General features: G+C 74.6%; 103 protein-coding genes, 3 tRNA genes and 2 rRNA genes (2 of these 108 running past the window's edge). 51 read left to right on the forward strand and 57 right to left on the reverse strand.

Annotated features, from left to right (window positions below; translation table 11 throughout):
- Both H7X46_RS01915 and rrf read left to right on the forward strand, forming a co-directional pair.
- Positions 1-1,177, forward strand: a 23S ribosomal RNA gene (locus tag H7X46_RS01915); it begins 1,909 nt to the left of the window's first position.
- Positions 1,178-1,294: 117 nt separating this feature from the next.
- Positions 1,295-1,411: ribosomal RNA gene (gene rrf / locus H7X46_RS01920) — 5S ribosomal RNA — on the forward strand.
- Between the two features lie 98 nt (positions 1,412-1,509).
- Here the strand turns inward: rrf and H7X46_RS01925 are convergent.
- The 3 genes from H7X46_RS01925 to H7X46_RS01935 are packed head-to-tail and all read right to left on the reverse strand — an operon-like array spanning position 1,510 to position 3,868.
- Positions 1,510-2,613: a quinone-dependent dihydroorotate dehydrogenase gene (locus H7X46_RS01925; protein ID WP_186357760.1), complete on the reverse strand. Its 1,104-nt coding sequence runs from the start codon at positions 2,611-2,613 to the stop codon at positions 1,510-1,512.
- 38 nt (positions 2,614-2,651) lie between these two features.
- Positions 2,652-3,020 carry an RNA-binding S4 domain-containing protein gene (locus H7X46_RS01930; RefSeq protein ID WP_186357761.1) on the reverse strand — a complete coding sequence of 123 codons (369 nt, stop codon included), beginning with the start codon at positions 3,018-3,020 and terminating at the stop codon, positions 2,652-2,654.
- Positions 3,021-3,067: 47 nt separating this feature from the next.
- Positions 3,068-3,868, reverse strand: coding sequence for an SDR family NAD(P)-dependent oxidoreductase (locus tag H7X46_RS01935; RefSeq protein WP_186357762.1), 801 nt, complete (start codon positions 3,866-3,868; stop codon positions 3,068-3,070).
- 41 nt (positions 3,869-3,909) lie between these two features.
- Between H7X46_RS01935 and H7X46_RS01940 the strand changes: the two genes are divergently transcribed.
- Positions 3,910-4,788 carry a diacylglycerol kinase family protein gene (locus H7X46_RS01940; RefSeq protein ID WP_186357763.1) on the forward strand — a complete coding sequence of 293 codons (879 nt, stop codon included), beginning with the start codon at positions 3,910-3,912 and terminating at the stop codon, positions 4,786-4,788.
- Positions 4,789-4,799: 11 nt separating this feature from the next.
- Here H7X46_RS01940 and H7X46_RS01945 read toward each other — a convergent pair whose 3' ends face one another.
- Both H7X46_RS01945 and malQ read right to left on the reverse strand, forming a co-directional pair.
- Entirely contained in the window at positions 4,800-5,630 is an 831-nt protein-coding gene (locus H7X46_RS01945; protein WP_186357764.1) for a 2-keto-4-pentenoate hydratase, read from the reverse strand.
- 25 nt (positions 5,631-5,655) lie between these two features.
- The gene (gene malQ, locus H7X46_RS01950) at positions 5,656-7,653 is read right to left on the reverse strand and encodes a 4-alpha-glucanotransferase (RefSeq protein ID WP_186357765.1); all 1,998 of its coding nucleotides are present in this window, start codon (positions 7,651-7,653) and stop codon (positions 5,656-5,658) included.
- A gap of 241 nt (positions 7,654-7,894) precedes the next feature.
- Here malQ and H7X46_RS01955 point away from each other — a divergent pair, with 241 nt between their 5' ends.
- From H7X46_RS01955 to H7X46_RS01975, 5 genes are all read left to right on the forward strand, one after another.
- A complete protein-coding gene (locus H7X46_RS01955) occupies positions 7,895-10,630 on the forward strand; it encodes a carboxypeptidase regulatory-like domain-containing protein (RefSeq protein WP_186357766.1) in 2,736 nt (911 codons plus the stop codon).
- Complete coding sequence (locus tag H7X46_RS01960; RefSeq protein WP_186357767.1) at positions 10,627-11,490, forward strand: alpha/beta hydrolase; 864 nt, start codon at positions 10,627-10,629, stop codon at positions 11,488-11,490. The genes H7X46_RS01955 and H7X46_RS01960 overlap by 4 nt, the downstream gene beginning before the upstream one ends.
- 84 nt (positions 11,491-11,574) lie before the next feature.
- Positions 11,575-17,184 carry a SpoIIE family protein phosphatase gene (locus tag H7X46_RS01965; RefSeq protein ID WP_186357768.1) on the forward strand — a complete coding sequence of 1,870 codons (5,610 nt, stop codon included), beginning with the start codon at positions 11,575-11,577 and terminating at the stop codon, positions 17,182-17,184.
- A 304-nt stretch (positions 17,185-17,488) separates the two neighbouring features.
- Positions 17,489-17,986 carry a cysteine dioxygenase family protein gene (locus tag H7X46_RS01970; protein WP_370588562.1) on the forward strand — a complete coding sequence of 166 codons (498 nt, stop codon included), beginning with the start codon at positions 17,489-17,491 and terminating at the stop codon, positions 17,984-17,986.
- Positions 17,983-18,432: a rhodanese-like domain-containing protein gene (locus tag H7X46_RS01975; RefSeq protein WP_186357770.1), complete on the forward strand. Its 450-nt coding sequence runs from the start codon at positions 17,983-17,985 to the stop codon at positions 18,430-18,432. Before H7X46_RS01970 ends, H7X46_RS01975 begins: the two co-directional genes overlap by 4 nt.
- On the opposite strand, the gene H7X46_RS01980 is transcribed toward H7X46_RS01975, so the two are convergent.
- Positions 18,381-19,025 carry a TetR/AcrR family transcriptional regulator gene (locus H7X46_RS01980; RefSeq protein ID WP_222131163.1) on the reverse strand — a complete coding sequence of 215 codons (645 nt, stop codon included), beginning with the start codon at positions 19,023-19,025 and terminating at the stop codon, positions 18,381-18,383. The genes H7X46_RS01975 and H7X46_RS01980 overlap by 52 nt on opposite strands.
- Positions 19,026-19,081: 56 nt before the next feature.
- On the opposite strand from H7X46_RS01980, the gene H7X46_RS01985 reads away from it, so the two are divergent.
- Entirely contained in the window at positions 19,082-20,305 is a 1,224-nt protein-coding gene (locus H7X46_RS01985; RefSeq protein ID WP_186357771.1) for an oxygenase MpaB family protein, read from the forward strand.
- Between the two features lie 4 nt (positions 20,306-20,309).
- Here the strand turns inward: H7X46_RS01985 and H7X46_RS01990 are convergent, their stop codons facing one another.
- The 4 genes from H7X46_RS01990 to H7X46_RS02005 form a co-directional block, all read right to left on the reverse strand.
- Entirely contained in the window at positions 20,310-20,696 is a 387-nt protein-coding gene (locus H7X46_RS01990) for a VOC family protein (protein ID WP_186357772.1), read from the reverse strand.
- Positions 20,697-20,773: 77 nt separating this feature from the next.
- A complete protein-coding gene (hrpA, locus tag H7X46_RS01995) occupies positions 20,774-25,111 on the reverse strand; it encodes an ATP-dependent RNA helicase HrpA (protein WP_222131164.1) in 4,338 nt (1,445 codons plus the stop codon).
- A 366-nt stretch (positions 25,112-25,477) separates the two neighbouring features.
- Positions 25,478-26,305 carry a serine hydrolase domain-containing protein gene (locus tag H7X46_RS02000; protein ID WP_186357773.1) on the reverse strand — a complete coding sequence of 276 codons (828 nt, stop codon included), beginning with the start codon at positions 26,303-26,305 and terminating at the stop codon, positions 25,478-25,480.
- 50 nt (positions 26,306-26,355) lie between these two features.
- Positions 26,356-27,036, reverse strand: coding sequence for an SDR family oxidoreductase (locus H7X46_RS02005; protein WP_186357774.1), 681 nt, complete (start codon positions 27,034-27,036; stop codon positions 26,356-26,358).
- Between the two features lie 160 nt (positions 27,037-27,196).
- On the opposite strand from H7X46_RS02005, the gene H7X46_RS02010 reads away from it, so the two are divergent.
- Entirely contained in the window at positions 27,197-28,033 is an 837-nt protein-coding gene (locus H7X46_RS02010; protein ID WP_186357775.1) for a DUF72 domain-containing protein, read from the forward strand.
- Here H7X46_RS02010 and H7X46_RS02015 read toward each other — a convergent pair.
- From H7X46_RS02015 to H7X46_RS02055, 9 genes are all read right to left on the reverse strand, one after another.
- The gene (locus H7X46_RS02015; RefSeq protein ID WP_186357776.1) at positions 28,013-29,269 is read right to left on the reverse strand and encodes an MFS transporter; all 1,257 of its coding nucleotides are present in this window, start codon (positions 29,267-29,269) and stop codon (positions 28,013-28,015) included. The genes H7X46_RS02010 and H7X46_RS02015 overlap by 21 nt on opposite strands.
- A 48-nt stretch (positions 29,270-29,317) precedes the next feature.
- Entirely contained in the window at positions 29,318-30,946 is a 1,629-nt protein-coding gene (locus H7X46_RS02020) for an acyl--CoA ligase family protein (protein WP_186357777.1), read from the reverse strand.
- Between the two features lie 70 nt (positions 30,947-31,016).
- Entirely contained in the window at positions 31,017-31,208 is a 192-nt protein-coding gene (locus tag H7X46_RS02025; protein ID WP_186357778.1) for a ferredoxin, read from the reverse strand.
- Positions 31,209-31,290: 82 nt separating this feature from the next.
- Positions 31,291-31,566, reverse strand: a complete 276-nt coding sequence (locus H7X46_RS02030; protein ID WP_186357779.1) for a hypothetical protein — start codon at positions 31,564-31,566, stop codon at positions 31,291-31,293.
- 187 nt (positions 31,567-31,753) lie between these two features.
- Positions 31,754-33,643, reverse strand: coding sequence for a propionyl-CoA synthetase (locus H7X46_RS02035; protein WP_186357780.1), 1,890 nt, complete (start codon positions 33,641-33,643; stop codon positions 31,754-31,756).
- 113 nt (positions 33,644-33,756) lie between these two features.
- Positions 33,757-34,074 (reverse strand): YciI family protein, encoded by a 318-nt coding sequence (locus H7X46_RS02040; RefSeq protein WP_186357781.1) that lies wholly within the window; start codon positions 34,072-34,074, stop codon positions 33,757-33,759.
- Positions 34,041-34,628, reverse strand: a complete 588-nt coding sequence (locus H7X46_RS02045; RefSeq protein WP_186357782.1) for an SRPBCC domain-containing protein — start codon at positions 34,626-34,628, stop codon at positions 34,041-34,043. Before H7X46_RS02045 ends, H7X46_RS02040 begins: the two co-directional genes overlap by 34 nt.
- Before the next feature lie 87 nt (positions 34,629-34,715).
- Positions 34,716-35,129 carry an ArsR/SmtB family transcription factor gene (locus H7X46_RS02050; RefSeq protein ID WP_370588563.1) on the reverse strand — a complete coding sequence of 138 codons (414 nt, stop codon included), beginning with the start codon at positions 35,127-35,129 and terminating at the stop codon, positions 34,716-34,718.
- Positions 35,120-35,476: a VOC family protein gene (locus H7X46_RS02055; RefSeq protein WP_186357783.1), complete on the reverse strand. Its 357-nt coding sequence runs from the start codon at positions 35,474-35,476 to the stop codon at positions 35,120-35,122. The genes H7X46_RS02050 and H7X46_RS02055 overlap by 10 nt, the downstream gene beginning before the upstream one ends.
- A 229-nt stretch (positions 35,477-35,705) precedes the next feature.
- On the opposite strand from H7X46_RS02055, the gene H7X46_RS30475 reads away from it, so the two are divergent.
- The 5 genes from H7X46_RS30475 to H7X46_RS02080 all read left to right on the forward strand — a co-directional run bounded on the left by H7X46_RS30475 (position 35,706) and on the right by H7X46_RS02080 (position 37,775).
- Positions 35,706-36,944, forward strand: coding sequence for a GDSL-type esterase/lipase family protein (locus H7X46_RS30475; RefSeq protein ID WP_186357784.1), 1,239 nt, complete (start codon positions 35,706-35,708; stop codon positions 36,942-36,944).
- Positions 36,945-37,130: 186 nt separating this feature from the next.
- Positions 37,131-37,346, forward strand: coding sequence for a hypothetical protein (locus tag H7X46_RS02065; RefSeq protein ID WP_186357785.1), 216 nt, complete (start codon positions 37,131-37,133; stop codon positions 37,344-37,346).
- Between the two features lie 137 nt (positions 37,347-37,483).
- A tRNA-Glu gene (locus H7X46_RS02070) sits at positions 37,484-37,556 on the forward strand.
- Positions 37,557-37,595: 39 nt separating this feature from the next.
- Positions 37,596-37,669 (forward strand) — tRNA-Asp (locus H7X46_RS02075).
- A gap of 32 nt (positions 37,670-37,701) precedes the next feature.
- Positions 37,702-37,775, forward strand: a tRNA-Phe gene (locus H7X46_RS02080).
- Between the two features lie 17 nt (positions 37,776-37,792).
- On the opposite strand, the gene crcB (H7X46_RS02085) is transcribed toward H7X46_RS02080, so the two are convergent.
- The 7 genes from crcB (H7X46_RS02085) to H7X46_RS02115 all read right to left on the reverse strand — a co-directional run bounded on the left by crcB (H7X46_RS02085) (position 37,793) and on the right by H7X46_RS02115 (position 43,294).
- Entirely contained in the window at positions 37,793-38,167 is a 375-nt protein-coding gene (crcB, locus tag H7X46_RS02085; protein WP_186357786.1) for a fluoride efflux transporter CrcB, read from the reverse strand.
- Positions 38,164-38,562, reverse strand: coding sequence for a fluoride efflux transporter CrcB (crcB, locus tag H7X46_RS02090; protein ID WP_370588564.1), 399 nt, complete (start codon positions 38,560-38,562; stop codon positions 38,164-38,166). Before crcB (H7X46_RS02090) ends, crcB (H7X46_RS02085) begins: the two co-directional genes overlap by 4 nt.
- A 14-nt stretch (positions 38,563-38,576) precedes the next feature.
- Positions 38,577-39,872 carry a glycosyltransferase gene (locus tag H7X46_RS30480; protein ID WP_186357788.1) on the reverse strand — a complete coding sequence of 432 codons (1,296 nt, stop codon included), beginning with the start codon at positions 39,870-39,872 and terminating at the stop codon, positions 38,577-38,579.
- A gap of 36 nt (positions 39,873-39,908) precedes the next feature.
- The gene (locus H7X46_RS02100) at positions 39,909-40,850 is read right to left on the reverse strand and encodes a hypothetical protein (RefSeq protein WP_255426065.1); all 942 of its coding nucleotides are present in this window, start codon (positions 40,848-40,850) and stop codon (positions 39,909-39,911) included.
- A 13-nt stretch (positions 40,851-40,863) separates the two neighbouring features.
- Positions 40,864-41,538 (reverse strand): MerR family transcriptional regulator, encoded by a 675-nt coding sequence (locus tag H7X46_RS02105; protein ID WP_186357789.1) that lies wholly within the window; start codon positions 41,536-41,538, stop codon positions 40,864-40,866.
- 9 nt (positions 41,539-41,547) lie between these two features.
- Entirely contained in the window at positions 41,548-42,090 is a 543-nt protein-coding gene (locus H7X46_RS02110) for an ATP-dependent Clp protease proteolytic subunit (protein WP_186357790.1), read from the reverse strand.
- Between the two features lie 157 nt (positions 42,091-42,247).
- Entirely contained in the window at positions 42,248-43,294 is a 1,047-nt protein-coding gene (locus tag H7X46_RS02115) for a sigma-70 family RNA polymerase sigma factor (RefSeq protein ID WP_186357791.1), read from the reverse strand.
- 248 nt (positions 43,295-43,542) lie between these two features.
- Between H7X46_RS02115 and mftR the strand changes: the two genes are divergently transcribed.
- Complete coding sequence (gene mftR, locus H7X46_RS02120) at positions 43,543-44,181, forward strand: mycofactocin system transcriptional regulator (RefSeq protein ID WP_186357792.1); 639 nt, start codon at positions 43,543-43,545, stop codon at positions 44,179-44,181.
- A 213-nt stretch (positions 44,182-44,394) separates the two neighbouring features.
- Here the strand turns inward: mftR and H7X46_RS28975 are convergent, their stop codons facing one another.
- Positions 44,395-44,637 carry a hypothetical protein gene (locus tag H7X46_RS28975; RefSeq protein WP_222131166.1) on the reverse strand — a complete coding sequence of 81 codons (243 nt, stop codon included), beginning with the start codon at positions 44,635-44,637 and terminating at the stop codon, positions 44,395-44,397.
- Between the two features lie 1,674 nt (positions 44,638-46,311).
- Here H7X46_RS28975 and H7X46_RS02130 point away from each other — a divergent pair.
- The 8 genes from H7X46_RS02130 to lon all read left to right on the forward strand — a co-directional run bounded on the left by H7X46_RS02130 (position 46,312) and on the right by lon (position 53,624).
- Complete coding sequence (locus H7X46_RS02130) at positions 46,312-46,515, forward strand: cold-shock protein (RefSeq protein WP_186357794.1); 204 nt, start codon at positions 46,312-46,314, stop codon at positions 46,513-46,515.
- 360 nt (positions 46,516-46,875) lie between these two features.
- Positions 46,876-47,376 (forward strand): bifunctional DNA primase/polymerase, encoded by a 501-nt coding sequence (locus H7X46_RS02135; protein ID WP_186357795.1) that lies wholly within the window; start codon positions 46,876-46,878, stop codon positions 47,374-47,376.
- A gap of 208 nt (positions 47,377-47,584) precedes the next feature.
- The gene (locus H7X46_RS02140; RefSeq protein WP_186362383.1) at positions 47,585-48,856 is read left to right on the forward strand and encodes a DUF445 domain-containing protein; all 1,272 of its coding nucleotides are present in this window, start codon (positions 47,585-47,587) and stop codon (positions 48,854-48,856) included.
- A gap of 151 nt (positions 48,857-49,007) precedes the next feature.
- A complete protein-coding gene (locus tag H7X46_RS28980; RefSeq protein ID WP_186357796.1) occupies positions 49,008-49,484 on the forward strand; it encodes a helix-turn-helix transcriptional regulator in 477 nt (158 codons plus the stop codon).
- 5 nt (positions 49,485-49,489) lie between these two features.
- Positions 49,490-50,221, forward strand: coding sequence for a hypothetical protein (locus H7X46_RS02150; protein ID WP_186357797.1), 732 nt, complete (start codon positions 49,490-49,492; stop codon positions 50,219-50,221).
- Between the two features lie 135 nt (positions 50,222-50,356).
- The gene (locus H7X46_RS02155; protein ID WP_186357798.1) at positions 50,357-50,665 is read left to right on the forward strand and encodes a DUF2516 family protein; all 309 of its coding nucleotides are present in this window, start codon (positions 50,357-50,359) and stop codon (positions 50,663-50,665) included.
- Entirely contained in the window at positions 50,659-51,201 is a 543-nt protein-coding gene (locus H7X46_RS02160; RefSeq protein WP_186362384.1) for a YbaK/EbsC family protein, read from the forward strand. The genes H7X46_RS02155 and H7X46_RS02160 overlap by 7 nt, the downstream gene beginning before the upstream one ends.
- Before the next feature lie 74 nt (positions 51,202-51,275).
- Complete coding sequence (gene lon / locus H7X46_RS02165) at positions 51,276-53,624, forward strand: endopeptidase La (protein WP_222131167.1); 2,349 nt, start codon at positions 51,276-51,278, stop codon at positions 53,622-53,624.
- Positions 53,625-53,832: 208 nt separating this feature from the next.
- Here lon and purU read toward each other — a convergent pair whose 3' ends face one another.
- Both purU and H7X46_RS02175 read right to left on the reverse strand, forming a co-directional pair.
- On the reverse strand, positions 53,833-54,714 hold the full coding sequence (gene purU / locus H7X46_RS02170) for a formyltetrahydrofolate deformylase (protein WP_186357799.1): 882 nt from the start codon (positions 54,712-54,714) through the stop codon (positions 53,833-53,835).
- Positions 54,711-55,208 (reverse strand): DUF2505 domain-containing protein, encoded by a 498-nt coding sequence (locus tag H7X46_RS02175; protein WP_186357800.1) that lies wholly within the window; start codon positions 55,206-55,208, stop codon positions 54,711-54,713. The genes purU and H7X46_RS02175 overlap by 4 nt, the downstream gene beginning before the upstream one ends.
- Before the next feature lie 23 nt (positions 55,209-55,231).
- On the opposite strand from H7X46_RS02175, the gene H7X46_RS02180 reads away from it, so the two are divergent.
- The 4 genes from H7X46_RS02180 (at position 55,232) to H7X46_RS02195 (ending at position 58,824) form a co-directional block, all read left to right on the forward strand.
- Positions 55,232-56,281, forward strand: a complete 1,050-nt coding sequence (locus H7X46_RS02180) for a UDP-N-acetylmuramate dehydrogenase (protein ID WP_370588565.1) — start codon at positions 55,232-55,234, stop codon at positions 56,279-56,281.
- A 97-nt stretch (positions 56,282-56,378) separates the two neighbouring features.
- The gene (locus H7X46_RS02185; protein ID WP_370588566.1) at positions 56,379-57,317 is read left to right on the forward strand and encodes an Ig-like domain-containing protein; all 939 of its coding nucleotides are present in this window, start codon (positions 56,379-56,381) and stop codon (positions 57,315-57,317) included.
- Positions 57,318-57,500: 183 nt separating this feature from the next.
- Positions 57,501-57,695 (forward strand): hypothetical protein, encoded by a 195-nt coding sequence (locus H7X46_RS02190; RefSeq protein WP_186357802.1) that lies wholly within the window; start codon positions 57,501-57,503, stop codon positions 57,693-57,695.
- Between the two features lie 19 nt (positions 57,696-57,714).
- On the forward strand, positions 57,715-58,824 hold the full coding sequence (locus tag H7X46_RS02195; RefSeq protein WP_186357803.1) for an aminotransferase class V-fold PLP-dependent enzyme: 1,110 nt from the start codon (positions 57,715-57,717) through the stop codon (positions 58,822-58,824).
- A 59-nt stretch (positions 58,825-58,883) separates the two neighbouring features.
- Here the strand turns inward: H7X46_RS02195 and H7X46_RS02200 are convergent, their stop codons facing one another.
- Entirely contained in the window at positions 58,884-59,630 is a 747-nt protein-coding gene (locus H7X46_RS02200) for an SDR family NAD(P)-dependent oxidoreductase (RefSeq protein ID WP_186357804.1), read from the reverse strand.
- A 17-nt stretch (positions 59,631-59,647) separates the two neighbouring features.
- Positions 59,648-59,929, reverse strand: coding sequence for a DUF2530 domain-containing protein (locus H7X46_RS02205; RefSeq protein ID WP_370588567.1), 282 nt, complete (start codon positions 59,927-59,929; stop codon positions 59,648-59,650).
- A gap of 65 nt (positions 59,930-59,994) precedes the next feature.
- On the opposite strand from H7X46_RS02205, the gene H7X46_RS02210 reads away from it, so the two are divergent.
- The gene (locus tag H7X46_RS02210; protein ID WP_186357805.1) at positions 59,995-61,428 is read left to right on the forward strand and encodes an NCS2 family permease; all 1,434 of its coding nucleotides are present in this window, start codon (positions 59,995-59,997) and stop codon (positions 61,426-61,428) included.
- Positions 61,429-61,555: 127 nt separating this feature from the next.
- Here the strand turns inward: H7X46_RS02210 and H7X46_RS02215 are convergent, their stop codons facing one another.
- From H7X46_RS02215 to H7X46_RS02245, 7 genes are all read right to left on the reverse strand, one after another.
- Positions 61,556-62,488 (reverse strand): glycoside hydrolase family 16 protein, encoded by a 933-nt coding sequence (locus H7X46_RS02215; RefSeq protein WP_186357806.1) that lies wholly within the window; start codon positions 62,486-62,488, stop codon positions 61,556-61,558.
- Positions 62,489-62,559: 71 nt separating this feature from the next.
- The gene (locus tag H7X46_RS02220) at positions 62,560-63,531 is read right to left on the reverse strand and encodes a glycoside hydrolase family 16 protein (RefSeq protein ID WP_222131168.1); all 972 of its coding nucleotides are present in this window, start codon (positions 63,529-63,531) and stop codon (positions 62,560-62,562) included.
- Between the two features lie 16 nt (positions 63,532-63,547).
- The gene (locus H7X46_RS02225; protein ID WP_186357807.1) at positions 63,548-64,108 is read right to left on the reverse strand and encodes a hypothetical protein; all 561 of its coding nucleotides are present in this window, start codon (positions 64,106-64,108) and stop codon (positions 63,548-63,550) included.
- 4 nt (positions 64,109-64,112) lie between these two features.
- Positions 64,113-65,246, reverse strand: coding sequence for a hypothetical protein (locus H7X46_RS02230; protein WP_186357808.1), 1,134 nt, complete (start codon positions 65,244-65,246; stop codon positions 64,113-64,115).
- 3 nt (positions 65,247-65,249) lie between these two features.
- The gene (locus H7X46_RS02235) at positions 65,250-65,762 is read right to left on the reverse strand and encodes a hypothetical protein (RefSeq protein WP_186357809.1); all 513 of its coding nucleotides are present in this window, start codon (positions 65,760-65,762) and stop codon (positions 65,250-65,252) included.
- Positions 65,759-67,051 (reverse strand): hypothetical protein, encoded by a 1,293-nt coding sequence (locus H7X46_RS28985; protein ID WP_222131169.1) that lies wholly within the window; start codon positions 67,049-67,051, stop codon positions 65,759-65,761. Before H7X46_RS28985 ends, H7X46_RS02235 begins: the two co-directional genes overlap by 4 nt.
- Positions 67,052-67,256: 205 nt before the next feature.
- Positions 67,257-68,762 (reverse strand): glutamate--cysteine ligase, encoded by a 1,506-nt coding sequence (locus tag H7X46_RS02245; protein ID WP_255426066.1) that lies wholly within the window; start codon positions 68,760-68,762, stop codon positions 67,257-67,259.
- 148 nt (positions 68,763-68,910) lie between these two features.
- On the opposite strand from H7X46_RS02245, the gene H7X46_RS02250 reads away from it, so the two are divergent.
- The gene (locus tag H7X46_RS02250) at positions 68,911-69,720 is read left to right on the forward strand and encodes an RNA methyltransferase (RefSeq protein ID WP_186362390.1); all 810 of its coding nucleotides are present in this window, start codon (positions 68,911-68,913) and stop codon (positions 69,718-69,720) included.
- A 374-nt stretch (positions 69,721-70,094) separates the two neighbouring features.
- Here H7X46_RS02250 and sepH read toward each other — a convergent pair whose 3' ends face one another.
- From sepH to H7X46_RS02265, 3 genes are all read right to left on the reverse strand, one after another.
- Positions 70,095-72,158 carry a septation protein SepH gene (sepH, locus tag H7X46_RS29325; protein ID WP_255426067.1) on the reverse strand — a complete coding sequence of 688 codons (2,064 nt, stop codon included), beginning with the start codon at positions 72,156-72,158 and terminating at the stop codon, positions 70,095-70,097.
- Positions 72,159-72,948: 790 nt separating this feature from the next.
- Entirely contained in the window at positions 72,949-74,082 is a 1,134-nt protein-coding gene (serC, locus tag H7X46_RS02260) for a phosphoserine transaminase (protein WP_186357811.1), read from the reverse strand.
- Positions 74,083-74,156: 74 nt separating this feature from the next.
- Positions 74,157-75,149 (reverse strand): GlxA family transcriptional regulator, encoded by a 993-nt coding sequence (locus tag H7X46_RS02265; RefSeq protein WP_186357812.1) that lies wholly within the window; start codon positions 75,147-75,149, stop codon positions 74,157-74,159.
- 71 nt (positions 75,150-75,220) lie between these two features.
- Here H7X46_RS02265 and H7X46_RS02270 point away from each other — a divergent pair, with 71 nt between their 5' ends.
- The gene (locus H7X46_RS02270) at positions 75,221-76,504 is read left to right on the forward strand and encodes an MFS transporter (protein WP_186357813.1); all 1,284 of its coding nucleotides are present in this window, start codon (positions 75,221-75,223) and stop codon (positions 76,502-76,504) included.
- A gap of 11 nt (positions 76,505-76,515) precedes the next feature.
- On the opposite strand, the gene H7X46_RS02275 is transcribed toward H7X46_RS02270, so the two are convergent.
- Positions 76,516-77,655: a citrate synthase 2 gene (locus H7X46_RS02275; protein ID WP_186357814.1), complete on the reverse strand. Its 1,140-nt coding sequence runs from the start codon at positions 77,653-77,655 to the stop codon at positions 76,516-76,518.
- A gap of 191 nt (positions 77,656-77,846) precedes the next feature.
- Here H7X46_RS02275 and pdxH point away from each other — a divergent pair, with 191 nt between their 5' ends.
- From pdxH to H7X46_RS02290, 3 genes are all read left to right on the forward strand, one after another.
- The gene (gene pdxH / locus H7X46_RS02280; protein WP_186357815.1) at positions 77,847-78,500 is read left to right on the forward strand and encodes a pyridoxamine 5'-phosphate oxidase; all 654 of its coding nucleotides are present in this window, start codon (positions 77,847-77,849) and stop codon (positions 78,498-78,500) included.
- A gap of 50 nt (positions 78,501-78,550) precedes the next feature.
- A complete protein-coding gene (locus tag H7X46_RS02285) occupies positions 78,551-79,960 on the forward strand; it encodes an MFS transporter (RefSeq protein ID WP_370588568.1) in 1,410 nt (469 codons plus the stop codon).
- Positions 79,961-80,049: 89 nt separating this feature from the next.
- On the forward strand, positions 80,050-81,363 hold the full coding sequence (locus H7X46_RS02290) for a citrate synthase (RefSeq protein WP_186357816.1): 1,314 nt from the start codon (positions 80,050-80,052) through the stop codon (positions 81,361-81,363).
- Between the two features lie 43 nt (positions 81,364-81,406).
- Here H7X46_RS02290 and H7X46_RS02295 read toward each other — a convergent pair whose 3' ends face one another.
- Positions 81,407-82,585: an ABC transporter permease gene (locus H7X46_RS02295; RefSeq protein WP_186357817.1), complete on the reverse strand. Its 1,179-nt coding sequence runs from the start codon at positions 82,583-82,585 to the stop codon at positions 81,407-81,409.
- Complete coding sequence (locus H7X46_RS02300) at positions 82,582-83,499, reverse strand: ATP-binding cassette domain-containing protein (RefSeq protein WP_186357818.1); 918 nt, start codon at positions 83,497-83,499, stop codon at positions 82,582-82,584. Before H7X46_RS02300 ends, H7X46_RS02295 begins: the two co-directional genes overlap by 4 nt.
- 164 nt (positions 83,500-83,663) lie before the next feature.
- On the opposite strand from H7X46_RS02300, the gene H7X46_RS02305 reads away from it, so the two are divergent.
- Complete coding sequence (locus tag H7X46_RS02305) at positions 83,664-85,064, forward strand: MFS transporter (protein ID WP_255426068.1); 1,401 nt, start codon at positions 83,664-83,666, stop codon at positions 85,062-85,064.
- 69 nt (positions 85,065-85,133) lie between these two features.
- Here the strand turns inward: H7X46_RS02305 and H7X46_RS02310 are convergent, their stop codons facing one another.
- Positions 85,134-86,246 carry a gamma-glutamylcyclotransferase gene (locus tag H7X46_RS02310; protein WP_186357819.1) on the reverse strand — a complete coding sequence of 371 codons (1,113 nt, stop codon included), beginning with the start codon at positions 86,244-86,246 and terminating at the stop codon, positions 85,134-85,136.
- A 99-nt stretch (positions 86,247-86,345) separates the two neighbouring features.
- Between H7X46_RS02310 and H7X46_RS02315 the strand changes: the two genes are divergently transcribed.
- Positions 86,346-87,245: a LysR family transcriptional regulator gene (locus H7X46_RS02315; protein WP_186357820.1), complete on the forward strand. Its 900-nt coding sequence runs from the start codon at positions 86,346-86,348 to the stop codon at positions 87,243-87,245.
- Here H7X46_RS02315 and solA read toward each other — a convergent pair.
- Together solA and H7X46_RS02325 are read right to left on the reverse strand one after the other, a co-directional pair.
- A complete protein-coding gene (gene solA / locus H7X46_RS02320) occupies positions 87,166-88,341 on the reverse strand; it encodes an N-methyl-L-tryptophan oxidase (protein WP_186357821.1) in 1,176 nt (391 codons plus the stop codon). The genes H7X46_RS02315 and solA overlap by 80 nt on opposite strands.
- Entirely contained in the window at positions 88,338-89,699 is a 1,362-nt protein-coding gene (locus tag H7X46_RS02325; RefSeq protein ID WP_186357822.1) for a sodium/glutamate symporter, read from the reverse strand. The genes solA and H7X46_RS02325 overlap by 4 nt, the downstream gene beginning before the upstream one ends.
- A 134-nt stretch (positions 89,700-89,833) precedes the next feature.
- On the opposite strand from H7X46_RS02325, the gene H7X46_RS02330 reads away from it, so the two are divergent.
- Positions 89,834-91,060, forward strand: coding sequence for an MFS transporter (locus H7X46_RS02330; protein ID WP_186357823.1), 1,227 nt, complete (start codon positions 89,834-89,836; stop codon positions 91,058-91,060).
- Between the two features lie 235 nt (positions 91,061-91,295).
- Here H7X46_RS02330 and H7X46_RS02335 read toward each other — a convergent pair whose 3' ends face one another.
- Entirely contained in the window at positions 91,296-91,934 is a 639-nt protein-coding gene (locus H7X46_RS02335) for an MBL fold metallo-hydrolase (protein ID WP_186357824.1), read from the reverse strand.
- Positions 91,934-93,022: an S-(hydroxymethyl)mycothiol dehydrogenase gene (locus tag H7X46_RS02340; protein WP_186357825.1), complete on the reverse strand. Its 1,089-nt coding sequence runs from the start codon at positions 93,020-93,022 to the stop codon at positions 91,934-91,936. The genes H7X46_RS02335 and H7X46_RS02340 overlap by 1 nt, the downstream gene beginning before the upstream one ends.
- Positions 93,023-93,196: 174 nt before the next feature.
- Here H7X46_RS02340 and H7X46_RS02345 point away from each other — a divergent pair, with 174 nt between their 5' ends.
- Positions 93,197-94,372, forward strand: a complete 1,176-nt coding sequence (locus H7X46_RS02345) for a fumarylacetoacetate hydrolase family protein (protein ID WP_370588569.1) — start codon at positions 93,197-93,199, stop codon at positions 94,370-94,372.
- Between the two features lie 32 nt (positions 94,373-94,404).
- Here H7X46_RS02345 and H7X46_RS02350 read toward each other — a convergent pair whose 3' ends face one another.
- Positions 94,405-95,133 (reverse strand): MerR family transcriptional regulator, encoded by a 729-nt coding sequence (locus H7X46_RS02350; RefSeq protein ID WP_186357827.1) that lies wholly within the window; start codon positions 95,131-95,133, stop codon positions 94,405-94,407.
- A 193-nt stretch (positions 95,134-95,326) separates the two neighbouring features.
- Between H7X46_RS02350 and H7X46_RS02355 the strand changes: the two genes are divergently transcribed.
- The 5 genes from H7X46_RS02355 to H7X46_RS02375 all read left to right on the forward strand — a co-directional run bounded on the left by H7X46_RS02355 (position 95,327) and on the right by H7X46_RS02375 (position 101,290).
- The gene (locus H7X46_RS02355; RefSeq protein WP_186357828.1) at positions 95,327-96,547 is read left to right on the forward strand and encodes an acetyl-CoA C-acetyltransferase; all 1,221 of its coding nucleotides are present in this window, start codon (positions 95,327-95,329) and stop codon (positions 96,545-96,547) included.
- Between the two features lie 60 nt (positions 96,548-96,607).
- Positions 96,608-98,782 carry a 3-hydroxyacyl-CoA dehydrogenase NAD-binding domain-containing protein gene (locus H7X46_RS02360; protein WP_186357829.1) on the forward strand — a complete coding sequence of 725 codons (2,175 nt, stop codon included), beginning with the start codon at positions 96,608-96,610 and terminating at the stop codon, positions 98,780-98,782.
- Between the two features lie 99 nt (positions 98,783-98,881).
- Complete coding sequence (locus tag H7X46_RS02365) at positions 98,882-99,535, forward strand: DedA family protein (protein WP_370588570.1); 654 nt, start codon at positions 98,882-98,884, stop codon at positions 99,533-99,535.
- A gap of 133 nt (positions 99,536-99,668) precedes the next feature.
- A complete protein-coding gene (locus H7X46_RS02370; RefSeq protein WP_222131171.1) occupies positions 99,669-100,577 on the forward strand; it encodes an ABC transporter ATP-binding protein in 909 nt (302 codons plus the stop codon).
- Entirely contained in the window at positions 100,574-101,290 is a 717-nt protein-coding gene (locus H7X46_RS02375) for a hypothetical protein (RefSeq protein WP_186357831.1), read from the forward strand. Before H7X46_RS02370 ends, H7X46_RS02375 begins: the two co-directional genes overlap by 4 nt.
- A 189-nt stretch (positions 101,291-101,479) precedes the next feature.
- Here the strand turns inward: H7X46_RS02375 and H7X46_RS02380 are convergent, their stop codons facing one another.
- From H7X46_RS02380 to H7X46_RS02390, 3 genes are read right to left on the reverse strand one after another with little or no spacing between them, the layout of a single operon-like run.
- Positions 101,480-101,977 (reverse strand): SRPBCC family protein, encoded by a 498-nt coding sequence (locus H7X46_RS02380; RefSeq protein WP_186357832.1) that lies wholly within the window; start codon positions 101,975-101,977, stop codon positions 101,480-101,482.
- Complete coding sequence (locus H7X46_RS02385; protein WP_186357833.1) at positions 101,974-102,582, reverse strand: SRPBCC family protein; 609 nt, start codon at positions 102,580-102,582, stop codon at positions 101,974-101,976. Before H7X46_RS02385 ends, H7X46_RS02380 begins: the two co-directional genes overlap by 4 nt.
- A complete protein-coding gene (locus H7X46_RS02390; RefSeq protein WP_186357834.1) occupies positions 102,579-102,926 on the reverse strand; it encodes a metalloregulator ArsR/SmtB family transcription factor in 348 nt (115 codons plus the stop codon). The genes H7X46_RS02385 and H7X46_RS02390 overlap by 4 nt, the downstream gene beginning before the upstream one ends.
- A 176-nt stretch (positions 102,927-103,102) precedes the next feature.
- Here H7X46_RS02390 and H7X46_RS02395 point away from each other — a divergent pair, with 176 nt between their 5' ends.
- From H7X46_RS02395 to H7X46_RS02405, 3 genes are read left to right on the forward strand one after another with little or no spacing between them, the layout of a single operon-like run.
- Positions 103,103-103,459 carry a GntR family transcriptional regulator gene (locus H7X46_RS02395; protein WP_186362394.1) on the forward strand — a complete coding sequence of 119 codons (357 nt, stop codon included), beginning with the start codon at positions 103,103-103,105 and terminating at the stop codon, positions 103,457-103,459.
- A complete protein-coding gene (locus H7X46_RS02400) occupies positions 103,459-104,346 on the forward strand; it encodes an ABC transporter ATP-binding protein (RefSeq protein ID WP_186357835.1) in 888 nt (295 codons plus the stop codon). Before H7X46_RS02395 ends, H7X46_RS02400 begins: the two co-directional genes overlap by 1 nt.
- Entirely contained in the window at positions 104,343-105,089 is a 747-nt protein-coding gene (locus tag H7X46_RS02405) for a hypothetical protein (protein ID WP_186357836.1), read from the forward strand. The genes H7X46_RS02400 and H7X46_RS02405 overlap by 4 nt, the downstream gene beginning before the upstream one ends.
- A gap of 125 nt (positions 105,090-105,214) precedes the next feature.
- Here the strand turns inward: H7X46_RS02405 and H7X46_RS02410 are convergent, their stop codons facing one another.
- The gene (locus tag H7X46_RS02410) at positions 105,215-105,799 is read right to left on the reverse strand and encodes a hypothetical protein (protein ID WP_186357837.1); all 585 of its coding nucleotides are present in this window, start codon (positions 105,797-105,799) and stop codon (positions 105,215-105,217) included.
- 76 nt (positions 105,800-105,875) lie between these two features.
- Between H7X46_RS02410 and H7X46_RS02415 the strand changes: the two genes are divergently transcribed.
- Together H7X46_RS02415 and H7X46_RS02420 are read left to right on the forward strand one after the other, a co-directional pair.
- Positions 105,876-106,361 (forward strand): GNAT family N-acetyltransferase, encoded by a 486-nt coding sequence (locus H7X46_RS02415; protein WP_222131172.1) that lies wholly within the window; start codon positions 105,876-105,878, stop codon positions 106,359-106,361.
- Positions 106,362-106,444: 83 nt separating this feature from the next.
- The gene (locus tag H7X46_RS02420) at positions 106,445-106,885 is read left to right on the forward strand and encodes a VOC family protein (protein ID WP_186357838.1); all 441 of its coding nucleotides are present in this window, start codon (positions 106,445-106,447) and stop codon (positions 106,883-106,885) included.
- A gap of 13 nt (positions 106,886-106,898) precedes the next feature.
- On the opposite strand, the gene H7X46_RS02425 is transcribed toward H7X46_RS02420, so the two are convergent.
- Positions 106,899-108,086 (reverse strand): methyltransferase domain-containing protein, encoded by a 1,188-nt coding sequence (locus tag H7X46_RS02425; RefSeq protein ID WP_370588571.1) that lies wholly within the window; start codon positions 108,084-108,086, stop codon positions 106,899-106,901.
- Between the two features lie 94 nt (positions 108,087-108,180).
- Between H7X46_RS02425 and H7X46_RS02430 the strand changes: the two genes are divergently transcribed.
- Entirely contained in the window at positions 108,181-109,404 is a 1,224-nt protein-coding gene (locus H7X46_RS02430; protein WP_186357840.1) for an MFS transporter, read from the forward strand.
- Between the two features lie 790 nt (positions 109,405-110,194).
- The gene (locus H7X46_RS30485; protein WP_186357841.1) at positions 110,195-110,965 is read left to right on the forward strand and encodes a glycoside hydrolase family 16 protein; all 771 of its coding nucleotides are present in this window, start codon (positions 110,195-110,197) and stop codon (positions 110,963-110,965) included.
- A 4-nt stretch (positions 110,966-110,969) separates the two neighbouring features.
- Here H7X46_RS30485 and H7X46_RS02440 read toward each other — a convergent pair whose 3' ends face one another.
- Entirely contained in the window at positions 110,970-111,326 is a 357-nt protein-coding gene (locus tag H7X46_RS02440; RefSeq protein ID WP_186357842.1) for a tetratricopeptide repeat protein, read from the reverse strand.
- A gap of 147 nt (positions 111,327-111,473) precedes the next feature.
- Between H7X46_RS02440 and H7X46_RS02445 the strand changes: the two genes are divergently transcribed.
- The gene (locus tag H7X46_RS02445; protein WP_186357843.1) at positions 111,474-112,847 is read left to right on the forward strand and encodes a glycosyltransferase family 2 protein; all 1,374 of its coding nucleotides are present in this window, start codon (positions 111,474-111,476) and stop codon (positions 112,845-112,847) included.
- Between the two features lie 96 nt (positions 112,848-112,943).
- Here the strand turns inward: H7X46_RS02445 and H7X46_RS02450 are convergent, their stop codons facing one another.
- Positions 112,944-113,250, reverse strand: partial view of an amidohydrolase gene (locus H7X46_RS02450; RefSeq protein ID WP_186357844.1) — the end only. It continues 917 nt past the right edge of the window; 307 of the gene's 1,224 nt are visible here — the last part of the coding sequence; its start codon lies off the right edge, out of view — the gene reads right to left on this strand; its stop codon occupies positions 112,944-112,946.

Below are 113,250 nucleotides of genomic sequence, written 5' to 3' on the forward strand. Positions count from 1 at the left end.
CGTGCTGGCTAGGGGTGGGTGGTCGCAGAGACCAGGCCCAAGCGACTGTTTACTAAAAACACAGGTCCGTGCGAAGTCGCAAGACGATGTATACGGACTGACGCCTGCCCGGTGCTGGAACGTTAAGAGGACCCGTTAGCCTCTTTGGGGCGAAGCGGAGAATTTAAGCGCCAGTAAACGGCGGTGGTAACTATAACCATCCTAAGGTAGCGAAATTCCTTGTCGGGTAAGTTCCGACCTGCACGAATGGCGTAACGACTTGGGCGCTGTCTCGACCACAGACTCGGCGAAATTGCATTACGAGTAAAGATGCTCGTTACGCGCGGCAGGACGGAAAGACCCCGGGACCTTTACTATAGCTTGGTATTGGTGCTCGGTTCGGCTTGTGTAGGATAGGTGGGAGACTGGGAAGCGGTCACGCCAGTGGTCGTGGAGTCGTTGTTGAAATACCACTCTGGTCGAATTGGGTGTCTGAACCTCGGGCCATGATCTGGTTCAGGGACAGTGCCTGGTGGGTAGTTTAACTGGGGCGGTTGCCTCCTAAAGGGTAACGGAGGCGCCCAAAGGTTCCCTCAGCCTGGTTGGTAATCAGGTGTTGAGTGTAAGTGCACAAGGGAGCTTGACTGTGAGACTGACGGGTCGAGCAGGGACGAAAGTCGGGACTAGTGATCCGGCACCTCCTGGTGGAAGGGGTGTCGCTCAACGGATAAAAGGTACCCCGGGGATAACAGGCTGATCTTGCCCAAGAGTCCATATCGACGGCATGGTTTGGCACCTCGATGTCGGCTCGTCGCATCCTGGGGCTGGAGTAGGTCCCAAGGGTTGGGCTGTTCGCCCATTAAAGCGGTACGCGAGCTGGGTTTAGAACGTCGTGAGACAGTTCGGTCCCTATCCGCCGCGCGCGTTGGAGACTTGAGGAAGGCTGTCCCTAGTACGAGAGGACCGGGACGGACGAACCTCTGGTGTGCCAGTTGTCCCGCCAGGGGCACGGCTGGTTGGCTATGTTCGGGAGGGATAACCGCTGAAGGCATCTAAGCGGGAAGCCTGTTCCAAGATGAGGTCTCCCACCACCTTTGAGTGGGTAAGGCTCCCAGGAGATGACTGGGTTGATAGGCCGGAGATGGAAGCCTTGTGAGGGGTGGAGTTGACCGGTACTAATAGGCCGAGGGCTTGCCATGACGTGTTGTTCGCATCCACTGTGTGACCCTGAGTCCACAACCGTGCCCGTGTCGGGGTGGTTGTGTGGGTTGGGCCCTGCGAGGGTTTCTTGTGGGGTTTATTTTTGGATAGTGTTGTCGGTGGTTATGGCGGTAGGGGAACGCCCGGTCCCATTCCGAACCCGGTAGCTAAGCCTTCCAGCGCCGATGGTACTGCACTCGTCAGGGTGTGGGAGAGTAGGTCGCCGCCGACATTCAACCTCAGAAGAGCGCCCCGGAACCGGTGAACGGTTCCGGGGCGCTTTTTCGTATGTCCAGGACCGGGCCGGCCGGTGCCCGGCCCGCGCGCCGGTCAGAGATCGGCCCCGACCGCCTGCTCGACGTTGCCGAACCCGTCGGCCCGCAGCAGCCCGGCGAGCTCGCGGTGCAGCCGCGAGGGCCAGAGCAGCCCGCCGTAGATGAACCCGGTGTAGGCCTGCACGAGCGCGGCGCCGGCCCGGATCCGGCGGTAGGCCTCGGCGGCGTCCTCGATCCCGCCGACCGAGATGACGACCTGCTCGTCGGTGAGGCGGCCGCGCAGCCGTCGGACGACCTGCCGGGCCCGCTCCGCGAGCGGGCGCCCGGAGACCCCGCCCGCCCCGGCCGCGGCAACCTCGTCGGCAGGGGCGCTGAGCCCGTCGCGGGACACGGTCGTGTTCGTGGCGACCACACCGTCGAGCCGGAGCCGGACGGCGAGGTCGGCGACGGCGTCCACGTCCGCCTCGGCGAGATCCACCGTGATCTTGACGAGCAGCGGGACGCGGCGACCCCCGGCCACCCGGTCGAGCTCCTCCCGTACCGCGACGAGCAGCGGCTCGAGCACGTCGACCTGCTGGAGGTCCCGAAGCCCGGGCGTGTTCGGGGAGCTGACGTTGACCACGACGTAGTCCGCGTAGGGACCGAGCGCGGCGGCGCTCACCCGGTAGTCGTCGGCGGCGTCCGCGGCGGCGACGGCCTTGCTCTTGCCGATGTTGACCCCCAGGACCGGCATGCCGGGGGCGGGCCGGGCCCGCAGCGCAGCCAGCCTCGGCGCGACGGCGGCCGCACCGGCGTTGTTGAAGCCCATCCGGTTGAGCAGCGCGCGGTCCTCGACGAACCGGAACAGCCGCGGCTTCGGGTTCCCGGGCTGCGCCCGCCCGGTCACGGTGCCGATCTCGACGGCCGCGAAACCGAGCCGGCCGAGCGCGAGCACGCCCCCGGCGTCCTTGTCGAACCCGGCGGCGAGGCCGAGCGGCCCCGCGAAGTCGAGCCCGAGCGCCCGCGTCCGCAGCACCGGGTCGGTGGGCGCGAGGCGACCGGCCAGCCGCGGCCCGACGACCGGGGCGCCGCCGAGGGCACGGACCGCGCCGAAGCCCATCCGGTGCGCGGGCTCGGACGGCACGTGCCGCAGGACGGTGCGCATCAGGACGTCGTACATGGGCCCATCCTCACAGGTGGGCACCGGACGGCCGACGGCTACCGGCCCCGGCGGGACAGGCCGAGCTGGTCGAGCACCCGGCGGTCCTTCTTCGTGGGCCGGCCGGCGCCCCGTTCCCGTCGCGCGAACACCGGCGTTCCGGTCGGCTCGGGCGGGGTGTGGTCGACATAGCACTCCTGCGCGATCGGGGCGCCGACCCTCTTCTCGATGATCCGGGTGACCTCGACGATCCGGTTCCGGTCGTGCATCCGGGCCCGGACACGGTCGCCGACCCGCACCGGCGAGGCCGGCTTCGCGGGCCGGTCGTTGATCCGCACGTGCCCGCCCCGGCAGGCGGTCGCGGCGTCGGCGCGGGTCTTCGCCAGGCGCACCGACCACAGCCAGCGGTCCACGCGGGTCGCGTCCATCCGGTCATCGTGCCATCGCGGGGTCGCGGTGCGCCCGGTCCCGCGGCTCAGTAGTGGGTGACGCCCGGGGTACCGCCACCGGCGGCGACCGCGTCCCCGTTGACCGCCACCGAGCGCGGCGAGCACAGGAAGGCGATGACGTCGGCGACCTCGGCGGCCGTGACGATCCGGCCGATCGTCGTCGTCGCGCCCAGCTCCGCCCGCACCGCGGCCTCGTCGGTCCCCGCGGCCGCGGCCCGCTCCGCGAGCACCCCGGGTGTCCGCTCGGTCTCGGTGATCCCCGGGTGCACCACCGTCACGTTCACCCCCTGGGGCCCGAGCTCGTGGGCGAGCGCGGCCGTCATCGACGCCACCGCGACGTTGCGCACCGACCCGACCAGCGACGTCGACCTCCGCGCGTTCAACCCGCTGACGTTCACGATCCGGCCCCAGCCCTGGGCGGTCATCAGCGGTGCCACCGCCCGCACGCAGCGCAGGTAGCCGAGGAGCTTCGTCTCCAGCTCGACACGCACGGCGTCGTCGGTGGTGCCGGCCAGATCGGACGGTGCGCCGGCGCTCGCCGGCCGCGCGGCGGCGTTCACCAGGATGTCCACCCCGCCGAAGCGGTCGGCGACCACCCCGACCGCGGCGCGCACGGCGGTGTCGTCGGTGGTGTCCGCGGGGACCGTGAGCACCTCGGGCGCGCCGGCGTCCCGCAGCGCGGCCGCGGCGGCGTCCAGCCGGCCGGCGTCGCGGGCCAGCAGCGCCACCCGGGCGCCCTCGCCGGCAAGTGCCCGCGCCACCGCGAACCCGATGCCGCGGCTGCCGCCCGTCACGATCGCCCGCCGACCGGTCAACTGGAGGTCCATGACGTCCACCGTGCCGCACCGATCCCGTCTACGCTGCGCGCGTGGCCGAGCCGATCGACTCCGTCCTGATCGTGTTCAATCCCGGGAGCACCGGCGACGCCGGCGCGCACGCCCGCGCGCTGCGCGACGAGCTGGCCGCGGCCCGCTCCGAGCTGCCCGTGGAGCTGCGCCCGACCGAGTACGCCGGGCACGCCCGCGACATCGCGCGTGAGGTCGCGTCCGGGCCGGGGCGACCGTTGATCGTCTCGGCCAGCGGGGACGGCGGGTACAACGAGGTCGTCAACGGGATCGTGGACGTGCCCGGGACCGGTGCCGCGGCGGCCGTCCTCGCGGCCGGGAACGCGAACGACCACGAGCGCGTCACCGCACGCCGCCCGCTCGCCGAGGCGATCCTGGACGGCCGCACCGAGCGCATGGACCTCCTGGAGCTGCACCGCGGGGACGGCCCGCCCCGGTACGCCCACTCCTACATCGGGTTCGGGCTGACCCCGGTCGTCGCCCTGGAGATCGAGGAGGGCGGCAAGGGCACGCTGCGGGAGGTGCTCACCACCGTGCGGTCGTTCTGGGCGTTCACCCCGTTCGAGATCGAGTTCTCGGCCGGGGAGCGGCGGCGGATCGACAACCTGGTCTTCGCGAACATCGGCGAGATGGCCAAGGTCGCCGAGCTCAGCGAGGACAGCAGGCCGGACGACGGCCGGTTCGAGGTCGTCCTGCTCGAACACCGTCCCAAGTGGAAGCAGGTGGCGATCGCGGTGCGGGCGGCGCTGCGCGGGCTCGGGCGGCAGCCGGCCACGTCGGAGTTCCGGTTCACGACCTGCGCGCCGATGCCGGTGCAGATCGACGGCGAGGTGGACGACGTCGCGGCCGGGACCGAGGTCCGCGTGCGGTGCGCGGCCGGCGCGCTGCGCGTCGTGCGCTGACCCCCGGCCGGTCAGGCCGGGGCGAGGGTGCACTCGACCGAGCCGAGGGCGCCGCCCGCACCGAAGCTCGCGCGGACCGTCGCGCCGGGCCGGACCGCGACCGGAACCGTCGTCGTCCCGGTGGTGACCACGGTGCCTGCCTCCAGGCGTGCTCCGTGCCGGGGCAGGTCCTCGGCCAGCCAGGCCAGCGCCGTCCACGGATCGCCCAGGACGGCCGCGCCGCTGCCGGTGGCGCTCTCGTCGTCGACCTGCAGGAGGGTCGGGGTGGCGGCCAGGTCCAGGCCCGGCGCGCCCTCGATCTCCGGACCGAGCACGAACCGGCCGGCGCACGCGGCGTCGGCCAGCAGCGAGGGGGCCCCGGCCCCGGCGAAGTCCTCGAACCGCGACTCGGGCAGCTCCAGCGCACAGTGGATTGCTGCCACCGCCGCCCGCAGCTCCGCAGGGGACACACCGGCGTCCACGGCGGACCCCAGTACGAACGCGAACTCCGCCTCCGCCACGGCCATGTGCAGGTCTCCGGAGGGGACGGTGTCCCCCGACGCGTGGCGGAACCGGTCGAAGAGGACACCGGCCAGCGGGGCGTCCACCCCGATGTGTGCCTGACCGGCGGGTGCGGTCGCGGCCAGCTTCCAGCCGTACGACGGCCCGGCGCGTTCGGACAGTCGCTGCTGGGCCGCGAAGCCCTCGGCGAGGGTCCGCGGACGCAGCAGCTCGGGCAGGGTGCGGAGGCGCTCGCCGGTCGTCCAGGCCTGCCACAGGGCACCGGCGGTGCCGTCGGCTCGGACCAGGTCGACGGCCGACGGGTCCACGGCGCCGCGGCCGGTGTCGCTGTGTGCGGTCATCGGTGCGGATACTGCCAGGTCACCGTCACGGCGCGGACCGCCGGTTCAGGACCTCGGCGACGCGCCGGACCCGGTCGTCGGCCAGCGCGTCCTCCAGGCTGGCCGGGAGCGGGATCCGCCAGTTCGGGTACTCGTCGACGGTGCCGGGCAGGTTCGGCTGGCGGGCCTCCCCGAGGACGTCGTACAGCGACGCCAGCACCACCGAGGACCGTGCCGACGCCAGCAGCTCGTGCAGCGCCACGATGACGGTGTCCTCGTCGGGCTCCTCCGTGGACGCCAGCAGTCCCTCCGAGACCAGCAACGCGAGCAGCTCCTCGCGCTCGGCGCCGGCCTTCGCCTCCTCGGCGGCGGGGTCGTCCAGCAGGCCGAGCTCCGCGCGGACCCGGACGTGCTCGCCCCGCAGGAAGCCAGGCGCCGTCGGCAGATCGTGCGTGGAGATCGTCGCGACCGACCGCTCGGGCCAGCGCGAGGGCGGGCGCAGCGGGCCGTCGTCACCCCCGGTCACGGGGTCCGGGTCGCGGGAGAACCACAGGACCGTCGACCCGAGCAGGTTGCGCTCGGCCATGTCCTCGCGGATCTCCGGGACCACCGTCCCGAGATCCTCGCCGACCACCAGGGCACCGGCCCGGTGCGCCTCCAGGAGCAGGACGGCGAGCATCGCCTCGGCGTCGTAGTGGACGTAGGTGCCGCGGTCGGCGGTCTGCCCGGCCGGCACCCACCACAGCCGCCACAGCCCCATCACGTGGTCGATGCGCAGCGCGTCCGCGTGCGTCAGCAGAGCACGGACCATGTCGCCGAACGCGCGGTAGCCGGTGTCCGCCAGGCGGTCCGGCCGCCACGGTGGCAGGCCCCAGGTCTGGCCGCGCTGGTTGAACGCGTCCGGCGGCGCGCCGACGGTGGCGTCCAGGGCCAGCACGTCCTGCAGCATCCAGGCGTCCGCGCCCTCCGGGTCGCAGCCGACGGCCAGGTCGTGGATGACGCCGATCGGCATCCCCGCCTCGCGGGCCGCCGCCCGGACCCCGGCCAGCTGCGCCTCGGCCTGGCGCTGCACCCAGGAGTGGAAGGCGATCCGCGGGGCGAGCTCACGCCGTGCCGCGGCGACCCCGGGGCCGTCCGGCCGGCGGAGACCGTCCGGCCACAGCGACCAGCGGCCGCCGTGGCGTTCGGCGAGGGCGCAGAACGTGGCGAACGAGGTCAGGTCGTCGTCCCGGTCCCCGCCGTCCGGGCGCCCCGCGTTGCGCCACAACGCTTCCAGCGCCGACCGCTTCGCCGCCCACACCCGGTCGTGCGCGATCCGGTCGCCGGTGGTCTCCGGGCGCAGCGCGTCGACCTCGGCCCGGGTGGCGGCGTCCGCGCCGGCGTAGGCGGGAAGGTCGGTGATCCGCAGCGCCAGCGGGGTGGCGTAGCGGCGGGACGACGGCGTGTACGGCGAGGGCTGGACCGGCGGCACCGGGGTGATCGCGTGCACCGGGTTGAGCAGCACCGCGCCGGCACCGTGGCCGCCGCGCACGAGGTCGGTCAGGTCGCCGAGGTCCCCGATGCCCCAGGACCTGCGGGAGTGCAGCGCGTAGAGCTGCAGCATCCAGCCCCACGTCCGCGGCGGGTCGGGCAGCCGCGGCGGAGCGACGACGACGGTCGTGCGGCCGGCCCCGGTCTCCAGCAGGTAGCGGCCCGGCTCCAGCCCGGCCGGCAGCTCACCGTCCACATCGGAGGCCCAGCCGTCCTCGGCGCGGCGGCCGTCGGTGGCGGTGAGCCGGCCGCGGCCCGGGACCCGGCGGGCCCGGTCACTGCGGTGCCCGATCGTCGGCGGCAGCGTTCCCGCCGCGGCCTTCTCCCGCGCGCCGGCGAGCGCGACCCGCTCGGCGGCCGGGCCGTCGACGTCGACCTCCAGCAGGCCGAGCACCGACCGCACCACTGCGGCGTCGATCGGCCGCTCGGTGCGGGTGCCGTCCAGGAACGAGGTCGCGACGCCGTGCGCGGCGGCGATCTCGGCGAGCTCGGGGGACACCGGGTCGCTGGTCATGGGACGATCCTGGCCGATCGACGCGGACGCGGCCCGCCCGGTGGGTGGATGATCCGGACGACACGCGGGCCGGGGTTCGTCCGCCCCGGTCACCGGGTGATCGGTGCTACGGTGCGTCGCCGGACGCGCCGACCGGGTCACGGATCCTGCCGGACCGTGGACCCGCACGGGGCGCCGGACCTGCCCGGGCCACGACCAGCGTCGTCGGCCCGGCTTCGTCCGTTCCGGCAGGAGGATCCAGATGTCGACGTGGGCCCTGCTGGGGCTGTTGGTGGTGGTGCTGGTGGCCGTCGGGATCGCAGCGTTCCTGCGGTGGGGGCGGAACCGGGACGAGAAGCCGGCGTCCGGCGACGCGCCGCCCCGCACGGTCGCGGATCTGGTCGAGCGGCGAGCCCGCGGCGAGGACGACGGCCGGCAGCGGCCGGCGCCGGACGAGGCCGGTGACGAGCGTGCCGCCGACCGCGGCGCCGAGCGAGGGACCTCGGACGACGGCGACGACCGCGCGACCGGGGAAGCGGCCGGCGCCGATCGCCCGGTCCGGGACGCCGAGTCGCCCGGCGATGGTGCCGACGACGCGTCCGGTGGTGCGGATGCCGCTCCGGAGCGTGCGGCCGCCGGCGCCGCTCCCGGCGCCGGCGCGGCCGCCGATGCCGGTGCTGCCGGATCGGCTGATGCGTCCACGGACGCCGGCGCGCCCACCGGTGCCGACACTGCCGCCGCGGCGCGGCCCGCGCTCGGCCCGACGCACTCGTCCGCGCCCGACATCACCCCGGTTCCGGAGGGTGAGGACGCCACGGACCGGATCCCCGAGACCGAGCCGGTCACGCCGCGGATCACCCCGCGGGTCAGCGCCGGCCCGATCGGCCCTCCGTGGTCGCGCGGGTTCAAGGACGGCAAGCCGGTCGAGCCCGTCGAGCCGCCCACCGCCCCGACCCGGCCGGTGCCCAGGCCGTCCCCGGTGGCGCGGCCCCGCCCGGACGAGCCGGCGGACGCCGAGACCGCGAGCCGTGGGCCCGACAGCTCGGCCCCCGACATCAGCACCCCGTCGACGGGCACGGAGCGGGCGCCGAGGCCGCACCCGGATCGGACGACCTCACCGTCCACCGAGGACGGTCCGGGTGACGTCGCCGGTTCGGGTGGGGAGAGCTCGAGCGCCGGCAGCGCGGACAGCCCGGCCACCGCGGCGCGCGCGGATGAGTCACGCACGGCGGGCCGCGCGGGTGACACGGCCGATGCGGGCCGCGCGGACGGCGCGGATGCAGGTGGCTCGGGTGGCGGCGCGGGCAGCCCGGACGACGCGGGCGACGGAGGCTCGGGCACGTCCGGGGGCGGCGCGGTCGCGGCCGTGGCCGGTGGCGCGGCCCTCCTCGGTGGGGCAGCCGCGTTCCGGGCGTCGCGCGGCGACCGCGAACCGTCCGCTGCGGAGCCGGCGTCCGGCAGCACCGAGGCCCGGACGGGCACCGATACCCGGACGGCCGCCGGCACCGACGCTGCGGCAACCCCCGCGAACAGCACGGCCGCCGATGCCGGGCAGGGCACCGATGTCCGGACGGGCGGTAGCGCAGGCCGGAGCGAGGAGGACGCCCGCTCCGACGACACCGTCCTGGCCGGGCCCGACCGCGGGCCTGCTCCGGACGAGCCCGCGCACGAGGTGGAGGTCGAGGCGATCAGCGCGAGCCACCCGCGCCGCGCGGTCACCGACTCCGCCACCGACGCCGCGGCCGACTTCGGGCGCGGCGCCGCATCGAGCGACACCCGCTCCGAGGGCACCGAGGCCGCCACCGACCGCACTGACGCCGGCACGGACGCCGACGCCGAGTCCGCCACCGGCGCCGCCGCGGCCGTGCCGCGGCCCGCCGTCCCGCCCCGCCCGGACCCCCGCTCCCCGGTCGACCCGGACCTGGTCAGGCGGGTCACGACCGTCCCCGCCGAACGACCGGCCGGCCGGGGTGCGGCCACGCCCGACACCGAGCGGGAGTTCCGCGAGGCCCGGGACCGGATCGCCGCCCAGCACGCATGGCCGGGTGGTCGCGTCCCGGAGCAGCAGGGCGCTCCCGACCCGGACCCGGCGCGGACCGGCCGGTCGGCGATGATCGGCCTGGTGCCGGGTGGGGCCGGCTCGTCCGAGGCACGGGAGAGCGCCGAGCCCGCGCCCCGGCCGGCACCCCGGGTGCTGCGTTCGGCCCGCCCGGCGGGCGGGGCCGGCACCGGATCCCGCGGCGAGGCCCCGGCCGCGGCCGGGGCGCAGACCACCACGCCGGAGACGGCACCGTCGACCGGACCGGAGGCGTCCCCGACCGTGACACCGACCTCGACCGCGACACCGACAGCCGCGACACCGGCGACCGGGACACCGACAGCCGGGGCACCGGCCGCCGCGACACCGGCGACCGCGACACCGCCCCCGCCCGGCACCGGGCGCACCGAGGACGTTGCCCTCACCGTGCCCCGCTCCGGTCCCGAACCCGAGTCGATCGTCCCCGGCACCCCGCCGCAGGACATCGAGGTGCGCGTCGTCGGCCCGGACGACCACGCGCTGGCCGGCACGGCCGTCGACGTCCGCGACCGGGCAGGCGCACCTGCCGGCTCCGCGGTGACCGGGTCCGACGGCGTCGCCCGGGTTCCGGTGCCGGGAGCCGGCGAGTTCGTCGTCGTCGCCCGTCCGGACGGGTACCGACCCGGCGTCGCCGCCTGCACCGTCGGGAGCTCCGCCGCGCACGTCACCCTCCGGCTGCGCCGGGCGTCCGCGGTCCACGGCACCGTCCGGACCGCGGGAGGCCGCCCGGCCGCGGGAGTCGCCGTCGTCCTGGAGCAGGACGGCGAGCCGGTCGCCGAGGCCCGCTCCGGCACCGACGGCACCTACCACCTGCCCGACCTCGATGCCGGGCGGTACCGGCTGGTCGCCGGGTCCGGCACCGGTGTCGACGTCGAGGTCCCGGCGTGCGGCGACGTCGAGCAGGACGTGACCGGGGCGTGACCACCGGCCCGGACGTCGAGGGCCGGCTGCCCGGCGTCGGTGGGGTCGAGCTGTACTGGCAGGCCTGGCTGCCCGACGGCGACCCGACCGGCGTCCTGCTGATCAGCCACGGCATCGGCGAGCACTCCGGCCGCTACGGCACGGTCGTCGACGCCGTGCTGCCCGACGGGTGGGCGGTCTACGGCCTCGACCACCGGGGCCACGGCCGCTCCGGCGGGACCCGGGTCCACGTCCGGCGCTACGACGACCTGCTGCAGGACTTCGAGACCTTCCGGCGCGAGGTCGTCGCCCGCCACCCGGGGCTGCCGGTCTTCCTGCTGGGGCACAGCCTGGGCGGCCAGATCGCGCTCGCCTACGCCCTGCGCCACCAGGACCGGATCGCCGGGCTCGCGCTGTCCGCGCCCGCGCTCGCGTCCGACACGGTCCCCGCCGCCCTGGTCCCGGTGCTGTCAGCGGTGTCCCGGGTGCTGCCCCTGGCCCGCCCGGTCGGGATCGACACGTCCGCGATCAGCTCCGACCCGGCCGTCGTCGACGACTACCAGGCCGACCCGCTCGTGCACCACGGCAAGCCGACCCTGGCCCTCGGCGCCGCCGTCTACGCCCAGATGGCCACCCTGCCGCCCCGGAGCGCGGAGCTGCGGGTGCCCGTGCTGGTGCAGCACGGCACCGCCGACCGGCTCACCGATCCGGCCGGGACCCGCAAGCTCGACGAGGCCAGCGGTTCCGCCGACACCACGGTGCGCTGGTACGAGGGGCTCTGGCACGAGATCTACCACGAGCCCGGGCGGGCGGCCCCGCTCACCGACCTGCGGCAGTGGCTCGCCGAGCGCCGTGACGCCGCCCGGCGCCGCTCCGGCTGAGCGCCCGCGCGGGGATCTCGGCCTGCCGGACACGGCCGGTGATGGGATCGTGGGACGGCGATGCGGAACGGGGTGGCGCGCACGGTGACCGAGACCGACGGGCGGACGGCGGGTGAGGCCGTCCCGGTGCGCACCCTGCTGGAGACGACCGACTGGTCGGCGACCCCGCTCGGTCCGCGCGATCGCTGGAGCCGCGAGCTCACCGACACCGTCGGGTTCCTGCTGGAGAGCACGCAACCGCTGGTCGTCGGGTGGGGGCCGGAGCTGGTGCTGCTCCACAACGACGCGTTCGCCGCGCACGCCGGGCTCCGGCGTCCCCGAGGGTTCGGCCGCCCGCTCCGCGAAAGCTGGCCGGAGGTCAGCGCCCACCTGTCCGACGAGCTGCAGGAACTGCTGTCCGGCAAGCGCACGGACCTGTACCGGACCGAGGACCGGATCGTCCTGGACCGGCGGGGCACTCCCGAGGCGACCTGGTGGAACTACTCGGTGACACCGGTCCGCGGGCCGTCCGGCGAGGTCCTCGGCCTGGTCGCGCCGGTCACCGAGGTCACCGGGAGCGTGGTGAACGCCCGCCGGATGAGCCTGCTCGCCGCGCTGGGCGAGGTGGCCCGCGACGCGCCGTCGCTCGACGTCGCCCTCGACCGGCTCGCGACCGTCCTGGACCGGGCGGCCGAGGAGGTGGCCTGCGCGGCCGTCGTCGCCTGCGGCCCGGACGCGCGGACGCTCACCACCGTCCGGATCGACGGCGCCCCGGAACCGTGGGTGCCCACCGAGCCGGGGTCCGGCGTGGAGTTCGTGCGCGTCGACCCGGCCACCGTGGACGGCGGGGGGCCGCCGGTCACCGAGGTGGCCCGGTCCGTCCTGCACACCTCCGGTGGTGACCGCGCCGCCGTGCTCATCGGGGTGGCACCGCTGCTGCCCCTCGACGACGCCCACCGCTCGTTCCTGCGGCTGGTCGTCGGGCACGTCGAGGCGGTCCTCGGCACCGCGCTGGCGCACGACCGCGAGCGGGACCGGCGCGACGACCTGCACTCCGCCGAGCAGACCCGCGCCGACTACTACGCCCGGCTCGGTGACCGGTTCCGCGACCCGCTGACGCTCGTCCTGGGCCCGCTGGAACGGCTGCGGACGCACTCCGACACGGGGGTCCGCACCGACGCGGCGCTCGCCCAGCGCAACGCGGAACGGATGCTCAAGCTCGTCGACGGCCTGCTCGACGTCTCGGCGCTGCAGTCGGGCAAGCAGGAAGGCTGGTTCGCCCCGACCGAGCTGGGCACCACCACCGCGGAGATCGTCGCGGCGTTCGCGCCCGTCCTGGACCGTGCCGGGCTCACCCTGGAGGTCGACTGCCCGCCCGCAGGGCGGCCGGTCTGGGTCGACCGGGACGCCTGGGAGAAGATCGTCCTCAACCTGCTCAGCAACGCCGTCAAGTACACGATGGACGGTGGGGTGACGGTCCAGCTCCGCGAGGACGGCGAGCAGGTCGTGCTGCGGGTGTCCGACACCGGGGTCGGGATCGGCGAGGACGAGATCGGCCTGGTCTTCGAGCGCTTCTCCCGCCAGGGCCACCGGCGCGGGCGGAGCGCGGAGGGCAGCGGGCTCGGCCTGCCCCTGATCCGCCAGCTCGTCCGGATGCACGGCGGGAGCATCGACGTCGCGAGCACCCTCGACGAGGGGAGCACGTTCACCGTGCGGCTCCCGCTCGGCTTCGCCCACCTCCCCCCGGACCGGCTCGTGCGCGCACGGGTCGGGGCCCGCACCACGCCGCAGCTCGCCGGCCCCTACGTCGCCGAGGCGCTGCGCTGGCTGCCCGACCCGCCGGACGGGTCCGCCGCAGCCCGGCAGGCCCCGGCGAGCCGCGGACGCTCGGTGGACGGCTCGGTCGTCGACGGCCTGAACGTCGTGCCCTCCGAGCGGCTGCTCGTCGTCGACGACGACCGCGAGATGCGCGGCTACCTGAGCGACCTGCTCAGCGAGGAGTGGACCGTGCGGGTGGTCGCCGACGGCGCCGCCGCCCTGGAGGCCGCCCGCACCGACCCGCCCGACCTGGTCGTCGCCGACGCCGCGCTGCCCGCCGGGCCCGACGCGGGTGACGACGCGTCCCCGCGCGGTGGCATCGAGCTGCTCCGGGCGCTGCGGTCGGACCCCCGCACGGTCGGGGTGCCGGTGGTGCTGCTGTCGTCGCGCGCCGGGGAGGAAGCGGCCGTCGAGGGGTTCGCCGCCGGCGCCGACGACTACCTGGTCCGCCCGTTCTCGTCCCGGGAACTGCTCGCCCGGGTCGCGAACCACCTGCAGCTGGGCCGGGTCCGGCGGGCCGCCGAGCTGCAGTTCCGGGCCATGGCGGACTCCACCCCGGCGCTGATCTGGGTGGACGACCCCGGTGGGCACCGGCTGTTCGTCAACCGCGGCTGGCTGGACTTCACCGGCGCCGAGGACCCGTCGCGCGAGCTCGGGCACGACTGGCGCCGCCGCATCCACCCCGACGACCGGGAGCGCTACCGCACGGTGACGTCCGCGGCGGCCCGCGCGCACGCCCCGTTCGAGGTCGAGTACCGGCTCCTCGACCGGTCCGGGCACTACCGCTGGGTGCTCGACCGCGGCGCCCCCGTGCGGGACGGCGAGCGCTCGGCCGGATACGTCGGCGGCTGCCTCGACATCGACGTCCAGCACCGGGAGCGGCGGCGGCACCGCATCTACTCCGAGGTCGCCGAGTCACTGGAACGGGAGATCACCCGGACCGGGCGGACCGACCAGCTCGTCCGGGCGATCGTCGACGACCGGCTGGCCGACGTCGCGCTCGTGCACGACGCCGATCCCGAGGAGAACGCCGGCACGCTCGCGGTGGCCGCTGCCCGGTCCGCGCTCGAGCCGTCGCTGTGGCGGCTCGTCCCGCTCGTCCCGGTCGGTGACGGGTCCGACCGTCCCGAGATCGTCGACGAGCAGCGGCTCGAGGAGATGCTCGCCCGGCTCCCCGCGGCGCAGCGCCGCGCCTGGGAACGGCTGCGGATCCGCTCGGCGATGATCGTCCCGCTGCCGGCCCGCGGCCGGACCAGCGCCGTGCTGACCGCCGTCCGGAGCGAGCCGGGCGAGCCCTACACCGACGACGACCTCGACATGCTGTCCGAGGTCGGCCGCCGGGCCGGGCTCGCCGTCGACAACGCGCGGCTGCTGGAGCAGGAACGTTCCTCCGCGCAGCGGCTCGGCCTGCTGCACCGGGCGACCGCGAAGATGTCGGCGGCGGCCACCGCCGGCGAGGTCGCGGCCATCGCCGCCGACCACATCGTCGACCTGCTCGATGCCGACTTCGCCGGCCTGTGGGAGGTCCGCGGGGCGTGGCTGGAGGCACTCACCGGGCACGGCTGGGACCGGGAGCTGTGGCAGCGCGCCGGCCGGATCGCGGTGGACGCGCCGATGGTGTTCGCCGACGTGCTCGCCGACCGGGAGCCGCGCTGGTTCACCGCGGCGCGGGAGTGGGCCGCCCGGTACCCGGCGCAGATCGGGGTCGCCCCGGAGCACGCGCAGGCCGCCGGCTACCTCCCGCTGGTCGCCGGCGGCCGGACGCTGGGCGTGCTCTCGGTGTCGATGCTCGCCGAGCGGAAGCTGTCCGAGGCGGACAAGGAGGCGGCGGCCGCGGTCGCCGAGCTGGCGGCACAGGCACTGGACCGGGCGTCCATGCTGGACGCCGAGACCGAGGCGCGGCGGCTCGCCGAGCGGCTCGGGGCGGTCGCCACCGGGCTCGCCAGGGCGACCGACCTGGAATCGGTGGCCGAGGTCGTCGTCGAGCACGGCCGCAGCTCGATCGGGGCGGAGGCGGTGGCCGTCCTGGTCGTCGACGACCACGGCGGGCTCTCGCTGCTCGACGAGGCAGGCTGGCCGGAGGACGGCCCACCCATGCGCACCCCCAGCCGGAACCACCCGCTGCGGCTCGCGGTGACCAGCGGCGAACCGGTCTGGAACGCGCACGACCTCTCGGCGGCGCGCCGCTACCCGGTGCACACCGCGGTGCCGCTGATGGTCGCCGCCCGGCCGATCGGCGTGATCGGGTTCCGGTTCCCCCGCGAGCCGTCGTTCAGCCCGGAGCAGCAGAGCTTCGTGCGGACCCTGGCCAACCAGTGCGCGCAGGCGATCGTGCGCGCGCAGCTGCACCAGGCCGAGCACGAGGTCGCGGTGACGCTGCAGCGCAGCCTGCTGCCGCAGAAGCTGCCGGACATCGACCGGCTGTCGCTGGCCACCCGGTACCGGCCCGGGACCCAGGGCACGGAGGCCGGCGGCGACTGGTTCGACGTCCTGGAGCTCGACGACGGCGTGGTCGCGCTGGTCGTCGGGGACGTCGTCGGGCGCGGCCCGGCCGCCGCGGCGGTGATGGGGCAGCTGCGCAGCGCCGTGGCCGCGAACCTGGTCAACGGCCAGTCCCCGGCCCGGGCGCTGGAACAGCTCGACCAGTACGCGCTGCGGGTCCGCGGGGCGACGGCGAGCACGGTCGCGATCGCGACCATCGACATCGGCACCGGGGAGCTGTGCTACTCCAGCGCCGGGCACCCGCCGCCGCTGGTGGCCGGTGCCGGCGGGGTGCGCACCCTCTCCGACGGGCGCGGGGTGCCGCTGGGCATCTCCGGCCGGCCGCCGTTCGCCGAGGCCACCGAGCGGATGGAACCGGGGGAGACCATCCTGCTGTGCTCGGACGGCCTGTTCGAGCGCCGCGACGAGGTGATCGACGACGGTCTGGCCCGGCTCGCCGATGCGTTCGGCGACCTCGCCGGGTCCCAGCCCCGGGACATGGCCGACACGCTGCTCAACCGCATGTCGGAGGGCGTGTCGGTGCCCGACGACACGGTCGTCGTCGTGGCCCGGCTGATGCCGCCGCCGCTGCGGGTCGGCATCGACCCCGACCCGACCCGGCTGGCGCCGCTGCGCCGGGCCGTCGCCGGCTGGGCGAGCACCTGCGGGATGGGCCCGGACGCGGTCAGCGACCTGCAGCTGACCGTCGGCGAGGCGGTCACCAACTCGATCGAGCACGCCTACGGCAGCGCGGCCGAGCGACCCGGCATCGACGTGGAGCTCGCGGTCGTCGCCGACGGCTCGGTCGCGGCCCGGGTGACCGACTACGGCCGCTGGCGGCCCCCGCCCGCCGACCCGGGCTACCGCGGGCGCGGGCTCGCGCTGATCCGGGAGCTGGCCGAGGACGTGCAGATCGCGCCCTCGGACTCGGGGACCACGGTGCGGTTCCGGCTGCCGGCCACCCCGGTCGACGTGGGCGCTCCCGGCGCCGGGCCGCCCGTGGAGTTCGTCGCCGGGGAGCCCGGCCCCGACCGGGAACCCGCCGGGGCCCCGTCCGGTCCGCGGCCGGCGCCGTCGGGGGACGGTGACGCGCGGCCGGCCGCGACCCGGCTGCGGGCCGCCCCGGACGCGCACGGGGTGCGGCTCACGATCGTCGGGGACCTGGACCTCGAGGGCGTCGCGTCGGTCCGCGGGCCGCTCATGGAGCACCTCGCCCGCGGCCTGCCGGTCACGCTGAACCTGGCGTCGGACGCGTTCGTCAGCAGCGCCGGGATCGCGCTGCTGTCCGAGGCGGCCCGCCGGATGCGGGCCGAGGGCGTCCCGCTGACCCTCGTCGCCCCGAGCGGGAGCCAGGCCCGGCGCTCGCTCGTGCTGGCCGGGCTGGACACCGTGATCGGGATGTCCGACGAGGGCTGAACGTCCGGTGCCGGCCACGCCGGTCCGAGCCAGGTTGTCCGGACACGGCCGGCCCGCTCCCGGGGGCCGGACGCGGAGTTGAACCGCTGTGTCGCCCTGTGGTGGCATCGTCGGCATGAGTCAGGCGGCGGCCCTCGGACCCCTCTGGGGCACCCGTCGCGCCGACCACTTCGACCAGGGCTGTCGCGCGAGCTGAGGAAACCGGCCCCGCTCACCCGACCGTCCCTGGAGTACCACCGTGTCCGCGCCCGCCCATGCGTCCCGTCCTGCCCGCTCGCGCCCTGCCCCGGTCCACGCCCGGCCGGTGGCCGCCCCCACCCCGTACGACCTCGACGACCTGCAGGAGCTGACCCGCGAGATCGCGGCCGAGGTCCGCGCCGGCCGGCACGAGATCGTCGTCGACCCGGTACGCCGCTGGCACCGGCTGCTGCTCAGCGACGGCCTCGTCGACGTCTGGCTGATCAGCTGGGCCACCGGGCAGATCGCCGAACTGCACGACCACGCCGGCTCGATCGGGGCGCTGACCGTCGTGTCCGGGACGCTGACCGAGCGCCGCTGGAGCGGGCCGACCGGCCTGCGGACCCGCACCCTGCGGCACGGCCGCGGCGCCGGGTTCCCGCTCGGGCACGTGCACGACGTCGCGAACACCGCGGAGGACGCCGCGGTCAGCGTGCACGCCTACTCGCCGCCGCTGTCGGCGATGTCGTACTACGACGTGGAGGAGGCGCCGGGGACGGCCGGGCACCGGCGGCTGCGCCGCACCCGCACCGAGCTCGTCGCACCCGGGCAGGGGGCGGGATGAGCGTCACCGACCCGGGTCGGGCGAGTGTCGCCGACCTGCTCGTCGCCGCGCGTGCCCGGCTGGACCGGCCGGGTCCGCACCGGGCCGCGGCGCTGGTCGCCGCCGGCGCGCACCTGGTGGACACCCGACCGGGCTGGCAGCGGGTCGAGGAGGGCGCGATCCCCGGAGCCCTGGTGATCGAGCGCAACCACCTGGAGTGGCGGCTCGACCCCGCCTCGGACGCCCGCATCCCGCAGGCGACCGACCACGACGCCACCTGGGTGCTGTTCTGCTCCGAGGGCTACAGCTCCAGCCTGGCCGCGGCGTCCCTGCAGGATCTCGGCCTGCACCGGGCCACCGACCTCGACGGCGGGTTCCGGGCGTGGGCGGCGGCCGGACTGCCGACCGAGCCCGGTCAGGACGGCCCGTCGGCGGCGACCAGGCCGCCGTGCCGGGTGTCGAGGTAGCCGGAGACCAGCGCGGTCAGCTCGTCGACGACGACGTCCCGGCCGAACCCCGGGCGCTCCAGCACGAAGCCGGTGGTCAGGTGCTCGACGGTGCGCACGACCGTCCAGGCCGCCGCGCGCGCGGTGTCCGCGCCCGCCGCGCCGCGGGTGAGCAGGACCGTGGCCACGAGGTCGTCGATCCGGTGGGCGAAGGCCGCCCGGCGGCCACCGGGGGAGCGGGGCAGCTGGTCGACGATCACGCGGAGCAGGTCGGGCTCCTCGGCGAACGCGTCGAGCAGCGCGTCGAGGGTCGCGCGGACCACGGGCGCCGTGCTCCCGGCCGGCACCCCACCGCCGAGCACGTCCAGGAACGCGCGCGAGACGCGAGCCTCCATCGCGTCCAGGTAGCGGTCGAGCACCTCGGCCAGCACGGCCTCCTTGTCCGGGAAGTACTGGTAGAGCGAGCCGGGGGAGATGCCGGCCGCGGCCGCGATCCGATTGGTCGAGGCGCCGTCGTACCCGCGCGCGACCAGGACGTCCCGGCCGGCCTCGACGATCCGTTCCACCATGCGCCGCGACCGCTCCTGCCGGGGCTGCCGTCGCCGGCCGCTCACCCCGGGCTCCCGAACGCGCGTTGAACGCGAGTCATGACTCGTGTCAGCATCCGGCCATGGTGGCAGAGATCCCCGTCGCGCCGGCCCACCCGCGACGTTTCCGCAGCTCGCCGCGCCGCGCGGCCCGGATCGCGCGCCCGCTCGGCCTGGTGGCCCGGGTCGGCGCACCCGATCCGGGCCTGCTCGACGAGATCGGCCGCCGGATGCTGGTGCGGGACGAGACCGGTGCCCGGCTGGCCCGGTCGATGGGCCGGGACGCCGGTGACCCGGAGCGGGTGACGATGCGCGCGTTCCACCGGGCGCTCGCCGGGGGGACGGCCCCGGACGGCGGTCCCGCCGCGCTGCGGGAGTTCCTCGCCGCCGTCACCCCGGACCCGGAGTGGCTCGACCGGGACCTGCTCGAGCGCGGCGCGCGGGCGTACCGGCGGCTGGGACGCAGCCGGGACGACACCCTGCTGGGCCTGTCCCTGATCGGCGGTTACCGCTACGGCGGGCCCACCGAGCTGCTCGTGCGGACCGGCGGGCTGACCGGGCGCGGCGCGATGCGACGGCTCGGCGAGACGCAGGCGTGGGCGTTCGCCGTGAGCCGGCCCGGTGGCATGGAGCCCGGCGCCGACGGGTGGCGGGCGACCCTGCACGTGCGGGCGATGCACGCGCTCGTCGCCGACCGCTACGAGCGCGGCGACCGCTACGACGTCACCACCCACGGGCTGCCGATCAACCGGTCGGACCTCGCCGCGACGCTCGGCCTGTTCAACAGCACCGCGATCCTCGGGTGCCGCCTGCTCGGCCGGTACGTCTCCCGGGCCGAGTCGGACGCGATCATGCACCTCTGGCGCTACGTCGGGTGGCTGATGGGCGTCGACGAGGACTGGCTGTTCGACACCGAACGCGCGCAGAACGCGTTCAACCACCACGTGCTGCTGGCCCAGGGCGACGTGACGCCGAACGGGGCGCGGCTGGCCGGGGCGCTGGTCGACGGCCTGCGGGACGAGCGCACCGGCGGCCGCCTCGACCGGCTCCGCGGCGCGTGGGAGCGGCGGCGGCTGCTCAGCCTGCTGCGCCTGTTCCTGCGCGCCGAGGGCGTGCGCGACCTCGGGCTCCCGGTCGCGCTGCCCTGGGCGGTGCCGGCCCAGGTGGTGCGCAACGTCGCCGAGGTCGCGCTGGTGGCGCGGACCCGGCGCGGGCGCCGGTGGCTGGAGGAACGGTCCGACCGGCGGATCCGGGCCGACCTCGCCCGCCGGTTCGGCGGGGACCGGCCCGGCCCGCGCGAGCTGTGACCCGTCATCCCTGGACCAGGCAGAACGGGTGGCCCAGCGGGTCGAGGAACACCCGGAAGCTGTCCGGGGCCGGCTGGGTCTCGTGCTTGCGCGCCCCGACCTCGAGCACGGCGGCCTCGCCGGCGTCGAGATCCGGGACGTCGAAGTCGAAGTGCACCCGCTGGGGGTGCTCCTGGCCCGGCCACTCCGGGGGCGTGTAGGTGCCCTCGGAGATCCGCTGGAAGGCCAGCGTCGCGCCGGACCCTCCGGTGTCGAGCTCGACCCAGCCGTCGTGGGTCTGCTCGGCGACCGGCCAGCCGGTGATCCGGGAGTAGAAGCGGGCCAGCTCCAGCGGGTCCGGGCAGTCGAGGGCGGCGAGGGCGAACCTGGCGATGGGTGCGTCGGTGCTCATGGGTCGAGTGTGGCGGCGACCCCCGACAGTGTCGCGCCGGCTCGACCCGCGTGACTCGCGCCGGCTCGAGGGCGGTATCAGGCGGGCGGTGGCAGCTCGTCGATCGCCCGCTCCACCCGGCGGACGGAGATCGGGTGCCGGGTCTTCATCGGGTGGGCGTACAGCGAGACCCGGAGCTCCTCGATCATCCAGCCGATCTCGCACAGCGCGGGCGACGGCTCGACGCCCTCGGGCAACCCGGCCAGCAGGGCGCGGTACTCGGCCTCGACCGGCGCCATCTCCGCGGTCCACCGGGCGTCGCGGCCGGGATCGGCGTGCAGCTTGTCCAGCCGGAGCCCGAGCGCCTGGAGGTAGCGCCGCAGGTCACCGAGCCGGGTCGCCCCGGCCGCGGTCACGAAGCCCGGCCCGACCAGCCGTTCCATGATCACCTTCACGTCCGCGGCGCCGTCCCGGGTGGCCGGTCCGCGCAGGTCGGCCAGCTTCGCCCCGACCCGGTGCCAGTCCTCCAGCACACCGCGGACGGCGTCGAGGACCTGCAGCGTCGTCGCGGGCAGCCGCATCCGGAGCAGCTCGGCGAGCCGGAGGTACTGCGCCTCGTCGTACGGTGCCCCGCCGCCGCGCCGGACCAGGTGGTCGGCGGCGGCGGTCGTGCAGTCGTCGAGCAGCGCGTCCAGCGAGCCGTGCGGGTTGCGTGACAGCGCGAGGCGGGCCCGGTTGTCGAGGCCGCGCTGCACCTGCTTGCCGGGGTTCGGCGCGTTCAGCATCAGCAGCCGGCGCGCGCCCCGGTGGTGCGCGGGGTCCCGCTCGGCGGCCGTCGCGTACACGCGGACGTCCACGGTGCGGCCCCGGTCCCGCAGCCCCGGGTAACCGGTGACGACGTGCTCCCCGCGCCGGATCGGCAGCTCGCGGGGCAGCTCGCCGATCGTCCACGAGGTCAGCGCGGTGGCCTCGACCTCGGTGCCGGCCGCGGCCAGCTCCTCGCGGACCTTCGGGGCCAGCTGCCGGCGCAGCCGGTCGAGGTCGGTGTCGCGGGCCAGCTCGGCACCGGACTCGTCCAGCACCCGGAACGTGACGGTCAGGTGCTCGGGCAGCCGCTCCAGCTCCCAGTCCTCGCGGCGGATCTCCACGTTGCGCATCCGGCCGAGCTCGCGTTCCAGGCCGTCGAGCAGCGGCTCGCCGGTGTCGTCGCGGAGCCGGGCCAGCACCGCGCGGGCGTGGTCGGGTGCGGGGGAGAAGTTGCGCCGCAGCGTCCGCGGCAGCGTCCTGATCAGGGCCGTCACCAGCTCCTCGCGCAGCCCGGGCACCTGCCAGGTGAACGGCGTCGGGTCGACCTGGTGCAGCGCGGCCACCGGCACGTCGACGGTGACGCCGTCGGTGTGGTGGCCCGGCTCGAACGCGTAGGACAGCGGCAGCGTCAGGCCGCCGGCGTCGACGTGGTCCGGGTACTGGGCGCGGTCGATCCGTCTGGCGGCCTCGGTGGCGAGCAGGTCCTCGGTGTAGGTGAGCAGCTCCGGGTTGCGCTTCGACTCCTTCTTCCACCAGGTGTCGAAATGCTTGCCGGACACCACGGAGGCGGGGACGCGCTCGTCGTAGAACGCGAACAGGGTGTCCTCGTCGACCACGAGGTCGCGCCGGCGGGCGCGGTGCTCGAGCTCCTCGACGTCGTCGAGCAGCTCGCGGTTGGCGTGGAAGAACGCGTGCCGGGTGTCCCAGTCGCCCTCGACGAGGGCGTGCCGCAGGAACAGGTCCCGGCTCACCTCGGGGTCGATCGTGCCGTAGGCGACGGTGCGGTCCGCGACCAGCGGCAGCCCGTGCAGGGTGACCCGCTCGGTGGCGACGGCGGCGGCGCGCTTGCGTGACCAGCGCGGCTCCGAATACGTCCGCTTGACGAGATGCGCGGCCAGCGGCTCGATCCAGTCCGGCTGGACCGGCGCGACGGTCCGCGCCCACAGCCGCGTCGTCTCCACGAGCTCGGCGGCCATCACCCAGCGGGGCGGCTTCCTCGCGATGCCCGATCCGGGCCACAGCGCGAACCGGGCGCCGCGGGCGCCGAGGTACTCCCGGGGTCCCTTGCGTTCCTTGCCGGCCTTCTTCTCACCCTTCTCGGTGAGCGGGTCCTGCATGCCGACCTGGGAGAGCAGCCCGGCCAGGACGGACTGGTGGATCCGGTCGGCGTGCGCGGCCCAGTCCGGGTTCTTCTCGTTGAGATCCATGCCGGCCGACCGGGCTGCCTGTCGGAGCTGGCCGTGCAGGTCCCACCACTCGCGCACCCGCAGGTAGTGCAGGAAGTCCTCGCGCAGCTCGCGGCGGAACTTGTTGCCGGTCAGCGCCTCGCGGCGCTCGGCCAGGTGGTCCCAGAGCCGCAGGTGGGCCAGGAAGTCCGAGCCGTCGACCGCGAACCGGCGGTGCCGGTCGTCGGCGGCCTGGCGCTGCTCGGCGGGGCGCTCGCGCGGGTCCTGCACGGACAGCGCGGCCGCGATGACCAGCACCTCGCGCAGGCAGCCGTTCCGGTGGGCCTCCACCAGCATCCGGCCCAGCCGCGGGTCCACCGGCAGCCGGGACAGCGCGTGGCCCACCGGGGTCAGCGAGCGCCGGTCCGGCCGGAGCGCGCCGAGCTCGTGCAGCAGGTCGAGGCCGTCGGCGACGGCGCGCCGGTCCGGCGGCTCGACGAACGGGAACTCGGAGATCTCGCCCAGGTCCAGCGCGATCATCTGCAGGACCACGGCGGCGAGGTTGGTCCGCAGGATCTCCGGGTCGGTGAACTCGGGGCGGGCGTCGAAGTCGTCCTCTGCGTAGAGCCGGATCGCGATGCCGTCGGAGGTGCGCCCGCAGCGGCCGGCCCGCTGGTTCGCCGACGCCTGGGAGATCTTCTCGATCGGCAACCGCTGCACCTTGAGCCGCCGGGAGTACCGGGAGATGCGGGCGGTGCCGGTGTCGACGACGTACCGGATGCCCGGCACGGTCAGCGACGTCTCGGCGACGTTCGTCGCGAGCACCACGCGGTTGCCGGTGTGCGGCTGCCAGACCCGTTGCTGCTCGGCCGTCGAGAGCCGGGCGTAGAGCGGCAGGATCTCGGTGTTCGGGAGGTTCCGCCGCTCGAGCACCTCGGCCGCCTCGCGGATCTCCCGTTCCCCGGGCAGGAAGACGAGCACGTCACCCGGGCCCTCGCGCTGCAGCTCGACGACGGCGTCGCCGATCGCGTCGTCCAGCTGGCGGTCCGGGTCGGCGTCCGGGTCGTCGGGGTCGACGACCGGGCGGTACCGGACCTCCACCGGGTAGGTGCGGCCGGAGACCTCGATGATCGGGGCCGGCCGGTCGTCGGCGCTGCCGAAATGCCGGGCGAACCGCTCGGGGTCGATCGTCGCCGAGGTGATGACGACCTTGAGGTCCGGGCGGCGCGGCAGCAGCCGGGTGAGGTAGCCGAGGATGAAGTCGATGTTGAGGCTGCGCTCGTGCGCCTCGTCGATGATCAGCGTGTCGTACTGGTGCAGGTCCTTGTCGCCGGCCAGCTCGGCCAGCAGGATCCCGTCGGTCATCAGCTTGACCATGGTCGAGTCCCCGACCTGGTCGGTGAACCGGACCTTCCAGCCGACCGCCCCACCGAGCTCGACCCCCAGCTCCTCGGCGATCCGGGCGGCCACCGTGCGCGCGGCGAGCCGCCGCGGCTGGGTGTGGCCGATCATCCCGTGCACGCCGCGGCCGAGCTCCAGGCAGATCTTCGGCAGCTGGGTCGTCTTCCCCGAGCCGGTCTCCCCGGCGACGATCACGACCTGGTTGTCGCGGATGGCCTCCGCGATCTCCTCGCGGCGGGCCGACACCGGCAGCGTCGCCGGGTAGGAGATCGCGGGGAGCGCCGCCCGGCGGCGGGCGATCCGGCGCTCGGCGGCGTCGACCGCGTCGGCGACCCGCTGCTGGGCGCGGCCGTCGCGGGCGCGGTCGAGCCGGCGGCGCAGCCGGTCGGCCTCGGCCGGGCCGAGCGCACCGATCCGCTCGCGGAGGGCGGCCAGCTCGGCGTCGTCCAGCGGGGGGAGTGGCGGCGCGGCGTTGTCGGTGCCGGGCGCCGTGCCGCCGCGTGCGGAACCCGGGCCGCCACGGTCGGCGCCTGCGGCGTCCGGGCCGTCGCGGTCGGGGCCGCGGCGGCCGGGCTGGTCGGGGCCGGGCGCCGTGACGGCAGCGCTCCGGCCCCGTGGCCCGCGGCGGCGCGGTCGGCGCTGCGCATCGCGGGCCGGGAGGCCGCGTGCGGCGCCCTCCGTCCCGGGGGCGGCCTGCGCAGCGGCCTGGTCCGTGCTGGTCGTGGGGTCGATGTCGGTCTGACGAGAATCCGGTCGGCGACGACGGGGACGTCGGCGCCGACCGGTCGTGCCGGCCCCGTGGTCGGGTCGGTCGCTCGAGGACGGGGCGGAATCGGTGGACATCGTTCGTTCAGTGTGCCTGGTCGTCCGGGGTGTCGCGGACGCCGACCATGGTGATCGGCGTCGCGGGCGGGGGCAATCGGATATCACGCAAGGGTGTCCGAACCGGGCGCCGGTCGCCTCGCGGCGAGGGGCACACCGCGGCTCCAGCCGGACGGTATTCCGCGGCGGCGGTTATCTGATGCGGCCCGGGGACTCGGGGCACCCGGCTCGGACAGTCCCTCCAACAGCGCCGCCGGGCGGATCATTCCCGCCCCGCTCGCCGGCTTCGCCCGCGCCCGCCCGCCCCCCCCGGAACACACTCATGGAGCTTGAGTCCCGTGGCACGGGGCCAAAGGGCCATGAGTGCCATCGGGGGGGCGGGCGGGATCAGGGGGCGAGCGCGTCCAGGACGCCGTCGGTCCACGGGGTCCACGCGTCGATCGCCCACTGGCCGAAGTCCCGGTCGGTGAGGACGACGGCGGCCGCGCGCGCCTCCGGGTCCACCCACAGGAACGTGCCCGACTGCCCGAAGTGTCCGAACGTGCGCGGCGAGGACCGCAGCCCCGTCCAGTGCGGGGACTTGCCGTCGCGGATCTCCATGCCGAGGCCCCAGTCGTTCGGCTTCTGCCGGCCGTAGCCGGGGAGCAGGCCGTCGAGGCCGGGGTAGGCGACGGTGGTGGCCTCGGCGACGGTGCGCGGGTCCAGCAGCGCCGGGGCCTGCAGCTCGGCGGCGAACCGGGCGAGATCGTCCGCGGTCGACACCGCGCCGGCCCCGGCCGTGCCTTCCAGCCGGGTGCGGGTGAGGCCGAGCGGCTCGCAGACCGCCTGGTGCAGGTAGTCGGCGAAGCCGATGCCGGTCGCGTCGGCGACGGCGTCGGAGAGCACTGCGAACCCGGTGTTGGAGTAGATCCGGCGCTCGCCGGGCGCGGCCTGCACCCGGTCGGTGTCGAACGCCAGCCCGGAGGTGTGCGCGATCAGGTGCCGCACGGTCGAGCCCTCCGGCCCGGCCGGGTCGTCCCAGCCGAGGGCGCCCTCCTCCACCGCGACCAGCACGGCGTACGCCGAGAGCAGCTTGGTGACCGAGGCGAGCGGGAACTCGCGGCCGGTGTCGCCGGCGTCGGCCAGGACGGTCCCGTCCGCGGCGACGACGGCGGCCGCGACGTGGTCGACCGGCCAGTCCAGGACCCGGCGCACCGCCGGGGCGAGCTCGGTCACGGGGCGGGGAACGGTCGGGTGCGCATGCCGCTCATCCTGTCAGGAGGATCTCAGCTGTCGCCGTAGACCGGGACGAGCGCGCCGGACACCGGGGCGGCATCCGGCCCGGACAGGAACGCGACGACCTTCGCGATGGCGGCCGGCGAAACGGCGCGGGCCGCCGCGTCGGCGTCCATCCACGTCCGGTTCGCCGGGGTGTCGATCACCGAGGGGAGGACGGCGTTCACCCGGATCCGCTGCGGCCGCAGCTCGTCGGCGAGGATCTCGGTGAGGCGGTGCACGGCGGCCTTGGTCGTGCCGTGCAGCAGCTGGGCCGGTCCGGTGAGCCCGGTCCGCGCGCCCACGGTGACGATCGCGCCACCGCCCGCGCCGGCGATCCGCGGCGCGGCCGCCTGGGCGGCCCACACGACGGAGGCCAGGTTGGTGTCGAGCAGCTCGTGCAGGCCGGCCTCGTCGACGTCGGCGAGCCCGCCGCCGGCGTAGCCCCCGGCGACCGCGACCAGGGTGTCGATGCCCAGGCCGAACGCGTCGACCCGGGCGAACGCCTCCGCGACCGAGTCCCGCGCGGTGAGGTCGACCCCGATCGGGTGCACGTCGTCGGCGGCGAGCGCGTCGAGCGCCGCGCCCGGCCGGTCGAGCGCGGCGACCGGCCGGTTCCGGGCCCGGAACTCCCCGACGACGGCGCGGCCCAGCGCACCCGCGGCCCCGGTGACGACGACGGCATCGCTCATGCCGGGCATCGTCGCACCCGACCTGGGACTCATGGAGCTTTGGTCCCGTGGCACAGGACCAAAGCTCCATGAGTGTGATGCGGGTGGGGGCGCGAGGCGGGGGCGGGGCGGGGGCGGGCGAGCTGAGGCGGGCGGGATGGTGGGGCGGGAGGATGGGGCGATGCGGACGGGCCGGGTGCTGGTCGGGACGTCGGGATGGCGCTACCCGCCGTGGCGCGGCACGTTCTACCCGCGCGGGCTGGTGCAGCGCCGCGAGCTGGAGTACCTGTCGCGCCGGGTCACCTCGATCGAGATCAACGGCTCGTTCTACTCGCTGCAGCGGCCGGAGAGCTGGCTGGCCTGGGCCCGGCAGGTGCCGGAGGGCTTCGTGTTCGCGGTGAAGGGCCCGCGGTTCGTGACCCACCTGAAGCAGCTGCGCGACGTGGAGACCCCGGTCGCGAACTTCCTCGCCTCGGGCCTGCTCGGTCTCGGACCGGCGCTCGGCCCGGTGCTGTGGCAGCTGCCGCCGCGGATGCGTTTCGACGCCGAACGGACGGCGGCGTTCCTGCAGCTCCTGCCGCATTCCACGGGCGCGGCGGCGCGGCTCGCGGCCCGGCACGACGAGCGCCTCGACGGCCGCGCGCTGACCGAGACCGACGCCGACCGGCCGCTGCGGCACGCGGTCGAGCCCCGGCACGAGTCGTTCCGCGACCCGGCGTTCACGGCGTTGCTGCACCAGCACGGGGTCGCGCTGGTGCAGTCGGACTCGGCCGGGACCTGGCCCTGGTTCGACGAGGTCACCACGGACCTGGTGTACGTCCGGCTGCACGGCCAGGGCGAGCTCTACGCGGGCGGCTACACCGCCGACGTGCTCGACACCTGGGCGGACCGGATCCGCGGCTGGGCCGCCGAGGGACGCGACGTGGTCTGCTACTTCGACAACGACATGAAGGTGCACGCCCCGGCGGACGCCATGGCGCTCCTCGACCGGCTGGGGTCAGGACGCGGGTGCCGGTGACACCGCGCCGGCCGGCCCGGCACCGCGGCGCGCGTGCGCCACGAGCATCCGGCGCCCGACCAGCATCAGCACCGCCGAGACCAGCATCACGCCCGCGCTCGCCGTCCAGGCCACCGGGAAGCCGGCGTGCGTCGCCAGCCAGCCGAACACGACCGGTCCACCGAACCCGCCGGCGTACACGCCGACCTGCACGATCGACGTCGCCGCCGCCGGCGCCGACGGGTTCAGCCGCACCACCGCGAACTGCAGCAGCCCGGGCCAGGCCCAGCCGAGCCCGAACGCGAGGGTCACCCCGAGCACCAGTGCCGGCGTCCCCGGGAGGGCGAGCAGGCCGAACCCGGCCGCGCCGGCGGCGAGGCTGGCCGCGACCACGGCCACGTGCCCGCCCCCGCGGCGCCGGTCGCCGTTCCGGCGGGCCCGTTCGCGACGGTCGGCCAGCCAGCCGTGCAGCAGCCGGACCGACAGGCCCACGACGCTGCCGAAGGTCAGGACCAGCCCGGCCGGGCCGGGGGCCACGCCCCGCTCGACGGCCGAGGCGACCAGGAAGATCCCGAGGGCGGTCGCGGTGCCCGCGGCCAGGCCGGACGCCGCCCCGATCACGCCGAGTGCCGCCGTCGCGCGGTTGCCGGCTGCGGGCCGCCCCCGCGGGCCGGCGTCCTCGGCCGGGCAGGCCAGCAGCGCCGCCAGCGCGAGGACGGCGCCGAACCCGTAGGCCCACCGCCAGCCTGCGGTCAGCGCGACCGCAGGCACCGCGAGCCCCGCCAGCAGGGTGGCGGCCGGGATGGCCGCCTGCTTGACCCCGAACGAGAGGCCCATCCGGTGCTCGGGCACCGACCGGGCCAGCGTCAGGTTCGACGACAGCTGGCCCATCACGTTGCACCAGGCCGCGCACAGCAGCAGGGCCACCAGCGACCCGTACGACCGGGCCCCGACGGCGAGCGCGGCCATCAGCACCGCCGCGCCGATCACGGCGATCCGGCTGGTCCGGCGGGCCCCGACCCGTTCGACGACCATGCCGACCGGCAGCGAGCACAGGGCACTCACGCCGAAGTAGAGCGCCACGACCAGGCCGAGGCCGGCCGGGTCGAAGCCCAGGTCGGCCGAGAGCTGCACGGCGAGCGCGCCGGTGAGGAACACCGGCAGCACCGACACCGTGGTCACGGTCACGGCGCCGGCCGCGACCCGGAACGCCGAGGGTGCGGCGGTCGCCTCCACGGGGTCGGTCGCGATGCTCATGTTGAGCAACGCTAACCGAATGGGCGGCCCGGGACGAGCGGACGTGAGCTATCCGCGGATGCGGGACTCGCCCTGACCCGCCCACTCCTTCTCGCGCAGCTCGAACTTCTGCACCTTCCCGGTGGAGGTCTTCGGCAGCTCGTCGACGATGTCGACGTACTTCGGTGCCTTGTACCGGGCGATCCGCGACTTCACGTGCTCGATCAGCTCGCCCGGCTCGGCGCTGCGGCCCGGCTTGAGCACCGCGAACGCCTTGCAGACCTCGCCCCACTTCTCGTCCGGGACGCCGACGACGGCCGCCTCCAGCACGGCGTCGTGCGACACGATCGCCTGCTCGACCTCGACCGTGGAGATGTTCTCCCCGCCGGAGATCACGACGTCCTTCGCGCGGTCGCGCAGCTCGACGTAGCCGTCCGGGTGCACGACGCCGAGGTCACCGGAGTGGAACCAGCCGCCGGCGAACGCCTCGGCCGTCTTCTCCGGGTCGAGGTAGTAGCCCTTCATGACGTTGTTGCCGCGCATCACGATCTCGCCCATCGTGACGCCGTCGCGCGGGACGTCGTTCATCTGCTGGTCGACCACGCGGACCCGGTCGGCGCAGACCATCCCGACGCCCTGGCGGGCCTGCAGCCGCGCGCGCTCCTCGGCGTCGAGGCCGTCCCACGCACGCTGGTACTGGTTGACGGTGTACGGCCCGTAGGTCTCGGTGAGGCCGTAGACGTGCACGATCCGGAAGCCCATCCGCTCCATCTGCAGGATGGTCGTCGGCGCGGGCGGCGCGCCCGCCGTCGTGATCACCAGCGGGTAGTCCAGGGTCACGGCCTCGGGTGCGTTCATGATCGTCGTGACGACGGTGGGTGCACCGTTGAGGTGGGTCACCCGGTGCTCGGTGATGAGCCGCCAGATGACGTCGCCGCGGACCTCGCGCAGGCAGACGTGGGTGCCGCCGACCGCGGTCACCGCCCACGGGGTGCACCAGCCGTTGCAGTGGAACATCGGCAGCGTCCACAGGTAGACGCTGTCCGCGGTGTGCGTGGAGTGGACGATCTCGCCGAACGAGTTCAGGTAGGCGCCGCGGTGGTGGTACTCGACGCCCTTGGGGTTGCCGGTGGTCCCGGACGTGTAGTTGATCGTGATCGTGTCGCGCTCGTCGGCCACGGCCCAGGGCAGCGGGTCGTCCGAGCCGCGGGCGAGCAGGTCGGTGTAGGACAGGCCGGAGCCGGTGCCGTCCCCGGGGGCGGCCGGGTCGGTGACGGTGACGATCTCCCGGACCGTCCTCAGCTCGGCGGCGACCGGGCGGACCGTCTCGTAGAGCACGTTGTCGACGACCAGGACCTTCGCGCCCGAGTGGTCGAGGATGTAGCGGACCTCCGCAGGAGAGAGCCGTGTGTTGATCGCGACCAGCACCGCGCCGGCCAGCGGCACCGCGAAGTGCGCGACCAGCATCTCCGGGACGTTCGGCAGCAGGTAGGCGACGCGGTCACCCGGCTCCACCCCGGAGGCGCGCAGCGCGTGCGCCACCCGGGTCGCCTCGCCGGCGAACTCGGCGTACGTGTGGCGTCGGTCGCCGTAGACGATCGCCGTCCTGTCCGCGAACACGTCCGCGGACCGGCCGAGGAAGGCCAGCGGCGTCAGCGGGGTGGACCAGACCTCGGCGGGGGACGGGGCGGGCGTCACGGGCGGCTCCTTCGCAGGCGGTACGTCGGGGCGATCCTCTCCGCCGGAGGTCGCCCCGGCAACCGGCCGCTCAGCCCTCGAGCGTGATCGCGGCCTTGGGGCAGCTCCGCACCGCTTCCTCGATCTTCGGCCGGAGCGCCTCCGGCGGGTTCTCGTCGAGGATGTAGAGGTAGTCGTCGTCGCGCACCTCGAAGACCTCGGGCGCGATACCCATGCACACCGCGTTGCTCTCGCAGCGGTCGAAATCCACGATGACCTTCATGGGGCCATGGTGCTCCTGTGCGGGCACTCTCGCACGACTGAGGATGCCCTGACCTGCGGTTATGCTGGCCTACATCAAGGGGTCAGCGGGCGTCGGCGGTCTCGACCGGCTCCGGGAGCGGGGCGGGCGCGAGCGCGGTGTGGGCCTGCTCCAGCGGGGCCGGCGGGGGTGTGGTCCGCGGGTACCCGAGCACCGCGGACGCGGTCACCGCGGGGCCGCGGGTGCTGGCGGGGGCGGCCTCGCCGTCGTCCCGGATCGGCGGGTCGGCCGGGGGCTCCAGCAGCGCGGCGACACCGAGCACCGCGCCGAGGGCGAGCGGGGCGGTGAGCGCCACCAGCCGCATGCGGGTTCCGTCCATGACGAACCTCCACGGGGTCCACGACCGCACGGGGGGAGCGCCGGGGAGCGGCTGCGGCCGTCGTCGGGTCATCGACCGGTGGCGGCGCGCCGTTACCGGGAGGATCGGCGGGGGTCAAGGTTGGCCCGCGCGGACCACCCGAAGGGACGCCCCGGCCGGATCGGCGATCCGGCCGGGGCGCCGGTCGTCACTCCCGGCGGAGCACCGGGCGGAGGGTGTCGAGGACGGCCGGGTCGTCGATGGTGGACGGGACGGGCTCGTCGTGGCCGTCGGCGATGCCGCGCATGGTCTTGCGCAGGATCTTGCCGGAGCGGGTCTTGGGCAGGGCGGGGACGATCGCGACGTCCTTCAGCGAGGCGACGGCGCCGATCCGCTCCCGGACCAGCGCGACGAGCTCGTCGCGCAGCCGCTCCTCGTAGCCCTCGGCCGCGGTGTCGACGCCCGCCTTGAGCACGACGAACCCGCGCGGGACCTGGCCCTTCATGGTGTCGGAGACCCCGATCACCGCGCACTCGGCGACGTCCGGGTGCGAGGCGAGGACCTCCTCCATCCCCCCGGTGGACAGGCGGTGCCCGGCGACGTTGATGACGTCGTCGGTGCGGCCCATGACGAACAGGTAGCCGTCGGTGTCGAGGTGGCCGCCGTCGCCGGTGAGGTAGTAGCCGTCGAAGGCCTTCATGTAGGAGTTCAGGAAGCGCTCGTCGTCGTTCCACAGGGTCGGGAACGCGCCCGGGGGCAGCGGCAGCTTCGCGACGATGGCGCCGTCGACGCCGGGCTCGCAGGCCCGGCCGGCCTCGTCGAGGACGTGGATGTCCCAGCCGGGCATGGGGCGGGTCGGCGAGCCCGGCTTGATCTCCAGCAGCTCGATGCCGGCCGGGTTCGCCGCGACCGGCCAGCCGGTCTCGGTCTGCCACCAGTGGTCGATCACCGGGATGCCGAGCAGGTCGGACGCCCACCGGTAGGTCTCCGGGTCGAGGCGCTCGCCGGCGAGGAACAGGTACTGCAGCGACGAGACGTCGTACTGCGCCAGGAACTCGCCGTGCGGGTCCTCCTTCTTGATCGCCCGGAACGCGGTCGGCGCGGTGAACACCGACTTCACCCGGTTCTCCTGCACGACCCGCCAGAACTGGCCGGCGTCCGGGGTGCCGACCGGCTTGCCCTCGTAGAGGATCGTCGTCGCCCCGGCGAGCAGGGGCGCGTACACGATGTAGGAGTGGCCGACGACCCAGCCCACGTCGGAGGCAGTGAAGATCGTCTCGCCGGCGCCGACGTCGTAGATGTTCGGCATGGACCAGGCCAGCGCGGTCGCGTAGCCGCCGCAGTCGCGGACCACGCCCTTGGGCTTGCCGGTCGTGCCGGAGGTGTAGAGCACGTACAGCGGGTCGGTGCTCCTGACCGGCACCGGGTCGGCCGGACGCGCGGACGCCACCGCGGACGCCCAGTCGACGTCGTTCGGGCCCATCGCCGCCTCGGCCTGCGGGCGCTGCAGGATGACCTGGCGCTCGGGCTTGTGCGACGACAGCTCGATCGCCCGGTCGAGCAGCGGCTTGTACTCGATGACCCGCTTGCCCTCGATGCCGCAGGACGCCGAGACGACCACGGTCGGGGCGGCGTCGTCGATGCGGACCGCGAGCTCGTTCGCGGCGAACCCGCCGAAGACGACCGAGTGGACCGCGCCCAGCCGGGCACAGGCCAGCATCGCGATCGCGGCCTCGGGGACCATCGGCATGTAGATCACGACCCGGTCGCCGGTACCCACACCCAGCTCGCGGAGCGCGCCCGCGAACGTCGCGACCTCGTCACGCAGCTGCGCGTAGGTGTAGGTCCGCTTCGTGCCGGTGACCGGCGAGTCGTAGACGAGGGCGGGCCGGTCGCCGCGGCCGGCGTCGACGTGCCGGTCCAGTGCGTTGTGCGCGACGTTGAGCTCGCCGTCCGGGAACCACCGGTGGAACGGCGGGTTCGCGTCGTCCAGGGCGGTGCTCGGCGCGACGTGCCAGTCCAGGGCACCCGCCGCGCGGAGCCAGAATCCCTCGCGGTCCTCGACGCTGGATCGGAAGATCTCCTCGTAGCCGGCCACCGGCCCCTCCCTCGTTCCCGGGCGGCCCGCGCCGGCCGCCGTCGTGGTGGCCCCGACCCTAGGCCGTGCCCGGGGAATCCGCGTCCCGGTCGCCGCGGACACCGCCCGGGAGGTCAGGCGGTGTGCGGGAGCCGCACGATCGCGCCCGGCATCGGGTGGACCGCGACGGTTCCGATCCCCGCGACGACCGCCGGGTCGCCGGCGCGGATCCGGTCGATCTCGGCGTCCGATCCGGCCTCGACCACGGCCAGCCCCCAGTGCCCGGCGGGGTCGAGGACCGGGCCGAACGCCACTGCGGTGCCCTGATCGCGGAGCGTGGTCCAGTAGCCGGCGTGCTCGGCCATCACCGACGCCTCGTGCTCGGTCATGTCCGTGGCGAAGGTGGGACGCGGCGGGGTCAGGGTGTAGGCGAAGACGAGCTTCTCGGACATGAGGCCTCCCGGGCCGTCGGTGCGGACGTCGTCCGGTCGCCGCAGGCCTCGGCGGCCGTCGTGAAGCAGCCGAGGATGTGGGACCAGCCACGGCCGTAGGCGCCGGACGTGTAGCCGCCGGGCTGGGCGCAGTCCTCGGTGAGCTGGGCCTCGGACAGCGCCTCCCAGCCGCGATGGCACACCTCCACCCGGGTGAGGGCCGGGCCGAGGGCGGCGAAGGTGAGCTCGACCTCGGTGGGTGCGGGGGTCGCCGTCCACGTCATCACGAACCGGTGCGGCGGATCCCAGACCAGCAGCTCACCCCAGACGACGGTGGTGCCGTCGTCCCACGTCTCGTGGACGCGCCCGCCGGGACGGGCCTCGACGACGACGTCACGGACCCGCTCGCGGCCCGCGGAGTAGGGCAGCACCGGCCACCACGCGCCGATGGTGGCCACGAACACCTCGAAGGTGTGCGCCCGGTCGCTGCGGACCAGGGTGGAGCGACGCACGGGTGGGCGCTGCAGCGTCGTCACCGGTTCGCGGTGGTGGCGGGGTCCGGTCCCTGCGGTCATCGGGTCCTCCGGGGCGGTGGCGAGGTGGTCACGGACGCGGGTCCGGGCTCGGCGGGGTCGCCGCGCGTTTCGTGGGTGGCCTGCCGGTCACCCGCCGGCGGCACGCCGGTCGTCCCGGAGGCCGCGGTCGGCTTCGACGAGGCGGCGCGCGACGTCCAGGGACGACGACCACATCTCGTCCAGGAACGCGCGCAGACCGTCGAGGCCCTCCGGGCGGGCGCGGTAGAGGCGCCGGGTGCCCGCCCGGCGTTCGCTGAGCAGCCCGGCGTTCTTGAGCACGGTCAGGTGCTGGCTGATCGCGGGGCGGGTCACGGCGAACGCACCGGCGATCTCCCCGGCGGCGAGCTCGTCCTGGGCGACCAGGCGCAGGATCGCGCGGCGCCGCGGCTCGGCGAGTGCGCGCAGCACCTCGTCGGTCGCGGTCTCCGAGGGCGAGCCGGCGCCGGGCCGCTCCTCGGGGCGGGGGTCCTCCGGCATGTCGGCGGTCCGGGTCAGGTCCACAACCCGATCGGGTTGCCGTCCGGGTCGGCGGCCACGGCGAAACGCCCGTAGTCACCGGGCAGGTCGGTCGGTTCCACCAGGCGCCGCCCGCCGAGCCGCTCGGCCCGGGACAGGGCGTCGTCCAGGTCGTCGACCCGCATGTAGATCTTGACCCCGGTGTCGCCGGGCTCCTCGGAGGGGCCGATACCGCCGCCGACCGCCGACTCGCCCGCGCCGGTGTCGACCAGCCCGTACCCGCCCATCGCCGGGTCCGCTGCGACCTGCCAGCCGAACAGGTCGGCGTAGAACCGCTGCGCCCGCTCATGATCATTACTGGTGATCTCGAAGAACGCGACCGGACAGCCCATGATCCTCACCTTCCATCCTTCTGTTCGTGGCCGCTAACGTTAGCGACAGCGAACGCTCTGGGCAAGCCTCGGTTCGGCTCGCCCGCCAGGCCGCTCGTCGCCGCCCGGACGCGTGTCGTCGCAGGGTGACCTGCGATGCACCTAACGTGATCGGGTCGCCGTTCGACGGAGCCGGTGGCGGGACCCGGCCGACCTCCGGACGGGCACGGAGGGACGGGAGGCGGTGCGCGTGCGGCCCCATGTCCGGCGGCGTACCGCGGCGGCGCTCGCGGTGCTGGTGACGCTGGTGGCCGGGCTCGCGTTCGCCGGATGTGGCCGTGGGTTGCCGGCAGCGGCGTGGGCGTCCGGCTGCGCCCCGGCCTGGACGGCCGCCTGGCACGCCGCCCAGCAGGCGGTGCCCGGTGACCAGCTCGCCGGCCGGACACTGCGGATGGTGGTGCGCCCGCAGGCGTCCGGCGACCCGGTCCGGCTGCGGCTGTCCAACCGGCACGGCGACGGTCCGCTGCACCTCGGCGCGGTCGCCCTGGCCCGCGCGCCCGGCGAGGTGCCGCGGCCGGTGCACACCGGCGGGCGCCCGGACGTGGTGCTGCCGCCGGGCGCCGAGGTCATGACCGATCCGCTGCCGGTCCCCGTCGACGCCGGGGTGCTGGTCACCGTCAGCCTGTTCCTCACCGAGGTGCCGGAGACGGTCAGCTCGCACCCGGTCGCGATGCGAACGGCGTGGCTGTCCGGAGCCGGCGACCGCACCGGCACGCCGGGGCCGGTGGGCTTCGGCACCACCCTGCAGTCGTGGCCGGTGCTGGCCGGGCTCGAGGTGCACGCGCCGCGCCCGCGCGGCGGGCTGCTCGTGATCGGGGACTCGCTGGTCGACGGCGTCGGCAGCACCCCGGACCGTGACGACCGCCTCACGGACCAGATCGCGGCGAGGTTCGACCCGGCGGCCGGGGATCGGGGCGTGACCGTGCTCAACGCGGGGCTGTCCCGCAACCGCCTGCTGCAGGACGACCCGCCGGGCGCCGGGGACGCGCCGCTGACCCGGTTCGACACCGACGTCACCGGCGTGGCCGGGGTACGTGACGTGCTGCTGCTGGCGGGCACGAACGATCTCGCCGCGGGCGCGGGCCCGGACGAGCTGATCGCCGGGATCCAGGCCTTCGCCCAGCGGGCCCGGGCCTCCGGGCTGCGGGTGTTCCTGACGACGATCCCGCCCGCCGCGGCGGGGGAGCACGGCACGCGGGCGACGGCCGCGGCCCGCGACCGCGTCAACGCGTGGCTCCGCGCGGACGGCCCCCGGTACGCCGACGGGGTGGTCGACGCCGCCACGGCACTCGCCGATCCGGGTGACCCCCGGCGGCTGCGCCCCGAGTACGACTCCGGTGACGGCCTGCACCCGTCCGCGGCGGGGTACCGGGCGGTCGCGGCGGTGACACCGGTGGAGGAACTCTCCGGCACACCGTGCACGGAGTGAGCGTCGCCCTGGCGATCTCGTCACCCGGGAAGGGGCGTGCAGCGGCCACGCACGATGGGTAACGTCTTGGTCACGGCCACAGCACGTGGCGGTACCGGCGGAACCGGAACCGCGGCGCGTCCCACCCGGGACGCCGGGGCCCGGGAGCGCCAGGGACGGAGCCCTGACGGCCTACGGGGAGGCCTCATGACCATCGGCGCGAGGCGCACGACCGACGACACCGGGTCCATCCCGGCGCCGCGGAACGCGGCGGACGCGTTCAAGGTGTCCGACGAGCAGGTCCAGCGGGCCCGGCTCGTCGTGGCGGAGAACTCCGCGGACTCCGCGGACCTGCGCGAGCTGCTCGACATGCTCGGGCTGATCTCCGGCAACCCGGACCAGCCGCCGCCCGTCGCGCGCTGATCCCCGCGCGCCCCTCTGGCCTGCTGCGACGCCGGAACAGGGGGGTGCCTGCGCGGGCCGCCGCGGCCGTGTCGTATGGTTTCACCGCTCCCAACGGACAGCCGTTGAGGGAAGGACGAGCCCCCGGGTCAGTCCAAGCCCCCATCGTCTAGCGGCCTAGGACTCCGCCCTTTCAAGGCGGCAGCGCGGGTTCGAATCCCGTTGGGGGTACCGCGGAGGTCATCGGCTACGATGGTGGCCGCAGAGCAAGGCCCAGTGGCGCAGTTGGTTAGCGCGTCGCCCTGTCACGGCGAAGGTCGCGGGTTCGAGTCCCGTCTGGGTCGCTCCACGTCCCCGGAGTTCCTCCGGGAGCCGGGGCCAGGTAGCTCAGTTGGTACGAGCGTCCGCCTGAAAAGCGGAAGGTCGGCGGTTCGACCCCGCCCCTGGCCACCTCTCTCATCCGTCCGTCAGAGGGCCAGGCGCACCAGGAACCACCCGGTCGCCGCCGCCAGGATCCCGGTCACGACACTGCCCAGCAGGTACACGACGGCCGCGCTCCCGGCCCGCCGCTCCGCCAGGGCCACCAGCTCGTGGCCGAAGGTGCTGTACGTCGTCAGCGCCCCGCAGAACCCGGTGCCGAGCAGCGCCGCGACTCCCGCGGGCAGCACCGCGCTCGCCCCCGTGAGCGCACCCAGGACCAGCGAGCCCGCGACGTTCACCGCGAACGTGCCCCACGGGAACGCCGGTCCGAACCGGGCCCGCGCCACGGCGTCGGCCAGCACCCGCAGCGGCGCCCCCACGGCCGCGCCCAGCCCGACCAGCAGGACCGACCAGGCCGTCACGCCGTCCGCCCGATCCTGCGGGTGACCGCGACCCCGCCCGCGCAGGCGAGCACGGCGGCGAGCGGCGAGACCAGCGCGTACCCCACCGCGGTGCCGTAGGCGCCCCCGTCGAGCAGCTGCACCGTCTCCACCGACCATGCCGAGAACGTCGTGTAACCACCCAGCATGCCGGCGCCCAGCAGCGGGCGCGCCAGCGGATGCGGGCGCGCGGCGACCTCGGCCAGCACCGTGTAGAGCACCCCGATCAGCAGGCAGCCGGTGATGTTGATCCAGAACGTCGTCCACGGCCACCCACCGGGCGGTGCCGGGAACGCCGAGCTCAGCAGGTAGCGGGCCTCGGCGCCCAGCACACCGCCGGCCGCGACCGCGGCCACCGCCCGGCGACGGGACGTCACGCGTTCCACCTCCATCAGCGCGTGCCGCGCTCACCGCGATCGGGGACCAGCGCCTCGACCAGGTCGGCGGCCCGCCGCGTCCCGCCCAGCGCGGTGAGCTCGGCGCCCACCCGCCGTGCCGCCGCTCGGAACGACGGGTCGGTCGCGATCCGCCGGTGGGCCGCCCGGATCGTCGCCGGCCGCGGTGTCCCGGTCCGCAGGTTGATCCCCGCGCCGGACCGGGCGACCCGGGAGGCGATCTCGGGTTTGTCCAGGTCACCGCCCGCCACGACCAGCGGGACGCCGTACCGCAGCGCCCGCAGCACACCACCGAACCCGCCATTGGTGATCATCACGGAGGTCCGGGGCAGCAGGTCGTCGTACGGCAGCATCGGGCCGGCCCGGACGTTCGCGGGCAGCGGCCGGGGCAGCGGCGGCGTGCGGTGCCCGGTACCGACGACCACCAGCACGTCCTCGCTGGCCAGCGCCTCGATCGCCGGCAGGATCAGGTCGGACGGGTCGACGATCGCCGTCCCCTGCGTGACGTGGACGACCGGCCGCCGGCTGGTGACGACGTCGTCCCACCAGAACGGCGGCGCCGCCTCCGGCCCCGGGACGCCGGAATCGGTCAGATCACCGGCGTAGCGGATCTCCGGGGGCACCGCGGGCGACCCGTGCAGCGCGGGGCTCCCTGCGGCGATCACCTGCTCGGACGAGTACCACATCGTCGCCGCGGTGTGCCCGTCCGGCCGGAGCCCCGCCTGCGCGCGGGCACGCCGGTAGGCGCGGTTCAGCGGAACGGCGAGGGCGCTCGCGAGCCCGCGAAGCACCGCGTCCCGGGCCCGGCCCGGCAGGCCGCGGCCGGGGTCGAGGCCGAGTCCGGCGGGCGGGCCGCTTGCGGACGGGACCATCACCGGGACCGGCGACAGCCCGGTCCACGGCGACCGCGTGTGCTCCGCGGCGAACCGCGTCCCGAGCGCCATCGGGTCGCCGGCGAGCACGTCCCACGGCCGGCGGGCGTGCGCGGCGAGCAGGTCTCGGCTCTGTGCCGGCGCGGTGGCCACGAACATGTCCTGCAGGTTGATCGCCAGCTGCCGGAACCCCTTGCGGTCGCGCAGCCGCGGGAACGTCGCGACGTAGTTCCGCTCGTCGAAGTCCGGGGCCTCGCGCCACGGGACACCGGTCGCGCCGACGGCGGCGAACGCGTCGACGTAGGCGGAACCGGTGTAGGCGCGGACGTCGTGTCCGCGCCGGACCAGCTCGGCCGCCACCGCCCGCACCGGGAGGATGTGCCCGGCGAACGGCATCGCGGTCAGCATGATCGAGGCCACGGCGCCCAGCCTGGCATGCCGGCCGGGCCCGGACGGTCAGCCTGCGGGGGTCAGCTCGCGGGTGCGGCGCACGGACAGCACCGCTCCGCCGGCGACGACCACGACCAGCGCGCCGAACGCCGCGGCCGTCCACGGGTCCGGGGCGAGCAGCGGCTGCCCTCGCAGCGCCTGCCAGGTGACCAGCGCGAGCAGGCCCGCGTAGCCGGTCACGGCCGTCGCGACGAGATCCCGGCGGACCCGCGGGTCCCGGAGCACCGCGACCCGCGCAGCCGCCAGCTCCAGCGCCACGAGCAGCAGCGGCAGGAGCTGCAGTGCGTGCATGCCGACGAAGTGCGGGACCCGCAGATCCCCGGCGACCGTGCTCCAGCCGACGACGGGCAGGCCGGGGCCACCGTCCGGCAGGCCGACCGTGTGGGCGCCCGCGATGCCCCGGAAGTCGGCGAGCTGCTCGGAGGTGGGGCTCGTCATCAGGAAGCCCAGCGCCATCCCGGCGAGCGCGAGCACGGCACCGGCCCGGATCGCGAGCGACCGGGCCGGGTCGAGGCCGCGCACGGCGAACAGCGCCCCGGACAGCCACAGGGTGCCGAGCCAGGCCGCCACGATGGACACGCCCATGACCGTCCACAGCGCCGCGTCCAGGGCGGTGGTCACGTTGTAGTGGCTGGTGGTGCCGCGCCCGGCCTGGACGGCGATCACCACCATCTCGATCGCGAGCATCACCGCCGCCAGGGTGCCGGCCAGGTGGACGCCGCGGATCCGGCCACGCCGCGCCCGGACCTGCGCGTACAGCCAGGCCCAGCTGATGCAGAAGATCGCGATCGAGACGGCGAACTTCGTCGGCTTCATCCACAGCGGGGCGCCGAGCAGGGTGCGGGGGTCGGCCAGGATTCCGATCACGCCGATCGGGACGAGCGCGGCGCACGTCGCGCCGACGAGCATCAGCGGGCGGTGCCAGGCGACGGCGTCACGCATCCTCATGCGGATACTGTAGCTATCCGATAGTGCTGCTGTCCATAGTTTCGCCGTCCGCTCGTGCGCACTCCGGCCGGAACCGGGCTGCGGAGTGGCTCTCCTGCGCGATCCGGCGCAGCGCGGCCAGCAGGGCGTCACCGAGCACCGTCCCGATCAGGGCGGTCTCGGCGGCACCCTCGCGGTCGTCGCCGTGTGCGATCGCCCGCAGGTCTCCCTCGGCGGCCCGGTCCGCGGCCTCCGCCCACAGTCGCAGCGTGTCGTCCCCGGGGGCCTGGCCGAGCTCGTGCAGGCGGGCCAGCACAGAGCGGGCACCGGCCAGCGCGGGCGCCCGCTCCGAGACGTGCCAGCCGGCGTGCGCGGTCATCACCCGGACGTCGGCCTCGGCGGCGTCGGCGAACGCGCCGGCCTCATCGCCGCCGGTGCCGGTGATCGCGTAGACGGTGCGGCCGAGGACCTCGTGCATCCCCGTGGCCGGGTCGTCGACGGCGCCGAGCACGTCCTTGACGGTGGCGATCGGGAGCCCCCCGACCTCGACGAGCGCACGGATCAGCCGGAGCCGCCGCAGGTGGGACTCGTCGTAGCGGGCCTGGTTGGGCGACGTCGACGCCCCGCGGTGCAGGAGCCCCTCCCGGAGGTAGTACTTGATCGTCGCCACGGGGACGCCGGACGACCGGGACAGCTCGGACACGCGCACGTGGAGAGTCTAGCTATCCACTCCGCGCACGTGGTCGACCACGCCGAGCCGCACGGCATCGCCGGCCGACAGCCAGCGGTGGCGCGCCTCGTCCGGCAGCGGCGCGCCGCAGTACCGGCCCATGAGCGTGTCGATCTCGTCCCGGCGGCTGCTCAGGTGGTCGGCGCGGACCCGCACGTCACCGGGATGGGACCCGCGGACCTGGCCGTCGGTCGAGGGGAGCAGCGCCGCGTGCGGCAGGGCGAACCGCTTCCCCGAGGTGCCGGACGCGACCAGGAACGGCACCGGCCCGGCCAGCGACCCCGCCGCGACGGTGACGACGTCGACGCCCAGCGCACGCATCGTGTCGTGCACGGCCATCGCCGCCACCGGGGAGCCACCGGGGGAGAGCACCTGCAGGGTCACGTCGCGGTGCGGGTCCTCGGCGGCGAGCAGGAGCAGGCGGGCACAGGTCTCGGCGGCCACGTCGTCGTCCAGCTCCCGGGCGAGCAGCACGATCCGCTCACCGAGGAGCCGGTCGGCGAGTGCGGGTGCAGTGGACAGGACCGGCATCGGGGACCTCCGTTCTCGGGTTCTCCACGCCGACGCTAGAACGGGGCCCTCCCTCCCACCTGCAATTATGCCGTCGGCGGACCGGGTTCACCGCCGGTGAACGACCGCCGTGCGCCCTGCCGGGGCACCGCCCGGCAGTGGGCCGGTAGCCGGCCGCTCACCCGGCCTTCGGCTCCCACAGCTCCGGCTTCTCCGACAGCCTCAGCGGCAGCCCGAAGTACTCGAACAGGTCCGTGTTCAGGAAGATGCTCAGCCCGGTGACCTGCCCGTCCTCGATCCGGAGCGCGTGGATCCCCCAGGCCTCGAACTCGCCGTCCGGCCCCGACGGCTTCCACTGCGCGAACCCGACCGTCCCGTTGATCTCCACCGGGACGACCCGGGAGCCGCGGCAGGCCTGGCCCGGACCCATGGCCATCCAGGCGATGACGTCGTCGCGCCCGCGGAACCACAGCTCGAGCGGCGGCATGTTCTGCTCGACGTCCTCGTGCAGCAGCGCGGTCAGCGCCTCCATGTCGAACGCCTCGAACGCGGCCATGTACCGCATCAGCAGCTCGGTCTGCGCGGGGTCCATCTCCGGTGTCGTACCGGGGGCGGTCTCGGAGATGCCCTGCTCGTGGAGGGTGGCGCGGGCCCGCTGCAGCGCACTGTTCACCGATGCCACCGTGGTGCCGAGCAGCTCCGCGACCTCCGCGGCCTTCCAGCACAGGACCTCACGCAGGATCAGCACCGCCCGCTGGCGGGCCGGCAGGTGCTGCAGGGCGGCGATGAACGCGAGCCGGATCGTCTCCTTGGCGATCGCCTTGTCCGCCGGGTCGCCGGCCGGGGTGGAGACCCGTGCGTCCGGCATCGGCTCCAGCCACTCGGCGTCGGGCAGCGGCTCGCGCAGCGACTCCGCCACCGGGGCTCCCGGGCCGCCGAGGTCCATCGGTACCGCGCGGCGCTTGCGCCCGTTGAGCGCGTCGATGCAGACGTTCGTGGCGATCCGGTAGAGCCACGACCGCAGCGAGGAACGGCCGTCGAACTTCGCGACGCCCTTCCACGCGCGGATCATGGTGTCCTGCACCGCGTCCTCGGCCTCGAAGGCCGAGCCGAGCATCCGGTAGCAGTAGCCGGTCAGCTCGCGGCGGTAGTCCTCGATCCGGAGATCCAGCGGGCGGTCGTCCGCCTCGTCGACACCGGCACCGGTACGGACAGGTGCACTCATTCTGTTCCCCCTCGCGACGACCCCTGTTCGGGTGACCCGGGCGGGTCCCGGTTCGTCTCTGGGCGAGTGTGCCGTGCACCACCGACAATTTGGAGCGCTTTCCTGCGAGCGGCTCGCCCGCCGGGACGACGGACCGTGGTCCCGGCCGCGCGGGGCGGTGCCGTGGAATGATCGGGGCAGGGTGCCCGCACGGCCTCCCGGCGCACCCGGACTGCTCGAGCGGGGCCGGAATGCGCGGAGACGCGACGATGTCGGCGACGGCCCGGAACCACACGGACGACCTCGACCGGACGCCGGGGGAGCGCCGGGCGGGCCGGCGGCCGGTGACGTCCCGGTCCGAGATCGAGCACATCGCGCTGGACATGTTCAGCGAGCAGGGCTTCGACCACACGACCGTCGACGACGTCGCGCACGCCGCCGGGATCGGCCGCCGCACCTTCTTCCGCTACTACGCCTCGAAGAACGACGTCGCCTGGGGCGCCTTCGACGAGCAGCTGGTCCGGATGCGTGCGGTGCTGGCCGCCCAGCCCACCGAGCTGCCGGTCCTCGAGTGCGTCCGGCGGGCGGTGCTCGAGTTCAACCACGTGGAACCGGACGAGCAGCCCTGGCACCGGCGCCGCCTGCGGCTGATCCTGCAGACCCCGGCGCTGCAGGCCCATTCCACGCTCCGGTACGCGGCGTGGCGGGAGGTCGTCGCGGACTTCGTCGCCGAGCGGCGCGGCGAACCGGCCTCGGAGCTGGTGCCGCAGAGCATCGGTCACGCCTGCCTGGGAGTCTGTCTCGCGGCCTACGAGCGGTGGCTGGCCGATGAGAGCCTGGAGCTCACCGACCTGCTCGACAGCGTCTTCCGCTCCCTCGAGAAGGGCTGGGCCGCGGAGCTGGCTTGAGTGGGCCGCTGCGGCCGCTGCTCACCTCGGCAACCCCGACGGCGTCCGGAACGCTCACGGAACCGGGCGACGCTCGCCGGATCGCGTGAGCAACGCCGGGATCCGTGAGCGTTTCCGTGGTCGGGGCGGCTGCCGTGGCCGGGTGCGGCGCGGAGGTGGTGCGGCGGGTGCGGCGGCGCCCCGGAAGGGAGCGCCGCCGCGGTGGGACCGGAGTCAGCGGGTGATGCCGAACATCCGCTCCCAGAGACTCGGCTGGGCCGGGGCGTCCTGGTCCTGATCGGCCGGGGTGGCCACCCGGCCCGAAGCGGCGGGCGCGGCGGGCGCGGTGGAGACGGTCGCCGTCGCGGTGCCCGGAACCTGCGGCACACCCGGCGCTGCAGGCACGCCGGGTGCCGCGGGGGTCGCCGGAACGCCGGGCACGGCCGGGGCCTGCGGAACGGCCGGGGTCTGCGGCACCGCCGGAGCCTGTGGCATCGACGGGGCCGCAGGAGCCGCGGGCACCGCCGGAACCTGCGGCGCTGCCGGGACCTGCGGTACCGCCGGGGTCTGCGGCGCACCCGGGATCGCCGGTGTCTGGGGCGTGGCCGGGACTGCCGGAACCTGCGGGGCTGCCGGGACCGCCGGTGCCTGCGGCACGCCCGGAGCGGCCGGCGCCCCCGGAACCGCCGGTGCCTGCGGTGCCCCCGGAACGGCCGGTGCCCCCGGAACGGCCGGTGCACCCGGGACAGGCGGTTCGGGCGCCGACCCGCCCCCGGCCCCGGCCGGTGTCTCCTGGACCGCGACGGTGGCCGGGGTGCCCGGAGCCGCGGCGCCCGGAACGGTCCCGGCGACCGGAAGGCCAGGCGCCGCAGGGGTGGCGGGTACTGCCGGGGCCGTGGGTGCTCCCGGTGCGGTCGGGGCCGTCGGCGTCACCGCCACGCCCGGTGCGGCGGTGTCGGGGACGGCGGTGGTACCGGGGGCCGCCGGCGCGGCCGCAGCGGCCGGGGCGGCCGGCTGTCCCGGCCCGGCCGGCGCCTGCGGAGCGGCCGGCACGCCCGGAGCCGCAGGCACGCCCGGGGAAGCGGGGACCCCCGCGGCGGCCGGCACACCCGGCGCTCCCGGGGCGCTCGGGGAGGCAGGGACCTCCGCGGCGGCCGGCACGCCCGGTGCGGCGGGAACGCCGGGGGCGGCCGGTACGCCGGGGGCAGCGGGAACGCCGGGGGCGGCCGGTACGCCGGGCGCGGCGGGAACACCCGGTGCAGCCGGAACGCCGGGAGCGGCAGGAACGGCGGCCGGGTCGCCCAGGTCGTCGAGATCGGACGGATCGTCGACCGACCCGCCGAACAGGGTGTCGAGCAGCCGGTCAAGCGGACCGTCGACCGGGGAGGCCGGGGAGGCCGGGGAGGCCGGGGAGGCCGGTGAGACCGGGGAGACCGGGAAGGCCGGCGACTGGGCGACGGCGGCGGCCGGGGAGGCGGAGGCACGCGCGGGCTCGGCCGCGCCGGCCACGCCGGCCCCGCACACACCGAGGGTGCCGATCATGAGGGTCAGGGCGACGGAAGTGGTGACTCGGGATCGCACGGATCTCTCCAGTGGGCGGTGCTGCACGAAGTGACTGACGGCGCAGAGCTTGCGATCACCGCCGGTGCGCCACCAGTGACCCGATCGTGGTCACACCCGCCACGACGGCCCCACCGGTCACGCAGTGATCGGAACGGGCCCGCGGCCACCCGGAACGGGCGACCCCGTCCGGGGTACGCGGACCGCCGTCACCGGCACCGGAGCCCTCCCGCCACCCGACCCGGCGACACCGCGGCGCAATCGCTCACCCGTCGGCGTGGAAACGGCGTGTCGTTCACCCGTCGGTGCAGCCCGTGACCGGCCGTACCCGGAATCCGGCGCCGGTGTGACGGTTCGTGATCGCCGGGCCGGTGTGGGCGGACGTCGAGCGACACGTCACGAGGGTTCGGCGCCGCCGACGAGCCGTGGTAGCGTCCGCGGTGGTTGCAGTCGTTCTTCTCTCGATCGCCGTGAAGCGTCCGTGTGAAGTTGTGACGGTGGGCTTCGACGGTGTCATGACCCGTAGCTCGCGCGACCGCCGGCTCTTGCTGTGAGAGCCGGGACCGTTCCATCTGAGAAGGACACAGTTTTATGCCGCAGGGCACCGTCAAGTGGTTCAACGCCGAGAAGGGCTTCGGCTTCATCGCCACCGACGACGAGGGACCGGACGTGTTCGTCCACTACTCCGCGATCGAGGCCAACGGGTTCCGCACCCTGGAGGAGAACCAGCGGGTCGACTTCCAGGCCAGCCAGGGCAAGAAGGGACCGCAGGCCGACACGGTCCGCGTGATCTGACTTCCCGCGGGGCACCGCCCCGCGCGTGACGAACCGGCGCCGGCACTCCTTCCGGGGAGTGCCGGCGCCGTCGTCTGTCCGCTCCCGCCGCCCAGGAGCAGCGCCTGCCGAACGGTGCGACGACCGGCGGCGCGCCCGGAGCGCCGCAGGTTGCCACCGGTCACCTGACCGCTCCGCCCGGTCATCGGCCGTTCACCGGCGGGCCGGGACGCCGTACGGTCGGTCGCTCCCGCTCGTCTCCCCGCCGGGTGTCCTCGGCGCGTGTCGCTCGCGAACCGTGATCGGTTCCCGCATCCTGGTGTTGCACTTCACATCGGGCACCACGGTGGTGCCCGAGCGAGCGAAGGGAAGTGGATCCCGATGTCCTGGTGGGACAGCTACCGAGCCGTCTACGGCGCGGAGCTGCGGGCGGCCGCCCGTGAGTACGCCGACCACGGATGGCCCCTCGTGCCGGGCCCCGGGGCCGACGTGCTCCTGGCAACCGGCGACGTGCTCGACGTCGTCGAGGTGCCGGCCGCGATCGGCCGCCAGGTCTGCCGGACGCTGCGCGAGGCCGGCGAGGTCGTCCCGGTGGCGGCCACGCCGCAGGGCACCTGGTGGTTCCCGATGACGCCGCGGCACGCCCTGCCCGCCGAGCTCAGCCTGCACACCGACGTCGTGCTGCACACCGACGGCATCGGGGTCGTCGCGCCGCCGACCGAGCTCCCCGACGGCTGGGTGCAGTGGCGGGTCGCGCCGGCCCGCGTCGGCTACCGGGTTCCCGAGGCGTCCGTCGTCGTCGAGGCGGTCAGCGACGCCGTCCGGAACCGGAACGCGACTCCCGAGGTGCCGGTCGACGAGGTCGCCGCCCTGCGGCGCTGACCGCACCTCCGCGCGGCCCGGCCAGGCGCCGGCCGGGCCGCGCGTCCCGCACCCTCCGGGTTCGTCCGGAGATCGCCCCCGGTGCGCCCCCGGGTTCGTCGTCGGTCGCGCGAGGCACTATGGAGCCGTGCAGACCTCCCGCGCGCCGGAGCGCCCGGCACCGACCCCGAGGCGGGACCGCGCCGTCGGACCCGCCCAGGCCGTCCCGATGACGCCGCTCGGGGGCTTCGGCCCCGGCGACGAGCAGAAGCGCCGCGACCTGCGGCGGATGAAGGTCGTCGCGACCGGCTTCCTGATCGCCGCCACGGTCGTCTTCTTCGTCGCGAAGTACCTGGAGGACGTCCAGGGCCTGGCCTGGGCCTCGTACCTCCGGGCCAGCGCCGAGGCGGGCATGGTCGGCGCGCTGGCGGACTGGTTCGCCGTCACCGCGCTGTTCCGGCATCCGCTGCGGCTGCCGATCCCGCACACCGCGATCATCCCGCGCAAGAAGGACATGATCGGCAACAGCCTCGGCGACTTCGTCGGCGAGAACTTCCTGTCCGAGTCCGTCGTCCGGGACAAGCTGGAACGGGTCGGGGTCAGCGAGCAGGTCGGCCACTGGATCAGGCAGCAGGACAACGCCGACCGGGTCACCACCGAGCTCGTCACGGCGGCGCGGGCCGTCGTGACGGTGCTGCGCGACGAGGACGTGCAGAACGTCATCGAGACCGTGGCCGTCCGGAAGCTGCTGGAGATCCCGGTCGGCCCGCCCATGGGCAAGGCACTCGAGGGCGTGCTCGCCGACGGCGCGCACCGCCGCCTCGTCGACCTGGTGTGCGACCGCGCCTACGACTGGGTCGCCGACAACCAGGAGATGGTGCTGCGCGTGGTGCACGAGCGGGCTCCGGCCTGGACGCCGCGGTTCGTCGACGACATGGTCGCCGACAAGCTCTTCGCCGAGATCCGCGGCTACGCCTGGGCGGTCAAGACCGACCCGGAACACCCGCTGCGGCACGCCGTCGACCGCTACCTGTCCGAGTTCGCGAAGGACCTGCAGTACGACCCGACGACGATGGATCGGGCCGAGCAGGTCAAGCGCCAGGTCATCGAGCATCCCGAGGTCCAGCACTTCATCGGGCGGGCCTGGACCGTCGTGAAGGGCATGGTGCTCGATGCCGCCGACGACCCCTCCAACGAGCTGCGCCTGCGGGTGCGGGACGCGTTGATGGGGTTCGGCGCGCGGCTCGACCGGGACCGCGAGCTCGCCGCCAAGCTGGACGGCTGGATGGCCGACGCCGCGTGCTACGTCGTCCGGCACTACCGGCACCAGATCACCACCCTCATCACGGACACGGTCGCCCGGTGGGACGCGGAGGAGACCTCCCGCAAGATCGAGCTGCAGGTCGGCCGGGACCTGCAGTGGATCCGGATCAACGGCACCGTCGTCGGCGCGCTCGCCGGCCTGGTGATCCACGCCGTCGGCGAGCTGCTGGTGGGATGACCGCGGCCCGCACGGTCTTCGTCACCTGCTCGCCACCACCCGGTCACGAACGTGGCACACGCCACGTGACCAGCGCTAGCAGTCCGCTTGCAACAGTTAGCGCCCCCGCGTAGGGTCGGAGACACGCGATGAGGAACGGAGGTGCGGCGGAGTGACCACCGAGCCGGAACCCGGAGACGGTGCGGCCCGGTCCGCCGAACCCGCCGAGCGAGTCGGGCACGTGGGTCAGGTCGTCGGCCAGGCCCAGCAGGCCGTCGGGCACGCGGTGGACGACATCGGGTCGTACATCCGCGCCCAGCGGGAGGCCGCCCAGGTCTCCATGCGGCAGCTGGCCCGGTCGGCAGGCGTGAGCAACCCCTACCTGAGCCAGGTCGAGCGGGGGCTGCGCAAGCCGTCCGCGGAGATCCTGCAGCAGATCGCCAAGGGTCTGCGGATCTCGGCCGAGGCGCTGTACGTCCGGGCCGGGATCCTCGAGGAGCGTCCCGCCGGGAAGGTGACCGACGCGGTGCTCACCGACCCGACCCTCAACGAGCGGCAGAAGCGCGTGCTGCTCGACGTGTACGAGTCGTTCCGCAGGGAGAACGGCCTCCCCGACAGCACCGAGACACCGAACGAGACGAGGAAGTGATCACCATGGCCGTGAACCTCCCGACCAGTGCCGACGTGAAGAAGCTGCGCGAGCAGACCGCCGAGCAGGCCGAGGTCGTCCGTACCCCGCTGCTCGCCGTCCTCGGCGCGGGCGACTTCGCCTACAGCACCGTGACCAAGGCCGTCACCGACGCCCGCACCACCGCGACCAAGCGCGTCGAGGGCGTCCAGTCCCGCGTGTCCGAGTTCCCGGAGGAGCTCAAGGAGCTGCGCGGCAAGCTGTCCTCGGACAACCTGCGCAAGCAGGTCGAGGAGTTCCGCTCCGAGGTCGAGGGCGTCTACGTCGGCTTCGCCCAGCGCGGGGAGAAGGCCTGGGGCCGGATCCGCAAGCAGCCGCAGGTCAAGCAGGCCATCGCGACCGTCGAGGACCTGACCGAGAAGTTCGACGCCCGCGTCGACGGCTTCGTCGACGAGACCCACGAGGCCGCGACCAAGGCGCTCGACACGGTCACCACCCAGACCCGGTCGGTCGGCGAGAAGGTCGCCCGCCGCACCCAGTCGGCCGCCGGCCAGGCCGCCGAGGCCGTGACCGAGGCCTCGCAGGACGCCGCGAGCGCGATCGAGGACGCGGGCGACGAGGTCGCCGGCACCACCCGGTCGACCACCCGCAAGGCGGCCGCGAAGACCGACCCGAAGACCACCACCGGTGCCAAGACGACGGCGGCCCGCAAGCCGGCCACCCGTCGCACCAGCACCACCACCGCCAGCAAGAAGTGAACCTCCCCGGGCGCACCGCCCGGTGAGTCACCGCACGACGCCCCGCCGGTCCGGACGACCGGCGGGGCGCTCGTCGTGGGCCCGGATCACCGGAGCCCCCGTGACCGGTGCCCGGTCTCCCCGTACCCTGGCCTCGTGGAACTGCTGTACGTCCTCGACCAGTGGATCGTCTTCGGGTTGAAGATCCTCGCGCTGCCGGTGGGCGGCTACGCGTTCCTGCACGCACTCCGCCAGCGCGCCGACGCCTTCACCGCGGCCGGGAAGCTGACCAAGAACGCCTGGCTGGGCATCACCGGCGTCGGCCTGCTCCTGCTGATCCTCACCGGCGGCCCGATGTACGGCGGCGCCATGTTCTGGCTGGCCGCGATGGTCGCCGTGCTCGTCTACCTCGTCGACGTGAAGCCCGCGGTGGTGGAGGTCCAGGGCGGAGGTACGCGCTGGTGAGCTGGCCGGTCCTGGGAACCCTGCACGCCGTCCCCGCACTCGACCGGCCCGACCTGCTCGCCGAGCCGGTCGCGATCGCGCTCAAGGAGCTGGCCGCCGACCGGGTCGGCGTCGCCGAGATCGATCCCGGGCTGGCCGACACGGCCGCGTTCTGCGAGGCGTACGGCTCGCCCCTGGAGAAATCCGCGAACTGCGTCGTGGTCTCCGGCAAGCGGGCCGGTGAGGTCCGGTACGCCGCGTGCCTCGTCCTCGCCACCACCCGCGCCGACGTCAACGGCACCGTCAAGCGCCGGCTCGACGTCCGCAAGGCCTCGTTCGCACCGATGGACGACGCCGTGGCCCGCACCGGCATGGCCTACGGCGGCATCACCCCGATCGGCCTGCCCGCGGACTGGCCGCTGTGGATCGCGCCCGGGGTCGTGGACGCCGGCGACGTCGTCATCGGCAGCGGGACCCGGAACGGCAAGCTCGCCGTCCCGGCCGACCTGCTCACCGCGCTCCCGAACGCGTCCGTGGTGGACGACCTCGTCCGCTGAGCGCGGCTGTTCGCCCTGAGCGGACACGACTCAACTTCCGGAAGCCCGGGCGGCTCAGCACCGTTGCAGCGGGCATGACTGATGTGCTGACGCTCCCCGTGCTGCCCCTCGACGACACCGTCGTGCTGCCCGGGATGGTGGTCCCGGTCCGGCTGGACGCCCCCGACACCCGGGCCGCGATCGACGCCGCGAGCGCGGCGGCCGATCGGGAACCGGGGAACGGGGACGACGACATCGGGAGGCGGGTGCTCGTCGTGCCCCGCCTCGACGGACGGTACGGCGCGATCGGCGTGGTCGCCGTCCTGGAGCAGATCGGCCGGCTGCCGAACGGCGACCGGGCCGCGGTGGTGCGCGGCGAACGTCGCGCCCGGATCGGCAGCGGGGTCTCCGGGCCCGGTGCCGCCCTGTGGGTGGCGGCCGAACCCGTGGCCGAGTCCGAGCCGAGCGGCCGGACCCGGGAGCTGGCCGCCGAGTACAAGGCCCTGGTCATCGGCATCCTGCAGCAGCGCGGTGCCTGGCAGGTCATCGACTCGGTGCAGCAGACGACCGACCCCGGCCAGCTGGCCGACCTCGCCGGCTGGGCGTCCTGGCTGGACGTCGCGCACAAGGCCGAGCTGCTCGCCGAGACCGACGTGACCGCGCGCCTGGAGAAGCTCCTGGAGTGGACGAAGGCGCACGTGGCCGAGCAGGAGGTCTCCGAGAAGATCGCCGAGGACGTCCGCGAGGGCATGGAACGCCAGCAGCGGGAGTTCCTGCTGCGCCAGCAGCTCGCCGCGATCCGCAAGGAGCTCGGCGAGGACGACCCCGATGGTTCGGACGACTACCGGGGGAAGATCGAGTCCGCGGACCTGCCGGACCACGTCCGCAAGGCGGCGCTGGCGGAGGTCGGCAAGCTCGAGCGGGCCTCCGACCAGAGCCCCGAGTCCGGGTGGATCCGGACCTGGCTGGACACGATCCTCGACATCCCGTGGACGACCACGACCGACGACTCCGACGACCTCGTCGAGGCCCGCCGGATCCTCGACGCCGACCACGCCGGACTCGACGACGTCAAGGAACGGCTGATCGAGTTCCTGGCCGTCCGGGCCCGGCGCCACCGCAAGGGCCTGGACACCGTCGGTGGCCGCGGGTCCGGTGCCGTGCTGTCCCTGGTCGGGCCGCCCGGCGTCGGCAAGACCTCGCTGGGCGAGTCGGTGGCCCGCGCGCTGGGCCGGAACTTCGTCCGGGTGGCGCTCGGCGGCGTCCGGGACGAGGCCGAGATCCGCGGCCACCGGCGCACCTACGTCGGCGCGCTGCCCGGCCGCATCGTGCGCGCGATCCGGGAGGCCGGGTCGATGAACCCGGTCGTGCTGCTCGACGAGATCGACAAGGTGGGGGCGGACTTCCGTGGTGACCCGACCGCCGCACTGCTGGAGGTCCTCGACCCGGCGCAGAACCACACGTTCCGTGACCACTACCTGGAGGTCGACCTCGACCTGTCGAACGTGCTGTTCCTGGCGACGGCGAACGACGGCTCCGCCATCCCCGGACCGCTCGCGGACCGGATGGAGGTCGTGACGCTCGACGGCTACACCGAGCCGGAGAAGGTCGCGATCGCCCGGGACCACCTGCTGCCGCGGCAGATCGAGAAGGCCGGCCTGGACGCCGGTGACGTCGAGTTCACCGACGTCGCGCTGTCGATGATCGCCGCCGAGTACACCCGCGAGGCCGGGGTGCGCCAGCTCGAACGCGGGCTGGCGAAGGTGCTGCGGAAGGTCGCGGTGAAGCTCGACGGTGCCGAGGAGGAGCGCCCGGTCCACGTCGACGCCGACGCGCTCGTCACCTACCTGGGCCGGCCGCGGTTCACGCCGGAGTCCGCCGAGCGGACCTCGGTGCCGGGCGTCGCGACCGGGCTGGCCGTCACCGGCACCGGCGGGGACGTGCTGTTCATCGAGGCCACCGCGATGGACGGCGATCCCGGCCTGCAGATCACCGGGCAGCTGGGCGAGGTGATGACCGAGTCGGTCTCGATCGCGCTGAGCTACCTGCGGTCGCGCGGGTGGGCGGGTGATCTCGCGTCGCGGAAGGTGCACGTGCACGTCCCGGCCGGGGCGGTCCCGAAGGACGGGCCGAGCGCCGGCGTCACGATGACGACCGCGCTCGCGTCGCTCGCCTCCGGGCGCCCGGTCCGCGGCACCGTGGGGATGACCGGCGAGGTCACCCTGCAGGGCAAGGTGCTGCCGATCGGCGGGGTCAAGCAGAAGCTGCTCGCCGCGCACCGGGCCGGGCTGACCGACGTGATCATCCCGAAGCGCAACGAGCCCGACCTGGACGACGTCCCCGAGTCGGTGCGCGCCGAGCTGCGGGTGCACCCGGTCGCCGACGTCGCCGAGGTCCTCGAGATCGCCCTGGAGCCGGTCGAGGAGCACTCGGCCGCAGCCTGACCGGTACGCCGGGCGTCCGCGCGGCGCGCCGGTGCGCAGAGCGCCCGCCCCGCACGACGTGGGGCGGGCGCTCCGTCGTATCCGGGTCCGTCGCGCCGCACCGCCCCCGTTGCGCCGCCCCGTCCCGCCCCACTGCCTCGTCCGCCGCCGCGGGATTCTCGGGGCGGCGCGGCGGGGCGGGGCGGCGAGGCGTGCCCCGGTGCGGGGGCTAGTGGAACACCACGGTCCGGTTGCCCTGGATCAGCACCCGGTCCTCCAGGTGCCAGCGCAGTCCCCTGGCCAGCACCAGCCGCTCGATGTCCCGCCCGCGCCGCACCATGTCGGCGGCGGTGTCGCCGTGGTCGACCCGGATGACGTCCTGCTCGATGATCGGGCCCGCGTCGAGGTCGGCGGTGGCGTAGTGGCAGGTCGCGCCGATCAGCTTCACCCCGCGCCGGTGCGCCTGGTGGTACGGCCGCGCCCCGGCGAACGAGGGCAGGAAGCTGTGGTGGATGTTGATCGCCCGACCGGCCCAGGCCTCGCACAGGTGCGCGGGCAGGACCTGCATGAACCGGGCGAGGACGATCGCGTCCGGGTCGTCGGCGTCGACCAGCTCGCGGATCTCCTCGAACGCCGTCACCTTGCCCTGCTCCCGCATCGGGTCGTCGGCCGCCGGGAACGGAACGTGGTGGAACGGCACCCCGTGCGCGGTGACGACCGGCTCCAGCAACCGGTGGTTGCCGATCACCTTCGTGATCTCGACCGGGAGCTCCCCGGCCCACACCCGGCCCAGCAGGTCGTGCAGGCAGTGCTGGTCCTTCGTCACCAGCAGCACCGCGCGCTTGCGGACGCCGGAGTCGGCGATCCGGTGCACCCCGCCGAGTTCGGCCGCGACCGGGGCGAACCGTTCGCGCAGCTCGTCGACGTCGCAGGGGACCGAGTCGGCGTCGACGACCTGGCGGGTGCAGAACATCCCGGCCTCGACGTCGGCGTGGTAGGCGGCCTCGGTGATCGAGGCGCCGAGCCCGGCGAGGAACGTCGCGATCCGCGCGACGATGCCGGTGCGGTCCGGGCAGGACAGCGTGATGACGAAGCGGCGCTCGGGGTTCACGGGATCTGGCTCAGCGTGAACTCGGTCTCCGCGGCGAGCAGCTGCTCGATCTGCCCGGCCACCGCGTCCTCGATCTTCGCGCCGATGAACGGCACCTTGACCGTGACCTCGGCCCGGATCCGGATCTCGCTCCCGCCGTCGACGTCGGCGATCCGCATCACCGACCGCGCCGTCGCCGGCGTGCCGACGACCTTGACGGTGCCGGTGCCGTCGTAGCGCCCGTCCCCGGCGTCCTTCCACTCCTCGGTGCGGTCGATCTTCAGGTCGCCGCCGGGGATGAACGACGTGACGACCTGCGGCAGGTGCTCGGCGGGGATGCCGTGCCGCAGCGTGTAGCGGACGCCGCCCGGGGTCGGCTCGTACGCGGTGACCCCCGCGCCCGGGCCACCCATGTGCTGCAGCTGCTTCTCGAGCAGGTCCCGGTCCACCCATGCCGCGTAGACCGCGGCGGCCGGATGCGGGGAGGTGGCGCGGTGGTCGAGCGAGCGCGGCATGCGCGCAGGTTACCGTTCCTCCCGTGAGTTCCCCCGCAACGACCACGACCGACCCGCTGCTGAGCGCGCACACGACGCTGCGGCTCGGCGGCCCGGCCGCCCGGATCGTCCGCGCCGAGGGGCCGCGCGAGGTGGTGGACGCCGTCGGGTCCGCGGACGCCGCCGGCGAGCGGGTGCTGCTGGTCGGCGGGGGATCGAACCTGGTCGTGGCCGACGACGGCTTCGACGGCACGGCCGTCCTGCTCGCCGGCCGCGGCCTGAGCTACGAATGCGCCGGTGACGTCGTGGTGGCCACCGTCGACGCCGGCGAGGACTGGGACGACGTCGTCGCCGCCACCGTCGCCGACGGGTTCGGCGGGCTGGAGTGCCTGTCCGGCATTCCCGGGCGCACCGGCGCCACCCCGGTGCAGAACGTCGGCGCCTACGGTGTCGAGGTCGCGGACCTGCTCGTCGACGTCGACCTCTACGACCGCCGCACCCGCACGGTGCGCGAGCACGTGCCGGCCGCCGAGCTGGGCCTGGCGTACCGGACCAGCGTGCTCAAGGGCAACGACGACGCGATCGTCCTGCGGGTCCGGTTCGCGCTGCGGGCCGACGGCCGCTCCGCCCCGATCCGCTACGCCGAGCTGGCCCGCACCCTCGGCGTCGCACCGGAGACCCGGGTCGAGCCCGCGGCCGCGCGGGAGGCCGTGCTCGGCCTCCGCCGCGGCAAGGGCATGGTGCTCGACGCCGCCGACCACGACACCTGGTCGGCCGGGTCGTTCTTCACCAACCCGATCCTTCCGGTGGCCGACGCACCGCAGGTCGAGGGCCTGGCCGCGTGGCCGGCCGGCGAGGGGTGCGTCAAGCTGTCCGCCGCCGGGCTGATCCAGAACGCCGGGTTCGCCCGCGGGCACGCCGGCCCGGGCGGGCGGGTGGCGCTGTCGAGCCGGCACGTCCTGGCCCTCACCCACCGCGGCGGCGGCACGACCGCCGACCTGCTGGCGCTGGCCCGGGAGGTGCGCGACGGGGTCGCGGACCGGTTCGGTGTGGTGCTGCACCCCGAGCCCGTGCTGGTGAACTGCGCCGTGTAGCGGTGTTCCTCCCCACGATCGGCCTGCTCGGGACGCGACGGCGGTGCACCCGCCCTACGGTCGGTTGCGGAACGCAAGCGTCCGAGAAGGGGGAGGGGTGCGACGGCTGCTGGTCCTGCTGGTGACGATGATCGTGGTGCTCGGGGTGGTGGGCGCCGTCGTCCTCGCCGGGACCCCGGCCCGGGGCGCCGCGCCCGCCGCACCGGCCGGACCCGCCCGGGCCGCCGCGCCCGCGCCGGGTCCGCCGCCGGCTCCACCGGCCCGCCCGGTCCGCGGCACGCTCAACATCGGCGACGGCCGCACCGTCGGGATCGCCGCGCCGATCGAGATCCGGTTCGCCCGGCACGTCGACGACCGGGCGGCCGTCGAGCGGGCCCTGCGGGTGACCACGTCGACCCCGGTCGAGGGGTCCTGGGGCTGGCTGCCCGACGAGAACGGCGGCTCGCGGGTGCACTGGCGTCCGAAGGAGTACTGGCCGGCCGGGACCCAGGTGCGGGTCGACGCCCCGCTGGAGGGCGTCCCCTTCGGCGGCGGGAACGTCGGTGCCGCCGACCTGAGCACGTCGTTCCGGATCGGCCGCGCCCAGGTCGTGAAGGCCGACGCCCGGTCGTTCCGGATGGCCGTCCTGCGCGACGGCCGGCCGGTCGCGACCTACCCCGCGTCGTACGGCGTGTCCGCCGACCCGGGCCGCAGCACCCGCTCCGGGGTCCACGTCGTCACCGAGAAGTTCACGGACAAGCGGATGACCTCGGCGCGGTACGGCTACGACGTCGTCCAGAAGTGGGCGGTCCGGATCAACAACAACGGCGAGTTCATCCACGCGAACCCGGCGTCGGCCTCGGCGCAGGGCAGCGCGAACGTCACCCACGGCTGCGTGAACCTCTCGCCCGCCGACGCGAAGGCGTACTACGACACGGTGCAGTACGGCGACCCGGTCGAGGTCACCGGCACGCCCGTCCGGCTCTCACCCCGGGACGGCGACGTCTCGGACTGGACGCGCTCCTGGGAGCAGTGGCAGAGGTTGTCCGCGTTCTAGTGCCCCGTCAAGCAACGTTCGGCACGGAACTCGGCGGCCCAGGCGCCCGCCGGCGGCGTTGCCGACCGGGCCGAGTACCTCCGTACTGGGCCCGGCCGGCGCCTTGCCGGCGAACCCCTGGATCCACCGATTTCCGCACCAACATTGCTTGACGAGGCACTCGCAGTGGGTACCCCGGTGCCCATGAGCAGCCCCGAGAACCCGGACGTCCCCACCGACCGCGCCGAGACCCGGACACCGCTGCCGGAGGAGCGCGGCACCGACCCGGACGCGGAAGAGATCCTGCGCGAGTCCGAGGAGCGCATCGCCGGCGCGCTCGACGGGAACGAGCCCGCCGACGACGCCGAACAGCGCCGCCGCTCGGAGGAGACGCTGTAGGCCCTCTATCGTCGGCGCGGTGAACGGACTCCGGCGGGAGCTGTACCCGGGCGCCGACGCCGCCGTCTACCTCGACGCCGCGGCGGTCGGGATCGTCTCCACCCGGGTCGCCGACGCGATGGCCCACGCCGTGTCCCGCCACCAGCTGCGGGGGATCGCCGACGCGGCCGACCGGGCCGCCGAGCTCGTCGCCGCACGGCGCGCCGTGGCAGAGCTGGTCGGCGGCGACGCGGACCGGGTGGCGTTCACCCAGAACACCTCGACCGGTCTGGCGCTCGTCGTGAACGGGATCTGCTGGGCCGCGGGCGACAACGTCGTCGTCCCGGCCGGGGAGTTTCCGTCGAACCTCTACCCGTGGGTGCACCTGCAGCCGCGCGGGGTCGAGCTGCGCCGGGTCCCGATGCGCGACGGCCGCGCCCCCACCGGGGACATCCTCGCGGCGATCGACGCGCGCACCCGGGTCGTCGCCGTCAGCGCGGTCCAGTACTCCTCCGGCCACCGCAACGACCTGGCCGCCCTCGGGGACGCGTGCCGGCAGCGGGACTGCCTGCTGGTCGTCGACGGCACGCAGGCCGTCGGTGCCCTCGTGATCGACACCGACGGGTCGGGGATCGACGTGCTCGCGGCGAGCGCGCACAAGTGGATGCTCGGTCCGCTGGGGATCGGGTTCGTCCACCTCTCGCCGCGGGCGCTGCGCGACCTGCGGCCGTCCACGGTGGGCTGGCTCAGCGTGCAGGAACCCTTCCGGTTCGGTTCCGAACCCGATCTCGCCCGCGACGCCCGCCGCCTCGAGTCGGGCACGGAGAACGTGGCGGGGATCGCGGGCCTGCTCGCCGCCGTCACCCTCGCCCTGGAGATCGGCCCGGCCCGGGTGGAGGCACACGTGCTGGACCGGACCGCCGAGCTCGCCGAGCTCCTCGCGGAACGGGGGTGGACGGCCCGGCGTGATCCCCGGCCGGAGACCTGGTCGGGCATCCTCGTCGCCACCGGGGGCGACGCCGAGGCGGCGCACCCCCGGTTGCTCGAGGCCGGTGTCCGGTGCTCGCTCCGCGGCGGGGGCATCCGGTTCGCACCGCACTACTACACCGGCACCCCGGATCTGCGGGCCACCGTGGCGGCGCTGGCCTGACCGGTGCCGCTCCGACCCGGTGCGAACGGGCGAGCGGGGCGCCGGCCGGTGTGCGCCGGTCAGCTGGTGCGGTGCCGCCGCGTCCCGGACGCCTGGTCGCGCGGCTTGATCACGATCTGGTCGATGTTGACGTGCGAGGGCCGGGTGGCGGCGAACGCGATGGTGTCCGCGACGTCGGCGGCGCTCAGCGGCGTCAGGCCCTGGTAGACCTGCGCCGCCCGCTCGGCGTCCCCGCCGAACCGGACCTCGGAGAACTCGGTCTCGACCATGCCCGGGCAGATCTCGGTGAGCCGGATCGGCCGGCCCAGCAGCTCCCCGCGCAGCGTGCGGTGCAGCATCGCCTGGGCGTGCTTGGCCCCGGTGTAGCCGGCGCCGTTGTCGTAGAAGTCGAGGGCGGCGATCGAGGTGACGGTGACGACGTGGCCGTCCCCGGACGCCTCCAGCTTGGGCAGGAACGCCTTCGTCAGGCGCAGGGTGCCGAGCACGTTCGTCTCCCACATCCAGCGCCAGGCCTCCTCGTCGGCCTCGGCGACCGGCTCCAGCCCCTTGGCGCCGCCGGCGTTGTTGACCAGGAGCTTCGCCTCCGGGACGGCCGCGTCGAGAGCGGCCACCGACCCGGCGTCGGTGACGTCGAGCGGCAGCGCGGTGCCGCCGATCTCCTCGGCGATCTCGGTGCAGCGTTCCACCCGGCGCGCGCCGAGCACGACGTGGAAGCCCGCCGCCCCCAGCGCGCGGGCGGTGGCGGCACCGATCCCGGAGGAGGCCCCGGTGACGACGGCGGTCGGGCGGTCGTTCGCGTCGATCATGTCCGCGAGCCTAGAGCTCAGCCGGGCTCCACCCCGCGCTGCGCCGACCGGTCACCGCGGCGCGCGGCAGCCCGCTGCGCGATGAACACCGCCGCCCCGAACAGGCCGACGCCGAGACCGGCGACGCTGGTCCAGAACACCGCGCCGAGCGGGCCGCCGGTCACCACCGACACCAGGAACGCGATGCCGGCCGCGACCGCCCACAACGCCATCCCGCCGACGATCACCGGTGGGGACTCGTAGAAGCGCGACGGCAGCGGCGGCGGGGGCGGGGGCACGCCGTGCTCGGAGGCCGTCACACCACGACAGGGTAGTCGTTCCCCGGGCGGCACGGCCGCCGTCGGGCCGCGTCTAGGGTGTCGCCGTGATCGAGCGCTACTTCCGCGTGTCCGAGCGCGGGTCCACGATTCCCCGGGAGCTGCGCGGGGGACTCGTCACGTTCATGGCGATGGCCTACATCATCGTCCTGAACCCGCTGATCCTCGGCAGCGTCACCCCGACCGACCCGTCGGCGAAGGCCGACGCCCTCGGCGGGATCCTGCCGGTGGCCCAGGTCGCCGCGGTGACGGCCCTGGTCGCGGGCGTGATGACGATCCTCTTCGGCGTGATCGCGAACTACCCGTTCGCCATCGCCACCGGTCTCGGGATCAACACCCTGCTCGCCGTGACCATCGCCCCGATGATGACCTGGCCGGAGGCCATGGGCCTGGTCGTGATCGACGGCATCATCATCGTGATCCTGGCCGCCACCGGCTTCCGGACGGCGGTGTTCAACGCCGTCCCCACCGAGCTGAAGACCGCGATGGCGGTCGGCATCGGCGCGTTCATCGCGTTGATCGGGCTGGTCGACGCCGGCTTCGTCCGCCGGCTGCCGGACGCGGCCAACACCACCGTCCCCGTCGGGCTGGGCATCGACGGATCCATCGCGTCCTGGCCGACGTTCGTGTTCGTCCTCGGGCTCGTGATCGTCGGCGTGCTCGTGGCCCGCGGCGTGCGCGCCGGGATCCTGATCGGTGTCGTCGTCAACACCGTGATCGCGATCATCGTCGAGGCGATCGCGCAGGTCGGCCCGGCCGGGCAGGACAACCCGAAGGGCTGGTCGCTGGCCGTGCCGACACTGCCCGACCAGGTCGTCGGGCTGCCGGACCTGTCGCTGGTCGGCCAGGTCTCGTTCGGGGCGTTCGCGCGGCTCGACATCATCACGGTCGTCCTGCTGATCTTCACGCTGGTGCTGGCGAACTTCTTCGACGCCATGGGCACGCTGACCGGGCTCGGCAAGCAGGCCGGGCTGACCGACGAGAACGACAAGCTCCCCGACGTCGGCAAGGCCCTGGTCGTCGAGGGGGCGGGCGCCGTGGCCGGTGGGGCCGGGTCGGCGTCGTCGAACACGTTGTTCGTGGAGTCCGCCGCCGGGATCGCCGAGGGCGCCCGGACCGGCCTGGCGAACGTGCTGACCGGCCTGCTGTTCCTGCTGGCCATGTTCTTCACGCCGCTGTACGCGATCGTGCCGGTCGAGGCGGCGGCCCCGGCGCTGGTCGTCGTCGGTGCGCTGATGTTCCGGCAGGTCACCTCGATCACGCTCGACGACCTGCAGACCGCGATCCCCGTGTTCCTCACGGTGACGGTCATGCCGTTCACCTACTCGATCGCGAACGGCATCGGCGCCGGGTTCATCAGCTACGTGGCGCTGGCCGCGGCGACCGGCCGGGCCCGGCAGGTCCACCCGCTGATGTGGGTGGTCGCGGTGCTGTTCGTCGGATACTTCGGCGTGGGACCGTTGCGGGACCTGCTCCAGTAGGACTTGCGAAGTAAGGCAAGGCTGAGCTAACTTCTGCGGTGTCGCTTCGTGGTGGGAGCGGCGCGTCAGTTCGGGACAGGAGAAGGCCCCGGCTCCTCATCGGAGCCGGGGCCTCCTTCTTGTCCGGTCAGGGTGCGTAGATCCGCACCCAGTCCACCTGGAAGTCCAGCTCGTCCGGAGAGGACTCGTCGAGCGGCGGGATCCAGTCCTTGCCGTACGGGCCGATGTCCTGCTGCAACGCCAGGTGCATCGGGCGCGGCGGGATGTGGTCGGGGTCGGTGGTCCGGAAGACCTCCTGGCCGTCGATGTAGAACACGACCCGGTCCGGCAGCCACTCGACCGCGTAGGTGTGCCACTGCGTGAAGTCGCCCCGGATCGACTTGCCGACCTGGCTGTTGTCCTCGCCGTAGTGGACGATCGTGTGCGTCTCGGCGCGGTCGCCCTTCGGGATCTCCATGAAGTTGAGCTCGCCGCCCTCGGGCCAGTCCTCGGCGACCGGCCAGAGCAGCGCGACGTCGCCGTACCCGGTGCCGGGGTTGGTCTTGGCCCGGATCTCCCAGCGGCCGTACTGCATGCCGCCCTTCCAGTGCAGCCCGGCCGACGTGCGCCCGCGGCTGGTGAGGACGAGCTCGCCGTCGCGCAGGCTGATGTTCTCGGCCCGGTGCCGGCCGTTCCCGCCGGTGGTCTCCCCGGTGTACGGGGCCCAGCGGGCCGGGTCGAGCGCCGCGCCGTCGAACTCGTCGCCGGCGACCATCCGCCAGCCGTGGCGGACGGCGGCCTCGGCGTCCGACCGGGACGCCGGGTCGAGCGCCCCGACCTGGTCCGGGCGCTCCTGGTCGTGCATCCCGCCCGGCGCGGGCGGTGCCGCGGACGGCGGCGGGGCCGGCGCGGGCTCCGGGGCCCCGCCGAGCAGGTCGAGGTTGGCGGCGACGCCGACCGTCCCGGCGAGCGCGCCCACGGCCAGCACGGTGCCCAGCACCATCGGCCAGCGACGGCGTCCCGGTGCCTCCGGGTCGTCCGGGGCGCGGTGCCGTGCCCGCTCGGGAGCCTTCTGGTGCACGCCGTCCTCCTGTCGTCACGCGATCGACGTCACGCTAGAAGGGGCTGCCTGTGGGCGAGCTGAGAGGCGGCTCAGCCCGGTGCGTACTGGCGGACCCAGTCGACGTGCATCACCGACTCCTGCACCGACCCGCCCTTCGGGAACCAGTCGAGCTGGATGCACAGGTGCATCGGCCCCGGCGGCTGGACGGCCTGGTCGGTGGTCTCGAACCACGGCTCGCCGTCGAGGTAGGCGGTGATCCGCTCCGGCGTCCACTCGACGGCCCAGTTGTGCCACTCGGTGGCGTCGACGTCGACCGCGCCGTCGATCTGGGAGTTGTCGGCCCCGTAGTGGACGAAGATGTTCGTCTTCTGCCGGGACGGGTCCATCATCTCCATGAAGTCGATCTCGCCGCCCTCCGGGAAGTTCTCCGCGGTCGGCCAGAGCAGCAGCAGCGCGTTGTACGACGGGTCCGACGCCGGAGCCTTCACCCGTCCCTCCCAGCGCCCGTACTGCTGGCTGCCCTCGGTCCACGCCATCCCGGCGGTGTTGCCGTCGGCGTCGCCGGTGATCGTGAGGATGCCGTCGGCGACGCTCACCGCGTCCGGCGTGCGACGACCGTTGCCCGCGTGGCCGGGGCCGTCGTAGACGTTCCAGCCGGACGCCCCGTCGGTGAAGTCGTCGGTGCGGACGGGGTCGCCCCAGCCCAGCTTCGCGGCGGCGGTGGTGCCCTCGGTCGTCACGGCTGCTGCTCCGTCCCTCGTCGTCGTGCCGGGGGGTGGTGGTGCGGTCCCCGACGGTGGCTCGGTGGTGCCGGTGCCCGATGGTGCCGGTTCGGTCGCCGATGGTGCCGGTTCAGTCGTCCCGGTGCCCGGCGGTGTGGGGTCCAGGTCGAGCGGCGGCCGCTCCCGCGGACCGTCCCGCCCGGACGACACCGGCGGGGCGGGCTCGCCGCCCGGTGTCACCGCGACCGGTTCGCCACCCGGCCCGAGGACGAACAGCAGGACGGTCACGCCCTCGGCAACCAGCTTCTTGATCAGCTCCGCGAGCTCGTCGGCCGTCATCGCAGGTGTCCTCGGGTCAGTCGCCCACGTCGGGCGTGTCGGGGGTGATCGGGGCGTCGGCAGTGACCCGCCATCGGCCGTCCGGCCCGTGCCGCAACACGACGCGGGTGCGCCACCGCTGGGTCCGCGGCGTGGCACCGGGAGCCGCCGTGGTCGTCCGGACGGTGGCCACGAACGCCGTCCGCCCGCGCCCGCTCCCGGCCGGCTCCAACGCGTCGACCTCGGCGATCCGGCGCTCGCCGGGGCCCGGGGGATCGAGCACCGGAGTCCCGGCGGCGGCCGGGCTGCCCGGCTCGGCGTGGGCCACGGCGTCGCGGCGGCTGCGGCCGGTGTCGTCCGGTCCGGCGGCGTGCGCCGCACGCAGGTGCGCGACCGCGACCGCGGCCGCCGACGAGGGCAGCGCCGCCACCGGCGCCGGATCGGCCCCGCGCTCGACGCCGGGATCCCCGATCGCGGCCCGGTCCGCCGAGGTCAGGACCGCGGCCGGCGGCTCACCGGGCAGGAAGACCGGCACCAGCAACGCGAGCGGCGCCACGAGCACGGCGGCCAGCACCAGGAGCGGGAGCGCGCGTCTCATGTGGTCATTCCGCGAAGCTGACGTGCACGTGGTCGTAGTGCCCGCCGGTCGGGTCGGACGTGTCGTAGACGCCGCCGCCGGTGTAGCGCCGGCCCCAGCCGGTGCCGTCGTCGCGCACCGAGGGGGCCCAGTAGCGGCCCTGCCAGATCACGTACCGGATCTTGAGCGGTGCCGCGTTGGCGGCGAACCAGCGGGTGATCCGCCAGCCCTCGTCGAGGTCCGGGCCCGCCGCGAAGCGTCCCGGGGGGCCGGTGAACAGGTCGCATGCGCGTCCCTTCGGGTGGTCCGATCGGGGGTTGTGGGCGTGCTCGTCCCAGCAGCTGACCTGGTCGATGACCGGGGCGAAGGCCGCTCTCGCCGCGGCCAGCCCGTGCGCGGTGGCGCCGGTCAGGCAGCCGCCGGAGCGGACCGGGTCGGGCCGGTTGCAGCCGGTCCGGCCGCCGGTCCACGCGGGTGCCGGGGCGGTCGCCGGGTCGGCGCGCGGGGCTCGTGGTGCGGGGGCGTCCGGGACCGGGGCGCGCGGCGCGGGGGCGCGTGGGCGGTCGTCGACGGCCGGTGCCCCCGAGTACCGGGCGACGAGGCCGTGGACCGCGTCGACGTAGCGCCGGATCGCTGCCGAGCACGCTGCCGAGCAGCCCGCCTCGCCCGGTTCCGGCACTCCGGACACCGATCCGGTCACCCGCCGGCACCCGGCCACGTGGCAGACGAGCATCGCGTCCAGGACCGGGACGGCCTTCGGCGTCGTCGCCAGGTGACCGGCCGCGGCCCGCAGCGTCGCGCACAGCCAGGGCACGACGGTCCGCAGGTGCGCGGCCGGGTCGGTGAGTGCGGGATCGGGCCACGGTGCGCCGCCGGCCGCGACCCAGGTCCGTTCGGACACCTGCAGCAGGCCCGCCGCGGAGCCGGTGCGCAGCTGCGGGTCCCAGCCCGACTCCGCCTGCACCTGGGCCAGCACCCAGGCCGCCGGGAGCTCCGGGCAGTCCTCCGTCGTGAGCTCGGTGACCAGCCCGAGGTGCGGCCGGGCCGCAGCCGGGAGCGCGTCCTCGTCCATCCCGGACGGTGCCGGTCCGGCTGCGGCGACCGCAGGCGCCCCGGTGAGGAGCACGGCGACGGCCAGCACGGTGACCAGGACACGCACGGCTCACCGCACCCGTCCGGGCAGGAGCACCACGCCCCGCAGCGGGCGCAGCGGCCCGCGGTGACGCGGGGCGAGCGGGCGGTCCAGCCGGTGGCCCGCCGTCAGCGCGGCCACGATCCGGCCGAGCGCGTCGGCGTACCGGCGGACCGCGGTCGCCGCCACCGGGCCGGTCAGGACGGCGCCCGCCTCCGCCCACGGATCGGCGGCCCGGGCCCACCCCGGGACCAGCGGCAGCGCGACGACCGCGGCCCAGCCGGCCCCGGCCGCGCCGGCGTCGACACCGTCCGGTTCCGGGGAGACCGGGTGTACCGCGAGCACGGGACCGTCCGCGCCAGGACCCGGGGCGACCCGGGCCGCCGCGGCCAGCCCGGCGGCCGTGTCCCGGCACAGCAGCACGTCCGGCAGGAGGTCGGAGCCGGCGACGACGCCGAGGTCGCGACCGCGCAGGGCGCGGGCGACGGTCGTCGTCCCGACACCGCCGGCCAGCCCGCCGACGGCCGGGGCCCGCCGGGTCACCGCGGCCGCCCCGGTGCGCGGGCGGCCAGGTCGGCCGGGGACGGTTCGGCCGGGCCGGCGGCGACGACGATCCGGTCGCCGTCCCGGGTCACCGCCACCTCGATCCGCACCCAGCGCGCCGCCAGCCCGCGCCAGCCGCGCGCCGACGGGGCCGGGGCCGCGGCCGGCTCGCCGAGCGGCGGGTCCGGCTCCGGTTCGGGGGCGCCCGGTGCGCGGGCACCGACCCGGCGGTACGGCACGACCCGCACCCGGACCTCGACGTGCAGGGTCGCGCCGTCCGTGCGGACCCGGCCGGGCAGCACCAGGTCGGCCCGCTGGCGGCCGGTTCCGGTCCAGCCGAGCAGGGCCGCCCCGTCCGGGGACGCCAGGTGGGCGCCGAGCGCCCGGCCGCGGCGGGCGGGGTCGTCCTCGTCCCAGGACAGCAGGTCGGCGGCGAACGCCGAGGCCAGGGCGGTCGCGTCGGCGGGGTCGATCCCGGCCCCGTCCGCGGGCGGGGGGTCCTGTTCGTCGCCGAGCCGCGGTGGCCCGGTGGCGTCCGGTGGCTCCGCGGCCGCTGCCACCGCGCGCGGCATCTCCGTGTGCGGCATCTCCGTGTGTGGCACGGCCGCCGGAGCCTCGGTGTGCGGCCCTTCGGTGTGCGGTCCTTCGGTGTGCGGCGGTTCTGTGGCCAGCGGCCCTGCGGGCGGCGGCACCACACGATGCAGCTCCGCCGGTCGCTCCGTCGGCGCCGACCCGGCCGGCGCCACCGCACTGCGCCGCGAGTCCGTGCTCGCGGCCGGTGGCGGGTCCACAGGCGGCGGAACGACCGGATCCGGCGCCCACGCGGCCCAGCGCGCGCCCACGTCGTCGGCCGGGACGGCCACCGGCACCGGCGGGAACCCGAACGGGTCCGTGACCGGCTCCGGCTCCGCGGGCCGTTCCTGGGGAGGCCGCTGCGCCGTCCACAGTGACGGGCGGGCCGCCGCCGTCGCCGGACCGGCGACGAACGGGCCCGCGGCGGTCCCTGACCCCGGCGTGAACCCGGTGGCACCGTCGCCGGTTCCGGCCGAGTGACCCGGTCCCGCCGCGCCACCGGGCCGGAACGTCGTGTCACGGTTCCAGGGGTCGGGCGGGGCCGCGCCGCCGGGCCGGAACGTCGTGTCACCGTTCCACGGGCCGGGGTGGGGCGGGGCCACGCCACCGGCCCCCGGCGGCTCCGCCCGGTACGGGTCCGGGACGTCGTCCAGCCAGGGGTCGGGCTCGTCGGCATCCGGTCGGGCCGGGCGCCCGAACAGGCGGAACGGGGACATCGCCACCGCCGGTGTCATCGACCCGGGCCGGGGTCACCGGCCAGGTGGGTGCGGCACTGCTGCGCGGACATGTCCCTCCGTCCCGGACCGCGCGCCCGGGGCGGGTCGCGCGGACGGGGACGGTAGGAACTCCGGACCGTCCACCGGGCGGTCTCGGCGGAACGGCTTCGCGATCGTGAAGGCGACCGGCCCGCTCAGCGGGACGTCAGGAGGGCAGCTCCCAGGCGTGCACCGGCTGGTTCGCCGCGGAGTGGGCGAGGTAGCGCTCCAGCATGCCGTGCAGCGCCGAGATGCGGTCCGCGCCGGCGTCCTCCAGCGCGGCGACGGTGGCGACCTGCCAGGACGACCCGGTCTGCCGGGTCACGCACCGCCGTTCGAGGACGGTCAGGTAGCGGTCGCACACGGCCCCGCTGACGCCCCAGCGAACCAGCCCGTCGTGCGCCAGCGGGAGGAGCTTGCGCAGGGCCAGCTCGTCCGGACGGAGCCATCCCGTGCCGGGCCAGTACTGGGGAGCGTCCATGCCGTGCCGGGCCGCGGTCTGGAAGTTCTCCCGGGCGGCCTCGAACGACACCGACCGCCAGAGCTCGTCGTCGGCCTCCACGAGGGTGCGCAGCAGGCCGTAGAAGAACAGGGCGTTCGCGACCATGTCGACGGTCGTCGGCCCCGAGGGCAGCACCCGGTTCTCCAGCCGGACGTGCGGGGTCTCGCCCGTGCTGTCGTAGATGGGCCGGTTCCAGCGCCAGATCGTGCCGTTGTGCAGGGTCAGCTCCGGCAGGGTGGGGAAGCCGTGCTCGCGCATCTGCGCCGCCGGGTCGATGTCGGTGGTGAGCGGCATCAGCGCCGGGAAGTAGCGGGCGTTCTCCGAGAAGAGATCGAGCACGGAATCGATCCAGCGTTCGCCGAACCAGACCCGCGGCCGGACGCCCTGGTTGTGCAGCTCCGGGGTCCGGACGTCGCAGGACTGCTCGAACAGCGGGATCCGGGTCTCCGCCCACAGCTGCGATCCCAGCAGGAACGGCGAGTTCGCCCCGAGACCGAGCTGGACGCCGGCCAGGCACTGCGCGGCGTTCCAGTACCGGCCGAACTCGGACGGCGCCACCTGCAGGTGGAGCTGCATCGACGTGCAGGCGGCCTCCGGGATGATCGTGTCGAAGTCCGCGTTGACGCGCTCGTCCGGGGCGCATCCGGTGATGTCGATCCGGATCGGCTCGCCGCGCGCGTTGAGCATCTGGTCGTTGAGGGCCCGGTAGCGGTCCTCCGGCGAGATGGCGTCGCCGACCATGTGGGCGGTGTCCAGGGTCGGGAGGATCCCGATCATGGTGAGCTGGGTCCGGAGGTCGCCGGCCTTCGACCCGGCGCCGGCCAGCAGGTCCAGCAGCTCGTGCTCCAGCTGGCGCCACTGGTCGCCCGGCAACGGCCGCGGGGGCAGGTTCAGCTCGAGGTTCCACCGGCCGAGCTCGGTCTGCCACTCGCCCCGGTTGATCGTGTCCAGGACGTCGTGGCCGTTCAGCGACGGCGCCAGCTCCGGACCGACGAGGTTGAACTCGATCTCCACACCGGTCATCGGTTCGGTGTCGGGGAACGGGTAGGTGCGGAGCAGCTCCTCCAGGGCGTCCAGGCACCGCTGCACCTTGATCCGGTATCGCTGGCGGTCGCGCCGGGTGAACGTCGTCCGGTCGACCACCTGGCCCATGCGCGAACCGACCTCCATCAGACGGGGAGCGCCTCCTCACCCGGCCGGAGGGACCCGGTTCGAGGGAGACGGCACTACACGGTGTCACATCGCCGGACCGGGCGGTACCGGCTGAAAGGGCGACCAGGAGCGGCGAACGGTCTGTGACGTGGGACGATCGGACGCCGTGGCCATCCTCACCACCGTTCACGACCCGAACGATCCCCGCATCGACGACTACCGAGACCTCACGACCGCGGACCGGCGTCCGGACCGCCCGGGCGGGCGCGGGCTGGTCATCGCGGAAGGTGTGGTGGTCGTACGGCGGCTGCTGGACTCGCCGTACCCGGTGCGGTCGTTGCTCGGGGTTCCGCGGCGCCTGGCGGAGCTCGCCGACGACCTCGACCGGCTGGACGTGCCCGCGTACTCCACTGACGCCGACACGATGGCCCGGGCGGTGGGCTTCCATCTCAACCGTGGGGTGCTTGCGGTGGCCGACCGGGCCGCCGCGCCGGACATCACCGGGCTCCTGGCGGGGGCCCGCGCGGTCGCGGTCTGCGAGGGCGTCGGGGACCACGAGAACCTCGGCTCGCTGTTCCGCAACGCGGCGGCGCTCGGCGTGGACGGGATCCTGCTCGGTCCGGGTTGCTCCGACCCGCTCTACCGGCGCAGCGTGCGCGTGTCGATGGGGCACGTGCTGCGGGTCCCGTTCGGCCGGCTGGAGGGCTCCTGGCCCGACTCGCTCGATGTGTTGCGGGACAACGGCTTCGCCGTGGTTGCGCTGACGCCGGACGCGGGCGCCGAACCCCTCGCCGGCGCCGGTCTGGCGGGGGAGCGGGTCGCGTTGCTGCTGGGCGCCGAGGGGCCCGGCCTGACCGCGGAGGCGCTTGCGGCCGCCGACCGCCGGGTGCGGATCCCGATGGCCACCGGTGTGGACTCGCTGAACGTGGCGACGGCCGCGGCCGTCGCCTTCCACGCCGTGACCGGCGGCGGGTGACGGCCGGGCAGCAGGCCGGTGGCCCTGTGGGCGGGACCCGCGGCCGCCGGTGCGTAGAAGGTCAACGCGTGGAGCTGCACACCGGCGCGACCCCGAACATGATCGGCTCCCTGATGGGTGCGGCGCTGCGTTTCCACGCTTGATCACCCGTTGAGGAGTGTTGCGCCCGGCTGCCGAACGCTGCACTCCGCAACGGGTGATCATGGCGGGTCCGCCGGTTCTCGCGACGCGCGGCCCCGGCGGACGCGGCGCCGGTCCGCGCGTCGGGTTGGCCGCTGCGCATCGAGGTCGGGGTGCCGGCTCCTGCCGGCCGCTCGCCCGGGGTGTCCGGAACCGCCGGTGGCCGGTCGACGCCTGCAGGGGTACGGCCGGCGTCAGCGCTGGCCGCGGACGCCGAGGAGGACCTCGTCCCAGGACGGCATGACCGGCTTGCCCTTCTTCGTCCGCCGGGACGCGGAACCGCTGCGCTGGCGGGGGGCCGGGTCCTCGATCTTCGGCGCCGCGTCACCGGCCGGTTCGGTGGCCGGTTCCGTCGACGCCGCGTCGTCGCCGGTCGACGAGATCGTCGAGCCGGCCGAAGCGTCCGCCGCCGGAGTGTCCTGATCGGATGGGGCATCGGTCGTGGCCGACCCGGCCGCCGCGGCGGGTGCCTTCTCGCCGGTCACGGGGGCCGTCGTGGTTCCGGTGGTGGCGGCGTCCCCGGTTTGCGGTGTCGCCGGCGTGGAGCCCGGCGCATCGGCGGCGTTGCCGGCGGAGCCGGTGTCCGCAGGGGAGGAGTCGCTGCCTGCGGAGGAGCCGGTTCCGGCGGAGGCAGCGCTCTCTGCGGACGTGCCGGTGTCCGTGGACGTGCCGGTGTCCGTGGATGCGCCGGTGTCTGCGGAGGCGCCGGTGACTGCGGAGGCGCCGCTGTCCGTGGAGGAGGCGGTGGTGGTGGAGGCGCCGGTGTCCGCGGATGCGCCGGTGTCCGCGGAGGAGCCGCTGTCTGCGGAGGCGCCGGTGACCGCGGCGGAGTCGCTGCCCGCGGACGAGCCGGCGTTCGCGGAGGAGTCGGTGTTCGCGGAGGCGGCGGTGCCCGTGGCGGCGCGTGCAGCGGAGGTATCGGTGGGCGAGGCGGCGTCGGTCGGCGCCGCCGCGGGCGTGTCCACTGCGGAGCTCGCCGCGGGGGCGCCCGTGCCGGCCGCGGATCCGGAGTCGCCGGAACCGGTGCCCGGGGCCGCCGCGGCGCTGCCCGGCGTCGTCGCACCGCTGCTCGGTGTCGCCGCATCGGTGCCGGCCGTCGCCGTGCCCGTGCCGGCGGAGCTGTTGGGAGAGCCGGCACCCGCCACCGCGGAGCCGGTACCGACGGAGGAGTCGACACCCGCCGGCGTCCGGGAACCGGCATCGTCGGAGCGGGTGGCCCCATCGGCCACGCCGGCACCCGATGCAAGGGCGGCCCCGTTGCTCGCCGCGGAGGCCACGCCGGGACCCGGGCTCGTGCCGGACACCGAGCCGAGATCGGGGCCGTCGGCCGTGCGTGCACCGGTCCCGGAGTCGTCCGGTGCTCCGGACGAGTTCCCGGCGGTCGTGTCCTCGTCGGTCTCCTCGACCCGCGGGATCACCGGCGCGTCGGCGGCGGGTGGACGGATCCCGTCGGTGCGGCTCGCGCTGCGGGCCGGCGTCTCCACCCGGGGGCGTGGCGGCGTGCTCGACCGGCGCTGTTCGGGAGCGATCCCGCGGCCGGCCCACGACTCGGGGGACGGGGGTGCCTGCCCGCCGGCGACGGCCCGGGCGGGCGCCGCGGCGGCGGGCTCGGGCGTCTCGTCGTTGTCGCCGTCGTCCCGGGCCATGTCGACGACGGCGCCGAGCGGCCGCAGCGGCCGCGCCGGCAGGCCTTCGATCAGGTCGGACGCGTGCTCGTCGAGCGGGACGACGGTCCCGCCGTGCGCCCCGGGCTGGAACGCCCAGTGCGCCGCGTTGTCGGACCGGCCGGTCTGCCAGGTCAGGACGACGACCCACTTGCCGTCCTCGCCCTTCCAGGAGTCCCAGCCTGCGGTGGTGTAGTCCTGCCCGCGCAGGCCGAAGGTGTGGGCGACGGTCTCGCCGAGGGTGCGCGTGTCCGGCCCGTCGGCCCGCTGCGGGTGCGCGCCCTGCGCGAGCTCCGCGGTGCGGGACCGTTCGAGGAGCACCGGATAGGCGAACCGTTCGATCTTCTGGGTCGGGACCCCGGCTGCGGCCGCGACCTCGTCCACCGACGCACCACCCCGGATGCGGGCCTGGATCTCCCGTGGGCGCAACTGGCTCTCCAACTCGATCGCGATCTGGCCGAGCCGGGTCACGTCACCACGTGCCGCAGCGCGCAGCTGCTCGTCGGCCGGCACCGTGTAGCGCTCGCGACGCCCCGGGTCCTCGAGGACGACCGAGCCGTCCCCGGTCACCCCCACGACCCGCAACGCGCGCATCGATCAGCCCTCCTGCTGTCGTCCCCGTCCGGGTGACGGTAGATCCCCACGGCGCCGCGCCGGGTGAGGCGCGCCGGGCGAGTTCTGCCTGGTCGCCGAGTCCCACCTGGCCGTGGGACACGCGAGTGGCGTCACTCACCGTGCGCAGGCTCCCACGTGGCGTTGTCGGTGGGAAAGTTGGGGTCTGTGTTACTGATGTGACTACAACGTGTCGCTTTCGATCGTGCAACGGACGGCGCGGCAGGTCCGGGAACGTGCGTCTGTCTGGTCGGTGCGGGTTCGTCGTGGCGCCCCCGCCACGAGCAGTACCGGTGACGTCGTGACCAGGCCGTGCTCGCACGGTTCGGGCGCCACCCGCGCGCCGCTCCAGCAGTCGATCAGCGCGCTCCCGCCGTCCCGGCGGCCGGATCGTGCGGCTCGCCGCGACGGAGCCTGTCGATCAGCACGATCCGGCCTCGCCGGTGTCGGATTCGTGCTGATCGCCGGGGGCAGCCGGGTCGATCAGCGCGTTCGCGCCCTGCCGGGGGCCGGATCGTGCGGCTCGCCGCGACAGAGTCTGTCGATCAGCACGTTCCGGCCTCGCCGGGGGCGGATTCGTGTTGATCGGCCGGGGCGGCCGGGTCGATCAGCGCGTTCTCGCCCTGCCGGGGGCCGAATCGTGCTGCTCACCGCGTCGGAGTCTGTCGATCAGCACGATCCGGCCCTGCCGAGGGCGGGATCGTGCTGATCGCGAGCGAGCAGCGGCGGCGCGATCCGGCGTGCGCCGGCGTCGGAGCACCGCGAGCGACCCTCAGGAGCCGAGGCGCTCCACGACCCAGTCGACGCACGCGGTGAGCGCCGAGACGTCGGACGGCTCGACCGCCGGGAACATCCCGATCCGCAGCTGGTTGCGGCCCAGCTTCCGGTACGGCTCGGTGTCGACGATCCCGTTCGCCCGCAGCGTGGCCGCCACCGCGGCGGCGTCGACCGTGTCGTCGAAGTCGATCGTGCCCACCACCAGGCTGCGGTGCGCCGGGTCGGCCACGAACGGCGTCGCGAACGGGCTCTTCTCCGCCCACGAGTACAGCCGATCGGACGAGTCGCGGGTCCGCGCGACGGCGCCGTCCAGCCCGCCGAGGCCGTTCAGCCAGTCGATCTGGTCGGCGAGCATGAACAGGGTGGCGAGGGCCGGGGTGTTGTAGGTCTGGTCCTTCGCGGAGTTGTCGACGGCCGTGGCCAGCGACAGGAACGGCGGGATCCACCGGTCGGAGGCCTTCAGCTCGGCGACCCGCTCCAGGGCGCGCGGGCTCATCAGCGCGATGTAGAGGCCACCGTCGGAGGCGAAGCCCTTCTGCGGGGCGAAGTAGTAGGCGTCGGCCTGCGACATGTCCACCGGCAGGCCGCCGGCCCCGGAGGTCGCGTCGATGAGGACGAGCTGGTCGTCGGTGGTGCCCTCGGGCCGGGTCACCGGCACGGCGACGCCGGTGGACGTCTCGTTGTGCGCCCACGCGAGCACGTCCACCGAGGGGTCGGTGGTCGGTGCCGGTGCGCTGCCCGGGTCGGCGGAGACGATCACCGGGTCGGCCAGGAACGGCGCCCCGGTCGTGGTGTCGGCGAACTTCTGGGAGAACTCGCCGTAGGTGAGGTGCAGCGAGCGCTCCCGGACCAGGCTGAACGCGGCGGCGTCCCAGAAGGCGGTGGATCCGCCGTTGCCGAGCACGACCTCGTAGCCCTCGGGCAGCGAGAACAGCTCGGACAGGCCGGCCCGCACGCGTCCCACCAGGCTCTTCACCGGTTTCTGCCGGTGCGAGGTGCCGAGCAGCGAGTCACCGGTCGCGGCGAGCGCGGAGAGCTGCTCGGTGCGCACCTTGGAGGGGCCGCATCCGAAGCGGCCGTCCGACGGCAGGAGATCGGCGGGGATCTGCAGATCGGCTGGAGAGGTCACGGCACCCAGTGTCGCAGCACCGCACGCGGTCGCGGACCCCGACGGTGCGCCGGGCCACACGCGGCGGCCACCGGTCACGGGCGGGGAGCGCGGTGCGAGCGCCGGTAGGCCAGCGGCGCCATCCCGATCTCGGTGTGCAGCCGGTGCCGCAGCGCCGCCGTGGTGCCGAACCCGGAGCGGGCGGCGACCTGCTCGACCGGCAGGTCGGTGGTCTCCAGCAGCCGTCGCACCAGCTCGAGGCGCTGCGCGGACAGCCAGCGACCGGGGCTGGTCCCGGTCTCCGCGCGGAAGCGCCGGGTGAACGTCCGGACGCTCATCGACGCCCGCGCGGCCAGCTCCTCCACGCCGAGCGGGCGGTCGAGGTGCGCGAGGGCCCAGTCCCGGACGGCGGCCGTGTCGGTGCCGCCGGGCTCGGGGGACCGGTGCTCGACGAACTGGGCCTGCCCACCCTCCCGCCACGGCGCGACCACGTTGCGACGTGCGGTGGCGGCGGCGATGTCGGCGCCGTGGTCGCGGCGCACCAGGTGCAGGCACAGGTCGATCCCGGCGGCGACCCCGGCCGAGGTGAGGACGTCGCCGTCGTCGACGAACAGGACGTCCGGCGCCAGCTCCACCTGCGGGAACCGCCGCCGGAACCGGTGGGCGTGGGCCCAGTGCGTGGTCGCGCGGCGCCCGTCGAGCACGCCGGCCGCCGCGAGGGTGAAGGCCCCGGTGCAGATGGCGACCACCCGCCCGCGCGCGGCTGCCGCCCGGACCAGCTCGAGCACCTCCGGGGCCGGGTCGCGTCCGGGCCCGCCGACCGGTCCCGGCCCGCCGGGCATGGCCGCGACCGCCGGGACGACGAGGGTCTCGGCGCCGTCCAGCACCTCCCGGCCGTGCTCCGGCAGGAGCCGGTAGCCCGAGCTGGTGCGGACCGGCCCGCCGTCGAGGGATCCGACCCGCACGTCGTAGAGCGCGGTGCCGTCGGGCGCGGTCGCGGTGCCGAGGATCCGGTCGGGGATCGCGACCTCGAACGCGATCACCCCGTCGACGGCGAGCACCCCGACCCGGTGTGGTGCGGTGGCCATGGCCGAATCTTTGCACATGTCGTCCGTCCGGCCACTGTCGTTGATCGTCGCGGCCGGGCAGGCTCCGGGACATGACGCAGGCACCCCCGCGCGCCGCGGGACGGGAACGCCGGGTGCACCCGGCCTGGTGGGCGGCCGGGGCGACCTTCCTCGCGCTGCTCGGCGCGGCGGGCTTCCGCTCCACGCCGGGCGTGCTGGTCGAGCCGCTGCACAGCGAGTTCGGCTGGCCGATCGGGGCGGTCTCGTTCGCGCTCGCGGTGAACCTCGCGCTGTTCGGGGTCACCGCGCCGTTCGCCGCCGCCCTCATGGAGCGGTTCGGGGTGCGCCGGGTGGTCAGCTGCGCGCTCCTGCTGGTGGCGGCCGGGTCCGGCACGACCGTGTTCATGACGGCGGTCTGGCAGCTCGTGCTGCTGTGGGGCGTCGTCGTCGGGCTGGGGACCGGCTCGATGGCCCTCGCCCTGGTCGCGACCGTGGTCAACCGCTGGTTCGTGGCCCGCCGCGGGCTCGTGTCCGGCATCCTCACCGCGGCGACGGCGACCGGCCAGCTGGTGTTCCTGCCGCTGGTCGCCGCGGTCGTCGAGTCGGGTGGGTGGCGGCCGGCCGCGCTGGTGACCGCGGGCGCGGCGCTCGCCGTCGTCCCGGTGGTGCTGCTGTTCCTGCGCGACCGCCCGGCCGACGCCGGTGTCCTGCCCTACGGCGGGACCGCGGCCGACGTGGTCGCGCCGCAGCGCAGCGGTGCGGCGCGGCTCGCGGTCCGGGCGCTCGCCGAGGCGTCCGGCAGCCGGACGTTCTGGCTGCTGGTCGGGGGTTTCTTCATCTGCGGCGCGACGACCGCGGGCCTGGTCCAGTCGCACTTCGTGCCGGCCGCGCACGACCACGGCATGCCCGCGACGACCGCGGCGTCCCTGCTCGCCCTGGTCGGGATCTTCGACCTGGTCGGCACGGTCCTCTCCGGCTGGCTGACCGACCGGATCGACCCCCGCTACCTCCTGGGCGCGTACTACGCGCTGCGCGGGGTGTCGCTGTTCGCGCTGCCGCCGCTGTTCGGCACCGACCTGAACGCCAGCATGCTCGCGTTCGTCGTGTTCTACGGCCTGGACTGGGTGGCGACCGTCCCGCCGACGATGGCCCTGGCCCGTGCGGCGTTCGGGGCTCGCTCGGCCGTCGTCTTCGGCTGGATCTTCGCCTCGCACCAGATCGGCGCCGCGTTCGCCGCGCTGGTCGCCGGCCTGGTCCGCGACGCGCTGGGCAGCTACGACGCCGCCTGGTACGGCGGTGCGGTGCTGTGCCTGGTCGCGGCCGGGCTCTCGCTGGCGATCCGCCGGGCCCCGGCGCCGGTCACCGCAGCTCCCTGAGCGCGGCGGCGTCAGCGGGCGGGGAGGGTGTCCCAGCCCGCGACGTCCTGCGGGCGTCGGGGCGGGGGCCCGACGTACTGGGCGGACGGGCGCACCAGCTTGCCCTCCCGCTTCTGCTCCAGGATGTGCGCCGACCACCCGGCGGTCCGGGCCGAGGTGAACATCGCCGGCATCATGTGCGGCGGCACCTCGGCGAAGTCGAGGATGACGGCGGCCCAGAACTCGACGTTCGTCTCGATCGGCCGGTCCGGGCGCCGCTCGCGCAGGATCGACAGCGCGGTCCGCTCCAGCTCGGCGGCCACCTCGAAGCGCGGCGCGCCCAGCTCCTGGCAGGCGCGGCGCAGCACCCGGGCCCGCGGGTCCTCGGCCCGGTACACCCGGTGGCCGAAGCCCATCAGCTTCTCCCGGCGGTCCAGGATGCCGGTGACCAGCGAGGCGGCGTCCCCGGTCCGCTCGACCTCCTCGATCATCGGCAGCACCCGGGCGGGAGCGCCGCCGTGCAGCGGGCCGGACATGGCCCCGATCGCCCCGGACAGCGACGCCGCGGCGTCCGCCCCGGTGGAGGCGATCACCCGGGCGGTGAACGTGGAGGCGTTCATTCCGTGCTCGGCGGCGGACACCCAGTAGGCGTCGACGGCGGCGACGTGCCGCGGGTCCGGCTCGCCGCGCCAGCGGGTCATGAAGCGCTCGGTGATCGTCGTGCACTCGTCGATCCGGGACTGCGGGACGGCCGGCACCCCGATCCCGCGGGCGGACTGCGCCACGTAGGACAGCGCCATCACCGACGCGCGGGCCAGGTTGTCCCGGGCCTCGGCCTCGTCGACGTCGAGCAGCGGGCGGTATCCCCAGTACGGCGCGAGCATCGCCAGCGCGGCCTGGACGTCGACCCGGACGTCACCGGTGTGCACCGGGATCGGGAACGGCTCGGCCGGCGGGAGGCCCTGCCCGAACCGGCCGTCCACCAGCAGCGCCCAGACGTCCCCGAAGGTGACCTGGCCGGCGAGGTCGGAGATGTCGACACCGCGGTAGCGCAGGGCGCCGCCGTCCTTGTCCGGCTCGGCGATCTCGGTCCGGAAGGCCACGTGCCCCTCGAGGCCCGGCCGGAAGCCGGGCGGCGGCGGGGGTACCTCGTGGGCGAGCGTCTCGGTCACACCGGGTCTCCTTCGGCTCGGATGTCGCTCCACCCTGCTCCGATCGGGTGCGGCCGACAACGCGACCGGCCGGTGGCATCGGTCACTCACCGGGCACGCGGCGCGGGACGACGCCCGCCGTTCGGCGGGTGCACAGCCGATCGGGCGCCGCATACGGTCGCAGGACGCGACACCTGCTCGGAAGGGGAACCATGACCGACGCGCCGGCGCTGGAGAGGATGCGGACCGACTACCCGGGTCGGCCGTTCGACGTCGCGGATCTCGCCCCGACCTGGCACGAGCAGCTCGCGGCCTGGCTGGAGGAGGCCCGCGAGGCCGGCCTCGACGAGCCGAACGCGATGGTGCTGGCCACGGCCGACCCGGACGGCATCCCGTCGTCGCGCACGGTCCTCTGCAAGGGGCTCGACGCCGGCGGGATCGTCTTCTACACCAACTACACGTCCCCGAAGAGCCACGATCTCGACCGGACCCGGGTCGCCGCGGTGACCTTCCCCTGGTACGGCATGCACCGCCAGGTCCAGCTCACCGGCCGGGTGGAACGGTGCTCCGAGGCCCAGTCGGACGCCTACTGGGCGCTCCGGCCCCGCGGTTCCCAGCTGGGGGCGTGGGCCTCGGCGCAGTCGACGGTCGTCGCCGGGCGCGAGGTCCTCGACCAGGCGCTGGCCGGGGTGACGACCCGGTTCGCCGGCGTCGAGCGGATCCCGCGCCCGCCGCACTGGGGCGGCTGGCGGGTGGTGCCGTGGCAGGTGGAGTTCTGGCAGGGCCGGGAGGACCGCATGCACGACCGGCTGCGGTTCGACGTCGGCCGGGACGACCGCTGGTCGGTGCGCCGCCTGGCCCCGTAGGGGACGACCCCGAGGCGTCCGGGGTCCCTCCCCGTGTACACCTGACGTCTGTGAGCACACGCAACGACCTGGGGGGCGGGCCGACGGAGCCCGTCCCGGGCCCGGACCGGGAGGCGCCGACACGACCGGTGAACCGGGGCCCGGCCGACGCCGCGACCGCGCGGGTCCGGACCGTCACCGGCCGGGTGACCGGCCTGCTCCGGTCGACGTTCGCCGACACCACGCCGCTGCGCACGCCCGCCTACCGCCGGCTGTGGACGGCCGGGATCGTCACCGTGATCGGCGCCCAGCTGTCGGTCGTCGCCGTCCCGACGCAGATCTACCAGCTCACCGGCTCCTCGGCCTACGTCGGCCTGACCGGGCTGTTCGGCCTGGTCCCGCTGGTCGTGTTCGGGCTGTGGGGCGGTGCGGTCGCCGACGCCGTCGACCGGCGGGTGATGCTGCTGTTCACCGGGTCCGGCATCGCGCTGAGCTCGCTGGCGCTGTGGGTGGTGTCGGCCACCGGCACCGGGAACGTGTGGGTCGTGCTGGTGCTGTTCGCGATCCAGTCGGCGATGCTGGCGATGAACCAGCCGACCCGCAGCGCGGTCATCCCGCGGCTGCTGCCGGTCGAGCAGCTCCCGGCGGCGAACGCGCTGAACATGACGGTCGTGCAGGTCGGGGCGGTCATCGGCCCGCTGCTGGCCGGGGTGCTGATCCCGCTCATCGGCCTGCCCACGCTGTACCTGCTGGACGCGGTCGCGCTGCTGGCCACGCTGTGGGCGACCTGGCGGCTCCCGCCGCTGCCCAGCACCGCACCGGCCGGCGCGGGCCGCCGGCAGAAGGTCGGGCTGCGCGCGGTGGCCGAGGGCTTCCGCTACGTCGGCATGCACCGGATCCTGCTGGTGTCGTTCCTGGTCGACGTGATCGCGATGGGCTTCGGGATGCCGCGCGTGGTGTTCCCGGAGACGGCCGCGACGACGTTCGGCGGCTCCGCGGAGGGCGGGTTCCAGCTCGGGCTGCTGTTCGCGGCGATCCCGCTGGGCATGGTCGCCGGCGGGGTGCTGTCCGGCTGGCTGCAGAAGGTGCAGCGGCAGGGGGTGGCCGTCGTCGTCGCCATCTGCGTGTGGGGCGGCGGCGTCGCGGTGTTCGGACTCACCGGATCGCTGTTCCTGGCGGTGCTGGCCCTCGCCGTCGCCGGGGCCGGGGACCTGGTCAGCTCGGTGTACCGGTCGTCGATGCTGCAGACGGTGGCCACCGACGAGATGCGCGGCCGCATGCAGGGCGTGTTCATCGTCGTCGTCGCCGGAGGGCCTCGGCTCGCGGACCTCTGGCACGGCCCGGCGGCCGCGGCGGTCGGTCCGGGGCTCACCGCCACCATCGGCGGGATCGCCGTGATCGCCGGCACGCTGGCCGTCGTCTGGCGGTTCCCGGAGTTCCTGCGGTACCGGGCCCCGGTGGCGGGGAACGCGCCGGGGTGACTCTCGTCGCCGTGTTCTGCGGATTCCTCCCGGCGGGCTAGCGTGTGCCCGAGACCCGATTGATCCCAGCTGTGAGAGGGAACCTCCACATGTCCGACGAGACCGCCGCCAAAGCCGACTCCGCCGTACTGCAGCACGCCGGCGGGGACTTCGAGATGGCGGTGCACACCCCGACCGAGGGGGCGCAGGCCGTCGACGTCAGCAAGCTGCTCGGCAAGACCGGTCTGGTCACCTTCGACCCCGGCTTCACCAGCACGGCCGCATGCTCGTCCGCGATCACCTACATCGACGGCGACGCGGGCATCCTGCGCTACCGCGGCTACCCGATCGACCAGCTCGCGACGAACTCGACGTTCCTCGAGGTCAGCTACCTGCTGATCTACGGCGAGCTGCCGACCCAGGCGCAGCTGGACGCCTTCACCACCCGGATCAGCCGGCACACGCTGCTGCACGAGGACCTGAAGCGGTTCTTCGACGGCTTCCCGCGGGACGCGCACCCCATGCCGGTGCTGTCGTCGGCGGTCAGCGCGCTGTCGACCTTCTACCAGGACAGCCTGGACCCGCACGACGAGGCGGCCGTCGAGCTCTCGACGTTCCGGCTGATGGCGAAGGTCTTCACGATCGCCGCCTACGCCTACAAGAAGTCGGTCGGGCAGCCGTTCCTGTACCCGGACAACTCGCTGGGCCTGGTCGAGAACTTCCTGCGGATGACCTTCGGTTTCCCGGCCGAGCCCTACGAGATCGACCCGGACATGGCCCGGGCGCTGGACACCCTGCTGATCCTGCACGCCGACCACGAGCAGAACTGCTCGACGTCGACGGTGCGGCTGGTCGGCTCCAGCCAGGCCAACCTGTTCGCCTCGATCTCGGCCGGCATCAACGCGCTGTTCGGCCCGCTGCACGGCGGCGCCAACCAGGCCGTGCTGGAGATGCTGACCCGGATCAAGGACGTCGAGGGCGGTGACGTCGAGTCGTTCGTCGACCGGGTCAAGAACAAGGAGGAGGGCGCGAAGCTGATGGGCTTCGGGCACCGGGTCTACAAGAACTACGACCCGCGCGCGAAGATCGTCAAGCAGCAGGCCGAGACGATCCTGAAGAAGCTCGGTGTCAACGACCCCCTGCTCGACATCGCCATGACGCTCGAGGAGAAGGCCCTCGCCGACGACTACTTCGTCGAGCGCAAGCTGTACCCGAACGTCGACTTCTACACCGGCGTCATCTACCGGGCGATGGGCTTCCCGGTGAAGATGTTCACCGTGCTGTTCGCGCTCGGCCGGCTCCCGGGCTGGATCGCGCACTGGCGGGAGATGATGGCCGACCCGCAGAACAAGATCGGTCGCCCGCGCCAGCTGTACGTCGGCTCGGCCGAGCGGCTCTACGTCCCGATGGGGGAACGGCGGTGAACCGCTCGTGAGTGGTTGCGAGGGCCCTGGCCCTCGCAACCACTCACGGGCGCGACAGCGCCTCCCGCCAGGGCACCCGGGCCCCGGTGCGCAGCACCGAGTTGCGGTAGACCCGCGCCGACAGCAGCACCATCCCGGCGAGCGTGGCCAGCGCCAGGACCAGCGCGACCAGCACCTCCCACCCGGCGGCGACGCCGAGCGCGGCCCGGGCCGGCATCAGCGTCTGGGAGAAGAACGGCACGAACGACAGCACCGTCGTCACGGTGTTGTCCGGGTCGGTGGGCAGGATCGCCACCGCCAGCAGGAACGGCACCAGCAGCGGGACGGCGATCGGCGCGGTCACCGACTGCAGCTCCTCCTGCCGGGACACCAGGGCCCCTGCCGCCGCGTAGAGCGTCGCGAACAGGAAGAACCCGACGAGGTACCAGACGAGCGCGGACACCAGCGCCCCCACCAGCAGGACCGGGACCGCGATCAGCCCGGTGGCCAGCGCGACCGCCGTCCCGACGCCGGCGAGGATCAGCAGCTGCAGCAGCCCGACCAGGCCCAGGCCCAGGATCTTGCCCGCGAGCAGGTGGGTGGCGGGGATCGTCGCCAGCAGCAGCTCGACGACCCGCCCGGACTTCTCCTCGACCACGCCCTGTGCGACGGCGGCGCCGTAGGCGGTGACCGAGAAGAACAGCAGGAACGTCACCGCGAACGCGATCCCGACCCGCTGCCCGCGCTCGGGGCCGGCCGGTTCGAGCGTGCGGATCCCCACCCCGGACAGGGTGCTGACCTGCTCGGGATCGGCACCGGCCGCGGTGAGGGCCGCGGTCACCGCCTGCTGCTCGACGACCTCGGTGACCAGCTCGCGCAGGCCGGCGGCGACGTCGTCCCGCCCGACGAGCTGGTAGGTCCCGGGACCGCCGGTGAGCATCGCGTCCGCCTCGCCGGTGCGGACCATCGACTCCCCGGTGCCGCGGTTGCCGGCCTCGGCGAGCGTCAGCGTGCTGCCCCGGCGGTGCGCGGCCGCCGCCAGCGGCGGACGCAGCTCGCGCGCCTGCCCGTCCAGCACCAGCGACGACGCCGAGGCCTGCGACCCGACGAACGCGAACACCGCGCCGTACCCGCCGAAGACGAGCAGCATCAGCAGCAGGCCGATCACGAAGGTGCGGGAGCGGATCTGGGTGCTCACCTCGCGCCGGGCCACCAGCGCGACCGTGCCCGCGGCCCCGGTCACGACGCCGCCACCCCGGTGCCGGGGATGCCGGGCCGGTCGGCGACGGCGTCGCGGTAGAGCTCGGTCAGCGGCGGCCGGTACGGCCCGAAGGCGTGCACCGGCCCGGCGGCGAGGGCCGCGGCCAGCAGCTTCTGGTCGTCGGTGCCCGGTTCCAGCTCCACCCGCGTCCGGATGCCGTCGGTGGTGAGCACCCGGACCCCGGGCAGCCCGTCGGCCCAGCCGGCCGGCGGGCCGGTCACGTCGTAGCACACCGCGGAACCGGAGCGCAGCTCGTCGACGGTGCCGACGGCGGCCATCCGCCCGGCCGAGATGATCCCCACCCGGTCGCACAGCCGTTCCACCAGCTCCAGCTGGTGGGAGGAGAAGATCACTGGGATGCCGGCGGCCGCGCGCTCGCGCAGGACCTCACCGAGCGTGTCGACGGCCGCCGGGTCCAGCCCGGAGAACGGCTCGTCGAGGACCAGCAGGTCCGGGTCGTGGGCCAGGGCGGCGCACAGCTGGACCCGCTGCTGGTTGCCCAGGGAGAGCTTCTGCACCTCGTCGCCCCGCCGGTCGGCGAGGCCGACCCGCCCGGTCCAGCGGAGCACCGACTCGCGCGCGGCCTGCCGGGACATCCCGTGCAGCCGGGCCAGGTAGACGAGCTGTTCGCCGACCCGCATCTTCGGATAGAGCCCGCGTTCCTCGGGCAGGTACCCGATGCGGCGCCGGACCCCGGCGTCGAGCGGGTCACCGTTCCACGTGACACATCCCGCATCGGGTTCCAGGACGCCGAGGACGATCCGCATCGTCGTCGTCTTGCCGGCCCCGTTCCCGCCGACGAAGCCGAACACCTCACCCGGCCGGACCTGGAACGTCACCCCGTCCAGCGCCGTCGCGGTGCCGAACCGCTTGGCGAGGCCGTCGATCGCCAGCACGTGTCCGACGCTACACGGGCCCGGTGGAGCACACCGGGAGCCGACCGGCTCAGGGGTGGCAGCCCTCCAATGCGCTATGTACGCTCCCCACACCACAAGGTCGGGAAATGTGTCGACTACGTAACGGAATGCCGTTCCCGGTTGCGGGTTCGCATTCTGCGAATATGGGGGTGTACCGAATGGCATCGGTCCCGGCAAGCCCAGGAGAGCAGAGCGCGGGAGGGCAGGGTGAGGACGAGGTAGAACCCTCGGTCCTGCGGAGGGCGGTCGCGGCATCGGCGATCGGAAATGCCACCGAATGGTTCGACTACGGCATCTACGCCTACCTGACGACCGAGCTCACGACCGCGTTCTTCCCCGGCGAGCTCGGGTACCTGGGAACGTTGCTGGGATTCGCGATCTCGTTCGTCCTGCGCCCGCTCGGCGGGTTCGTGTGGGGGCCGCTGGGCGACCGGATCGGGCGCCAGAAGGTCCTGTCGATGACGATCATCCTGATGGGTGTCGCGACCTTCCTGATCGGCGTGATCCCGACCTACGAGACGATCGGCTGGGCGGCCCCGGTGCTGCTGTTCCTGCTGCGCATCGTGCAGGGCTTCTCCACCGGCGGGGAGTACGGCGGCGCCGCCACGTTCATGGCGGAGTACGCCCCGGACCGCAAGCGCGGGTTCTGGGGCAGCTTCCTGGAGTTCGGCACGCTGGCCGGGCTCACCCTCGCCGTCCTCGTGGTCTACGCGGTGGAGAGCGCGATCGGCGAGCAGGCCATGGAGGCCTACGGCTGGCGCATCCCGTTCATGATCGCGCTCCCGCTGGCGATGATCGGTCTGTACATCCGGACCAAGCTCGAGGACACCCCGGTCTTCCGGGACCTGGAGCAGCACGGTGAGACCGAGCAGGCCGCGACCGGTGCGCTGCGCGACCTCGTGGTCGAGTTCTGGAAGCCGATCCTCGCCCTGTTCGGGCTGGTCATCGCGCTGAACCTGATCAACTACACGCTGCTGACCTACATGCCGACCTACCTGCAGACGACGATCGGCATGGACTCCAGCGGCGCCGACACCCTCGCGGTCGTCGGGCAGGTGATCATGATGCTGCTCATCCCGGCCGCGGGTGCGCTGTCCGACCGGATCGGCCGCAAGCCGTGCTGGTGGATCTCGCTGATCGGCATCTTCGTGCTCGCCGTGCCCATGTACATGCTGATGGCGCAGGGACTGGTCTGGGCGATCGTCGGCTTCACCGTGCTCGGCGTGATCTACCTGCTGCAGCTGGGCACGATCTCGGCGACCTTCCCGGCGATGTTCCCGGCGCACGTGCGGTTCGCCGGGATGGCGATCTCCTACAACGTGGCGACGGCCGCGTTCGGCGGCACCGCACCGCTGATCAACGAGTCGGTGATCGAGGCGACCGGCGACCCGCTGTTCCCGGCGTACTACATGATGGGCTCGTGCGTGATCGGCATGATCGCGCTCTACTTCGTCATCGAGACGAAGGGGGCCTCGCTGAACGGCCGGGAGATCCCCGGCCTCGCCGAGCACCGGGCGCGGCTGGCGGCCAAGGCAGCGCGCTGACCGCTCCCGCAGCCGGCACCGGGCCCGTCTCCGCAGGCCGGAGGCGGGCCCGGTGCCGGCCGGGGCCGTTCAGCGGCGGGCCGCCCAGCCCCTGGGAAGCGGTGTGAGCCCGGCGCGGGACGCGGTCCACAGCCACGCCCAGCAGACCGCGCCGTCCTCGGTCACCAGCCGGATCCGCGCGTACTCGGGTCCCTCGTAGCGGTCCAGCACCGGCAGCGACGCGACCGGGTCGGCCAACTCGACGACGTAGCCCGGGACGCCGCCGTCCCCGTCCAGGGTCAGCGCGGGGTAGCCCTGCCCGGTGTCGGCGACCGTCCCGGACGGCAGGAACGCCGGCCGCGGCAGGACGTGCGGCGCGGCGTGCCCGCGGATCAGCGGCCACGCCGACTGCCCGGGCATCAGCGACCCGTACACGAACACCCGCGACGGCCACGTGTCCGGATGTGGGACGCCGTCGACGGTCCCGGCCGCGATCCCGTCGGCGCCGGGCGTGCCGGCCAGCGCGCGGGCCCGCTGCTGGCCGACCGACGAGCACGGCACCGGGGCGCCGTCGACGAGCAGCGGGCGACGGTCGGTGCGCGGGTCGCCGGTGGGTCCGGCCGGCGCGACGTAGGCGTAGGGCCGGTCGACCACGCCGCCGCCGTCGAGCAGGGTCACCGTGCCGGCCGCGAGCCGGGCCAGCCGGTAGCGCGGCCGGCAGGCGGCACGCCCCTCGACGACGTCCAGGACACCGACCTGCTCGGGTGCCGCCAGCCAGACGGCGTGCTCCTCCACCGCGCCCGGGACGGCCGCGAGGGTGGCGGGCCGCTGGTCGTCGACCACCCGCAGGCCGGCCGCCCACACCGCGGACAGCCCCTCGACCCGCACCCGCAGCACGACCACCGGGCCGGTCAGGCCCCGCTCGGCCCGCATCCAGGAGATCTTCGACGGGCACGCGTTCGACCCGTACGCGAGCACCGGCACCCGCCCGGCCAGCGGCGCCGCGCCCCGCTCCGCCAGCCACGCGTCCAGGCAGCGGTCACCGACCCGGCGGCCGGACGGCGCCGACCGGTCCGCCACCAGCGGGTGCGTGGCGCCGCCCGGCGCGGCGTCGTGCACGAACGAGACGGCGGGCCGGCGCCCCGGGTACGGGTCGGCCGGGAACAGCGCGTCCGGCCACGGCGGGGAGGTGTCCGTGTCCATGCGCCGGCACGGTAGATCATCCTGCGGAGGTGCCCTCCGGCGCCGTGATCCGGTACCGGCGAACGATGATCGGACGGTCCGGTCCCGGATGATGGGCCGATGGTCGAGGTCCGCCAGCTCCAGTACTTCCTCGCCGTCGCCGACCGGCTCAGCGTCACCGACGCCGCTCGGGACCTCCGGATGGCGCAGGCCGCGCTCAGCCAGTCCGTCACCAAGCTGGAGCGGCGGCTGGGCGCCACGCTGTTCGACCGGAGCCGGCGGCGCCTGCGGCTCACCCCGGCCGGCGCCGCGCTCGTCCCGGAGGCCCGGATGATCGTCGGGCGGGCGCGGGAGCTGGGCGCGGTCGTGGCCGGGGGCGCGCGGACACCACTGCGGATCGGCTGCATCACCTCGGCGGTGTCCGGGCTACTCCCGGACGTGCTGCCGGGCTTCCTGGCCGCCCGCCCCGAGATCGTCCCGCTGGTGCACGAGATGGGGCAGCGGGCCATGGTGGACGCGCTGCGGGCCGGCGCCGTCGACGTCGGCGTGTGCCGGATGCTCGTCGCCGAGGAGGGGATCGAGCTGGTCCGGCTGGCGGACGAGCCGCTGACCTGCCTCCTGCCGGAGGGACATCCGCAGGCTGCGGCCGAGGCCGTCGACCTCGCGGACCTGGCCGTGGAGTCGTTCGTCTGCTTCCCCCGGGACCACGCCCCGGTCGCGCACGACACCATCGTCGGGGCCTGCGTGCGCGCCGGGTTCTCGCCGCGGGTGACCCAGGAGGCGCTGAACGACCAGTCCCTGCTCGGGATCGTCGCGGCCGGGCTGGCGGTGGCGATCGTGCCCCGGTCGACGACCCGGCTGCGGATGGCCGGCGTCGTCGCCCGCCCGCTCACCGACCCGGCGGCGGTCACCCCGCTGTCGGTGCTCGTGGCCTCCGCGGTCAGCGCGCCGGCGGGACGGGCGCTGCGCGACGAGCTGGTTCGGCTCCGCGGCCGAACCGGGCCGGGTCCATCCGGGTGAGATCGAACCCGCTCCCGCCGTGGAGGGCCAGGTCCGCGGCGACCTCCCCGAACACCGGCGCCATCTTGAACCCGTGCCCGGAGAACCCCGCCAGCACGGTCACCCGCGGCAGCCCCGGCACGGGGCCGGCGAGCGCGGTCCGGTCCGCGGTGTAGCCGTCGAGGTGGACCTCGTGCCGGATCGGGTCCGGATGCAGCCCGGGCAGGAACCGCCGCACGGAGTCGCTGACCGGGGCGAGCGCGGGCTCGGGCAGGTCCCGGGTCAGCGCCCGGGGGTCGGGCAGCGGGTCCCACACGTCCGCGACCCCGGCCTTGACCGAGACCCCGTCCATCGTCGGGCAGCCGAAGAGATGGCGGTCGCCGGTGTCCCGGATGAAGGCGGGGAACACCTCCGGCCGGTAGTCGCGCACGTCGGCCGGCGCGAACCAGGTCAGCACGATCGGCTTCGCGGTCACCGGAGCGTCCGGCACCAGCTCCCGCACCCACGGTCCGGTCGTCACGACCACCCGTTCCACCCGCCAGGTCCGGTCGTCGGTGCGGATCGTGACCCCGCCGTCGCCGGGCTCGATGTCCCGGACCGGGGTCCGGGCGAGCAGCCGCGCCCCGGCGGCGCGGGCGCGCTCGATCGCGGTGAGGACGGCGAGCTCCGGCCGGAGCATCCCGCCGGCGAGGTCCAGGACGCCGATCTCGCCCTCGACCGGGGTGTGCTGCGGGAACCGGCGGGCGAGCTCGTCCGGGTCGAGGACCTCGTGCGCCAGGTCGTGCTCGTCGACCGACCGGCGGACGTTGCGCATCGGGGCGATGTCCGGCAGCCCGATCGAGAGGCAGCCGGTCGGGGTGAACAACGGCCGGCCGGAGGACCGGGTCAGGTCGACCCACAGCTCACGGGCGCGGCGCAGCAGCGGGACGTACTCCGGTCCTTCGTGGTAGGCGGCCCGGAACAGCCGGGACTCCCCGGCGGCGGCGCCGCGGTCGTGGCCGAACCCGTACTGCTCGAAGCCGAGCACCGTGACACCGGCCTCGGCCAGCTTCCAGGCGCTCATCGACCCCGTCGTGCCGAGACCGACCACGGCGACCTCGGCGTCCAGCGTGCTCACGGGGCCGCCTCCACGCGGTCGTCGGGTGGGCGACGGCGGGTGCGGGTCCAGCCGAGCACGAACGGCAGGACGAGCGCGACGAGCCCCGCCGCCGTCCAGCCGACCGCGATCGTCCACCCCAGACCGGTCAGCACGATCAGCGGGGTGACCGCGACGCTGGCGGTCTCCAGCGGTGCGACCGGGAGGTAGGCCAGCCCGAACTCCTCCAGGGTGTGGCTGTCCAGGTCCGGGTCGACCATCCGGAGCAGGGCGACCGACGTCGCGACGGCGCCGGTGGCCCAGCCCCAGGTGAACAGGGACTTCTCGAACCAGGCGCCGTGCATGAGCGCCGGGGCGATCCAGCGGAACATCGCCAGGTTCAGGGCGAGCGCGGTGACGAACAGCAACGTGAGCGGGACCCAGTAGTCCGCGACCAGGCTGGGGGTGATCGAGGCGATGCCGCAGACGATCAGGACGTCGGTGCTCACCCCGGAGATGCTCTTGAGGGTGCGCTGGTCGCAGTACTGCCAGGCCGGGGTCCGGCGGGCCAGCCCCTTGACGAGCAGGCCGGCGAGGAAGGCCAGCACGAACACCGGCGCGGAGAACGAGGGGAACAGCAGCCCGATGCCCTCGCTCGCGCCGTACCCGGCGACGGTGATCACCGCGACCAGGCAGACCTGCAGGCCGAGCGGTTCGATGGACGACGCCGAGGTCGTGGCGATGCCGGTCGGCTCCCGGTCGCCGGGTGGGACGAGGCCGGTCCGCAGCGTGGCGGGGAGCTCCTCGAACCGGCCGAGCCGGTCGGTGTGCCCGCGGCGGGCGCCCCAGTTGGCGATGGCGATCCCGCCGACGATGCCGGCGAGCATCCCGACCGTGGCGGAGGTGAAGGCCAGCGAGCTCGCGCCCGCCCAGCCGGCGTCGCCGAGCACCGAGCCGATCGCGGCGGCCGAGCCGAAGCCACCGGCCCAGCCCGCGAACAGCAGCAACCCGAAGCCGTCGGGGGTGCCGAAGACCGGCACGAACAGCGCGTACGCCAGCACCATCCCGACGCCGACCTGCAGCGCGTACATCGCGAACGAGTACGCCGAGAACGCGGCCGTGGACCGGCCGAACGTGCGGGCGTGCGGGTCCTCGCCCAGCCCCAGGCAGGCGAACACGACGGCGATCAGGACCGACGCGTACGTCCCGAGCTGGTCGGCGAACGGCAGGATGCCGAGCGCGCGCGGCCCGAGCAGCAGGCCGAGGAACCCGGCGATCACGCTCGCCGGGAGCATCAGCCGTTGGGCCGGCCCGACCCAGCGCCGGATCAGCGTGCCGACGAGCAGCAGGCCACCGATCAGGCCGGCGTCGACCACCAGCGACCAGGGTCCGTAGTCCATGCGCACCTCCGTTCCGGAGGTGGTAGCAGCCGTCGTCGCTCCACGGGAAGGCGCGGACGAGATCGTTCGGTGATGACGTCCTACGCGATCACGAACGGTGGGCACCGTGATCCGGGTTTGCCAGGGTGGGGTGCGTGCCCCGTTCCCTCTCGGCCCCGCCGTTCCTGCTGCTCCTCGCGGCCACCGCGCTCGGCTTCGGCGGCTACGCGCTGCTCCTCCCGGTGGTGCCGCTGTGGGTGGCCCGCGGCGGGTCCGGCGAGTTCGGCGCCGGGCTGACGACCGGGGTGCTGATGGCGGTCACCGTCGGCACCCAGCTGCTGGTGCCGGCGATGCTGCGCCGGGTCGGGCACCGCCCGGTCCTCGTGGTGGGGTCGGTGCTGCTCGGCGCGCCGACCCCGCTGCTCGCGCTGACCGCGGACCTGGCGCCGGTGCTGGCGGTGTCCGCGCTGCGCGGTGTCGGGTTCGGGATGGCGACGGTCGCGGGCAGCGCGCTCGTGGCGGAGCTGGTGGAGCCGTCCGCGCACGGGCGGGCGTCGGCCCGGTACGGCTACGCCGTCGGCCTCCCGCAGCTGGTGTTCCTGCCCGCCGGGGTCGCGGTCGTCGACCTGCTCGGCTTCGCCGGGGTGTTCCTGATCGGCGGGATCACGCCGGTCGCCGGGGCGGCGGTCGTCGCGTTCGTGCGCGGCCCGCGCCCGGCCGGGACGCTCGGTGGCCCCCGGCCGCACGTCGAGCACCCCGGGCCGGCGACACCGGGTTCGGCCGGTCACGACGGGCGTCCGGCCGGGGCCGCGGGCGGCACGCCGGCCGTGCGGCATCCGCGGGAGTGGCGGCACCGCCTCCCGGCCGCGCCCGTCGTGGCCATGCTGGCCTGCTCGACCGCGCAGGGCGGGGTGATCACGTTCGCGCCGCTGGCGGTGCCCGGTGCGCGGTTCGCGGTGCCCGCGGCCCTGTTCGCGACCGCGCTGGGGGCGCTGCTCGGCCGGGGAGTCGCGGGGACGCGTACCGACCGCAGCGGCCGGCCCGGGGTCCTGCTACCCGTCGGGACGCTCGTCGCGGCGGCCGGGATGTTCGGCGTGCTGGCCGCCCCGCTCGCCCCGGCGCTGCTCGTGGCCGGGGCGGCCGCCGTCGGGGCCGGGTTCGGGCTGGTGCAGAACGACGCGATGGTCGCCCTCTTCGCCGCCGCGGGGCCGCTGCACTACGGCGCGGCCAGTGCCGCGTGGAACATCGCCTACGACGCCGGGACCGGGCTCGGTGCCTCCGCGCTGGGTGCGATCGCCGAACCCTTCGGGTTCGCCGCCGCCTTCGGGACGACGGCGGTGGTACTGATCCTCGTGACGCCGCTGGTGCGCCGGCGTCACTGATCGCGGCACCCGGTCGCGCCGCCGCGTTGCTCGCCGGAGCCCCGGCCCTCGTCCCCGCCGAGATGCAGCTGAGCGCGAATTGTCGATCTTCGCGGTACCGTGAGCTGCATGTCGGCGCGGATCGGGCACACGAGACGGGCGCGCGTGGCGACCGGTACCTGGTGCTGGTGGCAGGACCGGCACAGGCGACGGGCCCGGCACCGTCGTCGGTGCCGGGCCCGTTCGGACCGCGGGATCAGTGGCCGCGTTCGATCCATTCCTGCAGGTGTGGGGCTTCGTCGCCGATCTTGGTGGAGCCGCCGTGTCCGGTGCGGACGAGGGTGTCGGTGGGCAGGGTGAGCAGGGTGCCCCGGATCGAGTCGATGATGGTGTCGAAGTCGGAGTAGGAGCGTCCGGTGGCGCCGGGGCCGCCCTGGAACAGGGTGTCGCCGGTGAACACGGTGCGGAGTTCGGGGGCGTACAGGCAGGACGATCCCGGGGAGTGGCCGGGGGTCTGCAGCACCCGCAGGTCGATGCCGCCGACGGTGAGTTGTTGGCCGTCGGTGAGTTCGCGGTCGGGGGTGCGGTCGGGCCAGGTCATGTCCCAGAGGACCTGTTCGGCGGGGTTGAGCAGGATGGGTGCGCCGAAGCGGTCGGCCAGGGTGGGGGCTTGGTTGATGTGGTCGTCGTGGGCGTGGGTGCACACGATGGCCTGGACGGTGCGGTCGCCGACGGCGGTGGTGATGGCGTCGGCGTCGTGGGCGGCGTCGATGACGATGACTTCGTGGTCGTTGCCGACGATCCAGACGTTGTTGTCGACGTCGAAGCTGCCGCCGTCGAGGTTGAAGGTGCCGGAGGTGACGACGTGCTCGATGGGGCCGGTCTGTGCTGCCATCAGAGGGTCACCACCGAGCGGAGCACGTCGCCGTGGTGCATCTTGTCGAAGGCGGCTTCGACCTGGTCGAGGGCGATGGTTTCGGTGACGAACTTGTCCAGGGGGAAGCGGCCCTGCCGGAACAGGTCGACATACATGGGGAAGTCCCGCGACGGTAGGCAGTCGCCGTACCAGGAGGACTTGAGCGCGCCGCCGCGGCCGAAGTAGTCGATCAGTGGGATCTCGGGGGCGGTGAGGTCGGGGGTGGGGACGCCGACCAGGACGACGGTGCCGGCGAGGTCGCGGGCGTAGAAGGCCTGCTTGTAGGTTTCGGGGCGGCCGACGGCGTCGATGACGACGTCGGCGCCGAAGCCGTCGGTGGCGGCGCGGATGGCTTCGACCGGGTCCTGTTCGCGGGCGTTGATGGTGTGGGTGGCGCCGAAGCCGCGGGCCCAGTCGAGTTTTCTGGGGTCGGTGTCGACGGCGATGATGGTGGTGGCGCCGGCGAGGTGGGCGCCGGCGATGGCGGCGTCGCCGACGCCGCCGCAGCCGATCACGGCGATGGAGTCGCCGCGGCCGATCTGGCCGGTGTTGACCGCGGCGCCGAGTCCGGCCATGACCCCGCAGCCGAGCAGGCCGGCGACCTGGGCGGGGGCCTGGGGGTCGACCTTGGTGCATTGTCCGGAGTGGACGAGGGTTTTCTCGGCGAAGGCGCCGATGCCCAGGGCGGGGGACAGTTCGGTGCCGTCGGTGAGGGTCATCTTCTGGGCGGCGTTGTGGGTGTCGAAACACAGGTGGGGCTTGCCCTTGCGGCAGGCCCGGCAGACCCCGCACACGGCGCGCCAGTTCAGGACCACGTAGTCGCCGGGGGCCAGGTCGGTGACGCCCTCGCCGACGGTGTCGACGATCCCGGCGGCCTCGTGGCCGAGCAGGAACGGGAACTCGTCGTTGATCCCGCCCTCGCGGTAGTGCAGGTCGGTGTGGCAGACCCCGCAGGCCTGGACCTGCACCACGGCCTCACCCGGACCCGGGTCCGGGACCACGATCGTCTCGACGGTGACGGGCTCGCCCTTGGCGCGGGCCACGACCCCGCGTACCTGCTGTGACATCGGTAGTACTCCCACTCGTCCTCGACGACGTCCGTACGGTTCATGCTCGAATCGCGACTCTGGCATGGGTCACGGGACCGTGTCTCGCCGGATCGCTCGCGAGTTGCCCCGCCGGGCGGCCCGGCCGGGGCTGAACCCGTTCGTGGGACACCGCCACGGGTACGGTCGGAGATCGTGACGACTCCGAACGTGCCGTCCAGCCCGCCCCCCGGACTCGCGCTCGGCGCCGTCGCCGGCGCCGGGCGCCGGGGCAGCTCCCGCATCGCCTGCCGGCTACCCGACGGGGGCCTGCTCGACGTCGGCTCGCTCGCGACCGCCCAGCGGGGCCCGTACCCCGACCTGCTGACGGCACCCAACCTGGACCGGCTGCTCGATGCCGGCAGCTCCGCCTGGCGCGAGGTCTGCGAGTGGCTGGCCGCGTGGCGGGCCGACCACGAGAAGGCGTTCGCCCACCGGCTCCCGACCGAGGGCCTGGTCCCGGTCCTGCCGTTCACGGTCGCCGACTACGTCGACTTCTATGCCTGCGAGCAGCACGCCCGGAACGCCGGGCTGATCTTCCGCCCGGACGCCGAGCCGCTCACCCCGAACTGGCGGCACCTGCCCGTCGGCTACCACGGGCGGGCCGGCACCGTGCGGGTCAGCGGGTGCCCGGTCGTCCGCCCGGCCGGGCAGCGCGCGGCCGGTGACTTCGGCCCGACCCGGCGGCTCGACCTGGAGGCCGAACTCGGGTACGTCCTCGGCGGCCCGGTGCCCGGACCGGTGCCGGTGGACGACGCCGCCGAGCACGTCTTCGGGGTCGTCCTGCTCAACGACTGGTCCGCCCGCGACATCCAGGGCTTCGAGACCCGCCCGCTCGGCCCGCACCTGGGGAAGTCGTTCGCGACCTCGATCTCGGCCTGGGTGACGCCGATCGGCGAGCTCGAACCCGCGCGCGTCCCGCTGCCGCCGCACGACCCGGAGCCGCTGCCGTACCTCACGCCCCGTGCCCCCGCGCGCGGGCTCGACCTGGACCTCGCCGTCCACCTCAACGGGGAGCGGATCGCGACCCCGCCCGCCGCCGACCTCTACTGGGCGCCCGAGCAGCTGGTCGCCCACCTGACGTCGAACGGGGCCGGGTTGCGGGCCGGTGACCTGCTCGGATCCGGGACGATCTCCGGGCCGGAACGCGACCAGTTCGGCTCGCTGCTGGAGATGTCCTGGAACGGCCGCCACCCCGTCGTCCTGTCCAACGGCGGGCACCGCACCTGGCTGGAGGACGGCGACGAGGTCGTGATCACCGCGACCGCGCCGGCCGCGGACGGCAGCCGGTTCTCCCTCGGCGAGGTGCGGGGCCGCGTCCGCGGCTCGTGAGTGGATAGCGGGGTCGGGGCCCTGTCAAGTACTCACGAGCCGGAGGCCCGCTCCCGGATCGTCCGGTTCACCTCGCGGCCGAACGTCGCGACCACGCCCTGCACGGTGATCGGCTTGAGCCGGGCCAGCGCGGCCGCGAGCCGGCGGCGCTCCCCGGCCGGGCGGCCGCGGTCCCGGTAGGGCTGCAGCACCTCGTCCTGGAACAGGGCCATCAGGTCCTCGGCCAGCGCCGCCGTGTGCTTCTCGATCACCGCGTGGGCGCGCTGCCACAGCTCCGGCGGCAGCCCGGAGTCGAGCGCCTCCAGCGCGGTGGCGAGCGATGCCTCGCCGTGCACCCGGACGGAGCCCTCGAGCCGGGTCAGCGCCCCGAGGTCCTCCAGGGCGGTCAGGTCGTCGTCGGTCAGCGCCCGCCCGGCCCGCCGGTCGAGCTCGGCGTGGCCGATCTCCTCGTCGCGTTCCGGGATCCACGGGGTGAGCAGGGCCCGCTGCAGGGCGAGCTCCTCCGGCCCGGCGTCGAGCGGCACCCGGGCCAGCTGCTTCTCGATCGCGGCGAGGGTGAAGCCCAGCCCGGACAGCTCGCTGATCAGCTCCAGGCGGGCCCGGTGCGCGGCGTCGTAGAGCCCGGTGCGGCCGCGCAGCCGCGGCGCGGGGAGCAGGCCCTTGCCGGCGTAGAACCGGATGGTGCGCACCGAGACCCCGGTCCGTTCGGCGAGCTGGTCGACGGTCAGGAGCTCGTCGCTCTCGGTCGGCGCGGCGGACATGGCGAGCAGCGTACGGGCCGATCCGCGAACGTGACAGTCTTGATGTGACATCGACACTGGCGCATACTCGACCTGACGTCTTGACCCATGTGACAGTCCTGCTGTAACAAAGGTTACCGGCAAGTAGGAGGCGTCGGCAGCCGTCGCGCCCCGCACCGGACAGCCTGCGCCCGACCACCTACGAGAGGTTCGGATGAGCGACATCCCCGAGGCCTACATCTACGACGCGATCCGCACACCGCGCGGCCGGGGCAAGGCCTCCGGTTCCCTGCACGAGGTCAAGCCGATCTCCCTGGTGGTCGGTCTGATCGACGAGCTGCGCAAGCGCAACCCCGAGCTGGACCCGGCCGTCGTCGACGACCTGGTGCTCGGCGTCGTCTCCCCGATCGGCGACCAGGGCGGTGACATCGCCAAGGCCGCCGCCATCTCCGCGGGCCTGCCGGACACCGTCGCGGGTGTGCAGCTCAACCGGTTCTGCGCGTCCGGGCTGGAGGCGGTGAACACCGCCGCGCTGAAGGTGCGCTCCGGGATGGAGGAGATGGTCATCGCCGGCGGCGTGGAGGCCATGAGCCGGGTGCCGATGGGTTCCGACGGCGGCGCCTGGGCGATGGACCCGGAGACCGCCTACGAGACCGGCTTCGTGCCGCAGGGCATCGGCGCCGACCTGATCGCCACCCTCGAGGGCTTCTCCCGCTCCGACGTCGACGCGTTCGCCGTCGAGTCGCAGACCCGGGCCGCGAAGGCCTGGGCGAACGGGTACTTCGCCCGCTCGGTGGTCCCGGTCGTGGACCGCAACGGGCTGGCGGTCCTCGACCGCGACGAGCACGTCCGGGCCGGTGCCACCCTGGAGAGCCTGGGCGGGCTGAAGCCGTCGTTCGAGGCGATGGGCCGCGACGGCGGGTTCGACGCGGTCGCGCTGCAGCGCTACCACTGGGTCGAGAAGATCGACCACGTGCACCACGCCGGCAACTCGTCCGGCATCGTCGACGGTGCCGCCCTGACCCTGATCGGCACCGAGGCCGCCGGGACGGCGAACGGTCTCACCCCGCGCGCCCGGATCGTGTCCACCGCGCTGTCCGGCGCCGACCCGACGATCATGCTGACCGGCCCGGCGCCGGCGTCGAAGAAGGCACTCGCCAAGGCCGGCCTGACCGTCGACGACATCGACCTCTTCGAGATCAACGAGGCGTTCGCCGCCGTCGCCCTGCGCTACATGCGCGACATGGGGATCTCGCACGAGCAGACCAACGTCAACGGCGGCGCCATCGCCATGGGCCACCCGCTGGGCGCCACCGGCGCGATGATCCTCGGCACGCTGGTCGACGAGCTCGAGCGCCGGGACCTGCGCCGCGGCCTCGCCACGCTCTGCGTCGGCGGTGGCATGGGCATCGCCACCATCGTCGAGCGCGTGTGAGGACGGCGGCCGCCGTGCCGAACCATCAGCACAGCAGGGACCTCGGAAAGGGAATCGACAGTGAGTGAGCAGAAGGCCGTCCGCTGGACCAAGGACGCCGACGGCGTCGCCGTCGTCACCCTCGACGACCCGGGCCGCAGCGCCAACACCATGAACGACCGCTACAAGGCGGCCATGGGTGAGGTCGTCGACGAGCTGGTGGCGGCCAAGGACGACATCACCGGTGTGGTCATCACCTCGGCGAAGAAGACCTTCTTCGCCGGTGGCGACCTCGAGCAGCTCTCGGCCGCCGGGCCGGACGACGCGGCGCAGGTGATGGAGAACGTCACCGAGATCAAGGCGCAGCTGCGCAAGCTGGAGACCCTCGGCCGGCCGGTGGTCGCGGCGATGACCGGCACCGCGCTCGGCGGCGGCCTGGAGATCGGCCTGGCCTGCCACCACCGGATCGGCCTCGACGCCAAGGGCGTCGTCTACGGCCTGCCGGAGGTCACCCTCGGGCTGCTCCCCGGCGGCGGTGGTGTCACCCGCATCACCCGGATGCTGGGCATCGCCAACGGGTTCATGAACGTCCTGGCCCAGGGCCAGCGGCACAAGCCGGCCAAGGCCCTCGAGCTGGGGATCGTCGACGAGCTGGTCACCGACCCGGCCGAGGCGCTGCCGAAGGCCAAGGAGTGGATCAAGGCGAACCCGGAGGCGGTGCAGCCCTGGGACCAGCCGAAGTACAAGGTCCCCGGCGGGACGCCGTCGAGCCCGTCGCTGGCCTCGATCCTGCCGGCGTTCCCGGCCAACCTGCGCAAGCAGCTCAAGGGCGCCCCGATGCCCGCGCCGCGCAACATCCTCGCCGCGGCCGTCGAGGGCACCCAGGTCGACTTCGACACCGCGCTGCGGATCGAGGGCCGCTACTTCGTCGAGCTGGTCTGCGGCCAGGTCTCGAAGAACATGACCAAGGCGTTCTTCTTCGACCTCAACGCGATCAACGGCGGCAAGTCCCGCCCGGACGGTCCGGAGAAGTGGCAGCCGACCAAGGTCGCGGTGCTCGGCGCCGGGATGATGGGCGCGGGCATCGCCTACGTCTGCGCCCTCGCCGGCTGGGACGTCGTGCTCAAGGACGTCTCCCGGGAGGCCGCCGACAAGGGCAAGGCCTACTCCCAGGGCATCGTCGAGAAGGGCGTCGCGAAGGGCAGGACCACCCAGGAGAAGGGCGACGCGCTGCTCGGGCGGATCACCCCGACCGACGACTACGCCGACCTCGCCGGCTGCGACGTCGTGATCGAGGCCGTCTTCGAGTCGGTCGAGCTCAAGCAGGAGGTGTTCCGGGAGGCGGCCAAGGTCGTCAAGCCGGACGCGCTGCTCTGCTCGAACACCTCGACCCTGCCCATCACCGAGCTCGCCAAGGGCGTCGACCGCCCGGACGACTTCATCGGGCTGCACTTCTTCTCGCCGGTCGACAAGATGCCGCTGGTCGAGATCATCAGGGGCGAGCGGACGAACGACGAGGCCCTGGCCAAGGCGTTCGACCTCACCCTGGGGATCAAGAAGACGCCGATCGTCGTCAACGACTCCCGCGGCTTCTTCACCAGCCGGGTGATCGGCACCTTCATCAACGAGGGCGTCGCGATGCTGGCCGAGGGCATCGACCCGCAGACGATCGAGCAGGCGTCCTCGCAGGCCGGCTACCCGGCCCCGGTGCTGCAGCTGATGGACGAGCTGACCCTGACGCTGCCGCGCAAGATCCGCGAGGAGACCCGCAAGGGCATCGAGGCGGCCGGCGGCACCTGGACCCCGCACCCGGCCGACGCGATCATCGACCGGATGGTCGACGAGTTCGACCGCAAGGGGAAGAGCTCGGGTGCCGGCTTCTACGAGTACGCCGACGGCAAGCGGGCCGGGCTGTGGCCGGGCCTGCGGGAGCGGTTCGCGGCGACCAACCACGACGTCGACCTGCACGAACTCTCCGAGCGCATGCTGTTCATCGAGTCGCTCGAGACCGTGCGCTGCGTCGACGAGGGCGTGCTGGAGACCGTGGCCGACGCCAACATCGGCTCGATCTTCGGCATCGGCTTCCCGCCCTGGACCGGGGGTGTACTGCAGTACATCGAGGGGTACCCCGGCGGTCCGGCGGGCTTCGTCGCCCGTGCCGACGAGCTGAAGGCCCGCTACGGCGACCGGTTCGACGTGCCGCAGAGCCTGCGCGACCGGGCCGCGAAGGGGGAGACGGCGACTGCCGCCGCCTGATCCCGAACCGGCCCCAGCGGCCCCGCCGGATCGACCGGCGGGGCCGCTCGTGCGTCGACCGGAACCCGACCAACCGGACGAACAGGCACCATGGAGTGCGTGACGCAGTGGGTGTTCGACATCGTGGACCGGCTCGGCGCCGGCGGAATCGGGTTGCTGATCTTCCTGGAGAACGTCGTCCCGCCGATCCCCTCGGAGCTGATCCTGCCGCTGGGCGGGTTCCGCGCCTCGACGGGAGCGCTGGACCCGGTCGCGGTCTGGGCGGCGGCGACGATGGGCGCGGTCGCGGGAGCGCTGCTGCTCTACGCGCTCGGGGCCTGGCTCGGGTACGACCGGGTGTACGCGCTCGCCGGCCGGCGCTGGTTCGTCCTCTCCAGCCAGGCGGACCTGGAGAAGGGGCACGAGCTGTTCGACCGGTACGGAAGCTGGTTCGTGCTCGGCGGGCGCTGCCTGCCGGTCGTGCGGAGCCTCATCTCGATCCCGGCCGGGATCGCGGGGATGCCGCTGACCCGGTTCACGGTGCTGTCGGCGGTGGGCAGCGGGATCTGGAACGTGCTGTTCGTCTGGCTCGGGTTCGTCCTGGGGGAGCGCTGGGCGACCGTCGAGGCCTACGTCTCGCCGGTGGCCAAGGTCGTGCTCGTGCTCGGGATCGCCGTGGTGGTCTGGCTCGTCACCCGCAAGCTCCGGCAGCGGCGGGCCCGCGACGACGTGCCCGAGAAGGACCTGGCGCGGACCGGTCGCGGCCCCCGCTGAGACCGGCGCGGCGTCGCGAACGCCCTGCGTGCCGGTCGCACCACGGGCCGTGCCGGTGTGCTACCGGCCGGTCGTCGCGGCTCGGCGCTGTGCGAACCTGAGCGGTGTCAGCGGTGCGATCGGACAGGTGGAGGTGAGCGTGCGCCTCGTCGGCATCCACCACCGCTACCCGTCCGGCACGGTCGCCCTGCGCGGTGTGGATCTCGACGTCGACCCGGCCGTCCCCACGGTGCTGCGCGGCGGGAACGGCGCCGGCAAGTCGACACTGCTGCGGATCGCCGCGGGCGCGCAGACCCCGACCGCCGGCGCGGTCGAGGACCGGCCCGCCGTCGTCGGCTACCTGCCCGACCGGTTCCCGGCGCTGCTCCGGCTGCCCCCGCGGCGCTGGCTCGACCACATGGCCCGGATCCGTGGCCTCGACCCGGACGACGCCGCCGAGCGGGCGGACGCGCTGCTCACCGAGCTCGGCTGGTCCGGGGACGACGACGAGCCGATGGCGGAGCTCTCCCGGGGCAACGCGCAGAAGATCGGCCTCGCCCAGGCGCTGGCCTGCGACCCGGACGTCCTGATCCTCGACGAGCCCTGGTCCGGGCTGGACGACGACGCCGCCGATGCGCTCACCGGGCTGCTGGCCGCGCGCACCGGCGCGACCCTCGTCACCGACCACACCGGGACCGCGTCCGGGTTGCCGGGCGCGCGGGTCCACCGGCTGCGCGAGGGACGGGTCGCCACCGCGGCCGACCCGGAGTCCGTCCCGCTGCCCACCGCGCCGCCACCGGGCGCGCTGATGCGGATCGACATGGCCTGTGCCGGGGACCCCCGGCCGCTGCTGGAGCGGGTCCTCCCGCCCGCGCGGGTCGAGGGCGCCGCACCGGGCCGGTTCACCGTCCGGGTACCCGTCCCGGAGAGCGACGCCTGGCTGGCGGCCGCGCTCGCCGCCGGGTGCGCGGTCCGCTCGGTCCGGCCGGTGCGCCCGGCGGCGGACACCGGCCGGCTCCCGATGTCGCACGGCCCGCGCCGGGCCGAGGGGCCGGGGCGGTGAGGACGGCCCGCGCGGCCGTGGCGGTGGCGATGCTGCTCGGCGAGGACGTCGCGCGCTCCGAGAAGTTCGTCGCGCCGGCCGTGCTCTACGCCGGGGTGCTCGCGGTCCTGTTCGGCGGCTCGCCCGGCCCGCTGCCCGAGCCGTGGGCGGCGAGCGCGCTGCTGCTCTACCCGGTCGGTGCCTGGCTGGCGCACGCGCTCGCCGAGACCGAGGACGACACCGCCCGCACCGTCACGCTGTCCGCGGCGGGCGGCCCGCTGCCGGTCGCCGCGGGCGTGCTGCTGGCCGCGACGGCCGGGGTCGCGGTGCTCGGCCTGGCCGCCGTCGTCTGGGGGGTGGTCGCGGCCTGGGGCACGGCGACGACCGGTGGCCTGCTCGACGGCCTGCTCGCCCACCTGGCCTGCGGCATCACCGGGGCCGCGGTCGGGTCGGTGTTCGCGCGGCCGGTGTTCCGCAGCCAGGGGGTGGCGCTGCTGTGTGCCCTGACCTTCCTGGTGGTCACCGGGACGAGCCCGTGGCTGCCCCCGGCCGGGACGGCCGCCGCGTGGCTGGGCAGCGGGCGTGGCGGGCTGGGGCCCCTCGGCGACCTGCTGCTCGCGGTCCTGGTCGCGGTCGCCGCGCTCGCGTTCGTCGTGCGTGTGGAGCTGGGCCGGTTCACGGCCTGGCGGGAGCGCCTGACCGCGGTGTGGGGCCGGTTCCGCCCCGGTTCCTGAGCGGCTACAGCGTCGGTGTCGCCGAGCGCCGTGCGCCGACAGCCGGGCGCCATCCGGCCGGCGTTCGCCCACAAGATCCGCGATTCGCTCACCGAACCCGGCCACGCTCTCGCGATCGGGCGAGCGTCACCGGGTTTCGGTGAGCGTTCCGATGCGGGCGTCCCGGGGCAGGCGTTCCCGCGGTGGGTGTCAGCCGGTGGCGTAGTGGGGGCGGGTCGCGGCGAGGGTCGCCTCCCAGTCGGGCATCGGTTCACCGGACAGGGTGGCGGCGAGCCGGTCGAGGTACCAGTGCCAGCCCGGTCCCGCGTCGGCCGGGGAGAACCCGGCCGGGAGCACCTGCTCGAACTCCAGCACCGTCCCGTCGCCGGCCGGTGCGAGCACGACCGCCAGCTCCCACGGCGCGCCGGTCTCCTCGGAGATCTCCACGGCCAGCCGGTGCGGCGGCTCGCAGGTGACGATCCGGACGGTCGAGGGTGGCCCGCCGCCGTCCTCCTCGCTGGTCATGGTGAGCGCGACGGTGCCGCCGGGCCGCGCGTCACCGGTCCAGTGGCCGAACCACCGGGCGCACCGGTCCGGGTCGGTGATCGCGGCCCACACCTCGTCCACCGGGTCCGGGAACTCGCGGCGGAACGCGAGCCGGGCCTGCCCGTCGGCCCCGCGGACGACCGTGCCGGCCGGGCCGGTCACGACTGCTCCCCGGGGAGCACCGTGAACTGCTGCAGCGAGACCTCGACCGCGGCCGCGACCTGCTCCTCGGTGGCCATGCCGGACGCCCGGACCGCGGCCTCCCAGGCCCGCACCGAGCGCTCGTTGAACGCGAGCATCTCGGGCGAGTTCGGGTCGTCGACCGCCCCGCCCGCCAGGTGCACCCCGAGGGACAGCAGCGCGCCGTCCCACCCGGGGCCGACGTAGAGCGCGCCGCCGGCGTCCCCGTAGGTCGCCGGGACCGCGTGCTCGAAGACCAGGTCGGTGCGGCCGTCGCCGGAGGCGGCGAGGTCGACGGTCACGATGCTGTCCGGCGCGCCCCAGCTGACCACCAGGCGGCGAGGCGGTTCGCACGCCAGGATCTCGCCGTCGGCGTTGCCCTCGGTGCGGAACCGTCCGCCGACCCGCAGGTCCCCGCTGACCGGCAGGAACCACCGGGCGAGCCGGTCGGGCGTGGTGAGGGCGTCCCAGACGTCCTCGGGTCCGGCCGGGTAGGTCCGCTCCAGGCGGACGGCGAGCGCGTCGCCGTCCGCGCCGGAGTGCACCCGGCGGCGGGCGGCCGCCAGTGCGTCGAGCAGGTCGTTCATTCTGGGCTCCTCGGAGGTCGTCGGCGGGCGTGCCGCCCACGGGCGAGTTCGGTGCCGAGCGCGTCCAGCCGCTGCGACCAGAAGCCGCGCAGCCGGGACAGCCACTCCTCGGCGTCGTCCACACCGGCCGGGTCGACGGCGTAGACACGTCGGGTCCCCTCGGCGCGGACCGTGGCGAACCCGTTCTCCCGCAACACCTTCAACTGCTGCGAGACGGCGGGCTGGGAGATCCCGAACTCGGCCCGGATGACCTCGGCGACCTGGCCGGCTGTGTGCTCGCCGCCGGCCAGCAGCTCGAGGATCCGGCGCCGGACGGGATCGCCCAGGACGTCGAACGCATGCACAGTCGTAGCTTATATAAGTCGAAACGAAAATACCAGGTCGGGACTCATGGAGCTTTGGTCCTGTGGCACGGGACCGAAGCCCCATGAGTTGCCCTCTCGACAAGGGCGCGGTGCGCCTCTATGGTTCATTACATGAGTAATGAACCACGGCACTATAGCACCGTGAGACCGCCGTGATCGACGACGGCCGGCCGCTGTTCGTGCAGATCGCGGAGGAGATCGCCTCCGCGGTGGTGGACGGGACCTACCCCGAGGAGACCCAGGTCCCGTCCAGCAACGAGCTGGCCACGTTCCACCGGATCAACCCGGCGACCGCGGCCAAGGGACTGAACCAGCTGGTCAGCGAGGGTGTCCTCTACAAGAGACGGGGGATCGGCATGTTCGTGGCCGAGGGGGCGCGGACCCGGTTGCTGGAGAGCCGCCGCGAGGAGTTCGCGCGGCAGTACATCGCTCCGCTGGTGACCGAGGCCCGCAAGATCGGGATCGATCCGGAGCAGCTCAAGAAGATGATCGACGTCTGGGGGGACGACTGATGAGTGGCACGGTGGCGATGCACGGCGTCACGAAACGCTACGGCGACGTGACCGCGCTCGACGACGTGAGCTTCACGCTGGGGGAGAACCGCATCCACGGGCTGCTCGGCCGCAACGGCGCGGGCAAGACGACCGCGATGCAGATCCTGACCGCGCAGAACTTCGCCACGTCCGGCCGCGCCGAGATCTTCGGCGAGCAGCCGTACGAGAACGCCCGGGTGCTCGCCCGCACCTGCTTCATCCGCGAGTCGCTGAAGTACCCGGACGCCTACAAGGTCCGGCACGCGCTGCGGGCCGCCGCGACCGTCTACCCGCACTGGGACCAGGCGTTCGCCGACGAGCTCGCCGGCGAGTTCGGGCTGCCGATGAACCGCACCTGCACCAAGCTCTCCCGGGGCCAGCAGTCCGCGGTCGGCGTGGTCATCGGCCTGGCCTCGCGCGCCCCGCTGACCTTCTTCGACGAGCCCTACCTGGGCCTCGACGCCGTCGCCCGGGAGCTGTTCTACGACCGCCTGCTCGCCGACTACGCCGCGCACCCGCGGACCGTGGTGCTCTCCACGCACCTCATCGACGAGGTGTCCGACCTGATCGAGCACGTCGTGCTGATCGACCAGGGCCGGATCCTGATCGACGCGGGGGCCGACGAGCTGCGCGGCCGGGCCGTCACCGTCACCGGGCCGGTCGCGGAGGTCGAGCGGTTCGCGCGAGGCCACGTCGAGCTGCACCGCGAGCAGCTCGGCGGGTATCTGCGGGTCACCCTGTCCGGGGCCGGACCCGAGGCGCGGGAACCGGGCCTGCAGTTCGAGCCGGTCTCGCTGCAGCAGCTCGTCGTCCGCACCACCCAGCTGAACTCCGGAGCCCGCCTCGACCGGGAGGTCCTGTCATGACCGCCGCTACTGCCGCCGTGACCGCACCGCCGGTCACCACCGTCAGCCGGCTGAACGCCGTGCTCCGCATGAGCATGGTCGACGTCCGCGGCCGGGTCGGCGGCCCCTGGCTGATCCTGGCCGCGATCTTCGCGGTGAACTTCGCGATCTGGTGGGCGATCCGGGTCAACGTCGACGACGCCGGAGCCGGCACCACCGGTGCGGTGTCCGCGCTGTTCTTCATCGTCGGGTCCACCTACCTGATCGCGATGACCCAGGTGATGCCGTTCGCGCTGAGCCTGGGGATCATCCGGCGGCACTTCTACGCCGGAATCTGCCTGCTGCTCGCGGCCGAGACGCTGCTGCACGCGGTCCTGCTGACGCTCATGCTCTGGCTCGAGCGGGCCAGCGGCGGCTGGGGGATCCGGATGGACTTCTTCTCGATGACGTTCATGCCGGTGCAGAACCCGCTGCTGCAGGTCCTGACCTACTGGGGGCCGCTGCTGACGATCGGGTTCGTGTTCGTCGCCGTCGGCGCGGTGTTCCGGCGGTGGGGCCAGACCGGGGTGTGGGCGGTGGTGCTCGGGCTGATCGTCGTCCTGGGCGCGATCACGTTCACGCTGACCTGGCAGAACGCGTGGCCCGCGTTCGGGCGGTTCTTCGTCGAGACGCCGGTCCTGCTGCTGATGGCCGGCTACCCGCTGATCCTGGCCGTGGTGGCGCTCGCCGGCGGGTACCTGGTGGTCCGCCGCGCGAGGCCCTGACCGGCCGCGCCCGCGGTCCGGCGCCCACGGGGGTGGTGCCGGACCGCGGGCGTGTCGCGACGAGTGGACCCTTCGTGGGACGGAGCGCCACCCGCTCGTGGCAGGGCTGATCAGCGACCGGCCGCTCAGGAGCTGGTGAGCACGACGCCGGCGTGCTCCCGGGGGCGCCCGGCCGCGGCGAGCGCCTCCTCGGCCCGGCGCCACGTCTGCCGGTACGGCGCGTAGAGCGGCCAGTCCGCCCGGGCCCGCAGCCGCTCCTCCCGGGCGGCCGGGTCGGCGTCCACCCAGATCGCCAGGGACGTGACCGGGGCCAGCTCCGGCGCGCCGGCTCCGCACCCCTCCAGCACGACGACGGCCGCCGGCGGCCGCGCGCGGACCGGCCCGGGCCGGTCGTGCTCCCAGTCCCACGACGTCCAGCGCAGCGTCGTCCCGGCGGCCAGCGGGTCGCCGATCCCGCGCCGGGCCAGCCCGGGGACCCGGTGCAGGCCGTCCCAGCCGGGGCACAGGTCCTCGATCTCCAGCAGCGGCGCGGCCAGCTCCCGTGCCAGCTCGCGGGCCCGGGTCGACTTCCCGGCCCCGGAGAAGCCGTCGACGGTGACGAGCCGGTTCCCGGCCGGCCCGGCCGGCGCCGCACGCACCAGCTCGGCCACCCGCCGCTCCCACCCCGGGCGTGCGGGCAGGACCTCGACCTTCTCCTGACGCACGGCCACCGGGCGACCGTGGCACGACCGGCGAGCCCCGGCAATCCGCTCGCGCTCCGGGCGGGCCCGGGCCAGGCTGACCACCGTGGAGGTGCACCTCACCCCGCTGGACGTCGCCGGGCTGGGCGAGCTGCTCGAGGCGGCGGTCGCCGGCGCGGATCCGGCCGAGGTGATGCCGGCGCCGCCCGGCGCGACCTGGGACGGCGACCGGCGGGCCGGGTTCCTCGCCTTCCACCGCGAGCGCGGGCTGGCACCCGATCCGGTCGAGCGCACCTGGGTGATCCGGGTCGACGGCCGCGCCGCCGGGGCACTGCGGCTGGAGCCGGGGCCGGCAGGTGCCGAGCTCGGGATCTGGCTCGGCCGCACCCACCGTGGTCGCGGTGTCGCCGTCCGCGCGGTCCGGGCCCTGCTCGCCGACCGGTCCGTGGTCGCGCCCGGCGCGCCGCTCGTCGCCCGGACGACCGCGGCCAACACGGGCGCGCTCGCCCTGCTGCGCGCGCTCGGCGCGGTGACGGCACCGGGCACGGACGGGGCCGTGACGGCGCGGCTGCGCACCGACGATCATCGTTGAGGGTCCCGCCGGTGGACAGCGGGGCGGATCCATCTGTTGACTGTGCCGCGGACGACGACGGCCGGAGGGGGAGAAGCGCGCCGATGGGTTCGGGCATCGAACGACCGGGGGTCACCGGGTTCCACCACGTGTCGGCGGTCGTCACCGACGTGGAGTCCAGCGCCACCTGGTACCAGCGCGTCCTCGGTCTGCAGCGGCTGCCGATGACCTTCCCGCACCACGACGCCGGCGGCGGCGACCCCGACAAGGCCGCCCTGCTCCTCGAGTCGGCCACCGGCGTCATGATCGAGCTGCACGCCCCCGCCGACGGTGACGGCGGCCCGGTGCGCGGCGCGCTGGACCACCTCGCGTTCGGTGTCGCCGACCGCGCCACCCTGGACCAGTGGGCGGCGTGGCTGGACATGCTCTCGATCCCGCACGAGGGCGTCGCCGACCGGACCGACCCGACCGACTACGCGACCCTCGAGTTCCGCGACCCGGACGGGATCGCACTGGAGTTCATCCACTTCCCCGGCCGGGGGTAGGCCCACCCGGCCGTCACGGATCGGTGCAGACCAGGCCCCACGGCCGGTCGTCCACCCGGGTCATGACGACGGTCGCACGCCGCGACCCGCGCCCGCGCAGCTTGCGGGCGAGCGCGTCGACGTCGCCGGCGAGGCCGCGGCGGCGCACGTCGACCGCACCGACGTCGAGCTCGCGCAGCAGCCGGGGCAGCCGCTTCTGGTCCCACGGGCGGGAGTCGAGCACCCGCAGCACCCGGGCGAACGGAGTCGGCGGCGGCTCCTCGTCGCCGGTGAGGAACGCGATGTGCGGGTCGATCCGGGTGGTGCCCGTGCGCCGGGCCAGCTCGGACACCAGCCCGGCCCGGGTGACGGCCGGGTTCGGGTCGAGCAGCCAGCGACCCGGGGCGGTCAGCGGGATCCCGGTGTCCCCGCCGTCGGGGTCCGGGGTGCCGGCGAGCTCCTGCGCGGTCCCGCCCGCGTCCAGCACGGTCGCCCGGGTGCGCGCGGTCGCCAGCGCCGGGGACCACGCCACGGCCTCCTTCAGGTCGCGGCCGAGCGCCAGGAACTCGATCTCCCAGTCCCCGGGGACGGTGTCGTGGCCGATCCCGGGTGCGGCCTTGATCCCGACGGCCCCGGCCCGGCCGGCGAGCTCCAGGCACCAGCCCAGGGGCGGCTCGGAGTCGCCGGTCCGCATCCGCCCGCCTGCGGTGCGCCGGGCCGGGTCGACGAACACGCCGTCCACCCCGGACAGGTCGGCGTCCCGGACGTCGGCGCGGACGGTCCGCACCCGTCCTCCGTGGACGGCGGCGTTGCGTGCGGCCATCCACAGGTGCACCGGGTCGAGGTCGACGGCGGTGACGTCGTGTCCGGGGGCCAGCGCGAGGAGGTCGCCGCCGATACCGCAGCACAGGTCGGTGAGCCGGGTCCGTCCGGCGTAGCGGGCCGCCCGGTGCCGCGCGATCACCTCCGACGACGCCTGCTCCAGCCCGTCGCGGGTGAACCACATCTCACGGGCCCGGGTGAACTTCGCAACGGCCCGGTCCCGCAGCTCGGCGAGGGCCATCGCGTCGGCGACCAGCTCGGCGTCGTGCTCGCGGCGCAACGCGGTACCCAGCCGGAGCGCGGCGGCACCGGAACGGTCGGCGCCCGCCAGCCGTTCCAGCAGTGCGGTGCCCTCGGGCCCGGCGAGCCGCTCCAGCCGGCGGGTGTCCTCGCGATCCACGGTGCCCACCTTCCCCGATGGCGGGGGACCGGGCGCGCACCGGGATCCGGTACGGGCGTACCGTCGTCGGTCGGGTTCGGGTGAAGGAGGCACCGTGGTCGAGCACGACGGCCACGCCTCCGGCGTCCCCGGCGCCACCCGGCTGCCGCGGGAGATCGCCGTCCTGGTCGGGTCGGCGTTCGCGATCGCCATCGGGTTCGGGCTGGTCGCGCCGGTGCTCCCGGCGCTCGCCCGGTCGTTCGACGTCGGGATCACCGCCGCATCCGCGGTGATCAGCGTCTTCGCGCTCTCCCGGCTGGTGTTCGCACCGCTGTCCGGGTCGGTGGTGAGCCGGATGGGCGAGCTGCCGGTGTTCGTGTGGGGACTGGCGGTGGTCGCGCTGACCACCGCGGGGCTGGCGTTCGCGACCGCGTACTGGCAGCTCCTCGCGTTACGGCTGGTCGCGGGCGTCGGCTCGACGATGTTCACGATCTCCGCGGTGTCGCTGCTGGTCCGGCTGGCGCCGCCGCACCTGCGCGGGCGGGCGACGAGCCTGTGGGCCACCGGCTTCCTGCTCGGCAACATCGGGGGCCCGCTGCTCGGCGGGAGCCTGGCCGCGGTCGACGTCCGCGCGCCGTTCCTCGTGTACGCCGGGCTCCTCGTGCTGGTGATCGTCGTCGGTGGGCCGATGCTGCGCCGCCCGCCGGGCCCGGCCGACGACGGCAGGCCGCCGCCGCGGACCCGGTTCCGGGACGCCGTGCGCGGGCGCGCCTACCAGGCGTCGCTGATCGGGAACTTCGCGAACGGCTGGGCCGTGTTCGGCGTCCGGATCGCCCTGGTGCCGCTGGTGGTGGTCGAGGCGCTGGGTCGCGACGACACGTTCGGCGGGATCGCGCTGTCGGTGTTCGCGGTCGGGAACGCGGCGACCCTGCTGCTGGCGGGGCGGCTGGCCGACCGGTCGGGCCGGCGGCCGCCGCTGATCACCGGGCTCGCCGTGTCCGGGCTCGCCACCGGGGTGCTCGGCTACACGGACTCGCCGTGGCTGTTCCTGGCGCTGTCGCTGGTCGCCGGCCTCGGGAGCGGCCTGGTGAACCCGCCGCTGAACGCCGCGGTCGCCGACGTGATCGGGGCGCGGGCCACCGGGGGCTCCGTCCTCGCCGGGTTCCAGATGGCCGCCGACCTCGGCGCGATCACCGGTCCGCTGGTCGCCGGGATGCTCGCGGAAGGGCTCGGTTACGGGCCGGCCTTCGCCGTGACCGGTGCGCTGTCGCTGGTGGCGATGGTCGTGTGGTGGCGGGCGCCGGAGACGCTGCCCGCTCCGGGACCGTCTCCACGCTGACCTCCGCACCGACCTCCGCACCCGCCCGGGCCGTGTCCCCCCGAACGCTCACGGGACCCGGCAATGCGCACGCGATCGGGTGAGCAGTTCCCGACTCGGTGAGCGCGCCGGGTGCGGCGCCGCGTCGGCAGGCGGTCGGTACCCGGTCAGGTGTGGCGACCCCACCATCGAGTGGATCATGTGGTCACCGTGCACGGTGCGCTCCTAATGTCCCCCATATCGGACAAGCTGGACACGGACGGGGCGGGGCTGGGCCATGGGGATCGGACTGGCACGACGCACGGTGATCGGCACGGCGGTGATCGTCATGGTGGGCGGGTTCGCCTGCACCGGTGCGGCCGCCCCTGCCGCTGCGGCGTTCCCCGCGCCCGGAGGCTCCGCCGGCGCATCGGTGTCCGCCGCGCCCCCGGGAGCGGACCCCCTCGCCGACCCGGCGCCCACCCCGCCGTCGCCGGCCGCCCCGGCCACGGCACGAGATCCGGTACCCCCGCCGGTGCCACCCTCGGAGGGCCCCACGACCTCGCCCGCCGAGGATCCGGCTGCCGCGCCCGCGGAGGATCCCGCAGCCGCGCCCGCGGAGAATCCTGCGGCTGCGCCCGCGCCGCCCGGCCCTGCCGCTGCGGCCGCGTCGGATCCTGCTGCTCCTGCACCGGACCCTGCCGCACCCGCACAGGGCCCTGCCGCACCCGCGCAGGACCCCGCCGCTCCTGCGCCGGATCCTGGTTCGCCCACACCGGACCCTGCCGCTCCCGCCCCGGACCCTGCCGCTCCCGCCCCGGACCCCGCCGCGGTGCCCGCGGAGGATCCCGCCGATCCGTCCGCCCGCCCCGCCGACCAGCGGGTCCCCCGGCCCGGCGCCCCCACCGCGGCGGAGCGCCACGGCTGGGGAACGCCGCTGCCGGCGTCGGACGAGTTCGACTACACCGGACCGCCGGACCCGGCGCGGTGGCACCACGCCGGCGAGTGCTGGCCGGGGCACGCCGGCAACGGCGGGCGCTGCGCCAGCAGGTCCACCGTGGACGGTACGAAGCTCGTGCAGACCGGGCTGGCCGACGGCGACTCGGCCTGGGTCGCGTCCCGCCTGGACCAGCAGTACGGCCGCTGGGAGGCCCGGGTCCGATCCGAGGGGACCGGCCCCGACAACGGCCGCCGGTACCACCCGTTGCTCATCATCTGGCCGTCCTCCGACCGCTGGCCGGAGGACGGCGAGTACGACTTCCTCGAGAACGGGGCGCCCGGCGAGCCGTGTGCCGAGGCGTTCATCCACTACCCGCACGGGCGCGGCCCGGTCCAGCAGGAGTTCGTCCGCGAGACCGACTGCGGCGCACCGCTGTCCGAGTGGCACAACGTCGCGATCGAATGGACCCCGGACCACATCAAGGGCTTCATCGACGGCGACGAGTGGTTCAGCTTCTCCGGCGGCGCGCTGGGCAGCCGTCGTGACATCCAGGCCATGCCCTCGGGCCACCTGACGATCCAGCTCGACAACTTCTTCGGCGGGAACATGCAGCCGGCGACCTACGAGGTCGACTGGGTCCGCATCTACGACCTCGACGGCTGACCGTTCAGGGGTCGGTGACGCCCATCGCGGCGGCCAGCCGCAGATGCGGCGCGGCCTCGTCGTGCCGGGACCGTCGCTGCAGCGTGCGCCCGAGCAGCAGGTGCGCGTAGCCGTCGGACGGGGCCACGTCCAGCAGCGCGCGGAGCTCCGTCTCGGCCCGGCCGAGCTGGGCCGAGTGGTAGTACGCGCGGGCCAGCAGCAGCCGGATCGCCGTCGCGGCCGGCTGCTCGGTGACGAGCTCGGCGAGCACCCGGGCGGCGGCGACGTGGTCGCCGGAGTCGAACAGGTACGTCGCCCGCTCCCAGCGGTCGGCCGGGGCCGAGGCGTCACCGGTCGTCCAGGGCAGGGCGTCGAGGTGCATCGGGCGGTCTCCTTCCGCGACGTCCGCAGGGCCGTGCCCGGCGGACATCCACGCAACGGTGCGCGGGCGCGGCCCATTCCGAGGCCCCGCGACGGCGGCCGGCCGTGTCTCAGCGTGGTCACAGGAGCGATTCGGACCATGGTCGGCATGGCCACGAATCCGGACGAACCGACCTGGGTGGGCGAGCTGGACCGGCTCGACGTCACCCGTGACCTGGAGGTCGCCCCGAGGTTCGGCGCCGCACGGCTGCTGGTGACGGTCGGGGGGACCCCGCAGGGGCAGGTCACGGTGCCGCTGCGGCGCGGCCGCGCCACGGTCGCCGACCTGGAGGCCGCCGTCGCACCGCTGGGCCCGGTGGGTGACGTCGACCCGGCCCCGGTCTCGGACGACCCGGTCACCGTCGTGATCGCGACCCGGAACCGCCCCGAGTCCCTCGCCCGGTGCGTGCGTGCGGTGCTGGCGTCCGACCATCCGGCACTGTCGGTGATCGTCGTCGACAACGACCCGGACGACGAGCGCACCGAGCTCGCCGTCGTCGCGCTCGACTCGCCGCGGGTCCGCTACGTGCGGGAACCGCGGCGGGGTGCCTCGGCCGGGCGCAACCGCGGGCTCGCCGAGGCCCGCACCGGGATCGTCGCCTTCACCGACGACGACACCGAGGTCGACGCCGGCTGGGCGTCGCGCATCGCCGGCGCGTTCGCCGCCGACCCGGAGCTCGCATGCGTGTCCGGGCCGGTGCTGGCGGCCCGGCTGGGCAGCCCCGAGGAGCGGGCCGCGGACGTCGCGCTGGCCTGGAACAAGGGCTTCGTCCCGCGCCGGTTCTCGCTGGCGGAGCCGCCGGCCGACTCCGCGATCTTCCCGTTCGCGCCCGGCCTGTTCGGCATCGGCGCCAACCTGGCGGTGCGGGCGACCGCGGCCCGCTCGGTCGGCGGGTTCGACGAGGCCATGGGCCCGGGCACGCCGACCCACGGCGGTGAGGACTGCGAGTTCCTGGTGCGGATGGTGCTGGCCGGGCACGTCCTGGGCTACGTCCCGGGCGCCTACCTGTGGCACCACCACCGCCCGGACCAGGAGGCGCTGGCCTCGCAGCTGGAGGGTTACGCGGTCGGCCTCGGCGGCTTCCTGACCAAGGTCGCGCTGTCGCCGCAGGGCCGGTCCACGGCGCTGCGGCGGCTGCCCGCGGCCGTCACCCGGCTGCGGCACATCTCCGAGCGCGAGGCCGGCGCGGGCGATGCCCTGCCGGCCGCCGGTGCGCTCCAGCGGGGCACCCGGCTGGCCCGTGGCGGCTGGGCGTACCTGCGGTACGCGCGTCTGCTGCGGCGCAACGGCGGTGCGGTGCCACCGATGCTCCTGCCGCGCCGGAACAGCACCGTGCCGGGACACGTCTTCCGGGCCGCCCACCCGGACCGCGATCCCGCTCCGGGGGCGGACCCTGCCCCGGGGGCCGACCGGGACGCTGCCCCGGAACCGGCGATCGTGCCGGCCCCGCGGCCCGCGGAGGCCGCCGCGGTCGTGAGCTGACCTGCCCCCGGATGTGGGGACTCATGGAGCTTCAGTCCCGTCGCACAGGACCAAAGCTCCATGAGTCCCGACGGGGGTGGGCGCATCGGGTGACCGTCATGCCGGCAGCCATTCCCGGGCGGCCGCGACCAGCGCCGCGACACCCGTCGACAGGGTCGGTTCGATCACCGGCGCGTAGCGTGGCGAGTGGTTCGACGGCAGGTCCGCGACCCGGTGCCGGATCTCGTCGGCCGAGGAACATCCCGCGAACCCGGCCGGGTCCGCCCCGCCGAGCAGCCAGTACACGCACGGCGCCCCGGCCGCCGTCGCGAACCGGCCGACGTCCTCGCTGCCGGTGACCGGGCCCGGGTCGACGACCGGCAGGGTCGTCACCGTCGCCAGCGCGCCACGGGTCCGCTCCACG

Origin of the sequence: Pseudonocardia sp. C8 (genome assembly GCF_014267175.1) — a bacterium.
Taxonomy (GTDB): domain Bacteria; phylum Actinomycetota; class Actinomycetes; order Mycobacteriales; family Pseudonocardiaceae; genus Pseudonocardia.

Excerpts from the sequence above, each read along its gene's own strand:
- H7X46_RS02135 (WP_186357795.1), top strand. The coding sequence starts at position 46,876 with ATGTCCTGGTGGGACAGCTACCGAGCCGTCTACGGCGCGGAGCTGCGG.
- H7X46_RS02055 (WP_186357783.1), bottom strand. The coding sequence starts at position 35,476 with ATGGGCTGTCCGGTCGCGTTCTTCGAGATCACCAGTAATGATCATGAG.
- H7X46_RS02385 (WP_186357833.1), bottom strand. The coding sequence starts at position 102,582 with ATGAACGACCTGCTCGACGCACTGGCGGCCGCCCGCCGCCGGGTGCAC.
- H7X46_RS02305 (WP_255426068.1), top strand. The coding sequence starts at position 83,664 with ATGGGGGTGTACCGAATGGCATCGGTCCCGGCAAGCCCAGGAGAGCAG.
- mftR (WP_186357792.1), top strand. The coding sequence starts at position 43,543 with ATGTCGGCGACGGCCCGGAACCACACGGACGACCTCGACCGGACGCCG.
- H7X46_RS02220 (WP_222131168.1), bottom strand. The coding sequence starts at position 63,531 with ATGACGGCCGACGAGCTCGCGGAGCTGATCAAGAAGCTGGTTGCCGAG.
- H7X46_RS02110 (WP_186357790.1), bottom strand. The coding sequence starts at position 42,090 with ATGCCGGTCCTGTCCACTGCACCCGCACTCGCCGACCGGCTCCTCGGT.
- H7X46_RS02225 (WP_186357807.1), bottom strand. The coding sequence starts at position 64,108 with ATGAGACGCGCGCTCCCGCTCCTGGTGCTGGCCGCCGTGCTCGTGGCG.
- H7X46_RS02065 (WP_186357785.1), top strand. The coding sequence starts at position 37,131 with ATGACCATCGGCGCGAGGCGCACGACCGACGACACCGGGTCCATCCCG.
- hrpA (WP_222131164.1), bottom strand. The coding sequence starts at position 25,111 with ATGTCCACCGATTCCGCCCCGTCCTCGAGCGACCGACCCGACCACGGG.
- H7X46_RS02190 (WP_186357802.1), top strand. The coding sequence starts at position 57,501 with ATGAGCAGCCCCGAGAACCCGGACGTCCCCACCGACCGCGCCGAGACC.
- H7X46_RS02200 (WP_186357804.1), bottom strand. The coding sequence starts at position 59,630 with ATGATCGACGCGAACGACCGCCCGACCGCCGTCGTCACCGGGGCCTCC.
- H7X46_RS02400 (WP_186357835.1), top strand. The coding sequence starts at position 103,459 with ATGAGTGGCACGGTGGCGATGCACGGCGTCACGAAACGCTACGGCGAC.
- H7X46_RS02440 (WP_186357842.1), bottom strand. The coding sequence starts at position 111,326 with ATGCACCTCGACGCCCTGCCCTGGACGACCGGTGACGCCTCGGCCCCG.
- H7X46_RS01955 (WP_186357766.1), top strand. The coding sequence starts at position 7,895 with ATGTCGACGTGGGCCCTGCTGGGGCTGTTGGTGGTGGTGCTGGTGGCC.
- H7X46_RS02355 (WP_186357828.1), top strand. The coding sequence starts at position 95,327 with ATGAGCGACATCCCCGAGGCCTACATCTACGACGCGATCCGCACACCG.
- H7X46_RS02445 (WP_186357843.1), top strand. The coding sequence starts at position 111,474 with ATGGCCACGAATCCGGACGAACCGACCTGGGTGGGCGAGCTGGACCGG.
- H7X46_RS02115 (WP_186357791.1), bottom strand. The coding sequence starts at position 43,294 with ATGAGTGCACCTGTCCGTACCGGTGCCGGTGTCGACGAGGCGGACGAC.
- H7X46_RS01985 (WP_186357771.1), top strand. The coding sequence starts at position 19,082 with ATGGTGGCAGAGATCCCCGTCGCGCCGGCCCACCCGCGACGTTTCCGC.
- H7X46_RS02325 (WP_186357822.1), bottom strand. The coding sequence starts at position 89,699 with ATGGACTACGGACCCTGGTCGCTGGTGGTCGACGCCGGCCTGATCGGT.
- H7X46_RS01990 (WP_186357772.1), bottom strand. The coding sequence starts at position 20,696 with ATGAGCACCGACGCACCCATCGCCAGGTTCGCCCTCGCCGCCCTCGAC.
- H7X46_RS02405 (WP_186357836.1), top strand. The coding sequence starts at position 104,343 with ATGACCGCCGCTACTGCCGCCGTGACCGCACCGCCGGTCACCACCGTC.
- H7X46_RS02100 (WP_255426065.1), bottom strand. The coding sequence starts at position 40,850 with ATGAGGATGCGTGACGCCGTCGCCTGGCACCGCCCGCTGATGCTCGTC.
- H7X46_RS02015 (WP_186357776.1), bottom strand. The coding sequence starts at position 29,269 with ATGAGCATCGCGACCGACCCCGTGGAGGCGACCGCCGCACCCTCGGCG.
- H7X46_RS02045 (WP_186357782.1), bottom strand. The coding sequence starts at position 34,628 with ATGACCGCAGGGACCGGACCCCGCCACCACCGCGAACCGGTGACGACG.
- H7X46_RS28985 (WP_222131169.1), bottom strand. The coding sequence starts at position 67,051 with ATGTCCCCGTTCCGCCTGTTCGGGCGCCCGGCCCGACCGGATGCCGAC.
- H7X46_RS02350 (WP_186357827.1), bottom strand. The coding sequence starts at position 95,133 with ATGTCCGCCGCGCCGACCGAGAGCGACGAGCTCCTGACCGTCGACCAG.
- H7X46_RS01945 (WP_186357764.1), bottom strand. The coding sequence starts at position 5,630 with ATGACCGCACACAGCGACACCGGCCGCGGCGCCGTGGACCCGTCGGCC.
- sepH (WP_255426067.1), bottom strand. The coding sequence starts at position 72,158 with ATGCGCGCGTTGCGGGTCGTGGGGGTGACCGGGGACGGCTCGGTCGTC.
- H7X46_RS02030 (WP_186357779.1), bottom strand. The coding sequence starts at position 31,566 with ATGGACGGAACCCGCATGCGGCTGGTGGCGCTCACCGCCCCGCTCGCC.
- H7X46_RS01930 (WP_186357761.1), bottom strand. The coding sequence starts at position 3,020 with ATGGACGCGACCCGCGTGGACCGCTGGCTGTGGTCGGTGCGCCTGGCG.
- H7X46_RS02005 (WP_186357774.1), bottom strand. The coding sequence starts at position 27,036 with ATGAGCGATGCCGTCGTCGTCACCGGGGCCGCGGGTGCGCTGGGCCGC.
- H7X46_RS02150 (WP_186357797.1), top strand. The coding sequence starts at position 49,490 with ATGGCCGTGAACCTCCCGACCAGTGCCGACGTGAAGAAGCTGCGCGAG.
- H7X46_RS02025 (WP_186357778.1), bottom strand. The coding sequence starts at position 31,208 with ATGAAGGTCATCGTGGATTTCGACCGCTGCGAGAGCAACGCGGTGTGC.
- H7X46_RS02310 (WP_186357819.1), bottom strand. The coding sequence starts at position 86,246 with ATGGACACGGACACCTCCCCGCCGTGGCCGGACGCGCTGTTCCCGGCC.
- H7X46_RS02270 (WP_186357813.1), top strand. The coding sequence starts at position 75,221 with ATGACGCAGGCACCCCCGCGCGCCGCGGGACGGGAACGCCGGGTGCAC.
- H7X46_RS02040 (WP_186357781.1), bottom strand. The coding sequence starts at position 34,074 with ATGTCCGAGAAGCTCGTCTTCGCCTACACCCTGACCCCGCCGCGTCCC.
- H7X46_RS02315 (WP_186357820.1), top strand. The coding sequence starts at position 86,346 with ATGGTCGAGGTCCGCCAGCTCCAGTACTTCCTCGCCGTCGCCGACCGG.
- H7X46_RS02140 (WP_186362383.1), top strand. The coding sequence starts at position 47,585 with ATGACGCCGCTCGGGGGCTTCGGCCCCGGCGACGAGCAGAAGCGCCGC.
- H7X46_RS02175 (WP_186357800.1), bottom strand. The coding sequence starts at position 55,208 with ATGCCGCGCTCGCTCGACCACCGCGCCACCTCCCCGCATCCGGCCGCC.
- malQ (WP_186357765.1), bottom strand. The coding sequence starts at position 7,653 with ATGACCAGCGACCCGGTGTCCCCCGAGCTCGCCGAGATCGCCGCCGCG.
- H7X46_RS02010 (WP_186357775.1), top strand. The coding sequence starts at position 27,197 with ATGCGGACGGGCCGGGTGCTGGTCGGGACGTCGGGATGGCGCTACCCG.
- H7X46_RS01925 (WP_186357760.1), bottom strand. The coding sequence starts at position 2,613 with ATGTACGACGTCCTGATGCGCACCGTCCTGCGGCACGTGCCGTCCGAG.
- lon (WP_222131167.1), top strand. The coding sequence starts at position 51,276 with ATGACTGATGTGCTGACGCTCCCCGTGCTGCCCCTCGACGACACCGTC.
- pdxH (WP_186357815.1), top strand. The coding sequence starts at position 77,847 with ATGACCGACGCGCCGGCGCTGGAGAGGATGCGGACCGACTACCCGGGT.
- H7X46_RS02420 (WP_186357838.1), top strand. The coding sequence starts at position 106,445 with ATGGGTTCGGGCATCGAACGACCGGGGGTCACCGGGTTCCACCACGTG.
- H7X46_RS02130 (WP_186357794.1), top strand. The coding sequence starts at position 46,312 with ATGCCGCAGGGCACCGTCAAGTGGTTCAACGCCGAGAAGGGCTTCGGC.
- H7X46_RS02245 (WP_255426066.1), bottom strand. The coding sequence starts at position 68,762 with ATGGAGGTCGGTTCGCGCATGGGCCAGGTGGTCGACCGGACGACGTTC.
- H7X46_RS02265 (WP_186357812.1), bottom strand. The coding sequence starts at position 75,149 with ATGGCCACCGCACCACACCGGGTCGGGGTGCTCGCCGTCGACGGGGTG.
- H7X46_RS01975 (WP_186357770.1), top strand. The coding sequence starts at position 17,983 with ATGAGCGTCACCGACCCGGGTCGGGCGAGTGTCGCCGACCTGCTCGTC.
- H7X46_RS02335 (WP_186357824.1), bottom strand. The coding sequence starts at position 91,934 with ATGGCAGCACAGACCGGCCCCATCGAGCACGTCGTCACCTCCGGCACC.
- H7X46_RS02290 (WP_186357816.1), top strand. The coding sequence starts at position 80,050 with ATGTCCGACGAGACCGCCGCCAAAGCCGACTCCGCCGTACTGCAGCAC.
- H7X46_RS02340 (WP_186357825.1), bottom strand. The coding sequence starts at position 93,022 with ATGTCACAGCAGGTACGCGGGGTCGTGGCCCGCGCCAAGGGCGAGCCC.
- H7X46_RS01935 (WP_186357762.1), bottom strand. The coding sequence starts at position 3,868 with ATGGACCTCCAGTTGACCGGTCGGCGGGCGATCGTGACGGGCGGCAGC.